The organism is Pedococcus sp. P2_E2, assembly GCF_056403955.1.
This window is the reverse complement of record NZ_JBFUEM010000001.1, coordinates 1-114,713: the sequence shown is the minus strand read 5'-3', so window position 1 is coordinate 114,713 and position 114,713 is coordinate 1. Positions and strand designations below refer to the sequence as shown.

The window sequence follows — 114,713 nt, the reverse complement described above, 5'->3', positions numbered from 1 at the left end:
ACCGTCCACTCGGTCCCGCGCCTGATGGCCGGTCAGGGAGCGATCATCGGTGTCGGTGCGCTCGAGTACCCCGCCGAGTGGCAGGGCGCGAGCCAGGAGACCATCAACCGCAACGCCGTCTCCAAGATCATCACGCTGACCAGCACCTACGACCACCGCATCATCCAGGGCGCGCAGTCCGGCGACTTCCTGCGGATCGTGCACCAGCTGCTGCTCGGCGAGAACGGCTTCTACGACGAGATCTTCGAGAGCCTGCGGCTGCCCTACGAGCCGGTGCGCTGGGTCCAGGACATCTCGACCCACCACGACGACGACGTCAACAAGACCGCACGCGTGCAGGAGCTCATCCACGCCTACCGCGTGCGGGGCCACCTGATGGCCGACACCGACCCGTTGGAGTACCGCCAGCGCCGTCACCCCGACCTCGACGTCACCAGCCACGGCCTGACGCTGTGGGACCTCGAGCGCGACTTCGCCACCGGCGGCTTCGGCGGTGCGCCGATGCTGCGGCTGCGCAAGATCCTGGGCATCCTGCGGGACTCCTACTGCCGCACCATCGGCACGGAGTACATGCACATCCAGGACCCCGAGCAGCGCCGCTGGCTGCAGGACAAGATCGAGGTCGGCTACGCGAAGCCGGGCCCCGACGAGCAGCTGCGCATCCTGCGCCGGCTCAACGCCGCCGAGGCGTTCGAGACGTTCCTGCAGACCAAGTTCGTCGGCCAGAAGCGGTTCAGCCTCGAGGGCGGCGAGTCGGTCATCGCGCTGCTCGACCGCATCCTGTGCCGGGCTGCCGCGGACGCCATGGACGAGGTCTGCATCGGTATGCCGCACCGTGGGCGCCTCAACGTGCTCGCCAACATCGCGGGCAAGTCCTACGGCCAGATCTTCCGCGAGTTCGAGGGCAAGCAGGACCCCAAGTCCGTCCAGGGCTCCGGCGACGTGAAGTACCACCTGGGCACCGAGGGCGAGTTCGTCGCCGAGGACGGCAACAAGACCAAGGTCTACCTCGCCGCCAACCCCTCCCACCTCGAGGCCGTCAACCCGGTCCTCGAGGGCATCACCCGGGCCAAGCAGGACCGGCTCGACCTCGCCGGTGAGGACTTCACGGTGCTGCCGCTGCTGCTGCACGGCGACGCGGCGTTCGCCGGGCAGGGGGTGGTCGCCGAGACGCTCAACCTGTCCCAGCTGCGCGGCTACCGCACGGGCGGCACCATCCACGTGGTCATCAACAACCAGGTCGGCTTCACGACGTCGCCGAGCGCGTCCCGGTCGAGCACGTACTCGACCGACGTGGCCCGGATGATCCAGGCTCCGATCTTCCACGTGAACGGCGACGACCCCGAGGCCTGCGTCCGGGTGGCCGAGCTCGCCTACGAGTTCCGGCAGGAGTTCAACAAGGACGTCGTCATCGACATGGTGTGCTACCGCCGCCGCGGTCACAACGAGGGAGACGACCCCTCGATGACCCAGCCGTTGATGTACAACCTCATCGAGGCCAAGCGCTCGGTCCGCAAGCTCTACACCGAGGCCCTCATCGGCCGCGGCGACATCGGGCAGGAGGAGGCCGAGGCCGCGCTGCGCGACTACCAGCAGCAGCTCGAGAGGGTGTTCGTCGAGACCAAGGCCGCTCTCAAGGAGGCCGCCACGGCCGACTCCACCGATGCCACGCTCGCCGRCACCGACGCCGAGGGCCACTCCGGCCTCGAGCCGCCGACCGCGCAGGCCACCGACCAGGCCACCCGCTCGGCCGACCAGACGGCCATCCCGGCGGACCAGCTCCACCACATCGGTGACGCCTTCGTGAACCCGCCGCAGGGCTTCACGGTGCACCCCAAGCTGCTCCAGGCCATGGAGAAGCGCGCGCAGTCGACCCGCGACGGTGGCATCGACTGGGCGACCGGTGAGCTGCTGGCCTTCGGGTCGCTGCTCATGGAGGGCACCCCGGTGCGTCTCGCCGGTCAGGACAGTCGGCGCGGCACCTTCGTCCAGCGGCACGCGGTCCTCATCGACAAGAACACCGCCGAGGAGTGGACCCCGCTGCTCTACCTCGGCGAGGGTCAGGCGCGGTTCTGGGTCTACGACTCGCTGCTGTCCGAGTTCGCGGCGATGGGGTTCGAGTACGGCTACTCGGTCGAGCGTCCCGACGCCCTCGTCCTGTGGGAGGCGCAGTTCGGCGACTTCCTCAACGGCGCCCAGACGATCATCGACGAGTTCATCTCGTCCTCCGAGCAGAAGTGGGGCCAGCGCTCGTCCGTCGTGCTGCTGCTCCCCCACGGCTACGAGGGCCAGGGCCCCGACCACTCCTCCGCCCGCATCGAGCGCTTCCTGCAGATGTGCGCTGAGGACAACATGACGGTGGCCTACCCGTCGACGCCCGCGAGCTACTTCCACCTGCTGCGCCGACAGGCCTATGCCCGTCCGCGTCGTCCGCTCATCGTCTTCACCCCGAAGTCGATGCTGCGGCTCAAGGCGGCGAGCAGCATGCCGGCCGACTTCACTGACGGCACCTTCCGTCCGGTGATTCCCGACCGCGCGTCGTTCGACACCGCCGCCGTCACCCGCGTCCTGCTCGCCAGCGGCAAGGTCGTCTACGACCTCGAGGCCGCCCGTGAGAAGGCGGGTGACACCACCACCGCCATCGTGCGGGTCGAGCAGCTGGCTCCGTTGCCGGCCAAGGAGATCGCGGCCGAGCTCGCGAAGTACCCCGCTGCCGACGTGCTCTGGGTGCAGGACGAGCCCAACAACCAGGGCGCGTGGCCGTTCATCGCGCTCAACCTGCCGCAGGCCCTCGCCGGTCTCGGCGAGACCCGCCTGCTGCGGGTGGTCTCGCGCAAGGCTTCGGCCTCACCGGCCACCGGCTCGAGCAAGCGTCACGCCGAGCAGCAGTCCGAGCTCATCACGTCCGCCTTCGCGAGATAGAACACCAGAGTCCAGGCGTTCTCACGCACGGACTCCACCAGGTATGCCGCGTGGCTGGCCCAGCCACGCGGCATACCTGCGTCTGTGGCCTGGCGGTCGTGGGCGGACGACCACGGTCCGTGCCCCGATCGCGTGATGGCGCCGCCCTGAGCACACCCTCGTCGAGCTGCCCCTGACCACGGTCGTCCTGCCACGAGGTCACGCGGCCACACGCAGGCGAGCCCGTCGCAGTTCTTCGCGCAGGGCCAGCTCCTCGCGCCGGATAGCCACGGCGGCCGCGATCATCTCCGCCACCCACGCCGGCCTGGTCATCACCCGCGCCCAAGGGAACCGCAACACCAACCAGCCGTCGGCCACCAGCTCGTCGTACCGCACGCAGTCCTTCTCGAACAGCTCGCCCTCCCCGTGGAACTCGAAGCTGTGCGCCTCGAGCACGATCTTGAGGCCCACGTCGGCAAGGTCGACCCGGCCCACCCAGCGCCCGTTGCGGTCGATGCGGACCTGCGGCACGACCGAGAGCCCGGGGACCTCGAGCGCGATCGCCCTCAACACCGACTCGAACGGGTTTGCTGCCCGGGGGTCCGCCAGCTCCACCACCCGCGCCACCTTGCGGCGAGGCCCGCGGGCGGCGAGTGCCGCCACTGCCCGAGCGAGCTCGGCCCTGGTCACCGTGCCGTCGCGCAGCGCGGAGTCGGCGACGGCGAGCCCCTCGTCGAACGGCAGCCGCGCCGCGCAGTCGATCACGGTCCGCACTGGCCCGGTCACCAGTCCATCGACGTCGGCACCAGGCAGGTTCACCCACGTCACCTGCGCCGACCCACGTTGGTCCGCGGTGAGCTTGCGACCGCGCCCGACCGCGATCTGAGGTGTCCGGGGTTGCCACTTGAGCGCCCAACCATGGTGTGCCGCGGCGCTCAGCAGGACGGAGGTGCCTCGGAGCTGCACTGCCATCCGCCGCGCACTCGTTGCCGTCGGAAGGGCGTAGCGGCCCCGGGCCACCCGCTCGACCAACCCGGCACGCAGGGCGTTCTCGAAGGACCGCCGGTCACTCGCCGCGACGACCTCGGCCCGGGTGGCGGCGCCCCCCAGTCGGCCCAGCGCCTCCACTGCGTTCACGCTGCGAGTCTGGCCCGACCGCGACGCCCGCCCCCGGCTCTGTCCACAGCCTCGTGGGCGGACGACCAGGGTCACAGCGCCGGTCCCCTGCCATGCGCATCCTCCGCAGGGCGTCCGATCCGCGTCGCCGACCGTGGTCGTCGGCGCACAACCGCGCCACACTGCGCCGGGTATGCCGCGTGGCTGGCTCAGCCACGCGGCATACCCCCGTTAACCTTGCAGTCGTGTACTTCACGGATCGCGGCATCGAGGAGCTCGTCGCTCGCCGAGGGGAAGAAGAGGTCTCCTTCGAGTGGCTGGCCGACCAGCTGCGGACCTTCGTGGACCTGAATCCCGATTTCGAGACCCCCGTCGAGCGCCTGGCCACCTGGCTGGCCCGGCTCGACGACGACGAGGACTGACGCGTGAGCGACCCCACCTTCACCCCGAGCGCCGAGTTCCAGGTTGCCTCCGACGGTCCCCGTGACGTGGGGCTCGTCTTCGTCGGCGACTCGCTCGTCGTCGGAGTGGGTGACCCCAAGGGACAGGGCTGGGTCTCCCGCGTGGCGGGCCGGACGCACCACCCCGACCTCGAGCTCACGGCCTACAACCTGGGGGTGCGGGGCGACACCACGGCTGACGTGCTGGCCCGCTGGAAGGCGGAGTGCGCGCCCCGCTGGGCGGGACGCGCCGAGAAGCGGCTGGTCGTCTCGGTCGGCGGCAACGACGCGGCCACCGGCGTGACCCTGGCCCGCCACCGCCTCAACCTCGCCAACATCCTCGACGACGCCGCGAGCGCAGGTATCGGGACGTTCGTGGCGAGCCCGACGCCGACGGACGACTCCGAGATCAACGCCAAGCTCGACGTGCTCGTGGAGGCGCAGGCCGATGTCTGCGCCCGCCGTGGGGTGCCGTTCGTGGACTGTTTCCGTCCCCTGCTCGGTCACGAGCAGTGGCAGAGCGACCTGGCGGCGAGCCGGATCGCCCACCACCCGGGACAGGCGGGATACGGCCTCATCGCGTGGCTGGTGCTGCACAACGGCTGGTACGACTGGCTGCAGATCTCGCCGAGCTGACGAGTCCTAGAGGTGCCGGTCCGCCAGGGCGCGCAGCTGGGCCAGGGTCTCGATCGCGCTGCGGTCACCGATGAGCCACGGGTTGACGACAGCCCGCATCTCGGCGTCGAGGTCGGGCCCCGGAGGGTTGCGGCGGGTGTGACCGTGCGGGACCGGGGCAACCGCCTTTGGATTGTGTGTCCACCTCGAGTCGATGATGTCGTCCGGTGAAGAGGGGAACTGTTCCATCTCCCCTTGATACGCCTGTGTCGGCCAGATCCCTAATCGGCCTCAGGCCCCTCTCAGGGAGGTGCACCGTCAGGATCCGACGGTGAACACGACCTTGCCGAACACGTCGCCGGCCGCCATCTTGGCGAAGCCCTCCCGCGCCCGGTCGAGCGGCAGGGTCGTGTCGATCACCGGCTCGATCCGCTGCTGCACCACGAGCTGCGTGAGCCGTTCGAGCTCGGTGCGCGTCCCCATGGTCGACCCGACGACCCGCAGCTGCTTGAAGTAGATCTTGGTCAGCTCGGCCTTGCTCGGGGCATCGCCTGACGTGGCGCCGGAGATGACGATCGTCCCGCCCGGCTTGAGCGAGTTCACGGAGTGCGACCAGGTGGCGGCGCCGACGGTCTCCATGACGGCGTCGACCCGGTCGGGGAGCCGTTCGCCGTTCCCGAAGGCGCGGTCCGCACCGATCCCCACCGCCAGCCGCCCCTTCTCCTGGTCGCGGCTGGTGACCCACATCCGGTAACCCGCCGCGGCACCGAGCTGGACCAGGGCAGTGGCCACCCCGCCGCCGGCTCCCTGGACCAGGACCGTCGCACCGGGCGTGAGCCCCGCATTGCTGAAGAGCATCCGGTATGCCGTGAGCCAGGCCGTCGAGAGGCAGGCGGCGTGCGTCCACGGCAGGTCCGCAGGCTTCGCGACGAGGTTCGAGGTCGGGACGGCGACCTTCTCCGCGAGGGTCCCGTCGTGCAGCTCGGAGAGGAGGGTGCGGCGCGGGTCGAGCGTCTCGTCGCCCCGCCACCCGTCGCTGGGCACGACCGCGTGGACGATGACCTCGTTGCCCTCCTCGTCGATGCCGGCGCCATCGCAACCGAGGATCATCGGGAGGCGGTCCGCGGACAGCCCGACGCCGCGCAGCGACCAGACGTCGTGGTGGTTCAGTCCGGCGGCCCGGAGCGTGACGGTCGTCCACCCCTCGCGCGGCTGCGGGTCGGGCCGCTCGCCGACCTCGAGGCCGGACAGCGGGTCGTCGGCGGACTGGCGGGCAGCGTAGACGGCGAGCATGGACCGACCTTAGCGAGAGTCCCGTGGCACGAACGGCGGAGGGGGAGCTCAAACGGGGCACCCTGATCCGCGGCAGCCGCATACTGACGGGGTGCCGGAGTCCACGCTGTCGATGACCGAGGGCGTGCTGCTCGCGCACGCCCTCGTGGCGCGCCTGGCTGACCAGGTGGGTGCCCGGGTGCTCTTCATCAAGGGGCCCACGGCCGTTGCACTGGGCGCCCGGCCCGACCGAGCCTCCACCGACGTGGACGTCCTCGCCGACCGGGCCGGGTTCGTCGCCCTCTGCGCCGCCCTGGAAGGGTCCGGGTGGCAGCGACGCATCGCGGCCACGGGACTGCGTCGCGCGGCCGACCTGGCGTTCGAACACTCCGCGCACTTCATCCACCCGGACTGGCCGTGCGACCTGGACGTGCACTTCTCCTTCCCGGGGTTCCTCGCGCCGGAGGCCGAGGTGTTCGAGGCGTTGTGGGGCACCAGCACCACGGTGGACGTCGCAGGGCGCTCGGTGCCGAGCCCCTCGGCGCAGGGGCAGGCCCTGGTCGTCGCGCTCCACGCGCTGCGAGACCCGGGCAAGGTGACGAGCCAGCGGGACCTGGCCCACCTTGAGGCGACCGTGGCCGGCTGGCCGCCTGACCTGCTCGCGGAGCTGGCAGACCTGGCGGCCGCCACGGGTTCGTCGGACTCCGCAGACTCGTTCCTCGGGCACGTTGGTGCGGTCGTCGCGACGGACGGCCCACGGTACTCAGCACGGGTGGCGGACTGGCGAGCGCGTCAGCAGGGGTTCGGGCGATCGACGATGTGGCTGGTGGAGCTGCGGCGTTCGCCCTGGCGCGAACGCCCGGGGGTGCTCCGTCGCGCCCTCCTCCCGTCGCCCGAGTACCTCGTCGGATCGCACCTGGCAGCGGACCTGGGCCGCGGGCGACTCGTGCTGCTCCACTGTCGACGCTGGGGTCGTGCGCTGGCCTCGTTGCCGAGGGCTCTGGGTCGCGCTCGCCGGCTCCGTTAGGCCTTCGGCTCCTGGGCCACCGCGTCTGCGACGACGTCGGCCAAGGACGCGGCGAGGCTCTCCTGCCAGGGCGGCAGGGGTGCGAGGCGTGCCATCCGCCAGGAGTCGTGCCCCAGCACGCTGTAGGTGGGACGCGGTGCGGGGAGCGGGAACGCGTCGCTGGACGTCGGCCGCACCCTCTCCGGGTCGAGCCCCAGCCCACGGAAGATCTCCTGGGTGAGTCCGAACTTGGTCGTCTCTCCCTGGCTGGTGGCGTGCCACACGCCGAACGGCGCCGACTCGTCCACGAGCCGTAGGATCGCCTGGGCGACGTCCATCGTCCAGGTCGGCTGGCCGGTCTGGTCGTCGACGACGTCGAGGGTCTCGTGCCGGTCGGCCAGCCTCGCCATGGTCTTCACGAAGTTCGGGCCCCCGGCGCCGTACAACCAGGCCGTCCGGACGATCCACGCCTGGGGGCACCGCGCCTGCACCGCCCACTCCCCTGCGGCCTTGGTCCGCCCGTAGGCGGACAGCGGCTCCAGAGGTGCGTCCTCGGCATACGGCTCGGTCGCGTCGCCGGCGAACACATAGTCCGTGGAGATGTGGACGAGGCGTGCTCCGACTGCTCGGCACGCGTCGGCGACGTTGGCCGCGCCCACCGCGTTGACCGAAAAAGCTTGCCCTTCATGGCTTTCCGCGTCGTCAACTGCCGTGTATGCCGCGCAGTTCACCACGACGTCATGGCCCCGTACGGCATCACGCACGGCATCGGGGTCGGTGATGTCCAGGTCGGACCGGGTGAGCGCGGTGACGTCATCGTCCGGGACCCCGGCGAGCGCCAGCGTCACCTGCAGGTCGAGCCCGAGCATGCCGCCCGCGCCGGTCACCAGCCAGCGGGTCATCAGCGGCCGAGCCGGTCGTACCGCGCCTCGGCGACGACCTTGGCCGTGCGCCACCAGTCCTGGTTCTCCTGGTACCAGGCGATGGTGTCCTCGAGGCCCGAACGGACGTCGGGGTGGGCCGGCCGCCAGTCGGTCTCGGCCCGCAGCTTGGTGGCGTCGATCGCGTACCGCAGGTCGTGGCCCGGGCGGTCCGGGACGTGGTCGAACCAGTCGGCCGGCTTGCCCATGAGGTCGAGGATCAGCGCCACGACGTCCCTGTTGTTCATCTCGCCGTCGGCCCCGATGAGGTAGGTCTCCCCGAGCCGGCCCTGCTCGACGATGGTGATCACGGCGTCGTTGTGGTCGTCGACGTGGATCCAGTCGCGGACGTTGGCGCCGGCTCCGTAGAGCTTGGGCTTCACCCCGTCGATGATCCCGGTGATCTGCCGGGGGATGAACTTCTCGGGGTGCTGGCGCGGGCCGTAGTTGTTCGAGCAGTTCGACAGGGTCGCCTTGAGCCCGAAGGAGCGGATCCAGGCGCGGACCAGCAGGTCGGCACTGGCCTTCGACGCCGAGTAGGGGCTCGAGGGGTTGAGTGGCGTGGTCTCGGTGAACTTGGCCGGGTCGTCGAGCTCGAGGTCGCCGTAGACCTCGTCGGTGGAGATGTGGTGGATCCGCTTGTCGTGCCGACGCACCGCCTGGATGAGCTGGTAGGTGCCGATGATGTTGGTGTCGATGAACGGCCACGGGTCGTCCAGGGAGTTGTCGTTGTGCGAGTCGGCGGCGAAGTGGATGACGAGGTCGTGGGCGGCGACCAGCTCGTCCACCAGGTCGGCGTCGGTCACCGAGCCCTTCACCACGTCGACCTCGCCGACCACGGGGTCGAGCGAGGTGAGGTTCGCGGCATACGTCATCGAGTCCAGGACGGTCAGCCGCCAGTCGGGGCGGACCTGGCGGGCCCTGATGACGAAGTTCGAGCCGATGAACCCGGCGGCGCCGGTGACGAGGACCTTCACGATTTCTCCTACGTGGTGGAGGCGGGCCGGGTCCCGTGATCGAGCTCTGCGATCAGTGCGGGTTCGACGTCTGGGAGCGAGTCCGCCGGACGGGTGGGGGGTGCGCCGTGGAACACCCGCTTGCTCCGCCGTGACGCGAGGTAGCGTAGCGCCAGCCCCAGTCGGATGATCAGCCGCAGGGGTAGCTGGCGGGGGGAGGAGTACCGCCGGGCGAGGTAGCGGTAGGCGCTGGCGTGGTGAACGCGGGACATGCCCATGCGGTCCCGGTTGGTCGCGTGACCGCCGTGGTGGACCACGACCGAGTCGGGCACGTACACGATGTCCCAGCCCGCCTCGGCGAGTCGTTCGCACAGGTCGACGTCCTCGAAGTACATGAAGTACGCGGAGTCGAATCCCCCGACCGCCTCGAACGCCTCGCGGCGCAGGAGGAGACAAGCCCCGGAGAGCCAACCCACACGGCCCTCGACAGGGTCGTGACGCTCGCGCCGGTAGCGCGCCGTCCACGGGTTGTTGGGCCAGGCCCAGCCCAGGAGGGCGTGACCGACCCCGTTGTGCAGTCGTGGGATCTGGCGAGCAGACGGGTAGAGCAGACCTTCATCGGTGACGATGCCCGGCCCGAGCGCCCCTGCTCGGGGCCAGCGCTCCGTGGCGTCGAGCAACCGGTCGATCGACTCCGGCTCGAAGCGCACGTCGGGGTTGGCGATGATGAACCACTCCTCGTCCCTGCCCTCGGCACCGAGGTTGGCAGCCCGGCCGTAGCCGAGGTTGCCGCCAGAGCTGACGAGCTGGACACCACTGCGGCCTCGGGCGCGTTCCGGCGAGCCGTCGGTGGACCCGTTGTCGATCAGGGTGACGGGCACCGGGTGTTGCGTCGCCTCGGCCAACGAGTCGAGCAGCTCGTCCAGGAAGACCCCCGGTGAGTACGTCACCACGAGCAGCCGAACCTTGGTCATCGTGTTCACGAGCGCCCCCTCTGCTATCGCGCCAGTCGTGAAGAACGGGCCGTCCCATAGGCCTCGAGGTGCCGCGCGGCCGCGCGACCCCACGAGAACTGTAGGGCCCGAGATGCCCCATCAGTGCGCATTGCGGCCCGCAGGTCGGGATCGTCCAGGAGTCGGGTGAGCGCGTCAGCGATGTCGTCCGAGTCGGGCGACGCGGCGTACGCCACCGCCTCTCCCCCGACTTCGGGGAGGGCCAGCTCGCGGGTCGTGAGCACGGCGACACCCGCCGCCATGGCCTCCAGCACCGGCAACCCGAAGCCCTCACCGAGGCTCGGATAGGCCATCACCTCGGCCCCGCCGAGCACGGCGTGCACCATCCCGTCCGGGACGAAACCGGTGCGCAGGACGCGCAGCAGCGGCGGCACCGCGGCCAGGTCGCCATCGAGCGTCGTCTCCCACCCGGCGGCCCCCGCGAGGACGAGAACGGGCGGTTCCGGGCGCTCGCTGCAGGCCTGCACATAGGCGCGAACCAGCGCGGGGACGTTCTTCCTGGGCTCGATCGTGCCGAGGAAGACGATGTATGCCGCGGAGCCGAGCCCCAGCCACTCCCTCGCCTCCGCGATCTCGGCAGTCGTGGGCGGACGGAACGTCTCGAGATCCACGCCGTGGGGGATCACCACCAGGCGACTGCGGTCGGCGCCAGTGTGCGCGACGACCTCGTCGGCGGTCGCCGCGCTGGGCACCACCACTGCGTCGGCCAGGCGGGTCGCCGCCCGTGTCCATGCCCGGAAGAACCTGCGCTTGACCGGTCCGTGGACCTCAGGGTGGCTGAAGAAGGTTGCGTCGTGGAGGGTGACCACGCGCGTCGGGCGGGCGCGACCGAGGAAGAGCGGCAGCGTGTAGTGGGGGGAGTGGACGACGTCCGGCCGGTGGCGTGCGACGAGGAGGGGCAGACCCACCTGCTCCCAGACCAGCCGGGCAGCAGGACTCTGGGCCCACGACGGCACGACGAGGGTCCGGTGGCGACCGACCAGGTGCTCGTAGGAGGCGGCGTCCCGGCGCTGGCAGGCCACGAGCACCTCGACGTCCAGCGACGCGAGCCCCGCGATGAGCTCGTCGACGTAACGCCCCACGCCCCCGCGCTGGGCGGGCAGGGCGCTGGCGTCGATCAGCACCTTCACGCGGGTCGCGCGCCCCTCCGGGACAACGCCCCTGCGTAGATCTGCCACATCCGCGAACCTACCTCGTGCCACTCGAACAGCCGGCTGCGCTCCAGTCCACGCGCGGAGAGGCCAGTGGCCAGCCCTGAGTCGGCGAGCACCGACCCGAGGGCCTCCGCGAGGGCCTGCGAGTCGCCGACGGGGACGACGACGGCGGCCCCACCGCCCACTTCCACGAGGGCTGCATCGTCGCTCGTCACCACTGGGGTCCCGGCCGCCATGGCCTCCACGACCGGCAGCCCGAAGCCCTCGGAGCGCGACGGCACGGCAACCACGGCCGCACCGGCATACCAGCGATGCAGGTCCGCGTCCGACACCCGGCCTGCCACGTGGACACGGTCCGACACACCCAGCCCGGCAGCCATCGAGGGGACGTCCACGCCTCCCCATCCGTGCGGGCCGACCACGACGAGGCGGGCCTGGGCCAGGGCCGGCTGCGCCATCGCCGCGAGCAACACGTCCAACCCCTTGCGGGGTTCGGCCGTGCCGACGAACAGGACGTACCCGGGGTCGGCCGGTGGAGCGGACTCGTGCTGCACGTCCCCCTCGAGGCGGGTGACCCCGAGGGGCACCACGACCACCTCACCCGTCGGCGCGAGCAGCTCGACCACCCTGGAGGCGACGGCCTGCGTCGGGGTGACGATGACGTCGGCCTCGGCGGCCGCCCGGGCGCCCATCCGCCGGTGGAAGGCGACCCCGCGGGCCGTGAGCGTCTCGGGATGGGTCCAGGGCACGACGTCGTGGATGGTCACCACCAGGGCATGGGACCGGCCCGTCGGCGGCACGAGCAGGGTGGGGGCGTGGATGACCCCAGCGCCGCGCAGGCGCGGTCCGACCCCGCGCTCCCACAGGCGCGCGAGACCTTTTGCCGGGATCCCGATCGTCTCGTGGCGCTGGAGGTGGTCGGGGACGGGCCCGGCCGTCGCGAACACGCCCACCAGCTCGTCCTCCGGAGCGCAGCCGAGGGCCAGCGCACGAGCCAGCTCGGCGGCATACCTGCCGGTCCCGCCCGGCACGCGCGAGCGGGTCTGTTCCATCAGCAGACGCACCTGCACCGGGCCTCCACCACCTTTCCGGACGAACGGTAGTCGGCTGGCGTGGTGGGCCATGGGAGGATCGCTGCTCGTGTGGGAGAACTTGGGTGGGGTCTACGCCAGTCATCCGCGAGCGCGGGTGCTCGGGGTGCTGCCTGCGACCGCGCCCCAGGGGTGGCGGGCCGATGACACCGAGTCGCCCACGGTGGTCCTGTCCGTCACCGAGGGACTGCCGGACGCCGGCATGGTGGCAGAGGCCGCGTCGAGCAACCCGGCCGTGATCGTGGTCCTCGCGGCAGACCCCGTGCCCACGTCCGTGGTCGTCGCCGCCCTGCTGGGGCAGGCTCCCTCCTGGCCGGGCGAGGCCGTGGCAGACGTCGACGCCAGGCTGGCGCAAGCTGGGTACGCCTGGGACCGGGAGCCCTCTCCCCGTGCGCCTTCCGTGGTCGCGGGAGGGCTCGTCGCGGCGATCGACCAGGTGCGCTCCGAGGTCGGCCTCCCCGGCGAGGGTCGGCCGCTGGTGCGCACCTACGTCTCGGAGACCGCCCGGAGCCAGCCAGGGCACGACGACGGCGCGCCGTTCCTGTCCGTCCTCGTCCGCACCCAGGCGACTCCCCGGCGGCTGGAGACGCTGGTGGACGTCCTGGCGTGCCTCCAGGGGCAGACCGACGACGACTTCGAGGTGCTCGTCCTGGCCCACGACCCGGCTCCCGAGGGCTGGCAGGGCCTGCTCGAGCTGGTGCAGGGCCTTCCGGCGCAGTTCCGTGGCCGCGTGCAGGCCGTCGAGGTGCTGGGCGGCGGTCGCGCCGCCGGTCTGGTCGAGGGCCATCGCCGCGCCCGCGGCGCCTACCTCGCGGCCCTCGACGACGACGACCTCGTCCTGGGCCACTGGGTCCAGACCTTCAGGGAGCTGGCCGTCGCGGCGGGACGGCCGACGGTGCTGCGCGCCTGCGCCGTGGCCCAGGCCATGGAGCTCCTCCCACTGTCACCTGCGGGATTCCGCGCGGTCGCCCCGGTCGAGAAACGCTGGATGAGCACGTTCGACCTGGTGAGCCATCTCGTCGACAACCACTCCCCCATCCACTCGTGGGCACTGAGCCGCCAGGCGCACGTCTGGAACCTGCGGTGGGACACCGAGCTGCCCGTGCTAGAGGACTGGGACCTGCTGCTGCGGTCGGCCCTGCGGCTCGGCGTTGCGTCCTCGCCCGAGATCACCGCGGTCTACCGGGTGTGGCCGCACGCCGAGAACTCGTTCGCCGAGCTCCCGGAGGCGAGCTGGGGAGAGGTGCGCACCCGCGTGCTCGACGGTCTCGACTCCTCAGCGGTCGCCCTGGCCCCCGGTTCGGCGACGCGGCTGCGCGACCTCGAGTTCTTCGCCCTCACCCACCGACCCTTCCGCGTCCGGGTGAAGGGGTATGCCGCGCGGCGGCTGCACCGGTCCCGCGTCGCCCTGGCCGGCACCCCGGTGGGGCCCCCGGTCAAGAAGGTGCTCCGCGCGCTGCGCGCACGGTAGTCGGCAGTCGGTAGGCGGCAGTCGGTAGTCGCTGTCGTTGTCGAGCGAGGGGGCCGCGGGCGGCTCGTCAGCGGGCGGCTCGTCAGCGGGCTGCTTGGCCGCCCGTGAGCTTGCGCAGCACGCGTCCCGATGCTCGCACCGGCGCCATCACGCGCCACGAGCGGGACGTCCGCAGGTCGGCCGCATCCTGCTCGGCTGCCAGCAGGGCGCCCCGGAGCTCGGCGATGTCGCCCTCCAGCTTGCGGACCCAGGCATGAGCGGTCGGGTCCCACTCGGATCCGCCGGTCCTGGCGGCGCGGATCCGGGCGATCGTCCCCGGCGGGAACACGTGCAGGCCCCGGTCCAGCCGATAGACGATGGCGTCCTCGGTGGCCTTCCACTCGCGCTCGTCGTGCAGCGTGTGTGAGGCCTCGCCGACGAGCCAACGTCGGTACACGCTCGTGACGTGCGGCGACTGGGCCACCCCCGCGACCAGCGCGGTCTGGAGCAGCACGTCCCAGTCCTCGAGGACGTTGAGCGCCTCGTCGAAACGCACGCCGAGGTCGCGGAAGACGCTGCGGGGGAACGCCACCGACACGGGCGGGGACTGGTTCTCGGTGAAGTGGTCGTAGAGGTCGAACGTGGACTCGAAGTTCTTGCGGACGGCCGACACGGTGCGGTGCCCGACGGAAGCACCGGTCGTCGCAGGCTGCTCCGTGATGTCCTGCTCCACCGCCACCGCACGCAGCAGGCGCCCGGGCTTGCGTGCCGCCATGGTCGCAAACGTCTGGACCCAGTGACCGAGCACGAGGTCGTCGTCGTCGAGGATCGCGATGTACTGGCCGCGGGCCGCCTCGACTCCCACGTTGAGGGGTCGCGAGCGACCGCCCGTGTCGACCGCGATGACGCGGCTGCGCGAGCGCAGCCCCTCCGGGAGGTCGTCGATCATCCGCTCCACGACGAGCTGTCGCTCGTAGCTGACCCGGTGCGGTAGCACGATGAGCTCGAAGTCCTGGTTGGTCTGGCCCATCAGGCAGGTGAGCGCGTCGCGCATGGCCTCGGGCCGGCGTCCCTGGGTTCGCATGATCACGGAGAGGAACGGGCCCTCGCCCTCATGCGGTTCCGGCCAGGCTGACCCTCGAGGGGCTCCGGGGAGGTAGGCCCGGACGAGCTGGTTGGTCTCGGAGTGCCCATGGGCACGCTGCGTGAGGCTGCGCAGGAACGCGCCGAGCTCGGTGGAGTCCGAGAGGGCGACGTTGTCGGGCGGGAAGTGCTGGTCGCTCAGGTGCAGGTTGAAGTCTGCCTCCCCGACCTCGCGCCATCCGGCGGCCCTGGTCCACCGGTCGACCAGGTCCTCCGTGTGGTGCACGACGTGGGTGCGGTCGAGCAGCCCCGTCTCGGTGTAGTCCCACCGACCCAGGAGCAACTTGATGGCGACGTCACGATGCGCGACGTTGGGCACGCCGAGGATGAGCGCTGCGCCGCCGTTGGTGCGGCTCAGCTCGCCGAGGGCCGCCAGGACGGCCGGGCCGTGCAGGACGTGCTCGAGGGTGTCGATGATGGAGATGCTCGCGAGGGGCCGGCCCGCGAGGATGCGCTCGAGTGTCGCGGGCAACCCGGCGGTGTCGTCGAGGTTGACCTCGTGAGCCTCGAAGCCCCGACCCTTGAGCTCGGCGATCCCGGCGTCGGCGAGGTCGGCGCCGACGTAGGTCAGCCCCAGGTCGCGGACCGGCTCGGCGATCGCCCCGAACCCACAGCCCAGGTCCAGGTGCACCGCGCCGTCGTTCTGGGCATGGTGCTCCTCGACGAGCGAGACCACGCGGGCGTAGACCGTCTCGGGGCCGTACACGAACTTGTACTGGTCACCAGTCATCGAGCGCCCCTAGAACCGGTGCACGGCGTAGACGCCGTCCACGAACGTGGCCACGGTCGCGGCGTCGGCGACGGGTTCGGGCAGCGTGCCCGCGGCGCGCCGCTCCTCGAACGTCGTCACGGACTTGCGTTGCAGCTCGCTGCCGTATGCCGTGAGGTCACGGGAGTACTTCTTCACCAGGTCCGGGCGGCCCCACTTGTGGGCCATCATCAACGCGGCCTCGGCGGAGTAGTACTCCTCGGCGCCGCCGACCATCCACGTCCCGTCGTCGTTGAGCCGCTTGTCGTGGAAGATCCTGGCGCTGTCGCGCAGGATCAGGCGGTAGCCGGCGAGCCGGATCCGCCACGACCAGTCGACGTCGTCGCAGTAGAGGAAGAACGCCTCGTTGTCGAAGCCGCCGACGCGGTCGACGACCTCCTTGGAGACGAGGGCGCAGGCGGTGGTGGCCCACGGTGTCTCGCCGGTGGTGGGGTCGTAGGGCTTGGGATGCTCGAAGGGGAGCTGGCGGGCCTCGACCAGTCCCACCGACGCCTGTGCCCCGAAGGGTTGGAACAGCTCCTCCACCAGGCGGGGCGACGGCACGGTGTCGGGGTTGACGATCATGACGTAGTCGCTCGCGAGGTCCTCGAGGAGCGCGTTGTGCCCTGCTGCCGACCCGAGGTTCTTGCCGAAGAAGCGGTAGTCGACGTCGTCGATCCCGAGTCCCTTGACCTCCTCGCGCAGCCGGAGCAGGAGCTCATCACCCAGAGCGGGAGTCGGGCCACAGTCCCCGAGGACCACGCGGGTGCTCCCCACCACGTCGGCGGACCGGGCGAGCTCGATCGACCGGGCCATGGCACCGAGGAAGCGCTCGACGTGCTCGGCCTCGTTGTTGAACAGGATCGAGTGGATCTGAAGGCTTGGCGCGGTCATACGGTCGCGTGCTCCTCGGTCTCGACCCACTCCTGGAGGCGTCCCACGCCCTCAGTGAGGCTCACGGCAGGCGCCCAGCCGAGCTCGGCCCGGGTCGTGGAGATGTCGGCGAGCGCATGGCGCACGTCGCCGTCGCGGAACTTGGCCACGACGACAGGCGGCGGAGCGCCGTGGTAGGCGGCCATCTCGGTGGCCAGCTGCCCGATGGTCGTCGGCCTGCCCGAGCCGACGTCGAGCACCCGCACGTCCGCCGGAGCCTGGGCCAGACCCGCGGCGAGGGCCGTTGCGACGTCGTCGATGTAGACGAAGTCACGGGTGATGTCGCCGTCCTCGTAGAGCGGGATCTCCTCCTGGCGCCTGGCCAGCCTGGAGAACAGCGTGACGATGCCCGTGTAGGAGTTGGTCAGGGACTGCCCCGGCCCATAGACGTTCTGAAGCCTGAAGATGCTGAGGGGCACACCGCGACTGAGCGCCCACGCGGCGAGGATGTGCTCCTGGGCGAGCTTGGTCGCGCCGTAGACACTCGTCGGGGCAGGGGCGGTGAGGTCGGCCCGGGCCGGCAGCCCGTGCCCGTCCTCGAAGTCCCACTGCCTGCGCTCGAGCTGGTCGTGGGACCGCTGGCCCGGATACCACCGGGAACCATCCGGGCGCTCCCACTCGCCCTCGCCGTAGACGGCCCGGCTCGAGGTGAGCAGGACGTGAGCCGGCAGGTGGTCGACGCGCCCGAGCCAGTCCGTCAGCTGGGTGGTGCCCACGACGTTGACGCGGCCGTGCCGGGACGCCTCGGTGAGCGACTGCCCGGTGCCCGTCTCGGCGGCGAGGTGGATGACGGTGTCCGGCCGCAGGTCGCCGAGCTCGTCCCAGGCCTCGGCCTTCGTCACGTCGCCGACGACCAGGGTGGCCTCGTCGGCGAGCAGCGCCGGCCTGCCGCCAGAGGGGTGGACCTGCGGGTGGAGGCTGTCCAGGACTGTCCAGGAGTCGGCCTGTGCCGTCAGGAGCTGGCTGAGGGCACAGCCGATGAAGCCCGCCCCGCCGGTGACGAGGACGTGTCCGAGCTTGCTCAACGTGGTGATCCCCCTAGATCGATGGTGGCCGCGTCAGGATCGAGCTCCTCGCGAACGCCCGCGTGACTGTAACCGACTCCCGCCGGATCGGCCCCGGCGGTGCGAGCGGGCGCGTCGCCCCACGCCTCGACTCGGCCACGAGCCCACCCGCGCCAGAACGCCAGCCCCCGCCCAGGTCCCCAGGACTTCAGCCGCAGCGCCGGCTTCTCGACGAGGTGCCAGCTGGCGAACGCGAAGGCGAAGGTGACCGACCAGGCGATCACGATGTAGGGCAGGATCCCCAGGCGGTGGACACCCAGGGAGGCCAGGGCCATCTGCACGATGAACCCCCACACGTAGATGCCGTACGAGTAGTCGTTCTTCGCCGCCACCGACTTGACGCGCGCCGGCGCGGCATACGCGAACCAGAGCAGGGCGTAGCCCATGGCCGGGACGCCGATGAGGTGGTACCCGCCGACGCGGAACAGGGCGAGCAGGCCAACCAGGAGGCCGCCGAGGGCGAGCCGTCCGTTCACGGGCAGGCGGTCGGCGTACACGGCGGCGGTGCTGCCGACGAGGAAGGTGGCGGCGAGCTGGACGAACTGGAGGTCGCCCAGCCACGGGGCCATGGCCTTGGCCACGTCGGGTGCCGCTGCGGACAGGGACCCGAGCAGGAGCAGGGCCGCCGCGGAGACGGGGACCAGTACCCGGGCCCGGCTGAAGATCGCGAAGAGGGCGAACGCACCGACGAGCAGGTAGCAGCGGAACTCGTACTCGAGGGTCCACAGCGACCCGTTGAGGACACTCCAGCCGACCTGGTGCCCGTAGGGGGTCTCGGCGAAGACGTCGAGCAGGCCGTACTGGCCGATGTGCAGGTTCCAGTTCCGCGTGAAGTACGTGAGCGGCCCTGGGAACGCAGCCGTCCAGAAACCCGCGAGCGTGCCGTGGTGGCGCAGGTAGAACGCCGGGGCGACGACCGCCGCCGAGACCACGAGGGTGAGCCAGTAGGCAGGGAAGATGCGCAGGACGCGCCGCCACAGGAACTGAAGCGTGTCGGCTGACATGGCACTGCGTGCGATGAGGAAACCACTCACGACGAAGAAGCCCTCGACCGCGAGCCCGCCGATGCTGTTCTGGCCGTGGGTGTAGCGCCAGAACGGGTCCTCGCCGAAGCCACCGAGCGGGAAGGCGTGGTCGACGATGACGGCGCTGGCGAGGATCAACCGCAGGAATCCGAACGCGTTGTCCCTCCCCCGCAGCATGGAGGACAACACGAGGGTCGACCCGTCATCGTCCGTCTGTCGTCGGCGCATCCCGTATCCTTCGTCACGGCAGAGCATTCAAGTGGCCCCAGAGGCTACCAAGCAGGTGGGGTGACACAGGTCGGTGAAGAGTGCGGCCATCGTGGGCCCGCGGGTCTACCGCGAGCACCTGACCGACCTCCTCCGGTTCTCGTCGTTGACGTCCAACTTCGTCCGCCGTGAGCTGCGCACCCGCTTCCTGGGGTCGCGTTTCGGCTGGGCCTGGTCGCTGGCGATGCCGCTCGCGGTCCTCGCCACGTACTCCGTGGTCTTCGGCATCGTCCTGGGGGCCGATCGCGGTATGCCGCCGTCCCCCACCGGGCTGAAGCTGTTCGCCGTCTACCTGTTCACCGGGCTCGTGGTCTGGAACGTCTTCGCCACCGTTCTCCAGCGCACGGTCGACGGTCTGCTCGAGCTGATCCCGTTGCGGCGCAAGGTGGCCTTTCCGGTCATCGCGCCCCTCGTGGGGTTGACCGCCGCGACGCTGATCGAGCGCGGGGTCGAGCTGGTGCTCCTCGTGGTCACCTTCACCATCGTCGGCAACATCGGGTGGACGGTCCTGTGGGCGCCGGTGATCGTCGTGCTCGTGGGCGGCTTCGCCTTCGGGATCGGCCTGGGGCTGTCCGTGCTCAACGTGGCCTTCCGCGATGTCAGCCACTTCCTGGCGGTCGGGCTCCAGCTGCTGTTCTTCGCGACGCCGATCATCTATCCGCCGGACTTCGTCCACAGGAAGTTCGAGGACGGGTCGCTGCCGTCCGTGCTGTTGTCGCTCAACCCGGTCGCGCCGTTCGTGCAGGCGCTGCGTGACGCGCTGTGGAACCTGCGCTCGCCCTCGGCGGGCGCGGTGCTGGCCATGGTGGCCCTCACCATCGTCTCGCTCCTGCTCGGTTGGCTGGCGTTCCGCGGGCGCGCCGCCCGCGTCGCGGAGGTGCCATGAGCTCGTATGCCGTGCGCGTCATCAACGTGACGCGTGACTTCAAGATCGACCACGGCCACGCCGGCAGCCTGAAGCACCGGGTCCTGACGCCCCGTGGTCAGCGTGCCGAGCACTTCCGGGCCCTCGACGACATCACCCTGGAGATCCCGCACGGGTCCACCTTTGCGCTGATCGGTGCCAACGGCTCCGGCAAGAGCACCCTGCTCAAGCTGATCGCCGGCATCTTCCCGCCGAGCAGCGGCACCGTGCACGTCACCGGTCGGGTCACGGCCCTCCTGGAGCTCGGGGCCGGGTTCCACCCTGAGCTGACGGGTCGCGAGAACGTCTACCTGGCCGGCTCGATGAACGGGCGCAGCCGCGCCGAGGTGGACGCCGACGTCGAGGCCGTCAAGGCCTTCTCGGGCCTGGACGAGTTCTTCGAGCAGCCCGTCAAGGTCTACAGCTCAGGCATGTTCGTGCGCCTCGGGTTCGCCGTGGCGGTCCACCTCGACCCTGAGGTGCTGATCGTCGACGAGGTCGTGGCGGTGGGCGACGAGCAGTTCCAGCGGATGTGCTTCGACCACCTGCACGACCTGCGGCGACGCGGCGTGACCATCCTCTTCGTCTCGCACTCGCTCAGCCTCGTCGAACAGCTGGCGGACCACGCCGTGTGGATCGACGAGGGCACGGTGCGCCAGGTCGGGACGGCGCGCGAGGTCATCGACGGCTACCTGCAGCAGGTGAACCGCGAGGACCTCGATCGGGCAGAGGAACTCGGTCGGGCGCAGGACCTGGATCCGGAGCAGGCCGACATCGCCGCCGACCCGAACCGCTGGGGCTCGGGTGATGCCAGCGTCACGGACGTGGAGTTCCTCGACGCACGCGGCCACGCTACTGTCGCAGTCGAATTCGGTGCCCCGTTGACGGTGCGACTCCACTACTCGACCCGCGAGCCGATCGACGACCCCAACTTCGGCCTGGCCATCTGGTCCGAGCAGGGGTGGCCGATCGGCGCACCCAACACCCACCTGTCCGAGGTGGCGACAGGACGCGTGTCCGGAAACGGCTTCGTCGACTTCACGATGGACCGCGTCACCTTCGTGCCGGGACGGTTGTCGTTCACGGCCGCGATCACCGACCAGTCGACGACCCACGTCTTCGACTGGCGCGAGCGCGCGTTCGACCTCAAGGTGCTTCCGCACAGCGGACTCGAACCGACTGGGCTCGTCGAGGTCGCCGGTTCCTGGAGCGGTCCCCAGAGCACCTCGTGACGGGCGGTCAGCCCCTGACCACCGTCGTGGTCGTCACCTGGAACAGGCTGGAGCTGCTGAAGGAGTGCATCGAGTCGCTGCGCTCCCAAGACGTCGCAGCCGGTGAGTTCGACGTCCTGGTGGTCGACAACGCGTCGACCGACGGCACCGCGGAGTGGGTGGCCGCCCAGACCGACCTCCGCCTGCTGCGCCTTCCCACGAACCGCGGTTTCGCCGGTGGCATGGCCGCGGCCCTGGAGCAGGTGCGCACGCCCTATGTCGCGATGCTCAACAACGATGCGGTCGCCGAGCCGGCCTGGCTGCGTTCCCTCGTCGAGCCCCTGGTCGCCGATCCCGCCGTGGGCGCGACGACGTCGAAGATCCTGCTCGAGGGGACCGACCGGGTCCTTCAGTCCACCGGGGTCGTGGTCGAGGCCGGAGGCCGCGGATCGGACCGTGGCTACCTTCAGCGCGACGAAGGCCAGTTCGACGGGCCGGCGTTCGCCGACGTCTTCGGGTTCTGTGGTGGCGCCGCGGCCGTGCGCACGAGTGCGGTGAGGGCCGTTGGCGGGTTCTGGGCCGACCTGTTCCTCTACTACGAGGACGTCGACCTCAGCTGGCGGCTGCGGCGCGGCGGTTTCCGCGTCACCTACGTCGCGAGCGCTGTCGCGGTGCACCGGCACGGCGCATCGTCACACCATGGCAGCGACCGGTTCTACTTCTACAACCTGCGCAACCGGCTCGCCGTCCTGCTCGCCAACGCTCCTCTGTCGAGGCTCCTGAGGCAGGCCGCGCACCGTCGCGGGACGGATGAGGGTGAGGTGTCGCAGGGGCCTGCGCCTCAGCGACCGGCGCCGACCACCCGGGTGCGTGCCCGCGCCCTGGGGGGACTGTTCCGCATGATCCCGTCGGTCTGGCGGCGTCGCAGGAGCCTTCCGTCGGCTGCCGATAGGGTCGCCCCATGAAGGGGATCATCCTGGCTGGCGGCTCCGGCACGCGACTGCACCCGATCACACTGGGCATCAGCAAGCAGCTCATGCCCGTCTATGACAAGCCGATGATCTACTACCCGCTGTCGACGCTGATGATGGCCGGCATCCGCGAGGTCCTGGTCATCACCACGCCGGACGACCAGGGCCAGTTCCAGCGACTGCTCGGGGACGGTTCGAAGTGGGGCATCGAGCTGTCGTATGCCGCGCAGCCCAGCCCCGACGGCCTGGCCCAGGCGTTCATCATCGGAGCCGACTTCATCGGGGACGACTCGGTCGCCCTCGTGCTCGGCGACAACATCTTCTACGGCACCGGCCTCGGCACCGCACTGAGGTCGAACACCACGGTGAGCGGCGGCAACATCTTCGCGTACCACGTCACCGAGCCCTCGGCCTATGGCGTCGTGGAGTTCGCCGACGACGGCCAGGTGCTCTCGATCGAGGAGAAGCCGGAGCGGCCGAAGTCCTCCTACGCCGTGCCCGGCCTGTACTTCTACGACAACGACGTCGTCGAGATCGCGCGCAACCTCGAGCCGAGTCCGCGCGGCGAGCTCGAGATCACCGGGATCAACGACGCCTACCTCCAGCGTGGTGACCTCTCGGTCACGGTGCTCCCCCGCGGTACCGCGTGGTTCGACACCGGCACCTTCGAGGGACTGATGGACTCGGCGCACTTCGTCCACGTCGTCGAGGCGCGCCAAGGGCACAAGATCGGCTGCGTCGAGGAGATCGCCTGGCGCAACGGCTGGCTCAGCGACGACGAGTTCGCCGCACTGGCCGCATCGCTGGAGAAGAGCGGCTACGGCGCCTACATGTCGGGGCTGCTCGAGGAGAAGCGGGGCACGCTCTAGTGGAGATCCGACCGCTGAAGATCGCGGACGCGTTCGAGATCACGCCACGTCAGTTTCCCGACGACCGGGGTGTCTTCCTCGAGTCCTTCCGCGGGGACCGGCTGGCCGAGGTGATCGGGCACCGTCCGGAGATCGTGCAGACCAACGTGTCGGTCTCCTCGCGCGGCACGGTCCGTGGCATCCACTTCGCCGACGTCCCGCCCTCCCAGGCGAAGTACATCACCGCACTGAGCGGCTCCCTGGTCGACTACATCGTCGACATCCGGGTGGGATCCCCCACCTTCGGTCAGTGGGACTCGGTGCTCCTCGACACGATCGACCGTCGCGCGGTCTACCTGCCGGAGGGCATGGGGCACGCGTTCGCCGCGCTCGAGGACAACACCACGGCGATGTACCTCGTCACCGCTCCCTACACCCCGAGCCGCGAACACGGCATACACCCGCTGGACCCGGAGGTGGGGCTCCTGCTCCCCGAGGGGATGGAGACGCCGCTGCTCTCGCCGAAGGACGCCGAGGCGCCTAGCCTCGCCGAGGCCAAGGAGCAGGGACTGCTCCCGACGTATGCCGCGTGCTGCGAGTTCTACTCGTCCCTGGGCTGACGCCCGGAGCCGGCTGCGGATGGTCGATGGGTGGACTCCTCCGTTTGGTTGCATTTCACACCTACACGCCTTGAAAACAACCACTGACCTGCAGAATTGCCCAGCGGACACGAATGACGCTGACGTCGTGGTGTCCGGCCTTTGCCGCAATTGACGTTAAACTCACGATCGTTTGGGCCGACTACCAGCGGGAGGAGATCGGATGTCTGCCGTCCGTCGGGTACGCCGTGAGCGCGTCAACCGCTGGATGTGGGCTCTGGTCGACGCAGGTGTCTGGGTCGTCGCGGTGTTCATGGCTGCGTGGCTCAGGTTCGACCTCCAGCTGGCGCCGACCGTCGCCCCACCCCTGCTGTGGTTCACCGCCGTCGCCGTCGTGGCCCAGCTCGGGTTCGGCACCTTCTTCGGGCCCTATGCGGTCGGCCACGACCGTGGCTCGTTCGAAGAGACCTACGACGTGGGACGCACGGTGCTCCTCACGACGCTCGTCCTGATGACCTTGGTCTTCGGCCTGCACTTCGGACCTGTGCCCAGGAGCGTCCCGTTCACGGCACCGGCCTTCGCCATGCTCGGCATGTTCGCGGCCCGCTTCATCATCCGCACGATGCGCACGAGCAGGGCTGCCCACGCTCCTGAGGAACAGCGGGCGATCGTATTCGGCGCGGGCGAGGCCGGCCGCCGCCTCACGCGGAGCCTGATCCGCGACGTGGGCAGTGGCTACCAGCCGGTTGCCCTCCTCGACGACGACCGCGCGAAGGCCAGACTTCGCGTCGAAGGCATCAGGGTGCGCGGGTCGCGCGCCGACATGGGAGGGGTCGCGGCCAAGTACAGCGCGCAGACGTTGGTCATCGCCCTTCCACGGGCCGAGGCAAGCACCATCCGTGAGCTCACCGCCCTCGCCGAGGATGCCGGCCTGAAGGTGCTCACCCTCCCGCCCGTCCGGGACATCATCGATGGCCGGCCGACCGCTGGGGACCTTCGCGACGTCGACGTCGCGGACCTCTTGGGCCGACGCCCGATCGAGCTCGACATGGCGACCATCGCCGAGCAGATCGCCGGCAAGCGCATCCTCGTCACCGGTGCCGGCGGCTCGATCGGCTCCGAGCTGTGTCGCCAGATCGCGCGTTTCGGACCCGCCAAGCTGTTCATGCTCGACCGGGACGAGTCCGGACTCCAGGCCATCCAGATGAGCCTGCACGGTCACGGTTTGCTCGACAGCGACGAGCTCATCCTGGCCAACATCCGCGACGTCGAGGCGATGGACCACGCGTTCAACCGAGCCCGGCCTGACATCGTCTTCCACGCGGCCGCGCTCAAGCACCTGCCACTGCTCGAGTCCCACCCGCTGGAGGCGTGGAAGACCAACGTCCTCGGCACCCTGAACGTCCTCGAAGCAGCCTCCCGCGTCGGGGTCGGCACGTTCGTCAACATCTCCACGGACAAGGCCGCCAACCCGATCTGCGTTCTCGGCTACAGCAAGCGGCTGGCCGAGCGGATCACCGCGGACTTCTCCCTCCGCTTCCCCGGTCGCTACGTCTCGGTGCGGTTCGGCAACGTGCTGGGCTCACGCGGATCCGTGGTCCACGCCTTCACGGCCCAGATCGAGCGCGGTGGCCCGATCACCGTCACCCACCCCGACGTCGAGCGCTTCTTCATGCTGATCCCCGAAGCCTGCCAGCTCGTGCTCGAGGCCTCCTCGATCGGCCGAGACGGCGAGGTCATGGTGCTCGACATGGGCGAGCAGGTGAAGATCGTCGACGTCGCCAAGACCCTCCTGCGGATGTCCGGCCGGCGCGACATCGACATCGTCTACACGGGCCTGCGCCAGGGCGAGAAGCTCGGCGAGGAGCTGTTCTCCGCCAGCGAGCAACGCAAGCCCACGAGTCACGCACTGGTGTCCAGCGTCGACGTGCCGGCCATCGACCGCTCGGAAGTCCTGGAAGCAGGTCCGTCGAGCCACGCGGCAGCAGCGGACTGGATGCGCAAGGAGTCGACCGCTCGGGCACCGCTGGGTGCCACTTTGTGATGGAACGCATCTACCTCTCCAAGGCGGACATCACTGACGTCGAGGAGTCGTTCGTCCTCGATGCCATCCGCTCGGGGTGGGTGGCTCCGCTCGGACCCCACGTCGACGCCTTCGAGTCGGAGGTCGCTGAGCGTCTCGGAGTCGCCGGCGCCCTCGCCCTCTCGTCCGGTACCGCTGCCCTCCACCTGGCCCTGCTGCACGTTGGCGCCAAGCCAGGCACGGTCGTCGTCGTCTCATCGATGACCTTCGCCGCGAGCGCCAACGCCATCGCCTACACGGGCGCCGAGCCGGTCTTCGTCGACTCGCAGGCCTCCGACGGCAACGTCGACCCGACCCTGCTGCTCGAGGCCGTGGACACGCTCCGCAGCGAGGGCAAGCAGATAGCGGCAGTCATGACGGTCGACCTGTTCGGCCGTGCCGCCGACTACGCAGCCATCGTGGGGGCTCTCGAAGAACGCGAGATCCCGCTCCTCGAAGACGCAGCCGAGGCCCTTGGTGCCACCTATCAGGGAAGGGCTGCGGGATCCTTCGGTCGCGCAGCAGCGCTGTCCTTCAACGGCAACAAGATCATGACCACGTCGGGCGGTGGCATGTTGGTCAGCAACGACCTCGAACTCCTTTCGCGCGCGCGGTACCTCTCCACGCAGGCTCGCCAACCCGTCCCGTGGTACGAGCACACCGACATCGGCTACAACTACCGGCTGTCGAACGTGCTGGCAGCGCTGGGCCGTGGCCAGCTGACCCGGTTGGACGAGATGATCGCCCGTCGCCGCGAGATCAGGAAGGCGTATGCCGCTGGATTGGCCGACGTGCCCGGCCTTCGCCTCCTGGGCGAAGATGCGCCGCGTGGCTCAGAGGCAGACAACTGCTGGCTCACCTGTGTGGTGCTTGACCCTGACGAAGCGACCGCTCACGCGGGCGATGTGATCGCCCACCTGGAACGGGAAGACATCGAGGCCCGTCACCTGTGGAAGCCGATGCACGCGCAACCGGTGTTCGCCGAAGCGCGATCTTTCCGCAACGGCGTCTCCGACCGCTTGTTCGCGAATGGCATCACCCTCCCCAGCGGCTCGATCCTGTCGGAGCCGGACGTGGAGCGCGTGATTCTGAGTTTGCGGCGCGCGCTGAGGGCCTTGTGATCAACTGCCACGACGAGGGGTCTGTACCGAGAGGCTTGGTCTCACCGGACATCTACTTCACGCCTGCCTATGGCGGTGTCGACGCCTCCGAGGCCAACGGCACGTGGAGGCTGCTGGAGATGTTCGACGGCGGGTGGCTGATCCCCCTTGCCGTTCGTCCCCTTGCAAATGGCGTGAAGGACGCCACTTCGCCCTATGGCTACTCGGGCGTCTATGCCGCCGCAAATCTGTCGGATCGCGACCTCGACACTGCCTGGCGCGAAACCATCACGGCGTTGTCTGATCTCGGGATCGTGAGCGCGTTCCTCCGGCATTCCCCTCTCGTTCAGCAAGCACCCCGAACCGCGAACCAGGTCTCGGTGGTCGAGGACCACCCCACGACAGCGGTCGACATCGGCCCCGAAGAGGGCATGTGGGAACGTATGGAAGGCCGAAGCCGGACCGCTGTGCGAAAGGCGATCAAGGCGGGATATACGAATGCCGTCCGCCCGGTGGCCGGCGAGGACCTTGTCGAAGGAAGCCCGTTCCGAAACCTCTACGAGAGCACGATGACGCGGCGAGAGGCGGTGCCCTCGTACACATTCTCGGATGGCTACTACACCAAACTGCTTACAGCCCTTGGTCCGAACCTGGCGATCTCCGAGGTCATCTCCCCCGACGGCACGACTCACGCTGCTGCCCTGCTCATGCGACACGGTCGCTTCCTGCACTATCACCTGTCAGGTTCACAGGTCGAAGCAGCGCGGTTGGGTGTCAACAACCTGCTCCTCTGGGGGGCGCTCAAGTACGCGGGCACCATTGGCGTGACTCAGTTTCACCTCGGTGGCGGACTCAGGGGCGAGGACGCCCTCTTCAAGTTCAAGAGGGCCTTTGGTGGACGCCGATTCACCTATTCAGCCACGGGACTGGTCGTGAATGAAGCTGTGTATGACGACCTCGTTGGGCGCTCCCTGGGTTCACGTGCCCACCTGGGCGAGCGTCGCCACTTCCCGGCGTATCGAGCGGGAGGCTGAAATGTCTGGCCCCCACTCCGCTTATGCGAGACACGTCAAGAGGCCCTTGGACGTCATCGGCGCCGTTGCTCTGGGCGTGCTTCTCTCCCCGGTCTATGCGACCTGTGCGGTCCTCATCCTGTTGACCAGTGGTCGACCGATTCACTTCCATCAAGTGCGGGCCGGAAGGCAAGGGAACCCATTTCGGGTCCACAAGTTCCGCACCATGCAGGTGGGAACCGAGGCCAAGTCGAACAACTATCCGACTGCTGCGATGGTGACGCCGATCGGCAGCCTCCTGAGGAGACTCAGCCTCGACGAGTTGCCACAGCTGCTGAACATCGTGAACGGCCAGATGAGTTTTGTAGGCCCACGACCCGCTCTCCCATCCCAGGTCGAGAGGTATTCGCCGCGACAACTGGGACGGTTGGAGGTCCGGCCCGGGCTGACGGGACTTGCCCAGGTGCGGCACAGGAACAACGCACCCTGGTCGCTGCGGATTGAGTCGGACCTCGAGTACATCGAGACCCTCTCCTTCCGGCGGGACTGTCTCATCGTGGCGATGACCCTGCCCAAGGCCCTCCTGGGCGAAGGCGTCATCATCGGTCAGTCTGCCGTGGACGTGGACGACCTCAAGGACGGTCCACGTACGAAGAGCGGCCCCCATGCGTAGCAGCGACCCACAGGCGGCGCTTGGGTCTTCGGCCGCTGAGATCGGATCCGACTTCGAGCTCGTGGGCGGTGAGTACCTCACGAGGACGACCGGGGTCCTCCCGTGGGACGGCCCGCTCACCAGATACGTGGCCAACGGACGCCAGGCACTTTCGCTGACCGCGGAGTCGTTGTGGCGTCGCGGCCTGCGCACAATCCATGTGCCTGGCTACCTGTGCGACAGCATGATCGAGCCGTTCGCCAAGGACTGGAAGGTTGTCGCGCTTCCGACGACGCCCGACCTGGAAACCCCGCCTGACGCCATCGGATCACTGAAAGACTCAGTCCTGTTGAACGCCCCATACTTTGGACGCGGCCCTTCGGGTGACATGGTCGCCGCGTTGCGCGCCGCTCGAGGCGCTGGTGTTGTGGTCGTCACCGACGAGAGCCACAGAGTGCTGGACGAGCCCTGCATTGAAACCGATATCCGAGTAGCCAGCCTGCGGAAGCTGCTGCCGGTATTTGATGGTGGCTACGCCATTGGGCTTCCCACGGAGGACACGCAGGTCGGCCCCTCGAACAGTGACGCCGTTGCCCAGCGACGTAAAGCAATGAGCACCAAGACGGCCAACCTGTCGGAGCCCGAGCCACAAAGCAGCCACCTGCCCATGTTCCACGAGTCCGAGCGCGCGCTAACGGTCGACCTGACGCCTCGCGCGATGAGCGCGCCTACGCTAAACCTCCTCCGACGACTTGATCTGCCCAAGTTGGCCGTCCGTCGCCGACGAAACGCCGAAGCCCTCGTCAGGGCGCTGGGCCGGCATTCAGCGCTCCGCATCCTGAATCCACCGAGCGCCACAACCAACCCCTCCCATATCGTTCTGGAGGTTCCGGATCCACAAGCCCTCCGTGACTGGCTGGCCCGGAGGCGGATCTACTGCCCCATCCACTGGCCGCCTTCGGAACTGCTGCCTGACGTATCAGACTGGCCCCAAAGGTTTCTCTCCGTCCCCATAGACCATCGCTACGGTGTGGCGGACATGAACCACGTGGGCACCGCAGTGCATAAGGGCCTTGAATCGCTCAAGGCCACCCGAACGACGAGGAGTCGCTGATGTTGGGCAAGCACATTCGCCTTCGTCCCATCGAAAGCACCGACCAGGCATTCATCACCGACCTCAACAGCGACCCAGTAGTGCGTTCGAACGTGGTTGGTTGGGACTGGCCTACATCCCTGCAGGAACAGGAGACCTGGTTCCGTTCACCCTCGCAGCCCAACACTCGGCGCTGGATGGTCGATGAGATCGAGGGTGGGCCTATTGGACTCACCGGACTATGGGACATCGACTGGCACAATCGCAACGCTCTGACCGCCCTGAAGTTGGGCGGGAGCGAAAATGTCCGAGGACGAGGACTCGGCACGGACGCAATCATGACGGTGATGGCATTCGCCTTCTACGACGTTGGGCTCCAACGCCTCCACTCCACAATCCTGGCCACCAACCGTCCGTCCATCAAGGCGTACACCAAGCATTGTGGTTGGACGATCGAGGGGACAGCACGTAAACACGTTTGGCGGCATGGAGGCTTCACGGACCTCCTGTATGTCGGCATCCTCAAGGAGGACTTTGATGTCCTGCCCGGCGCCGACACCTACATACGAAGCATCACAGACCTTGAAGCGGCCCAGGGGCACCCTCAGTGAGAATCTCTCGCCCTTTCGCTCGCGAAAGTCGTTTGGACGAATGACTGCAGGTCGTGAGAGAGCCCTGCTCACGTCGACGATTCCGGTCACACTGGACAAGTTCCATCGCGAACTAATTCGACAGTTGGCCGACCGCTACGACGTTCATATCGTTTCCTCGGCGGGCCCGTCATTGGAGGCCCTGAGACGAGATCTCGGCGTCACGGTGCATGCCCTAGACATGTCTCGCGAGATCTCCCTCTGGTCAGACATTTCTGCTCTCTATCATTGGATCCGCCTCGTCAAGCGAGTTGGTCCAAGCGTCGTGATCACGGCTACGCCCAAAGCCAGCCTCCTCGGCCAAGCCTCGTCGTGGATGTTCAGGGTGCCACAGCGGATGTACTACCTCGGCGGTCTCCGCCTCGAGGGCGAGGTTGGTATTCGGCTCAAGGTTCTCAGCAGCATGGAAATGCTGACGGCAGCGATGTCGACTGTGATCGTGGCAAATTCCCCCTCACTGGCGAGCAAATTCACCGAAATGGGTCTTGCGCCTGCATCGAAGGTTCATCGGACTACACCGGGCAGCAGTCACGGTGTCGACTCGGAGCACTTTGCCCCGCGCCCGCCGGACACGGTGCTCGCTCAGTCTCTCGGCATCCTGCTGGGTAACCCAGTCATTGGCTTCGTAGGGCGACTGACTCATGACAAGGGTCTCGACACCTTGGTCACGGCAGCTGAGATGCTGAAGAGCCATGCTCCCGACGCCCAGCTGCTTGTGGTGGGCTCCCAAGACGAGCCTGACTCAAGGCGCTACTTGGCGTTACTACGGTCGTCGGGGCTCAGGGTGGTTACCGTCGACTTCGTCGAGGATGTGCGGCCGTTTCTCTCCCTCATGACGTTTCTTGTTCTTCCTTCCCTGCGAGAAGGATTTCCCAATGTTGTACTGGAAGCTGCAGCAATGGGCATCCCGGCCGTGACCACGACCGCTACCGGTGCGGTGGACAGCGTGACCGATCGGGAGACGGGCTTGGTCGTGCCGGTCAACGACGCCAGAGCGCTTGCGGATGCCGCGTCATTCCTCCTCGAACATCCCGACGAATGCCGCGACTTTGGGCGGGCTGCGCGGGAACGGGTCACCCGGGACTACAGTCCCCACGACGTCGTCAGATCGCTCCTTGCTCCGCTGCGGAACATCTGAGGGCCGTAACCTCGGCCCACTGGCCGGCAGCCCTAGCGAGGAGCTGCCAACACCCGATCGACCGCCCGGCGAATCTCGGGTTCCAGGGACATGACGAACGGCACCGAGAGGTGCCCACCGTCACGATAGGCAAATCGGCCGTCCCTGAAGGTCGAACATGTAGGCCCGCCGCAGATGCTGTCGAACAGGTTCAGTGTCGACATCCCGGGGAACTGGGCGACCGCGGCATCTTCTACACCGCTCGTCAGCTCGGACTCGAGTCTGAGCTTTTCAGTCGGTGCGGATGTCGCGCACTTCGACGAATCCCGGGCGGCGGTGATGGCAGGACAGAGTCGCAGGTCAAAGTTTGCGAAGTGGGGCACCGTATTCACGAGCAAGGTGGGGACACCCGCCTCGGCCCAAGGCGTAAGAAGGCTGGAGACTCCCTGGCCCCAGAGGGCTGCCTTCCGTTGGAGAGACGATGTGGACTGCTCGCCATCCAAACTGGCCGATCGCCGACCGTCCAAACTGTCGAAGCGCACAACGGTGCTGTAGATGTAGTCCGTGGATGCGCTAGCCAGCATGACCAGCGCAGGCCGCGTCCGCACCACCTCTGCAGCCCAGGCCCGAATGAAAGCGTTGCAGGCCTGGGTGTCGTGCCCGGCGGTGAGGTAGGTGGAAGAAACATCAGCGAACGGGCAACCACCATAGGTTGCCAGCACCAGATTCAGGTGCCGCTCGCGGGCAATACTGAGGGCAGGCTCGGCGAACTGACCAGCGTTGGAGTCTCCCAAGAGAAGCAGGGTGCCCTTGGCTGCGGGAACGGTCCACGTGCATTTCTGTGTCTGCGCCGACCCAGGAAGGTTGGCCGTGCAGAGTTGCGTCGAGTCGAGGTGTGGCCTCGCGTCGATCGCGAGCTGGCGGATGCGAGCTGGCGGATGATCCGCTGAGATCAACAGCGCCCCGAACGCACCGCTCGGCACCAAGGTGCACACCACGGCCAACGCGGCTGCCCGAAACCCAACAATCCTCCGGTTGCGCCGGATGGGACTCTCGACCACGACCCCAGTGAGCCACGCGAGGACGAGACCGGTGAGTGCAGCGCCAACGACGGCCCAAGCCGGAGCCTGCGGAGCCAGCAGCCTGAGAAACACGATCAATGGCCAGTGCCACAGGTACCACGAATAGGACTGGTCGCCCACCCAGACAAGCCACCTCTGGCCCAGAATGCCGCTCACGTAGCCTCCGGGTCGGCATCCGCCAGAGAGAATCAACGCGGTAGAAATCACTGGAAGGAGAGCCGCATAGCCGGGAAATGGGGTCGCGCTGTCGAAGGCCACCACCGTCACGACGAGGCCGACTAGTCCCACCAGTCCGGACAGCTCGGATAGTCGCCTGCCAAGGATCTCCCTGATTCGGCTCTCCGAGAGGGCAATCACGGCCCCGGCGCAGAACTCCCACGCGCGGCTGGGAGACCCGAAGAAACCAAAGCGACTGTTGACCGTGAGAAAGTGGAAGGGCGCCCCTGCTGAGAAGGTCAAATAAACACAGAGGGCCAGGGACATGGCTGCCACGGCCCCAATCACCATGACAAGAGTCTGTCGAGGCGATCGGCTCAGCCGCTTTGCAAGGCGCCAGCTCACCAACATGAGCAGGGGGAAGACAAGGTAGAACTGCTCCTCGACCGCCAAGGTCCACATGTGTAGCAACGGGTTCGCCTCGGCCGCGGTATCGAAATAGCCGCCGGTCATGAAAAACAATGCACCGTTGGCACTGAAGAGCGCGGAAGCCACCCCCGTCCTCGCCACCGTTTGGAGGTTTCCCAGGGGTGTCAGCACAAGAGCCGACCCCGCCGCCACGAAGAGCAGGACTGCACAGAGCGCTGGAAGGAGGCGCCGAACCCGTCTCGCGTAGAAGGCCGCCAGGGAGAGAGTGTTGGTGTCGGCGAGCTCTGCTGCCAAAATCCGTGTGATGACAAAGCCTGACACCACGAAGAACACGTCGACGCCGACAAAACCACCCGAGTCCCGAAAGATCGAGTGATAAGCCACCACCAGCGTTACAGCGATCCCTCGCAAACCCTGGACGTCGGCGCGGAACGCATGAGCGGGTGCTGAGGCCCTTTGAAGGGGCTCCCGGTGTTCGGGGCGGACGATCGTCTGGCCAGTCACTGGCGAGGTCCTTCTCTGTGGTTTCTTGGGTCGGCCGCCCCGCTTCGAACGGCGTCACGAACTGGATCAATCGCTGGCGGGAGGGCGGCGTCGGAATTCAGGGACGCCCCCCAGGCCAGTGCGGCGAGGGCAATGGTTCCCGAACCTGACAACGGCCACCAGTTGACCGAAACGCCGGCTGCGAGGACGACTACGACCACCGCCAAAGGCTGTCGGCCTGCACGCCGCGACGCCAACACGGCTCGCCAGCAAAGGATGCCGAACAGGAGCGCCGCGATGGCGCCGACCTCTCCCCAGATGCCCAGATAGACCACATGCGATCGCACCAGCGCGTCGCCGTCGTGAAGGCTTGAGTAGCTCGCGAGATTTGTCAGGCCAACGCCGCTGAGTGGGTGGATCAGGCCCTCGTGCAGGCTGTAGACAGCGGCGTCCATGCGCGACTGCAGCGATTCGGACTCTGCCTGTGCTTCGGCGAACCGACCCGTGAACGTGCCCGCCCACGACACCACCCTCGCGCCAATCCACGTCGCCAGAACCACAAACAGCGCGACTCTGGCCCAGCCCGCGATCGAGCGCCTCGTGAGCAAGCGACCAGACACCAGCACCAGTGCCGCCACAGCCAAGTCAAGATAGGCGCCCCGCGACTGGGAAACGACCACTCCAGCGCCGCACACGATCGCACTGGCTGCATGGAGAATCCTCCAGCGCGGAGAGTCCCGGAGTAGGCCCACCACCGCAAACACGAGACAGATCGCCGCAACCATGCCCACGCCATTGGCATTCTGTCCTGCGGTTGACGTGGTCCGGTCCACGAGCAGTTCGGGGGTGAGATAGGCGACCCAGGACAGGACGACTCCTGCGGGCGCCGCCACCCTGGCCATGTGCGCTACGTCCATCGACAGAACTGTGACTGCGGTGGCGGCGGTCACGGCGTGGAAGACAGCCTGGAACAGCGATAGTGCCGACGATTCGCCGTGCGGAAGAGCCAGCAGGACAACAAGGTTGACCAGGCCGAAAGTGATGACGAGCTTCCTCGCCCGTCCGTCCGCGACGTTGCCCTGACGACCAATCGAACCCATGAGGACACCAACACACAGCGCCGAACCCAGATTCTCCGACTGACTGGCAATGAGCGCACCTCCGGGGAGGTGGCTGGCAAAGGGAGCAGCCAACGACATGGCGACGGCCGTCCTTGGGGCGATGTGTCCGAGCGCGAGGCACCCGATAAGACCAATGAGGGGCCGCAGGAGGGGCCGAAGACTCAGTAGGCCGAAAACGTAGAGCCCACCGAGCAGGCCCACCGCGGCAAGGATCAATGCCACATCGAGAATGCGGACCCGACGCCCCCTGAGCAAGGTCATCGTGCGCGCTCGGGCGATCCCAGCGGGACACGGCTCAGGTTCCCGTTCACCAGTTGGTAGACCGCGTCACAAGCCTGGAGTGTCTCGAGTCGGTGGGCAACGGTGACGACACTCAGGTGTCCGCGTAGCCCGTCAATCGTCTCGACGATATCCGCTTCGGTGCGCTGATCAAGAGCCGCCGTAGGTTCGTCAAGGATGAGGAGGGACGGCCGCCGATACAGCGCGCGAGCGATCCCCAAGCGCTGTCGCTGGCCCACCGAGAGTCGGCTGCCACCCTCGCCCAGCTCGGTGTCGAGTCCTTCGGGAAGACCCTCCACGAAAGCGCCCATTGATGCCGACCTCAGGCTTTGCCAGATTCTTTCCGAATCAGGGTCGTCGTCACCTAGCGCGACGTTCTTGGCAAGAGTCTCGTCCAACAGGAAAACGTCCTGCGGAACATAGCCCACTCGCCGCAACCACGCCTCGTCTGCCACCCCGATATCGGCTGCGCCGTACGTCACCTGTCCCGCGGTCGGCTTGAGCAGGCCAAGGAGGAGGCCGAGGAGGGTGCTTTTGCCGCCGCCCGAGGGACCGGTGATGGCAACGTGCGACCCAAATGGCACGCTGAAGGAAACACCTTCGAGCACCGGGACGCCCTCCTCGTAGGAGAAGGAGACGTCCACGACGGCCAGGGCGCCTTCCGAGGGAAGCGGCTCAGCATCCCGATGATGCTGGCGTCCGGCATCGGCGATCTCCGCCAGCTCGTGGCCCACCTGTTCGGAAAGGCTCAGGCCTGTTCGCAGCTGGTTGACGGTGCCCAGACAGCGCGCCAGGGCTGGCAGGATTCGCAGCCCAGCGACAACGTACAAGGCAATCAGAGAGAGGCTGCCTTTGGAGTCCCCGCTGTGAAGCACGAATACGAGGGCAGCGAGGATGGCACCAAACAGTGCCACCTCAAGCGTGAGCCGCGGAACGTCGTTCAACACCGCGATAACCCTCTGCGCGCGAACCATGTTCGTACGCGCGCTGGCTATCGAGCCAAGCGCTTGGTCGCGCGCACCAGCAACCGTGAGCTCTCTGATCCCCCGCAGAACGTTGGCGCCATGGGTGTAAACCGATGAGACCTCCCTGCCGAACTTGTCAGCGCTTCGTGCCGCAGTGCGCATGCTGGCGAAGGTGAAGGCACCAGCGACCAGTGCTAGATAGGCCAGGACCAGCAGGGCGGCCACCGGGCTGGCCACAAAGAGAGCGGCGGCCAGCGCAAGACACGTGGTCCCGTCAGCGACGACCAGAATGATGGAGTTGAGCCCTGAATTGGTCGCGATGTTGACGTGGGAGATTGCTCTGGAAAGAAGTTCAGATGAGTTGCGTCCCAAATGAAAGGAGAACGGCGCGTAAGCATATCCGCGAAGCAGCCGCGAACTCAGCAGCACCTCGGCTTCGGCAACCTTTCCGCTCCACCAGTAGCGAAAGGCGAACGTCATCATCGAGCGGGCGATCATCAGTCCGATCGCCACACAGACCAGAGCAGTCGGGCCGATGGGCAGTCGGATGGGCAGCTGGACGCTGGTGCCCCCGGTGAGCGTGGTGAAGACTGGAAGAAGGAGCAGGACTGATGCGAAGTCCAGCAGCGACAACAAGATCGAGATCACGGTTGCCGTGACAACAGACCGGCGGACCTCCTGAGGAAAGAGACGCAGGAAGCGCAGCAGGTCAGTCCTCACCTGCTCCTCCGGGCAAGCGCAACGGCTTCACGCAACATCGCCTCAGTTGCCGATGTGGAGGCCTCCCACGAGTAACCCGTCACCCTGTGTCGCGCTGCACGGGCCATCTCAGCTCGCTCTCGGTGATTTGATGCCATGAACTCGATCCCGGCCGCCAACGCCTCGGGATCGTTCGGCTGTACAAGCAGCCCGTTTTCGCCCGAGTTGACCAACAGGCTGGTCCCCCCGACATCGGTGGCCACCACAGGCAGCCCGGCCGCCAACTCTTCGAGGATAGCGTTCGACAACCCCTCAGTCCGCGACGGATGAATCGCGAACTGGGCTCCTTTCAACTCCGCAGGGACATCGGCCGGATGCCCGACGAACGTCACCTCGTGAACGACGCCCAGATCCGCAATGCGCTGACGCGTCGGCTCGAGGTGATCTCCCTCCCCGATCAGACGCACCGAGAGAGGGCTGCGCACTCTACTCAGGGCGTCCGCGAGGACGTCATGGCCCTTGTACCAGCGGAAGTTGGCTACGACGACGGCGGTGGGAGGGGTAGGCGTGGGATCAGCCGACCATCCGGGTATGTCGACGCCATTCGCCACGAAGCGCACAAGGTCGGATGTCGCCCCCCACGAGATCGCGTGCTCACGGAGCTGGGGAGCATTGATGGTGACGAGGTGTGCATCCCTCACAGCCCATCGGAACAGTCTCGACGCGATGCCGAACCGCGTCGATGACACTTCGCCGCGGAAGGCTGCGACACGTGCGGTGCGACGCAAGGGGGTGGTCATGAGCAGAGTGGGCCACACGGCTCCAGCAAGCCACGCATAGACGACGTCGGGCCGCATTCTCCAGAGCGTGAACGCCAGCCGAGGGAAAATGGCAAGATTCCGACCCGTGCTCGTTGGCAGCCTCAGCGGGCGAGCGACAGTCCAGGGAACATCTCCGGCATCAAGTACCTCGGTCAGGGGACCTCCAGTCGTCAGAAGGATGACGCGAACGTCATGCCCGCGGCCCTTCAGAGCGCAGGCCAGCCTGACGAGTTGCCCCTCCGCCCCCCCGCGATTGGCGCTGCCGATTGCAAAGGCGATGCGCATTGGAGACTCAACGGCCGTCATGCCGGCACTCGCGGTGGCCTGGTGTGAACGGCATCCAGCCATAGTTCCAACATGAGCAACGCATACAGGCGGGGGGCGTGGTTGACGCCATTCATGTGCTGGTCGATCAGCCCCTGCACCTCTGAGGCATCGAACCAGCCGAGCCTGACCCCCGTGCCGTTCGGCAGCAGGTCTGCCAGCATGGACCGCAGGGGTCCGCGCAGCCATGCATCGAGCGGTATGCCGAAGCCCTGCTTCCGACGATAGATCAGCTCCTGCGGCAGCCACGGGCCGAGGGCCTTCTTGAAGAGGTACTTCGTCTCACCGTTGCGCACTTTGAGGTCGCCAGGCAGCGCTGCCGCCCACTCCATGAACGTGTGGTCGAGCAGTGGGCTGCGAGCCTCGAGGGAGACCGCCATGGTGGTGATGTCGACCTTGGGCAGTAGGTCACCCGGCAGATAGGAATAGGTGTCCATGGCGAGGATGCGGTTGACCACGTCCGTCTTGCCGTGGTCATCCCACAGCTGCTCCAACAACCCGTAGCTGTCCTGCCCGCTGACACGTCGCCGCAGGTCCGCCGTCATTACGCGGTCTTTGGCCTCGTGGTCGAAGTACGACATGAGCCGCCCATAACGTCGAGCTGGGACGGCCTCAGCCATGACCGTGGCAATGCGGTGAGCCCTCGCCAGCTGCCTGGATCGCTTGGCAATCGGCGCGAGGCCGCGACTCGCCCACCCAGCGGGACGCGACGCATAGCGAGCCCAGGCCGGTTGTTGGCTTGAAAGGAATGCGCTGTACCGCGTGTAGCCCCCGAGGGCCTCGTCGCCACCATCCCCGTTCAGGGCCACGACAACGTTTGCCCGAGCCATCTGAGCCAGGTAGTAGCTCGGAATCGCCGACGAGTCTGCGTAGGGCTCGCCGAACATGCTGGCGATCTTCGGGAGCACGTCCAACGCATCGGGGCGGACGATCTGCTCGTGGTGTTCGGTTCCGTACTGCTCCGCCACCTGTCGTGCAAACGGGAGTTCGTTGTGCGACTCCTCGTCGAACCCGATGGAAAAGGTCTTCACGGTTCCAGCCGACACCTTGCTCATGGCCGCAACGATGGCCGAAGAGTCGAGGCCGCCCGAGAGGAAGGCCCCAAGCGGCCGCTCGCTCATCAGTCGAACGGAGACCGACTCGAGGAGGCGTTCGCGCAACTCCTCGCCGAGCTCCTCTTCGGGCACGTCGTGCTGAGCCCCGGTCTCGGAGTACTCCAGCTGCCAGTACCGCGACACGGTGACGCGGCCATGCTGGTAAACCGCCAAGTGGCCGGGCGGAACCTTGCGAACACTCTTGTAGATGGACCAGGGCGCTGGAACGTACTGGTAGGTGAGGTAGTGGCTCAGCGCAACCTCGTCGATGTCGCGACCGGTCCGCTCGTCGACGAGCAAGGAGTTGAGTTCGGACGCGAAGGAGAGTCCGTTCGTATCCTCACGGTAGAAGAGCGGCTTCTTCCCGAGCCGGTCGCGGACCAGCACGAGGCGCTTGTCCTTGCGATCCCAGATGGCGATCGCGAACATTCCGCGGAGGTGCTGCACAAACTCCAGGCCGTACTCTTCGTACAGGTGCGGAATGCACTCGCTGTCCGAGTCGCTGGCGAGACGGTGCCCCTTGGTCTCAAGGTCCTTTTGCAGCTCACGATAGTTGTAGATCTCGCCGTTGAAGACACAGACAACGTCCTGGCCCTCGCCGAACACAGGCTGAGAGCCTCCGACGACATCGATGATCGACAACCGCCGCATCGCGATGGCCGCGTCTGTGTCTCCGTACGCACCCTGGTCGTCAGGTCCGCGATGCACCATGGCATCGCACATCTCGTGGATGAGTTGGTCCCGTCGTGGGCTCTGAGGCTCAATCGCCCCGACGATGCCGCACATCATTCACTCCATCTCGATAGATCTTCACGTGCGATTCGACCACGACACCTACACCGCGAAGGCGCTTGGCGCGCTCAACGACTGCAGCGTCTCTCACGGCAGCGCCTTCGCCGAGCACCACGCGAAGGGCTTCGGCGAGTAGGTCTGGACGCTTTGCGGGTACGACTCTGCCGAGCTCGCCGACCAGTTCCACGGCATCGCCGGTGGACGTGGTAACCACCGAGCATCCTTGCGCCATGGCTTCGCCGATAGCGTTGCTCGACCCCTCCTGATGTGATGGTTGCACGTACACCCGTGCGGCCTGGAGGTACGGCCGGGTATCCCGAACACCTCCAACGATCTCCAGCGGCACCGCTTGGATTGCGGCTCGCGCAACCAGTTCTTTGTGGAGAGGCCCTTCACCGACGATGAGGACGCCCACATCCTCGCCCCCGGCTCGCACCTGAGCGGCGGCCTCGATCAGGTCGAGGTGACCCTTGACCGGCCGCAGGTTCCCCACCGACACCAGATGATGCCGCGCCAGAGACAGCTGAGCCGCCTCCACGCGATCGAAGCGCCAGGACTCAAGTCCGTTAGGGACCATGCGGTAGCCACTGCGAGGTCGGTGCCGCCGGCCCTGCCAATACTCCACGACCGCCGGCGAGTTCCCCACGATCACGTCGGTCCGCCAGGCCGCAAACCGTTCGACGGCATCGAACGCACGGTTCCCAGAATGAGCACCCATATTTCGACGCCACGCGACGACAAACGGCCGGGCTCGTCCGCCGGACGCGAGCAGAGGTGCAAGCACGTGTGCGCGGGCCATCATCGCGTGCACGACGTCATAGTTTCCGTGCCTCAGTGAGCGCCCGAGGCGGTAGGCGGCCAGCGCCGGAGCAAGCGCGCGCACGAACCTGGCCGACCCACTCGGTGACAGCACGTGAACCGGTGCCGACGCAAAGTCCTGGGTTGCGAGGCGCCCATCCAGCAGGAACACATCAACGTGGACACCGTGCTCGGCCAGGCCCCGTGCAAGCAAGGCAGCCTGCGACTCCGTGCCTCCATTGGTTGCCGCGCTCAAGACGAACGCGACCCGGAGCCTGGCCATGCTAGTCAGTCCGACCAAGCGCAAGGGCAGTCGTCACAAGCGTTCCGCCGTCGCGCTGTCTTCGATGACGCCCCGGGTGTCGAGCAGAACTCGACTGCTCGTCGCCAACGACTCGAGGTCGTAGGTTGAATGCGTCTGAAGCAGGACGACGATGTCTGCTTCGGCAGCAGCGATGACCGCATCTTCCTCGGTCTTGAGGCTGACACCGCCGGTTCCCTTGATCTCCCACTCGGGCACGAACGGGTCGTGGTAGGACACATCGGCGCCCCATTCCAGCAGGCGCTTGGCCACCGGGTCGGCAGGGCTCTCCCGACGGTCAGAGATGTTTGCCTTGTACGTCACGCCCAGCAGGAGGACCTTCGCCCCGTTCACGGCGATTCGGCGCTCATTCAGCGCTTGCCACACTCTGTTCGCCACATAGAGCGGAGCCGCGGTGTTGATCTCCTCGGCAAGCTCGACCATGCGGAAGGCGTAGCCAAGTCGTGCCTTCACCCGGTGGCTCAGATACGACGGGTCGACCGGAATGCAGTGCCCACCAACGCCAGGTCCGGGGCGGAAAGCCATGTAGCCGAACGGCTTGGTGGCCGCGCAGTCGATCGCGTCCCACAGGTCGATGTCGAGCTCGTGGGAGAACCGGACCATCTCGTTGACGAGGGCAATGTTGACGTGGCGGAAGGTGTTTTCGAGCAGCTTGGCCATCTCGGCCTCCTTGGCTCCCTTGGCCTCGACGACGGTGTCGATGAACTCCGCATAGAAGTCCCGCGCCGCCACGGTGCACGCTGGCGTCAGGCCGCCCACGACCTTGGGGGTGTTCTGCACCCCGAACTCGTGGTTACCCGGGTCGATGCGCTCGGGAGAAAAGGCGATGTTGAGATCTCGGCCCGCAATCATTCCGTCCCGGAGAACCAAGGGCGCGAAGACCTCCTCCGTGGTGCCCGGGTACGTCGTTGACTCCAGGATGACCAGTGCTCCGGGGCGGACGTGCTGCCCAATCGCACGCGCGGCGCCCTCCACGGGACGAAGGTCTGGACCGCCGTCTTCGCTGAGAGGCGTCGGGACGCACACGACCACCACGTCAGCATCCGCGATGCTCGAGGCGTCTGTGGTCGCGATGAAGCCTGCCGCGAGCCCGGTCTTCAGTTCTTCATCCGAGATGTCGTCGATGTGCGACATACCCGCATTCAGCGCTTCGACCACCGCCGCGTTCGTGTCAAGCCCGACGACCTCGAACCCCTTGGCGGCTGCGCGCAACGCCATAGGAAGGCCGACATAGCCCTGGCCGACAACGACGAGTTTCCTGCTCACTGGATCTCCTTGAACCATGCGACGGTGTCCGCGAGGCCCTGCTCGAGCGAAACGGGCTGAACTTCGGGAAAGAGCGAACGGAGAACGGTGTTGTCCGCCTGCGAGTGTTTGACGTCGCCCGGTCGCGGATCGCGATGCCGTACCTCAGCGGCCATCCCTGAGGCGGCCTCGATCTTGGCGACCAGCTCGAGCAGGGTCGTGTTGGTGCCGAACGCGAGGTTGACCGGCTCGGGGTGGGAGAGCTTCCGCTCGCTGGCGTCGAGCAACACCCGGCAGACGGTGCCGACATACGTGAAGTCGCGCGAGTTGCTGCCGTCGCCATTGATTGGCAAGGCATCCTGACGCATCAGAGCGTCGATGAACACCGGGATCACCGCGGCGTAGACGTGCCCTGCCATCTGACGGGGCCCGTAGACGTTGAAGAACCGGAAGGCCAGCGTCTTCATGCCGTAGGACTGCTGGTACGCCAGCGGGTACTGCTCCGTCGCGAGCTTCGTGACCGCATACGGGCTCATGGGTCGGACCCACTCGCGCTCGCTCTTCGGCAACGCGGGGTTGAGTCCGTAGACGGATGACGACGAGGCGACTACGACATGGTCGACGTCGGCGGCCCGCGCGGCCTCGAGGACATTGAGCGTGCCAGTCGCATTCACAGCGTGCGTGGCCACGGGGTCCTTGATGCTCCGAGGCACGCTGCCGAGGGCCGCGAGGTGAACCACCGAGTCCACCCCGGCCATTGCGTCAGCCAACGCGGTGGGGTCGAGGATCGAGCCGCGAACGAACCGCAGGTCCACCCCCTGCACGTTCTCCTCGTATCCGGTCGAGAGGTCGTCGATGACAACGACCTCGTGCCCGTGAGCGAGGGCTAAACGGGCGAGGTTGGAACCGATGAACCCGGCCCCGCCGGTAATGAGCAAACGCACGAGTAATCCCCACGATATGGACGGTCAGGACAAACGCCTCACATCTTAGTTGGTGCGGGGCGCGACCCGGACCAGTGTGGCGGCCGGCCCGTGGGTCAGGCGAGCTCGGCGACCGCCGCGGCGACTGCGTCGGCGACACCTTCGGCGAAGACACTCGGCACGATCTCGTCGGCAGTCGGCTCGGGCACCAGCGCGGCGATTGCTGCCGCTGCTGCCAGCTTCATCGCCTCGGTGATCTGCGGCGCTCCCGAGTCCAGCGCGCCGCGGAAGATCCCGGGGAAGGCCAGCACGTTGTTGATCTGGTTGGGGAAGTCCGAACGGCCCGTGGCGACCACCGCGGCATACCTGGACGCGACGTCGGGGTGCACCTCGGGATCGGGGTTGGCGAGCGCGAAGATGATCGACGACGGCGCCATCCGCGCGATCTCGGCCTCGGGCACCTGCCCCCCGGACACTCCGACGAACACGTCGGCGCCCACGAGCGCATCGCCGAGCGTCCCCGAGAGGCCGCGCGGGTTCGTGGTCGCGGCGAGCCGCCGCTTGTGGTCGGCGAGGTCCGGCCGAGCCGGGGACACGATCCCCCGGGAGTCGCAGACGACGATGTCGGCGACGCCGGCCCGAGCGAGCAGCTTGGTCACCGCGACACCCGCGGCGCCGGCTCCGGAGACGACCACCCGCAGCGACTCCAGGGTGCGGCCCACCACCTTCGCGGCATTCATCAGACCGGCCAGCACGACGATCGCGGTGCCGTGCTGGTCGTCGTGGAACACCGGGATGTCCAGCCGCTCCTGCAGCTGCCGCTCGATCTCGAAGCACCGCGGTGCTGAGATGTCCTCCAGGTTGATGCCGCCGTAGGTCGGCGCGATCCGCACGATGGCCTCGACGAGCTCCTCGACCGAACCCGTCTCCATGCACACCGGGACCGCGTCGACCCCGCCGAAGTGCTTGAACAGCACCGCTTTGCCCTCCATGACCGGCATCGCGGCGAGTGGACCGATGTCGCCGAGGCCGAGGACGGCCGTGCCGTCGGTGATGACGGCGACGGTGTTGCCGCGGGCCGTGTAGCGCGCGGCGAGTGAGGGATCGGCGGCGATCGCCCGGGAGACGTCAGCCACGCCCGGCGTGTAGAGCATCGCCAGGTCGACGCGGTCCCGCAGGGGCTGCGTGGCGTGTACCCCGAGCTTGCCGCCCTCGTGCGCCCGGAAGACCGGGTCGGACGGGTCGAACAGCGGAAACGACGGGAACGCAGACATGGACAATTCACCTCAAGGAAGACAAGAAGATGCGTGGGGCACACCGCGCACGGATAGATCCGCGGTCGAACGACAGCCGGGTGTGGCCTCTCAGACGCAGAGCGCGGGGGTTACCCGCGAGTTCATGGTGGCACACCCGAGCGCGCGAAACCACTGGTGTGACGCGAGTGTGACCGGCGTCGCGGATTGCGCAGCGTTCGTGAGCCGAAACGCCCGACCCCCTCAGGCGGATCGATTCCGGCGCAATACGAATTGGTTGCAGCCCAACCCTCCGCCGCACGTCATGAGCCTCGAGAGCACGTAGCCCCGGTCACGGAAGAAGTCGAATATTTCCTCCGGCTTGGCGACCTCAAACGGCCACCCGCCCACCCAGTCGACCAAGTCGCGGCGCCGGTCCATTCCTCGGTCGCGAGACTGCGGATCGACAGGCTGCGGAATTCGCTTCACAATCCGATAGACGGCCCCCGACACATCCATCTGCTGAGCTCGGATCTGCGCTGCCGCGGCGTTCAGCACCAGCCATCGCCCGACCGGACCTGACTGGTTGTACATCCGCTTGACGCGCTTCCAGTTGCGAGAAGTCCGCCCCTGGTCGTTGTAGATCGCAATGAAGAGCGTCCCATCGGGACGGACCAGGCCATCGACATTCGCCAAGGCGCTCCACATGTCCCCCGTGTGGTGCAGGACCCCCCACGAGTACACGACGTCGAACTGCCCTAGAGACCCAAGGAATGCGGTGTCGAGAACGGATCCCTGCTGCACCGTCCAGCCTTCGTCCTCGGGTCGGTACCTACGTCGAAGTTCGGTCGTGCACGCCACCGACTGCGGATCGAAGTCGAAGGAGAACACCGTGGCGCCCATGGTCCGGGCAGCAAGGCTGAACAGGCCGCTCCCCGAACCGACGTCGACGAACGTCTTTCCGTCAAGCGAGTCAACACCCAGGTAGTCCGATAGCGAGTCAACCGCCGCGCGTATCCGAGTGTCGTCGACGAGTTCCAGAAAGCGGGCCCAGTTGTCGCCGAAAGCGAACCTGTCTCCGTGCTCGATCTCAATCTGCGCTACGTCGTTCACTGACTGCTCCTTGCACTGCGAATCCTGACCGGGCCGACCCTACCCCCGACCGCTCGCGAGAACGGCTCGCGCGGGCAGCAGGCTTGCGACTGGTGTGCGCACACCGGCGCCACGCCACGACGTCCCCTCTTCGGCCGGCGCCCCGGCGCGTCGCGGCACCGAGGCTTCCAGTGCTGCGACGAGGCGCCCTGGGCGCCCAGGCTCCTACCCAAGTGGGACATCTCGGATTCGAGACTGTTTCGGAACATCAGATCTAGCCCGGTTCCCGATCCTTGCTGGCAGGATGCCCCTAACCCCCAGCGGGTGACCTGGGAACCTCCCCAGGTGACCCGGCATACGAGGAAGGAACCTCACCGCATGACCCATCGCTTGCGCCCCTCCACTCTCCTGATCGCGGGGCTGGCCACTGCAGGACTGGCGCTGTCCGCCTGCGGCTCGGATTCGCTCTCCACCAACACGAGCAGCTCGAGCAGCAGCTCCACGACCAAGGCCGCGGTCGACCAGGCCCTGGTCGCGAAGCTGCCCGCCAAGGTCAAGAGCGCCGGCAAGATCGTGATCGGTACGGACGCCACCTACCAGCCGAACGAGTACCTCGACGCGGACGGCAAGACGGTCATCGGCATGGACGTCGAGCTGTTCGATGCGGTCATGGCCAAGTTCGGCATCAAGACCGAGTGGGTCCCGACCGGCTTCGACCAGATCATCCTCGGTGTCAAGAGCGGCAAGTACGACGTGGGTGTCTCCTCCTTCACCGTGAACGCCGAACGCATGCAGCAGGCCACGATGGTCAGCTACTTCACGGCGGGCACCCAGTGGGTCACCCAGAAGGGCAACCCCAAGAAGGTCGACCCCAACAACGCGTGCGGACTGAACATCTCGGTCCAGAAGGCCACCGTCCAGTCCGACGAGGACCTGCCCAAGCGGAGCAAGGCCTGCACCGATGCGGGCAAGCCGGCCATCAAGGCGATCGTGGACGCCGACCAGGCCAAGGTGACCTCGGCCGTGCTCACGGGCAAGGCCGACGCCATGCTCGTCGACCTGCCGCCGGCCATCAGTGCGGTCGACACGACGCAGGGCAAGCTCGAGCTGCTCGGTGAGCAGTACGACTCGGCTCCCTACGGCTTCGTGCTCCCGAAGGACCAGACCGACTTCGGTCAGGCCATCGCCGACGCGCTCAAGGCGATGGACACCGACGGCAGCTACAAGGCCATCCTCACGAAGTGGAAGACCGAGGGTGGAGCAATCAGCGACTTCGCCGTGAACCCGCAGCCCTGATGTCCACCACACCTGCTGCAGAGGACCGGCCGGGCAAGATCCACGCCCGGCCGGTCCGGCACCCCTGGCGCTGGGTCGCCGTTGCCGTGATCGTCGTCCTCGTCGCGATGATGGTCAGCTCGGTCGTCACCAACGAGAACTGGAACTGGTCCTTCGCCTTCGAGATCATGCAGCAGCGGCCGGTCATCGACGGACTGTGGAAGGGCACCATCTTCGGCACCATCGGGGCCATGGTGCTCGGCATCAGCATCGGCATCACCCTCGCCGTGATGCGGCTGTCCACCAACCCGGTCCTGCGCGGGGTGGCGTTCGTCTACACGTGGTTCTTCCGGGCCATGCCGCGCTACGTCCTGCTGGCCATCCTGGGCGGTGCCATCGCGGTGCTCTACAACCCGATCCACATCGGGATCCCCTTCGGCCAGCAGCTGTCCCACGCGCTCGGTCTGTCCAACGACCTCACCTTCTTCAGCTTCAGCTGGAACGACATCTCCTCGTCGATCTGGATCGGCATCCTCGGCCTCGGTCTCTCCGAGGGCGCCTACATGGCCGAGATCGCGCGGGCCGGCATCCTGTCGGTCGACAAGGGCCAGATCGAGGCGTCGCACGCGCTGGGGATGCCGCCGGGCAAGACGATGCGCCGCATCGTGCTGCCGCAGGCGATGCGGGTGATCGTGCCCCCGACGGGCAACGAGACGATCGCCATGGTGAAGGACACCTCGCTGTTCATCGCCGCGTCGATCATCACCGAGCTCTACTTCCAGGCCTACGGGTTCGGCCAGCGGTCGTTCCAGATCGTCCCCGGCTTCATGGCCGCCACGCTGTGGTACCTCATCGTCTGCTCGATCCTCATGGTCGGTCAGTACTACCTCGAGCGCTACTACGGACGCGGCTTCGGAGCTCCCTCCAAGGCGACCCGGCGCAAGCTCGACACGATCACGGCAGGCCACTGATGACCAGCGACACGACCACCAGCACCCGCTCAGCGGAGCGGGACAGGGGCGCTCCCCTGGTCCACGCCGTCAACGTCACCAAGGCGTTCCACGGCAACCAGGTGCTCAAGGGCATCGACATGGACGTCCACCCGGGCGAGGTGGTCTGCCTGCTCGGCCCCTCGGGCTCGGGCAAGACGACCTTCCTGCGGTGCATCAACCAGCTCGAGTCCATCGACGGCGGACGCATCTGGGTCGACGGCGACCTGATGGGCTACGACGACCGCGGCGGCACGCTGCACCACCTCACCGACAAGCAGATCGCCGCCCAGCGCCGCGAGATCGGCATGGTGTTCCAGCGGTTCAACCTCTTCCCCCACATGACCGCCCTCGAGAACATCATGGAAGCCCCGATCCAGGTCAAGGGCGAGAAGAAGAAGGCCGTGCGCGAGCGCGCCCTGGCCCTCCTCGAGCAGGTGGGCCTCAAGGACAAGCCCAGCGCCTATCCCGCTCAGCTCTCCGGTGGGCAGCAGCAGCGGATCGCGATCGCCCGGGCCCTCGCGATGCAGCCCAAGCTGATGCTGTTCGACGAGCCCACCTCCGCCCTCGACCCCGAGCTCGTCGGCGAGGTCCTCAAGGTGATGCGCCAGCTCGCCAAGGACGGCATGACGATGATCGTCGTCACCCACGAGATGAGCTTCGCCCGCGAGGTGGCCGACCGGGTCGTCTTCATGGACGGTGGCGTCGTCGTCGAGGAAGGCCCGCCGAGCGAGGTCATCTCCAACCCCCAGCACGCACGCACGAAGTCCTTCCTGAGCCGCATGCGCCAGGAGGAGCAGGAGCACGAGCAGGCCACTGAGTCCGACGAGGACACCTGAGCCCCACGGCGGCTCAGAGGCTGACACCCGGATGCGCGACGGCTTCCTGGTCGGCATGATGGCTTCAGGCAACGACGAGCGGGAGGCTGCGTGACGGTGATCGGTGTAGTCCGCGTCAAAGGTCGCTCCATGGAGCCGACCCTGCACACCGGAGACCGGCTCCTCGTCCTGCGAGGGGCCCCGCCGCGCCTCGGCCGCCTGGCGATCGTGCGCCTCCCCGACGACCCCGACGGGGTCCGCCGCCCGCTCGCCATCAAGCGCGTGACCGGGCGCGACCCGGCTGACCCCACCCGCTACTGGGTGGAGAGCGACAACCAGACCGCACCCGGCGTGACCGACTCGTGGACCCACGGCATCGGCTCGCTCGCCCGTGACCAGATCCGGGCCCTGGTCCTGTTCCGCCTGCCCGCGACCTATCCCGGACGTCGCCTCGCCCGCCGGGTGGTCCGCCGCTTCACCCGCTGACCCGGCTCGGCACCCGCGCGCACCGCGCCTCCCACGGGCGCCCGGACGGCATACCTGCTCGTATGCCGGTCACCCGCCGGGGGTGCCGTGCGGCCCGCTGACCTGCCGGGTAGGGTCGAAGACGCACGAGATCATCCACCTCGCAGAAGGGATTCGCATGCTCTCCCGCCATTTCCGCCCCACTGAGGTCAGCGCCCACTGCGACCTGCCCTGTGGCGTTTACGACCCCGCCCAGGCACGCATCGAGGCCGAGTCGATCAAGGCGATCATCGCCAAGGTCGCCGACAACGACGACCCCGACTTCCGCACGCGCGCGGTGCTCATCAAGGAGCAGCGCTCCGAGCTGGTCAAGCACCACCTGTGGGTGCTGTGGACCGACTACTTCAAGCCGCCGCACTTCGAGAAGTACCCCGACCTCCACACGCTGTTCAACGAAGCCACCAAGCTGGCCGGTGCGTCGGGCACCAAGGGTGAGTTCGACGCCGCCAAGGCCGACGAGCTGCTCGCCAAGATCGACCAGATCGACAAGATCTTCAAGGAGACCAAGGCCGCCTGAGCCACCCGCTCAGCAGAGGGTCGCCCACCGCTGGTGGGCGGCCCTCTGTCGTGCCGGACGTCGCGGCACTCAGCCGGCGGACGGGTTCCGGGTCTGCTCCCCCACGTCGGCAGCCGTGCTGGCCATGCCGATGGTGACCGAGGTGCGCAGGTGCGCGTCCAGCTCGGTCCAGACCACCGAGAGCAGCCGCAGGTCGACCACCTGGCCGGTCCCTTCGACCGGCGCCTTGACGACGACGCGCGGACGCTTCTTGTAGAGCCGGGCCGACTCCGCGATGAGCGCACTGATGGTCGTGCACTGGCCGGAGGCGATGATCTTGGTGACGACGCGCGAAGGCTGTCCCTCGACGCGGGCGCGCACGCCGGCCAGGCCCGCCGCCACGAGGTTGCCGCAGTCCTCGGCATAGACGTAGTCGCGCATGGTGTCGAGGGGGACGTACACCGTCAGCGGGAGCCCGGTGGCGTGGGTGCGGCAGAGCTGGGAGATGAGGCCCTGCGGCTTGGTGAGGTCCTGCCCCGGCCCGTAGAGGTTGCCGATGCGTCCCACCAGGACGGCCGTCCCCGTCCGCTGCGAGAAGTCCTCGACCGCCTCCTCCATCCTGAGCTTGGCTCGCCCGTAGGCGACCAGCGCAGCGGTCGGCGAGTCCTCGGTGAACGGCGCCCGGACCGGCGACCCGGCATACACCCCACCGGCGGAGGAGGCGAGGAAGAAGGCTCCGGCACCGCCCTCGGGCAGCGCGGCGGCCAGGTCGGCGAGGAAGCCCTCGAACAGGTCCACCTCGGCGAGCAGGTCCGCCTCGGCCGTGGCGACCACGCCGGCTCCGGCGCACCAGGCCACGGCCCAGCTCCCACCGTCCGCGCGCGCGACCAGGGTCGAGATCCCCTCCCGCAACGCGGCGCGCGCGGCGACGGGGTCCGGCCACGGCACGCGTGCGGTGACCACCTCGTCGCCACGCCGCCGGACCGAGGCTGCGACGTGCGAGCCCAGGAGCCCGCCTGCACCGACGACCCAGGTGGTCGTCCGCGTCATGCGGACCGGCGTCCTAGCGGGCCGCGCTGGGGATCTGTGGTGATGAGGTAGAGCGGCTTGCCCATGGCCATGTTGACGACGACCCCGAGGTACTCGGCCACGATGCCCAATGAGAACAGCACCGCGCCCGTGCCGACGATGACGAACACCATGACCGACGTCCACCCGGGGACCACGATGCCGCCGAAGAGCCTGCTGACCACCAGCACCACCGCGACGACGACGCCGAGCAGCGCGAAGCCGGCCCCGATCATGCTGACGACGCGCAACAACCGGGTCCCGCTCGTGAGCACGAGCCTCCAGAAGTGCGACATCAGGCTCCGCAGCCGGTAGCCGCTGCGACGGTCGCCCTCCTCGCGCATGGGCAGGGGACAGCTGGCGACCCGACCGGCCACCCAGCCGAGGGCCACATCGAGGTAGACGCCGGCACCGGCATAGGCCGCCAGCCCGCGCGCCACCTCACCCAGGACGAGGCGATAGGAGTGGTAGAGGTTCGCGCCGCTGTTGCCGGTCAGCCGTTCGACCAGCCACTTGGAGCCCTTCGACGCGGTGTTGCGCAGCGGACCGTGCGGCGGCTTGTTGGTGGGGCGGGCGTAGACGACGGCGACCTGCTCGGCCATCGCGCGGTCGAGGAGCGCACCCAGGTAGGCCGGGTCGTGCTGCCCGTCCTCGTCCATCGTCACGACCCAGTCGCCACCGGAGGACGACATCCCGGCCAGCGTCGCCGCGTGCTGGCCGAAGTTCCGGCTCAGCCACACGGGACGGACGAAGTCGTACTGCCGGACGAGCTCGCGGATGGTCTCGTCCGAACCGTCGGGGCCGTTGTCGTGCACGAGGAACAGCTCGCTCACCCGCGCCAGGTGGCCGTCCTCGGTGCGGAAATCGCTGGTGTACTCGGCGATCTCGGCGACCACCTCAGGCAGCGTCGCGCGACCGGCGTAGACCGGGATGACCACTGAGATCAGGTGGGCGGCGGACTGGGTGGGGGGTGCTGCCGACATGCCCGCACTATAGTCATCCAGTCCCCCGCCCCTGGGGGCGACCATTCCGAGGAACCGGGTGCCATGGCCAACCTCCCCGCCCCCGACGCGACGCAGCCGCACCTGCCACCCGCAGGTCCGCTCACCCAGCTGGTCCACAACCAACAGGTCGCCTACCTGCTCGTCGGCGGCATCAACACTGCGGTCGGGCTCGGGTTCTTCGCGCTGGCGCACTGGCTGCTCGGCAGCACGATCGGCTACATGGGGTCCCTGGTGCTGGCCTACGCCCTGGCGATCCTGGTGGCGTTCGAGCTGCACCGGCGGTTCGTCTTCCGCGTGAAGGGCCACCGCGCGCGTGACCTGGCGCGGTTCGCGGGGGTGCAGTCGACCTCACTGGCGATCAACGCTGGACTGCTGCCACTGCTCATCGAGGTGGCCGGGCTGGGTCCCCTCGTGGCACAGGCGATCGCCACCGGCCTGACCGTCGTGCTCAGCTACTTCGCGCACAAGTACTTCAGCTTCGCCCGCGACCTCGGGCCGGGTTATCCCGGCGACCTCATCGAGCACGAGTCGGACGACCCGACCTCGTAGCTGCCGCGCACCGGGCTGCGGGCTCAGGGCTGCCGCCAGGGCGCCCCGGCGCTGCCGGCTCAGGCGGGCTTGCTCGCAGCGACGACCACCGAGGAACCGAACGGCAGGTCCATCCGCGCCAGCAGGGCACGGTCGACCCGGCTGAGCCCCATCAGCACCCGCTCCACCGGCTTGGGGACCTGCGGGAGGCTGACGACGTCGGCTGCCTCGTTCGACGAGGGCCGCACCCGGCGGGCGAGGCGCTCGGCGACGAAGAAGGGGAACACCGAGGTGAAGGCGTAGGTCGCGCGGTCCACGGTCAGCCCGCTGCGCTCGACCGCGGCAACGGCCCGGGCACGGGTGTAGCGGCGGTGGTGGCCGTTCTGGTCGTCGAAGTCGGTCCAGGCCCACTGGTAGGCAGGGACCGACACGAGCAGCCGCCCGCCGGGCGCCAGGACGCGAGCGACCTCGCTCAGCGCGGTCTGCTCGGGCTCACAGTGCTCGATCACGTCGAACGCCGCCACGATGTCGAACGCAGCGTCCTCGAAGGGCAGGGCCAGGGCCGAGCCGCAGACGCCGTCCTGGCCGAGACCACGCGGGTCGAGGTCGAGCGACACGTGGCGGTCGCCGCCTCGCAGCCAGGCCACGCTGGGGCCGTCGGCGCTGCCCACGTCCAGGATCCGCGCGTCCCGGTCGACGTATTCCTCGAGCACCTCTCGGAGCAGGTCCGTGCGCGCGCGGTACCACCAGTACGTCGGCGCGACGATCGAGGCGGAGCCGCCGTGAGCCACAGTCATGGGCGACACCCTAACCGGATCCTGTGGCTGCCCGCGGTACAGGTCAGAGCCCTGTCCCCGGGAGTCCGACATCCCACGGTTACTGACGAGTCGGGCATAACGTACATCCGAACTGCCCCTCGGCAGTCGCTCCATCTTCCACTCGGAGGTCCGAAGGTGAGTACCGACAACGCTGTCGACCACGACACCGTCCCCCCGGCCAACAAGGGACTGCTGGCCATCGCCGGCGTGCTGCTGGCCATCCCGATGATCGCCCTCCTCTGGGTGGGCAGCTACGCGAAGAAGGACCCCGAGCTCTGGGGCTTCCCCTTCTTCATCTGGTACCAGTTCCTGTGGGTCTTCCTGTGCTCGGCGCTGACGTTCACCGCGTACAAGCTGGTCCTGAAGGCCCGCCCCCACCGCCCGATGACCGGCGACGACCGCGGCAACGATGCCCGCCGTGACAGCTGGGAGGCCGGCCGATGAGCGCCCTCGCACCCGCCGCAGCAAACACCGGGGTCAACGGGGTCGCCCTGACCGTCCTCATCGTGCTGTTCGCCCTCGTCACGGGCATGGGCTTCTGGGCCTCTCGCTGGCGTCAGGCCGACAGCATGGAGTCCCTGGACGAGTGGGGCCTGGGTGGCCGACGATTCGGCACCTGGGTGACGTGGTTCCTCCTCGGAGGTGACCTCTACACGGCATACACCTTCGTCGCGGTGCCCGCGGCGATGTTCGCCCTCGGCTCGGTCAGCGGGTTCTTCGCGGTGCCCTACACGATCGTGCTCTACCCGATCATCTTCATCTTCATGTCTCGGCTCTGGTCGGTGAGCCACCGGCACGGCTACGTGACCCCGGCGGACTTCGTCAAGGGCCGCTACGGCTCGCGGGGGCTGTCCCTCGCGGTGGCGATCACCGGGATCCTCGCGACGATGCCCTACATCGCCCTTCAGCTCGTCGGCATCCAGGCCGTCCTCGAGGTCGCCGGCGTCGGCGGCAGCAACGCCCTCGCCAAGGACCTGCCGCTGTTCATCGCCTTCGCCCTGCTGGCTGCCTACACCTATTCCAGCGGTCTGCGGGCGCCGGCCATCATCGCGTTCGTCAAGGACGCGCTGATCTACCTCGTCATCATCGTCGCGGTCATCTACCTCCCGTCGAAGGTTGGCGGCTGGGACCACGTCTTCAGCGCCGCGGAGGCCAAGATGGCCAAGCCGAGCGTCGCCAACCCCGCCAAGCCCACGGGTGCGTTCATCCCGAACAGCCAGCAGTACTGGGCCTACGCGACCCTGGCGTTCGGTTCGGCTCTGGCCCTGTTCATGTATCCCCACTCGATCACGGCGACCCTGTCGAGCTCGAGCCGCAACACGATCCGCCGCAACGCCTCGATCCTGCCGGCCTACTCCTTCGTGCTCGGCCTGCTGGCCCTGCTCGGCTGGGTGGCCATCGCCGCCGGCACCAAGCCGATCGGCCTCGACGGCAAGCCGAACGCGCAGCTGGTCATCCCCCAGCTGTTCGAGGACAAGTTCCCCAGCTGGTTCGCCGGAGTGGCCTTCGCCGCGGTGGCGATCGGAGCACTGGTCCCGGCAGCCATCATGTCGATCGCGGCAGCCAACACCTTCACGCGCAACATCTACCGCGACTGGATCAAGCCCGACGCGACGCACGCGCAGGAGGCCAAGGTCGGCAAGCTGGTCTCGTTGCTGGTCAAGGCCTTTGCGCTCGTCTTCGTCCTCACCCTGGACAAGCAGAACGCGATCAACTTCCAGCTCCTCGGCGGAATCTGGATCCTCCAGACGCTCCCGTCGATCGTCTTCGGGCTCTACACGCGCTGGTTCCACCGGTGGGCGCTGCTCGGCGGCTGGGCGGTCGGCATGGTCTACGGCACGATCGCTGCCTACAACGTCATCAACCCGACTACCAAGGGCCACTTCGGCGGCTCCCTGGCGATGATCCCCATGCTCGGCAAGATGGGCTACATCGCGATGACGGCCTTCGTGATCAACCTGGTCATCGCCATCGTCGCCACGCTGATCCTCCGGGCCCTCAAGGTCGACCCGGGCACGGACGACACCATCAAGGGCGACTACTTCGCCGACGCCGGTGACCCCCGCGTCGAGAAGAACCTCACCATGGACGCGCACCTCACCACCGGCACGCCCTAGGAGCTGCGCACACCCACCGCATCGGGCGGTGTCGAGACCGGTTCGCCACGGTCTCGGCACCGCCCGATTCGCTTGCGCCCCAACGTCATCCCTGAGGCCACGGCCAGGACGACCGGGTATGCCGCGGGTCAGGAACCGCTTGCGGCGGACCGTCCTCGTCGACGTTCAAGCACCCGGGTGAGCGAGTCGACGACCCGGGGGTCGTACTCGTAGCCCAGGCCGAGGTGGATCCGCTCCATCGCCCTGTGGTCGCTCCCACCCGCGTCGCACAGGTCGTCGTAGGCGTTGGCCACCTTGATGATGCGGCTGGACATCGGGAGGTCCTGGCCGAACTCGCGCACCTGCCGGTAGGGCGTTGTCTGCGCCTCCAGGATCGCGGCGACGCTGTCGAGCACACCGGTGGTCCGGACGATCTCGGCGCCGTCGTGGGCGATCCGCTGCTGGTCCGCGGGAGCGGCCATCACCGTCGCCCCTGCCGGGATCGGCTCGCGGAGGGCGACCTGTCCCAGGTCGTGCAGCAGGGCGGCATACTCCAGGTCCGTGAGCTCGCGCTGGCCCATGCCCATGTCCCGTCCGATCGCCAGGGAGACGTCCGCGACCCGCTGGGCGTGGTTGGAGGTGGTGTAGCCGGCCCGGTCGGTCAGGGACGACAACGCCCCGATCGTCTGGCGGTAGGTCGTGCGGATGCTGGCATTGCGCTGCACCGCGAAGGACGTCAGGACCAGGGGGAAGAGGAACAGCGGCAGGGCCGCGATCCCGATGGCCACGTCGGCCAGCGCGATCAGGGCGCCCGAGGTGACCAGAGCAGTGCCGAGGGCCAGGGTCGACCTGACCTCGTCGATGACGGCGGGGATGAGGGGCGCGTGGTCGCGTCCGGCGTGCGCAGCGGCCTCGAGGGTGAGCTGGGCGACCATGGTCAGGCCACCGACCAGCAGCATCACGACGCCGACCAGCCAGCGCTGGCCGGCCCAGGTGCCCTGCCACTCGACCAGGGTCTGGCCGTCGAACTGGACACCGCGGTAGAGCACCGGGGCCAGGGACACGCCTGCGACCCGCGCAGAGACTTCCACCCAGGAGACGGTCGCGCCGGACACCCGCAGGACAACACCTCCCACGATCATGGCGACAGCCACCACCAGCACCACCGGGGCAGCGCTCAGGTGCGATCCACCGGGCTGAGGGATCGAGGACAGCGCGAGCCCCAGGGCAGCCGCGGTGGACATCGGCGCGGTCTCGCGCCCCGTGAGGATCCGGAGTCGGGCCGTCTCACCGAGCGTGATGGCGACGCAGAACAGGGAGACCGACACCAGCGAGGTGCCACGGAGGGACATCAGCTCCTGACGCCCGGACACGAAGGCCTCGCCGACCACGAAGAGGGCCAGCAGGACCAGTGGCCACCGGAGGTCGACCGTGACCCGCCGCAGGGTTGTCACAGAGCCCCTCCTACCGGCATGGCCACGGAGGCCGTCGCTCCTTTGACCTTGGCCCTGAGGTCGTGGCGCTGGGCAAAGAGGTCGGAGACCTCGGGCTCGTCGTGGTCGAGGGTGACCGTCGCGCCCGCGAGCTCCTCGGGGGTGCGTTCGGTCATGGTCCACACGTGCCGGGCGAGCACGCGCCTGAGAGCGTCGACGACCGCCGGGTCGAACTGCGTGCCGGCGCGGGCGGCGACCATCTCCAGCGCGGCGTCCACGTCGACGGCAGCACGGTAGGTGCGGGAGGTGGTCAGCGTGTCGAAGGTGTCTGCAACCGCTACCAGTCGCGCCGTGAGGGGGATGTCCTCACCCTTGAGCCCCGCGGGGTAGCCGCGGCCGTCGAACCGCTCGTGGTGGTGGGCGATGCCGTCCACCGAGCCCGCCACGAAGTCGATCCCCTGGACGAGCTCCACGGCGCTGAGTGCGTGCTCCGCAAGGACCACCAGCTCGTCGTCGGTCAGCGGCTGCCGAGCCCGGAGCACCTTGCTGGGCACGCACACCTTGCCGATGTCGTGGAGCATCGCCGCCGTCCGGACGTCCTGGATCTCCTTGTGCCCCAAGCCAAGGGTCTCGGCGAGCCACTGCGCGAGCTGGGCGGTGCGATCGCTGTGACCGCTGTTGGCGGGGTCCTTGGTCTCGACGGCCGTCACCAGGGCTCGCAGGGTGCGGTCGTGGGCACGCAGCTCATCGCCGTACTGGACGAACGCCCAGCGGGCGACGAACAGGGGCGCAAGGACCAGGACGGCGCTGAACCAGCCGACGCCGGCCGGCAGCCAGAGCACCACGAAGAGGAAGCCGATCACGCCGTACCCGATGTAGGCGGCGCCGGAGGTGGTGAGCAGCTTGAAGAACTGGGTGCGCATCGGGGTTCCGGCGGAGAACCTCACGACACCGGAGATCAGTGCGGCGTTGAGCAGGCACTGGGCCACGTCGGCCACGATGAGGGGCAGCCCCACCAGGAGCAGGATGCGACCGGCCGAGTCGGTGTCGCCGGGATCACTCAGCCCCCCGGCCCACACGTAGACCAGACCACCGAGGGATCCGATCGAGCTGCAGAGGGCGACGTTGAACAGTCGGACGATGACCGGCTGTGACTCCTTCTGGACCACAGCGGCGGCGGCGCCCACGATGGCTGCCCCCACGGGGCCGACCACGACGGCAGAGGTGAGCAGGATGATGCTCAGGAACGACAGCTGGATGCGCGAACCGACATCGATCTCGCGCAGCAACCAGCTGGTAATGCCCAGGCCGGACAGGACGCACACTGCGTAGATGTCACCCAGCTCACCCGTGGCCAGCCAACCGATCGACGCAAGGCCCATCGCGAGGGCAACGACGACGGCCACATAGATGATGGTCGCGCGGTTGTGCAGTCTGCGCTGAGACGCTCCCGGGTCAGGACTTGTGCTCACGGCACCAATCTAGGCCCGGGCGGCACTCGGGGTGGGTCAGCCGCCCCAGCTCCACACGGAGGTCATGCCGGTGGCGGAGTCGACGTCCTCGGGGGCCCAGACGATGTTGTCGCTGCCGGAGAGGATGGACTCGAAGATGGTGGTGATCGCCTTCATGGCGGTGCTCCTTCTGTCTGATGCCCGACTCATACGTTCGGTTACTTCAGACCATCAGTTGTCCCTAGCCGCCAGGGGTGCGGGTCGGTGACAGGACTATGATGCCGGTCAACCTGCACGCTTGGGACTTTCCTTGCCTCTTCTTTGCCAAACCTTGAAGGTCGTATCGCACGTTTGCCAGCGTTGGTTCACACCTTTGGGCCGCGTTTGCATGCAAGTCACCCGGTTATCTTCCGTGGGCACGTTGTCACCTCTAGTCTGTGAGAGACTGGCCCCGCACCCGGTGCGTAACGCGCCACACCACCACTGACGGAGTGACTCCCATGAGCAAGCGCGCCCGCAAGCGCCGCTCTGGTTCGACCGCCCCTTCGTCGTGCGCCGCCGTTGTCGGCTACTCCGAGATCTCGTAGCGGATCGTGGTGATCCTGGCCATGATCTGGGTCCGCAGCTCCACGGGAGCCTCCTCACAGGCGCAGGACCGCTTGACCAGCGCCTTGAGTGCCTGGTCCAGGTCGTACTCCTGCAGGCAGGGCCCGCACTCGTCGAGGTGGTGCTTGATCTTGACGGTGTCGTCCTGCGTCATCTCACCGTCGAGGTACTCGTAGACGCGGTGCAGGACCTCCGAGCAGTCCGAGCCCGCCACTTCTCCCGCTCCCTGACCTTCGCAGCTCATGAGTCCGCTCCCTGGGTGGCAAAGCCGCGCTCGGCGGCATACTCCGTCAGCAACTCCCGCAACTGGCGTCGGCCGCGGTGCAACCGCGACATGACCGTCCCGATGGGGGTATCCATGATCTCGGCGATCTCCTTGTAGGCGAAGCCCTCGACGTCGGCAAGGTAGACCGCCAACCGGAAGTCCTCCGGCAGCTGTTGCAGTGCCCTCTTCACCTCGGTGTCGGGCAGGTGGTCCAACGCCTCCGTCTCGGCCGATCGCAACCCGCTCGACGTGTGCGACTCGGCACGCGCGAGCTGGTAGTCCTCGATCTCGGCGGCATCGGACTGCAGCGGCTCGCGCTGCTTCTTGCGGTAGGTGTTGATGTAGGTGTTGGTGAGGATGCGGTACATCCACGCCTTGAAGTTCGTGCCCGGGCGGTACTGGTGGAAGGCGGCGAAGGCCTTGGTGTAGGTCTCCTGGAGCAGGTCCTCGGCGTCGGCCGGGTTCCGCGTGGTCCGCAGCGCCGCTGAGTAGAGCTGGTCCAGCAGCGGCATCGCCTCGCGCTCGAACCGCGACTGCCGCTCGGCAGGGGTCTCGCTCGCCACGTCGACGGTGGCGTCAGGGGTGGCCTCGTCGATGATGGTGTCGGTGGCAGGTGTCTCAGTCATTGCCCTCCAGCCTAGCCCGGCATCGGCCGTGGCCGGCTTGTCGGTCGGTGCGGAGAAGCCCAGTGCGACAGGCGCGGCGAGCGCGACGTCGCCGACGGGCTGCACGGTCAGAACGGGCACTGGCGGACTCCTGGTGGTGCATCGGGTGGGTTTCGACCGCGTCGCGGTCGGTCCCTTGGTCCAACGGGGCGCCTCGCGCCGACATTCCCAGGCACTACGGTTTCCGGTATGCAGCGCCCTTCCGAAGCCTCGTTCGTCGAGCTGCTCACGCAGCAGGTTCGCCACGAGTTCACCGCCAGCCAGCAGTACATCGCGATCGCCGTCTGGTTCGACGGCCACGACCTCCCCCGGCTGGCCACGCACTTCTACCTGCAGAGCGTCGAAGAGCGGAACCACGCCATGATGATGGTCCAGTACATGCTCGACAGGGACTGGGCCGTGGCCGTGCCCGGCGTGGACGAGGTCCGCAACGACTTCGACGCGCTCACCGCGCCGATCAAGCTGGCCCTGGCCCAGGAGAAGGCCGTCACCGGCCAGATCGAGGCGCTCTTCCGGGCGGCACGCGCCGAGGGCGACGTGCTCGGCGAGCAGTTCATGCTGTGGTTCCTCAAGGAGCAGGTCGAGGAGGTCGCGGCGATGAACACCCTGCTGACCATCGCCGAGCGCGCCGGTGACGACTGGTTCCAGATCGAGGACCACCTCGCCCGCGAGGCCGTGGGCGACGGAGGCAAGGACGCGTCTGCGCCGACCGCCGCCGGGGGCGCGCTCTAACCCAGTGAGTTCACGAAGGCCAGGGCGGCTGCGACCAGGTCGTCCGGCTTCCTGGTGAAGCCGTGGCCACCCTTGACCACGCTCACCCAGGACGGGTCGGGCAGCTCGGCGCGCACCTCAGCGGGCGTGCCGAAGGGGTCGGTCTCGCCCTGGACGACATGCAGCCGTATGCCGTGCGGCACGGGCGCGCGCAGCTCCTCGGCCCGCGGCAGCTCGGGCTTGCCCGGCGGGTGGAGTGGGAAGGCCAGCGCCAGCGCGGCGTCGGCGCCCACCGCGTGGGCGGTCCGGAACGCGACCCTGGCCCCGTTGCTCTTGCCGCCCACGACCAGCGGTCTCGGCAGGGCTCCACGCCCGGCGGTCAGGTGGGCGAGCACCGGAAGCCACGACGGGTCCTGGGTGGCCGGGGGTGGCGGCATCTTGCGCCCGGCGACGACCCAGGCCTGCTCGACCAGGGCAACAGCCCAACCGGCCTCGACGAGGCCGGTTGCCACGGCTGTCACGTCGCCGGCCCGGATGCTGCCCCCGGCGCCGTGGGTGAGCACGACCGAGCCGTGCGCCCGCGGTGGTCGGGTGACGTGCGCGCGCGCCGGTCCCAGTGGGGTCTCGACCTCGACGACTCGGGTGGTGCTCATGCCGGGTTCGGTCCCCCACTGGTCTCGTCGGCCGTGGGCGGGGCCTGGCCCCCGATGATCTCGCCGGTCATGGGGTCGACCACGCCGTCGAGCTCGTCGAGCCCCGCCGGCTCGATCAGCTGCGGACCGTTGCTGCGGTTGGACGACACGGCCGTTCCGACCGGGTAGGCCTCGAACCGCCCCGGCGCCGAGAACGCCAGCAGCCGCGCGACCTCGTCCTGGTCGCTCATCGACGGGTCGAGCCAGGTCGACCAGTCCTCGCGTTCGAGCACCAGGGGCTGCCGGTCGTGGATCCGGTCCAGCCCGGCCTCGGCCTCCGTCGTGATGATGGTGAAGGTCGTGAGCCACGCCTCTGGATCGTCGGAGTCGGCGATCTCGCGGTCGCGCCAGAACTCGTAGAGCCCGGCGAACGCCACCACGTCGCCGTCTGCCCGGTGCATGTAGAAGGGCTGCTTGCGCGGGTTCCCCTTGGCGTCGGTGCTCACCGGGGACTTCTGCCACTCGTACCACCCCTGGGCCGGCACCAGGCAGCGACGTGACGCAGCGGCCTTGGCGAACGACCCCTTCTCCAGGACCGACTCCGCCCGCGCGTTGATCATCCGCGTGCCGATCTTGGTGTCCTTGGCCCAGCTGGGCACCAGGCCCCACGTGAGCAACCGCAGCTGGCGCACGGGCGCCGGGTCACCGGCATACTCCTCCGCGGTGTCGCGCGGGAGGCGGGTGAGGACCACGGGGGCCTGCTTGCTCGGCGCCAGGTTGAAGTCGGGGGTGCCCGCCGGCGGCGACTGGGGGTTCTTGAGGATGCTGCTGGCCGGCTCGGCCGTCCGGTCCTGGTCGACCTCGAACTCCTCGACGAGCTCGTCGGGGTTGGCTGTGGCTGCATATCGGCCGCACATGGTGGACAGGGTACGCAGGGACGCTGACCTGCCCATACGGTAAGAAGGGAGACGACTGCGAACAGCCCGCACCCAGCACACACCAGCCCGCACCCAGCCCGCACCAGCCAGGAGTGAACATGACCGTCGTCCGCCGCGTGGCCCGACCGTTGCTCGCCGCGATCTTCGTCGTCCAGGGACTCGAGCAGCTGCGGCACCCTTCGGCGCTGACGCCCAAGGTCGCGCCCCTCGCCGAGCGGCTCGCCCCGCTGGGTCTGCCCAACGACCCCGAGCTCCTGGTGCGCGCCAACGGCGCGACCATGGTCGGCGGCGGAGCGCTCCTCGCCGCAGGTCGGGTGCCCAGGCTCGCCTCGCTGGCACTCGTCGGTGCCATGGTGCCGACCACCTATGTGGGACACCAGTTCTGGGCTGAGACCGACCCCGCGGTCAAGCGCGCCCAGCGGATCAACTTCCTCAAGAACCTCGGGCTCATCGGCGGCCTGCTGCTGGCCAGCGTCGACACCGAGGGCCGGCCCGGACTGGTCTACCGCGCAGGGCTGGCGGGCGACACCGCCAAGCGCACCGCCAAACGCGCCAAGCGCGAGGCCAGGTACGCCACCCGTGCTGCGCGCCGCGAGGCCAGGCTGGCCGCATCCCAGGCCCACGATGCCCTCACCTGACCCATCGCACGCCGGAGCCACGGGCTCCGTCTCCCACCTCGCTGGCTGGTCCACCCCCGCAGCCCGGCAACGGGTCGACGCGGACGTCACCCTGCCCGGCAGCAAGTCCCTGACCAACCGCTTCCTCGTGCTCGCGGCGCTGGCGAACGGTCCGTCCCTGCTTCGTCGGCCGCTGCGTTCCCGCGACACGCTGCTCATGGCGCAGGCCCTGCGCGACCTCGGGGCAGAGGTCGAGGACGCTGTGGCGCTCGGTGCGACCGCGCCTGACTGGGTGGTCACGCCCGCAACCCTGGACGGTGGCGCGCACATCGAGTGCGGCCTGGCCGGCACGGTGATGCGCTTCCTGCCGCCGGTGGCGGCGCTCTCCCGCGGACTCGTGACGTTCGACGGCGACCAGCAGGCACGCGTGCGTCCGATGGGCCCGGTGCTGGAGGCGCTTCGCGTCCTCGGGGCCCAGGTGGAGGACGAGGCACGCGGCACCCTGCCGTTCACGGTCCACGGCACCGGGCAGATGCCGGGCGGCTCGGTCACCCTCGACGCCTCCTCCTCCTCGCAGTTCATCTCGGCACTCCTGCTGGCCGGTCCCCGCTACGACAGGGGGGTGACCATCCACCACGCCGGCAAGCCGGTGCCCTCCGAGCCGCACATCGAGATGACGGTCGAGACCCTGCGCGACGCCGGGGCGATCGTCGACGACGGGGACGCCAACACCTGGCGGGTCGAGCCGTCCGAGATCAACGGGCTCGACGTCCAGGTGGAACCCGACCTGTCGAACGCCGCACCCTTCCTCGCCGCGGCCCTGGTGACGAGCGGCCGGGTCACCGTGCCGGGCTGGCCGCAGCACACCACCCAGGCCGGTGACGCGATCCGCGACATCCTCGACACCATGGGCGCCGACGTCTCGCTCGCCCGCGAGGGGCTCACCGTGTCGGGCACCGGCGAGATCAACGGCATCGACATCGACCTCCACGACGCCAGCGAGCTCACGCCGGTCATCGCAGCACTCGCAGCCCTCGCCGACTCACCCAGTGTCATCCGCGGAGTCGCCCACATCCGGGGGCACGAGACCGACCGGCTGGCGGCACTGGCGCGCGAGCTCGGGGACCGCGGAGCCGAGGTGAGCGAGACCGAGGACGGCCTACGCATCACGCCGCGGCCCCTGACCGGTGGGCTGTTCCACACCTACGCCGACCACCGGATGGTCATGGCCGGCGCCCTCCTGGGCCTTCGGGCTCCCGGCCTGGTCGTCGAGGACCCCGACACGGTCGCCAAGACCCTCCCCGAGTTCGTCGAGCTCTGGCACGGCCTCGTCGACCCCGACGGCCTCACGCCATGAGTCGGCGCACTTCGGACTACGACGAGAGCGATGTCCGCATCCGTCCCAGCAAGCGGGGCTCACGCCCGAGGTCCAAGGATCGCCCCGCCCACGAGGACGCCGTCCCGGGTTTCGTCATCGGCGTCGACCGGGGTCGCTACACGGTCCTCGTAGGCAATGGCGTCGGCGGCAAAAGCGTTGGTGTCAAAGGCGGCGGTGGCAAAGGCGGAGGTGGCAAGGGCGGAGGTGGGAAGGCCTCGGCAGAGCGCATCGTGACCGCCATGAAGGCACGCGAGCTGGGGCGCAAGGGCATCGTGGTCGGTGACGAGGTCGAGCTGGTCGGTGACACCTCGGGCAATCCTGACGGCCTGGCCCGCGTGGTCCGCCTCACCCCTCGACGCTCGGTGCTGCGACGCACCGCGGACGACACCGACCCCGTCGAGCGAGTGATCGTCGCCAATGCCGACCAGCTCGTGATCGTCACCGCGCTGGCCAACCCGGAGCCGCGCCCGCGCATGATCGACCGCTGCCTCGTCGCCGCCTACGACGCCGGCCTCGACCCCCTCCTCGTGCTCACCAAGGCCGACCTCGCCGACGCCGACGCCTTTCTCGCCAACTACGCGCCGCTCAACGTCCGCTACGTCGTGACCGCGACCGGGGAGTCCGGCTTCGAGGGTCTGGAACTGCTGCACGAGCAGCTCCTCGACCGGATCAGCGTCTTCATCGGGCACTCCGGAGTCGGCAAGTCGACCCTCGTGAACGGCCTGGTCCCGGACGCCCGCCGAGCGACGGGCATCGTCAACGACTTCACCGGTCGCGGCCGCCACACCTCGAGCTCGGCCGTCGCGTTGCGACTGCCGAACGAGGCGGGGTGGGTCATCGACACCCCCGGGGTGCGGTCGTTCGGCCTGGCCCACGTCGACCTCGCACGGATCATCCAGCACTTCCCCGACCTCGAGCCCGGCACCGCGCAGTGTCCCCGCGGCTGCGGCCACGACGAGGAGGAGTGCGCCCTCGACGCCTGGGTGGCCTCAGGTCAGGCCGGGCCTGCGGGCACCTCCAGGCTGGAGTCCCTGCGTCGGCTGCTGCGGGCACGCTCGGGCGACGGCGAGTGACCGCGGTCTGCCAGAGGTCCCATGACCAGATGGCCGGCAAGCGCCAATACCGTTGCCACCACAGGCATTCCGATCAGCAGGCCGATCTGCACGTGTAGTGGAGCACTGAGCATCGTCTCTTCGTTCAGGCGCTCCGACCACCAGAGCAACACGCCCGGCCCGACGATCGCCACGATGGCCCCCAGCCGCGCCAACGGTCCGCCACGACGCAACAGCGGCCCCGCGACGAGGAACCCGGGCGCCAACGGCAAGCCCTGTCCGGCGAACAGGATCAGCCCTGGCACGAACAGGAACCGCAACCACCGTCGCCACCCGGTCGCGTGACGAGCCAGCCACGAGAGGCCGACGAGCAGCCCGAAGACCGCGCCCAAGAGGACGATCATGAGGGTGCCGGACCAGCTGAACTCAGGACTCGTCGACACCAGTCGCATCCACACCCTCGCGGCCACACCCCACACCGCCCCCAGGCCGAAGCCGATGAGGGCGGTGCGGAGCACCGCGTGCCGTGAGAGCACTGTCATCACCACTCCACTGGCAGGCACGCGAGCCTTGCCCCAGCCGTGCCGTCAGGTGCGGTCGGGTTCGCGTGGATGACGACCGAGCGGGCACCGGGCACCGGGGCCCAGTCGACTGCGGCGGAGCTCTGGGCGTTGCCCTCGTCATCGACGGTGAAGTCGAGCCAGATCTCGGTCTGGTCGTTGACCGTCAGCGGGCTCGTGGTCGAGTGGTTGTAGTGCCCCAGTGCTGACGCGCCGCTGCCCGCGACACACGGTCCCACGTGCAGGTGCGCACCGAAGGTCCGTCCGGCCACAGCCGGGTCGACGCCGTGCACGACGAACACCGCCTTGGTGGAGTCCGTGGCGACCAGCGTCAGCTTGGCGCGCGCTCCGTCGAACGGTCCGGTGGCGGCGGGCGCGGAGTCACGCAGGTCGCTCTTGAAGTTGAAGGCCACCCCCGCGATGGCCGGTGCCACCGCGGCGCCGACGCCGAGTACCGCGGCACACGCCACGGCTGTGGCAGACCTCCGCCAAAGAGGTGATGACTGCGAATGTTCCATGGTGCTCTCCTTACGCTTGTGAAACTGTGGTGCTGACACCTGACTGACGCGGCACAACGGCGCAGCGGGTGACACTGAAATCATCGAAATTGGTTGTCACCCAACGCCTCTGCTCGTTCGTCTGTTTAGGTGATGGAGTCCGTGGGAATGCTGACRGGGAGCATCGGGGAGTCGACGGCGCAGGCCGACGTCGACGCCTTGGTCTCGGCCCTGTTCGTTGCCGAGGGCGCACGACTGGTGACCCTCGCCCGCTTTTTCGTCCAGGACCGCACCGCGGCCGAGGACCTCGTCCAGGAGGCGTTCATCCGCTTGTCCCGCAGCGCCCAGCGCATCCGCGACCCCGAGCGAGCCGCGGCCTACCTGCGCTCGATCGTCATCAACCTCGCGCGCGATCACAACCGGCGCGGCCTGGTGTCCCTACGGCACCGGCCCCCGGCCATACCGGACGAGCCCTCGGCGGAGGAGACCGCCGCCTCTCGTGAGTCGCGCCTCGAGGTGGTCGCAGCACTGCACGACCTGCCCCGGCGACAGCGGGACTGCGTGGCTCTGAGGTACTACCTCGAGCTGTCCGTCGAGGAGATCGCCAGGACCCTGGGGCTCTCACCCAACTCGGTCAAGACCCATCTGCAGCGCGGCCTGAGGTCCCTGGCTGCCACCTTGGAGGAGACGCGATGAGCGCGCTCGAAGATCGCCTCCATGATGCGCTGACCGCCGAGGGCAGCGTGCACGCCCCCTCCCCCGACCTGTTCGCACGCGTCGTCGAAGGCATCGACCACGACCGCGCCCGGCGACGGCGGGTCCGCCGGGTCGGCGCGGCCTGGGTCGTGGCCCTGGCCGGCTCCGTGACCACCCTGCTGACCCTCACCCCCAGAGACGAGAGAGGACTGCACATGCCCTGGTGGATTCTCGAGGTGGGGACCAACCTCGCCCTGCTCGGCATCGCCTTGTGGCTCGGCCCGTTCATCAAGCGGTTCGGCCGGGCCTACGCTGCCGACGTCTTCCACGACAACCCGCTGACCGGCAAGAGCTACATCGTGCTCACCGACATCGTCTACTACCTGATCTTCGCCGCCTACATCCTGTTCTCGTTGCACGTGGCCCCACAGGAGAGCTGGCACAACGCGATCAGCCAGGAGGTCACCGCAGAACAGGTGACGTTCGAGCTCGGCCGGCTCGGCGGCATACTCCTGATCATCGGCATCCTGCACGGCCTGAACATCGTGCTCATGCCGCTGCTGGGCCGCGTGTTCTCCCTCAACCGGCGTCTCTGAGGAGGGGACGGCGACGGCGCCGCCCCCCTGGTGGGGAACGGCGCCGTCGTCGTGTGCTGTGCGCTCGCGGTCAGGAGTCCGTCGGGCCGTCACCCACGGGCTCGAGCGACGAGTCGTCGCGCAGACCCGAGCCGAACGTGACCGAGGCTGCGCCGGAGACGTCCACGGTCTCGATGATCTCGCGCGGCGAGGCGAAGTGGCAGGCCGACAGGTGCTCTCCCGCGCCGTCGGGGCGCAGCTCAAGCATCGGGATGTCGGTTTTGCACTTGTCCTGCGCCTTCCAGCACCGGGTGTGGAACCGGCAGCCCGACGGCGGGTTGGCCGGCGAGGGGACGTCGCCCTTGAGGACGATCTGCTCCTTCTTGTCGCGCAGGGTCGGGTCGGGCACCGGGACCGCCGACAGCAGGGCCTGGGTGTAGGGGTGGGTGGGACGACCGTAGATGTCGTCCTCCTCGCCCAGCTCTGCCATCTTGCCGAGGTACATGACGCCGACGCGGTCCGAGATGTGCCGGACCACGGACAGGTCGTGCGCGATGAAGATGTAGGACAGGCCGAGCTCGTCCTGGAGCTTCTCCATCAGGTTGACGACCTGGGCCTGCACCGACACGTCGAGCGCGGAGACCGGCTCGTCGCAGATCAGCACCTTCGGGTTCAGGGCGATCCCTCGGGCGATGCCGATGCGCTGCCGCTGTCCACCGGAGAACTGGTGTGGGTAGCGGTTGATGTGCTCGGGGTTGAGGCCCACCAGGTCGAGCAGGTCCTGAACGGCCTTGCGGCGGCCCTTCCTCGGCACCACATCGGGGTGGATGTCGAACGGCTCCCCCACGATGTCGCCAACCGTCTTGCGAGGGTTGAGCGAGGTGTAGGGGTCCTGGAACACGATCTGGATGTCGCGACGCAGCTTGCGCATCGCGCGACCCTTCTGCGCGTACATGTCGACACCGTCGAACACGACCGAGCCCGAAGTGGGCTCCTCCAGGCGCATCAGCAGGCGGCCGAGCGTCGACTTGCCACACCCGGACTCACCGACGATGCCCAGCGTCTCGCCCTTGAGGAGCTCGAAGCTGACGCCGTCGACGGCCTTCACGTGACCCACGGTGCGGCGCAGCACGCCGCCCTTGATGGGGTAGTACTTGACCAGGTCGGTCGCAGTCAGAATGGCCTCAGCCATGGAGGACCTCCTCGGCGAAGTGGCAGGCGCTCTCTCGGCCGGGAGCGACCTCGAGCAGGGCAGGACGGTCCTCGCGGCACACGTCCTGGGCGAACTTGCACCGCGGGTTGAAGGCGCACCCGTCCGGGATCCGCATCAGGTTCGGCGGCAGGCCACCGATGGCAGCGAGCTGCTGTCCCTTCTGGTCCAGGCGCGGGATCGACTCCAACAGGCCCTTGGTGTAGGGGTGGCCCGGTTGGCGGTACAGGTCGTAGACGTCCGCGCGCTCGACGATCCGACCGGCATACATCACCGCGATCTTGTCGGCGACGTTCGCCACCACACCCAGGTCGTGCGTGATCAGGATGAGCCCCATCTGGCGCTCCTCCTGCAGCTCCTGCAGCAGGGCCATGATCTGCGCCTGGACGGTGACGTCCAGGGCGGTGGTCGGCTCGTCGGCGATGAGGACCGCCGGGTCGAGCGCGATGGCCATCGCGATCATGATGCGCTGGCGCATGCCGCCCGAGAACTGGTGGGGGTAAGCCCCCACGCGCTCCTTGGCCGCCGGGATCTGGACCCGCTGCATGAGCTTGACCGCACGCTCGAGGGCGTCGGACTTGTTCATGCCGCGGTGCACGCGGAACATCTCCGCGATCTGCCACCCCACCGGGAACACGGGGTTCAGCGAGGACAGCGCGTCCTGGAAGACCATCGAGATCTCCGGGCCACGGGTGCGGCGACGCTGCTCGTCCGGCATCGTCAGCAGGTCCTGACCGCAGTAGCGGATCTGGCCCTTGGGGATGACTGCCGGCGGCATGTCGAGGATGCCCATGATCGCCTGCGCGGTCACGGACTTGCCCGACCCGGACTCCCCGAGGATGGCCAGGGTCTGGCCCTCGTGGAGGTCGAAGTTGACGCCGTTGATCGCCCGGGCGATGCCGTCGGGGGTGTGGAACTCGACGTGGAGGTCCTCCACCTCCAGCAGCAGCCCGTCCTGGGGGGCGTAGGTCTGGCCGGAGGACTTCGCAGACTCCCGGGCCATGGTTTCAGAGGTTGTCATGTGTCGTCTCTCCCGCTCAGCGCGACTTCGGGTCGAAGGCATCGCGCACGGCGTCGCCGAGCATGATGAAGGCCAGCACCGCCAGACTCAGGAAGAGGCTGGGGAACAACAGGATGTGCGGGGTCGTCCGCAGCGCCACGATGGCGTCGGAGATGGCCACACCCCACGAGATCGCCGGCGGGGTCAACCCGATGCCGAGGAAGCTCAGGGTCGCCTCGACGGCGATGAACACACCCAGGTTGATGGTCGCCACGACGATCATCGGCGCCAGTGCGTTCGGGAGCACGTGCGCACGGATGATCCGCCACGGCGTGGCTCCGAGGGCGCGGGCGGCCTGCACGTAGTCGTTGGGCTTGACCTGCAGGACGCTGGACCGCATGAGGCGCGCCAGTCCCGGCCAGCCGAAGATCGACAGCACCAGCACGACCTTGCCCACCACGAGCAGGTAGGGCGAGTTCACGTCGTTGGGGAACGTCGCCATGAAGAGGATGCCGCCGAGCAGCAGCGGGATGGCGAAGAAGATGTCCGTGACACGGGACACCAGGGCGTCCAGCCAGCCACCGTAGTAGCCGGCGACGATGCCCATGGCACCACCGATCAGCACGGTCGCGATCGACGCGAAGACGCCGACGAGGATCGACGCACGAGCACCGTAGATGGTGCGCGAGTAGATGTCGTAGCCCTGGATGTCGCGACCGAACCAAGCGCTGCCGCTGGGACGCTGACGCGCCTCCTTGAGCACAGCAGCGGCGGGGTCGACGTTGGTGAACAGCGCCGGCCACACGGCCATCAGCAGGAACACCACGATGAGGGCCATCGAGACCCAGAAGATGGGGTTCTTCTTGAGCGAGCGCCAGGCGTCGGAGGTGAGCGAACGCGCCTCGTCGTGCCCTGCGGCGCCGGCGCCGGTCTCGGCGCCAACGGCAATGGTCGATGCCTCAGTCATGGCTGATCCTCGGGTCGAGCACGCCGTACAAGAGGTCGACGAGCAGGTTGACGAGCAGGAACACCAGCACCAGGACCGTCACCGTCCCCACGACGGACACGCCGTCGCGGTTGTGGATGCCGGTGAACAGGTAGCCGCCCACGCCCTGGATGTTGAAGATGCGCTCGGTGACGATGGCGCCACCGAGGAGACCACCGAAGTCGGCGCCGATGAAGGTGACGACCGGGATCAGCGAGTTGCGCAGGGCGTGCAGGCCGATGGCCCGCCGACGGGTCAGTCCCTTGGCGATGGCCGTGCGCAGGTAGTCGGCGCGCAGGTTCTCCACCAGGTTGGTGCGGGTCAGTCGGGCGACGTAGGCGATCGAGGCGCTACCGAGCACGAAGGCGGGGAGCAGCAGCTCGTTGAACGTCGCCTCGGACGAGACCGTCACTGGTCGAAGGCCCCACTTGACACCGAGGTAGTACTGCAGCGTGGCGCCGATGACGAAGATGGGGATGGCGATGACGAACAGGGTGCTCACGAGGACGAGGTTGTCCATGAACTTGCCCTTGCGTATCCCCGCCAGCACACCCGCGATGACGCCGATCAGCGTCTCGAAGAGGATCGCCATGCCAGCCAGCTTGGCGGTGGTGGGGTAACGCTGCTTGAGCTCGTCCGCCACCTTGATGTTGCGGAAGGTGGTGCCGAGGTCGCCCTGGGCGATGTTGCCCATGTACTTGGCGTAGCGCGTCGGCAGGGGGTCGTTGAGGTTGTGCTCGGCCCGGAACTTGGCCACGAAGGCCGGCGCGCAGGGCCGCTCACCGCACATGCCAGCTGTGGGATCTCCGGGCAGGGCGAAAACCATGGCAAAGATAATGAACGTGGATCCAAGCAGCACCGGGATCATCTGGAGAAGTCTCCGAAGGATGTACTTGTACACGTCACCTCCCTCTCTATGACGCCGTCGGGTGGGGTGTTCCCGGGTGGCGTGGCTGGACAAGCCGTGCGGGGCCAGACGTGCGCGCCCGTGCTTGTCACAACATAGTCGTTTCTGCCGGCACTGGGCCGGCAGGCCGACGACGCTATCTGGATTCGCTCACCGGTGAGGTGGGCGGTCCGGGCGACTTTACTTGAGCGAGAGGCTCTCGAAGTCGATCGTGCCGAATGCGGTGATCTTCACGCCGGTGACCTTGTTGGACCAGCCGAAGGTGGCCGTCGAGTACCACATCGGGATGGCCGGCATGTCGTTGGCGAGCAGTGCCTCGGCCTCCTGGTACTTGGCGTTGGCCTGAGCCGGGTCCGTCTGGGCAGCAGCCTCGTTGAGGAGCTTGTCGAACTCGGGGTTGCTGTAGTCACCATCGTTGGACGAGGCACCAGTCTTGAAGATCGGGGCGAGGAAGTTCTCGATGGACGGGTAGTCCATCTGCCATCCCGTGCGGAACATGCCCTTCATCTTGCGGCTGGCGATCTGGGTGCGGAAGGTGGCGAAGTCCACGACCGGGGTCGCGACGCAGTCGACACCGAGGGCGCCCTTGATCGAGTTGCAGGTTGCCTCGGTCCACGCCTTGTGCGAGGAGTCAGCGTTGTAGGCGAGGGTCATCTTGCCACCCTTGAAGCCACCGGCCTCGTCGAGCTTGGCCTTGGCCTTGGCGGCGTCGAACGTGCACCACTCGCCACACTGGTTGGCCTTGTAGCCGTCAACGACCGGGGAGACCCAGCCGGTGGCGGGCTGACGCGTGTTGTTGAAGATCTGCTTGATGATCGTCGGACGGTCGATGGCCATGGAGATGGCCTGACGGATCTTCGGGTCAGAGTAGTTCGGGTCGACCTTGGTCGGCGCGAAGGTGATGGTCTGGATGACGCCGACGGACTTCTGCGAGTTGCGGTCCGGGAGGTCGGTCTTGTACTTGTCATCGATCATCGCGGACGAGGGGACCTGGTCCGTCACGTCAAGCTGGTTGGCGATGACGTCGTTGTAGGCGGCGTCCTCGTCCTGGTAGATCTTGAACGTGATGCCGTCGAGCTTGCCGGGGAACTTGCCCGAGTAGCTCGCGTTCTTGCTGAGCTTGATCTCGGTGTTCTTGGTCCAGCTGTCGAGCTTGAACGGGCCAGCGCCAACCGGCTTCTCGCCATAGGCGGCTGGGTCGGCCTTGAAGGAGTCCGGCAGCGGCGCGAAGGCCGAGTAGCCCAGGCGGACGGCCATGTTGGAGACCTTCTCGGTCGTCTTGATCGTGAAGGTGTAGTCGTCCTTCACCACCAGACCGGTGAGCTTGTCGGCCTTGGCCTTGCCGGAGCCCTTGCACGGGTCGTCGCCGGTGCCGGTGCACTGGGTGTCACCGAAGCCCTCGATGGGCTCCATGAAGTAGCCGGAGGACTGGGCGTTCGGGCCGTAGGCGGCGTAGTTCCAGGCGTCGACGAAGTTGTGCGCCTTGACCTCGGTGCCGTCCGAGAACTTGTAGCCCTTCTTCAGGGTGACGGTGAAGTTCTGGTTGTCCGTCGAGTCGATCTTGTCCGCGATGTCGTTCTCGGGGGCAGCGGTCTCGGCGTTGTAGTGCACGAGCTTGGCCGTGATGGCCTCAAGCACGTTGCCACCACAGGTCTCGGTCGTGTTGCTCGGAATGAGCGGGTTCTGGGGGTTGCACCCGCGGACCGTGACAGTACCGCCGGCCTTGCCGCCGGCACTGGAGCTGGTGTCATCCTTGCTGTTCCCGCCACCGCAAGCTGCAGCGAGCAGCGCGACGGACGAGATTCCAGCAACCATGGCCACCGTGCGAGTAGTTCCTCGCATTGACGTCCTCCTACTTAGGGTCTGCCGCCCAGATGATGAGCGGTCGTTCCGGGCTGTGCACCGATTTGGGCGCAGCCCTGTAACGCACAGGGCGTTCGTGTGTTGTGGCCCCTATGAAAGAGCACGGAGGGAGCAAAGGCGACGCTCTGGGCCAACCCGAGACAAAAACGTGATCGTCCCGCAGCACAGTTGAGAGCAGATCTTCGGTCGAAGTGGCTTTTGCTGCCATTTGATGGTGTTTCGTGTATTACGCCCAGAGGTCGCCCCAGGCTGCCTGGGAGACGCCCTCGCACCTGCCGGGAGATGCCGTCGCACCTGCCGGAGAGGCCCTCGCCCCCGCCGGGCGACGTGGCGTCCCGCGTCCCGACCAGCCGACGGGCTAGCGTGGGAAGGTGCCCTACGACGATGATCTGCGCCTAGCCCATGTCCTGGCGGACGCCGTCGAGCGGATCACCATGGCCCGGTTCCGCGCCCACGACCTCGTCGTGGAGTCCAAGCCCGACCTGTCCCTGGTGAGTGACGCCGACAAGGCTGCCGAGGAGATGGTGCGCATGCAGCTCAAGCGCACCCGCCCCCGTGACGCCGTCGAGGGCGAGGAGTTCGAGACCACCGGGCACGGCCCCCGTCGCTGGGTCATCGACCCGATCGACGGGACGCACAACTTCGTCCGCGGCGTACCCGCGTGGGCGACCCTGATCTCGCTGGTCGACAACGACATGCCGGTGCTCGGCCTCGTGGCCGCTCCGGCCCTCGGCCGGCGCTGGTGGGCAGCCAACGGGTCCGGCGCGTGGTCGGGCCGCAGCCTCTCCGCGGCCAAGCAGATCCACGTCTCCGCCGTCTCGAACCTGTCGGACGCGTCGTTCTCCTACTCCGACCTCAAGGGCTGGCGGCACCTCGACCGGCAGGAGGAGTTCCTCGAGCTGACCGATGCCTGCTGGCGGACTCGGGCGTTCGGCGACTTCTGGTCCTACATGCTCGTCGCGGAGGGCGCGGTGGACATCGCCGCCGAACCCGACCTCGCCGTCTACGACATGGCGGCGCTGGTCCCCATCGTCACGGAGGCCGGCGGCCGGTTCACGTCCCTGGCGGGCAAGGACGGACCGTGGGGCGGCAACGCCGTCGCCACCAACGGCCTGCTGCACGACGAGGTCCTGGCCCGACTGGGCACGGACGCCCGCGTCTGAGCGTCGCTCAGGCGGGGACGACCGTCACGTCGCCGATCCCCAGCTCACGCACCCCGTCGGCATACGTGCTGGCATCGCCGACGATGACCACCGTCCACTCCCCCTGGACCCAGTCGCGGTAGGCCGCCGTCAGGCGCTCACCGTCGAGGTCGCGCATCGCGTCGAGCGTCTGGGTGGTGAAGTCCGTGGTGAGTCCGTCAAGAGCCATGGTCGCGGCTTCGTCGGCGACGGCATCGGCCGTGGCGAAGCGCCCCGGAGCGGTCTTGCTGATGAAGTCGACCCCGGCCTGAACCTCCTCGGGGCTGAACCCCTCGCGCCCCGAGGCAAGCAGGTCCAGGAGCAACCGCACCGACTCGACGGTCGCATCGGCCCGCACCGAGCCGGACGTGAGGAACAGCCCGCCGACGCGGCGCGGCCGGAACACCGAGCGGATGCCGTAGGTGTAGCCCTTCTCCTCGCGCAGGACCGCGTCGACGCGGGCGTTGGGCGACCCACCAACCATGAAACCGAGGACGGGGTATGCCGCCCAGCCGCCCGGTGCGCGACGGTCCGGGCCCGTCCACCCCACCAGCAGCTCGCTCTGGACCGAGCCGGGTCGGTCGACGAGCACGACGCGCGCGGCGTCGGCCGCGCGACGGGCCTCGGTCGGCCCCGGCGACGGCACGTGGGTCGCGCTGACCCACGTGCCGAGCGTGGTCTCGGCCAGGTCGCGGACGTCGAGGCCCGACAGGTCGCCGGCGATGACGGCCGTCATCCCCGTGGGCCCGACGCGCTCGGCGTGGAAGTCCACGATGTCCTGGCGGGTCAACGCCGTGATGCTGGCCGTCGTCCCCGCCGTGGGCCGTGACGCCCTGTCCGCCTCGTCGAAGTGGGTGGCGATGAACTCCTGGGCTGCCCGTTGTGGGGCGAGGGCGCGTTCCTGCTCGATCTGGGCAAGCCGGGTCTTGCGGTGCCGGTCCACCTCGGGCTCGGGGAAGACCGGCTCGGCGAGGGCCTGCCGCAGCAGGTCCAGGGCGTCGCCGAGGCGACGTTTGGGCACGTCGAGGTCGACTCCGAGGCCACCGTCGGTGACCGACGCACCGAGCGCAATCCCTTTGCGCTCCAACAACTCTGCGAACTCCTCGGGCGAATGCTCCGCCGTGCCCTCGTCGAGCAGCCGAGCCATGATGGTGGCCACGCCCTCGACCAGCCGCGGCTCGACCGACAGCGCGAAGGGCAGGACGGTGCGCACGGAGATGACGTACTGACCGGGGATGTCATAGCTCAGCAGCTCGATGCCGTTGGCCAGGACGTGCCGCTGCGGCGTGGCGAAACGCCACCGCTCCGGCGGGTGCACCTCCGGGCGTGGCGGGGTCCGGTCCTCGAGCCGGTCGGCAGTCCCACTCACCGAAGTCATGCCACCTCCTCCTCGTCGCGGACGGCGAGGTGACGCACCACGACGCGACTCTCGGGCCGCAGCCACCTGGCTGCGGCGGCGCGCACGTCCTCGACGCCGACATCCCCGATCCGGTCGAGGAAGGTGTTGACGAACTGTCCGTCAGAGTGGAGCAGGACGTGCTGGCTGATCAGGTCGGCCCGCTCCTCCTGGCCGGCGAGGGCAGAGAGCCACGAGCGTTCTGACTGCGCCATCGCGGACTCCATCTCCACGTCGGTCGGACCCTCCGCCGCGAACCGCACCAGCTCCTCGACCACCGCAGCCTCCACGGCCTCGGGGTCCTGGCCGTCAGCGACGTCGATGACGAAGAAGCCCAGCGAGACCCCGTCGACGAACCCCATCGCGTGGGCCTGCACCGCGTTGGCGACCTGCTCACGCCTGACCAGCCGCTGCACCAGGCGCGAGGTGGACAGGCCTCCGAGGGCGTCGATGGCCAGTCCCGCCGCGAAGAACTCGTCGGTGTTGTCGACCGGGAGCCGGAAGGCGATGTGCATCCGGTCGTTCGGGACGTTGCCCGGCCGGTCGACCCGCACCGGCTCGCTGACCGGGGCCAGCGGGGCAACGGGGGGCCGGGCGGGCTCCGCGGACGCCGGGAGGTGGCCGAAGTAGCGCTCGGCTGCCGCGAAACCCTCGTCCGCAGTGAGGTCACCGACGAGGGTCAGCACACTGTTGTTCGGCCCGTAGAAACGACGGAAGAAGGCGTGAACGTCCTCGAGGCTTGCGGCGTCGAGGTCCTCCATCGACCCGATCGTGGGGTGGTGGTAGGGATGGCCGGGAGGGAACACCGCGGCATACACCTCGATCAGGGCCGTGCCGTAGGGCACGTTGTCGTAGCGCTGGCGCTTCTCCTCCTTGACGACGTCGCGCTGGTTGTCGAGGTTCTCCTGCGTGACGGCGTCGAGGAGGTGGCCGTGCCGGTCTGCCTCCATCCACAGGGCCAGCTCGAAGGCACCCTTGGGGACGGTCTCGAAGTAGTTGGTGCGGTCGAACCACGTCGTCGCGTTGAGCCGACCGCCCTCGGCCATCAGCCGGGTGAAGTGCTCACCGCTGGCGATGTGCCGTGACCCCTGGAACATCAGGTGCTCGAAGAGGTGGGCGAAGCCGGTGCGTCCGCTGAGCTCGTGCCGCGATCCGACGTTCACCCAGATGTTGACGGTCACCGTGGGCACGGAGGCGTCCGGCGACACGACGACCCGCAGGCCGTTGGCCAGTGTCTTCTCGTGGATCGGATAGTCCAGCGGCATGGCGCAACCCTAGGCGAGAGGCCCGCGGAGCACGCGGAATCTCACGCACCGGTCACCCTGCGGACGGTGCGGGGTGCGCTGTCGAGCTCGTCAGAGGGTGCGGCTGCCCTCGTCGCGGGCCTGGGCCACCGACTGGGCGGGGGCCTTCTTGTCGGCCGGGACGCGCGGCAGGGACGGCGCGTAGCTCGAGCCGAGCTGCTCGATCGCAGTGCGGGCGAACACCTGCTGCTCGGTGACAGTGCGTTCCGAGCGACCTCGGCCGAGGAAGCTCACCGCCCAGTGCAGGAGCGTGGTGAGCCGGTGCTTGAACCCGATGATGTAGACGAGGTGGACCGCCAGCCACAACAGCCACGCGATGAACCCCGTGAACCGCAGGCTGCCGATCGAGGCGACCGCGCTGAACCGCGAGATCGTCGCCATCGAGCCCTTGTCGTGGTACTCGAAGGGCCCCCTCGGCTCCTTCGCGGCGAGGCGCCGCTTGATCTGGTCGGCGGCGTAGCGCGAGCCCTGGATGGCCACCTGGGCGACGCCGGGGTAGCCCTTGAGCGAGGCCATGTCGCCGACGACGAACACCTCGGGGTGACCGGGCAGCGTGAGGTCGTCGTTGACGGCGATGCGCCCCGCGCGGTCGAGCTGCGCCCCGGACTGCTCGGCCAGCTGGGCGCCCAGCTCGGAGGCCTGCACCCCCGCGGCCCAGACCTTGCAGACCGACTCGATGCGGCGCTGGGTGCCGTCGGCGTCCTCGACGTCGATGCCGGTGGCGTCGACGCCGGTGACCTTGGCCCCCAACTGCACCTCCACGCCGATCTCGGCGAGCCGCTTGGCGGCCTTGGCGCCGAGCTGGTCGCCGAAGGCGGCCAGTACCGTGGGGGCGGCGTCCAGCAGCACGATGCGGGCACGGCTGGTGTCGATGTTGCGGAAGTCCTTGCGCAGCGTCCGACGGGACAGCTCCGCGATCTGGCCGGCCATCTCGACCCCGGTGGGTCCGGCTCCGACCACGACGAACGTCATCAGTCGCTCGATCTCCTTGGGCGTGCTCGCGAGCTCGGCCCACTCGAACGAACCGAAGATGCGGCCGCGCAGCTCAAGGGCGTCGTCGATCGACTTCATGCCGGGGGCGAACTGGGCGAAGTGGTCGTTGCCGAAGTAGGACTGGCCCGCGCCGGCCGCGACGAGGAGGGTGTCGTAGGAGGTGACCGTGTCGCGGTCGAGGACGCGCGACGTGACCGTCTTGGCGGCCAGGTCGATGCTCGTGACGTTGCCGAGCAGGACGCGCGCATTGCGTTGCCGGGCAAGGACTTCGCGGGTCGCCGGCGCGATCTCGCCCTCGGACAGGATGCCGGTCGCGACCTGGTAGAGCAGCGGCTGGAAGAGGTGGTGGGTGGTCTTGGCGATCAGCGTGATGTCGACGTCGGCGCGCTTGAGCGCCTGGGTGCCGAAGAGTCCGCCGAAGCCGGAGCCGACCACGACGACGCGGTGGCGGTGCGTTGCGGGTACCTGCTGCGAGGTCATGCCAACACTCTCCTGTGAAAGACGAAGGACGGCCACCCCGTGGGTGTGCCGTCCTCGCTGACGCGTGCTCTGCGGATATCCAGGCTGCTGTGAGTCAAGCAGCCTCTTACGTCAACCACCCTAGCCGCGTCGGTATGCCGCCTCGGCGCACCTGAGCACGGAGTGCGACGCGCATCACGCTGCCCGTCTCACGGAGTGGTGGCTGTCGGCTCCGGGACGGGATCGGGAGTGGTCGTCGACGGGGAGGGCGCCGGCGTCGGGTCCGGAGAGGGCGCGGCGGAGGGCGTAGGCGTGGGGGCATCGGTCGCCGGAGTCGTGGGGGTGCCCGTCGGTGTCGCCGTGGCGGCCGAGCCGGCGGCACCGGATCCGGTCGACGGCGTCCTCGCGGCGGTCGTCGTCGGCGCGCTCTTGGGSGGGCTGGGATCCGGGGTCTGGACGGTCATGGCGCTGGCCCGTCCTCCCGACCCCACCCGGAACGCCACGGTGACCAGCGCGGCCAGACCGTGGCGCTGGAAGTAGGAAACCCACTCCAGCACGGCCGAGTGGTAGGAGCCCGACTGGTTGTAGGACAGCACGGCGCTGCGCAGGTCGCCGGGGCGAGCGAGGTTGCGGCCGCCCTGGCACAGGTATCCGGCCGTGGCGGACGCCGCGTCGAAGACGTTCTGCGGGTCACGTCGGCCGTCGCCGTCCCCGTCGCGGCCGGCCCAGCTCCACGAGCCGGGCAGGAACTGCAGTGGACCCACCGCCCGGTCGTAGTCGGAGGCACCGTCGACGGCACCGCCGTCGCTGTCGTGGATCACCGCGAAAGGGCCGCCGTCGAGCAGCGGGCCGTAGATCGCGGGCGTGACCCGATGGTCGGCTGTCACCGAGCGGCCGCCGATCGACCCGGACTCGACCTGGCCGATGGCGGCCAGGTGGGCCACCTGCAGGTGGCACGCGCGTGGCGCACGAGCCACCGCCTTGCGGTATGCCGCGGCGAGCACGGCTTGGGGGGTCCCCGCGGGCGGCGAGCTACCTACGGTCCCCTTGCTGGGCGGTCGCGTCGGCTTCGCGATCGCGGGGCTCGGGGCCACGGGCAGGGCGGTCCTGGCACCGAAACGGGCCACTGCCTCGCTCGGGGCGAGGTCGTCGGAGGAGAACAGCGCGGGGACCGTCTCGAGGAGGAGGGCTTGTCGCAGGTTCGGGCGCGAGGACGCCTGCGCCGGGTCAGCCGAGGCAAGCGGCGCGGAGGCGCTGAGCACCGCCATCGCCGCCACGGCTACTGCCGCCGGGCCCGCGTGATGCCTCCGCATGGGCCGCCTCCTTTCGTCCGGCATCGTCCCTGCTCAGGACGGGTCCATGGGGGCATTTCGGGCCGATGCCAGACGAACGGACGATCACCAAACGGGCACAAACCCCACTGGGCTCAACCTCGCGAGGGCCATCGACCCTCAGAAGAGGCGATCGGCCTCGTCCGCGGGAGGTTCCTCCAGCGCGAGCAGGAAGCGCTTGCGCTCGAGGCCCCCGGCGTAGCCCACCAGGCTGCCGTCAGCGCCGATGACCCGGTGGCACGGGACGATGATGCCGAGGGGGTTGCGGCCGTTGGCCCACCCGACTCGCTGGCTCAGGTTGACGTCTCCGAGCGTCCGCGCGAGGTCGCCATAGCTGCGGGTCCGGCCATAGGGGATCTCGCGCAGGAGAGCCCAGACCTGCTGCTGGAAGACGTCGCCCTTGGGCGCCAGCGGCAGCATGAACTCGGTGCGCTGTCGTGCGAAGTACTCGGCGAGCTGGGTCTCGGCCTCCCCCAGCACCGGGTCGGCCGAACCGTCCTCGGCGGGCACGCCCAGGACCTCGTCGGACGGGTCGCGGTCGGGCAGCGCCATGAAGCACCCGACGAGGGCACCGTCCTCGGCCACGAGGGTCAGCTCGCCGATGGGCGAGGGCGTCACGGTGTGGCTGCGCACGCTGCCGATCCTGCCAGCCCCGGCTGACAGGCGACCCCGCCCCGCGCCCGACCCTGAAGGATCGTGGGGGTCCTGGCCCGGCAGATCCTTCAGAGTCGCGGGTGCGGGCGGGTCAGGTGGGCGGGGGCGGGAGGGCTGCAGCCAGCCGCGCGGCATACTCCTGCGCCTCGGTGTCCGAGGCGTACTTGGTGCGCGGCCAGAAGAAGCCGCGCAGTCCGTCGCCCTTTGTGCGCGGCACCACGTGCACGTGCAGGTGCGGGACCGACTGCGACACCACGTTGTTGACCGCGACGAAGGACCCCTGCGCTCCCAGGCCGCCCACTACGGCTCCTGACAGCCGCTGAGCCGCTCCCATCAGCACGGGAAGCAACTCCGCGGGCAGGTCGACGAGCGTGTCGACGTGGATCTTGGGGACGAGCAGGACGTGTCCCTTGAAGACCGGCCTGGTGTCGAGGAAGCCCAGCGTGAACGGTTCGTCGAGCACCACGGTCGCAGGCAGGGCGCCGTCGATGATCCGGCAGAACAGACATTCCACGGGCGGACTCTAGCCCGGCAGTCCTGCGAACGCGGGATGGTGGCTGCCCCGCGGAGTGCGGGGCAGCCACCGGGTCAGGTGTGCTCAGTGGGGGTGCGACTCACCGTTCCTGCGAGTCAGTGGCCGTGCGAGCCGCCGCCACGCTCCGAGGAGGGAGCCTGAGCGCCGTCGCCCTGGTCGTCCCCGCCCTGCTGGTCCTCACCCTGATCGTCGTCGTTCTCGTCAGCGTCGTCGCCACTGGTCGGGTGGGCCTTCGGGGTGTGCTCGGCGTGGTGGTCGACCTCGCCACCCCCGCGGACGTCGGCGTGCTCGTCGTCGCTGCCGACACCGTCATGGTGGTTGGCCGAGGCGATCGGGTTGGCCGTGTGCGTCGAGGTGCCCTCGTCGCCCGCGTCAGTGGTCTCGGACTCCTCGGACTCATCCGTGGCCGTCTCGGTCTCGGTGGAGTCGGTCTCGGTCTCGGTCTCGGTCTCGGTCGACGACGTCGTCGTGGTGGTGTCGCTCGGGTCGTCCTGCTGCACCTGCGCCGGCTCACGGTCCTGGCCGCCACCGGTCGCGGCCACGGCGGCGCCACCGAGGGCTGCGAGGGCGAGGGCGGCGCCGACGGCCACGGCGACGCGGCCGGCACGGCGAATGGGAAGTCGGACAACGGTCACGAGTTCACTCCTTGAGTGGGGGGTGGCGCCCGGGCCCTGACCGGCGGGGTCGTCGAAGAACGCCAGCAGCTCGGGGCTGGGCTCCACCGGCCCGTGGGACGCCATGGCGCGCAGCGACTCGACGGCGGAGGCCGCCGGGTCGCTCGCGGGCAGGTGCAGTCCGCTGGGGCTGGTGTCTTCGGGCTCAGGCATGTCGGGGGTTCAATCGCGCAAGGGCGTCCCAGGGATACGGCTCTGGCGAAAGCTTTCGCCGCAGGCGTGACAGCGCCCGGTGCTGCAGCGACTTCACGGCGCCGAGGTCCTTGCCGAGGACGGCCGCGGTGTCCTCGAGGCTGAGATCGGCCACCACCCGGAGCGTGAGCACGGCTCGCTGGTCCGGAGTGAGGGTGTCCAGCACCTCGACCACCCGCTCCTGCGCGATCAGGGCCAGCGCCGCGCTCTCGGCAGACGGCACTGCGGGGTCTGCTCCCGCCTCGTCCAGGGACAGCCACGACCCACGGCGCGCCCGCTGCCGGTGCCAGTCCACCTGCCTGCGGTGGGCGACGGTGAAGACCAGGGCGCGGAAGGCTGCGCCCCCGCCCGAGAATCGACCCACCTGCCGGAACACGGCGAGGAAGACCTCGCTCGTGACGTCCTCGGCGTCGGGGACGCCGTGCGAACGGAGGTAGGCGGCCACGCGGGGGGAGAGTTCTTGCCACAGCTGCCCGAAGGCGGCACGGTCACCAGCCCTCGCCGCGGCGACGGTGGCGTCCATGTGGGCTTCGTCCACTGGCCTCCACCTCCGCTCGACCCGGTTCCGTGGCTACTTGCTCGCCAACCGAGGACAGTAGCCGCTCGGATCCGGGTTTGCGCGTGTTTGGCCCCGAGTGGTCCTGTCTGACGTCGTCAGCGTCGGGATGGGCGTCGGGGTGGGCGCGGCAGGAAGTAGCTGGTGCGTTGCTGGTACTCGGCGTAGCCGGGCCGTTCGGCCATGTGCTGCTCGAGGAGCCGGGCCCCGGTCGCGAAGACGAGGAAGTAGGTCATCGCCACGGGAGACAGCGCGGTGAGGACGCCCGGCCAGGCGCTGGCCGCGACCAGCCAGATCCCCCACCAGACGCACGAGTCACCGAAGTAGTTGGGGTGCCGGGTCCAGGACCAGAGGCCGCGGTCCATGACCTTCCCCTTGTTGGCAGGGTCGGCCTTGAAGTCCTTCAGCTGCTTGTCCCCCAGCGACTCGAAGGTGACTCCCACGAACCAGACCAGGAGTCCCAGGACCGCCACGGGGACCACGCCCCGGCCACTGGCCGCGCTGACCTGGATGGGGAGCGAGACGAACCACACCGCGAGCCCCTGGATTGCATACACCTTGCGGATGGCCACCCACGTGGGGTTGCCCTTCTCCTGCGCCAGCATCTGCGCGTAGCGCGGGTCCTCGCCCTTGCCGCTGTTGCGCCGGTGCATGTGCCACGCCAGCCGCAGGCCCCAGACGGACACCACGAGGAGCAGGGCCAGGCGACGCCAACCAGCGCCGTCACCGACGACGGCCGCAACGGCAGCCACGACGACGAAGCCCAGCCCCCACGTCGTGTCGACGACGCTGACCCGGCCCTGTCGGTGGCCCTCGACCGCGGTCACCGCCATGAGCAGCACCACGGCGAGCAGCGAAAAGGCCGTCACCACAAGGAAGTTCGAGGTCTCGAACATCATGACCACTGCGCCGGACGCACCGGCTCCAGCTGGGACTCTCCGTGGTCGGGCCGCACCGCGAGGATCTGGTCGACACCCATCCGGCCGTCGCGGAAGGCCATCGCCCCACCGACGAGGTAGAGCCGCCAGACGCGGGCCACCTCCTCGCCGACGAGGGCGACGACCTGGTCGAAGTTGTCCTCGAAGGTGCGGTGCCACGCGGCCACCGTGCGAACGTAGTGCTCGCGCAGGGCATGCACGTCGCGCACCTCAAGACCCGAACCCTCAATGAGGTCAACGGTTTCGCCCACCGGACGCATGTGCATGTCGGGGGCGATGAAGGACTCGATGAAGGGGCCTCCACCGGGATGGCGCCCACGGCGGGACATCTGCTGCACGAGGACGCGCCCACCGGGACGGACGCGGTCGTGCAGCACCGCGGCATACGTCGCGTAGTTGCGTTGCCCCACGTGCTCGCCCATCTCCAGGGACACGACGGCGTCGAAGCCTTCGTCCTGCACCTCGCGGTAGTCCTGGAGCCGGATCTCCACCCGGTCCTGCAGTCCCCGCTCGGCGATCCGCGCGTCGATGAACTTCTTCTGCTCGGCCGCGATGGTCACCCCGGTGACCTGCGCGCCGAAGTGCTCTGCGGCATACAGGCTCATCGAGCCCCAGCCACAGCCGACGTCGAGCAGGGTCGACCCGGGGCGCAGGCCGAGCTTGTGCCCGACGAGCTCGAACTTGTCACGCTGCGCGTCCTCGACGGTGTAGTCGGCTGCGGTGGAACGCCAGTAGCCGCACGAGTAGGCCAGGTGCGGGTCGAGGATGAGGCTGTAGAAGTCGTTGGAGAGGTCGTAGTGGTGGTGGATCGCCTGACGGTCGCGTCCGACGCTGTGCAGCCGTCCCTTCAGCACCGCCTGGCTGGCGGGTGCCGGCAGCGGAAGCCCGAGCGCGCCGGCTCCCCGGGCGACCTTGAGCACCGCGGCGATGGCCGCAGGCGAGGGACGTATGCCGCTGAGCCGGCGCTGCTGCGCCACGGACCACACGTGCGTGAGGGCAGCGTCGAGGTCGCCCTCGACGTCGAGCTCACCGGTGACGTAGGCCTGGGCCGCCCCGAGCTCACCGGGGTGGCGCAGGAGCCGGCGCAGGGCGCGCGGTGAGCGGATGGTCACGTGCGGCGCGTCGGCGGGGCCGGCCTCGCTCCCGTCCCATGCCGTGAGGCGCACGGGCAGGTCGCCGCCGACGAACGGCGCCAACGCCGTGGCGAGCTCGGCCGCGACGCCGGATGCCTTGCTGACAGTGGGGTTCTCGACCCGGTAGACGGTCGTCATCGGTCGCCCTCGCGCTCCAGCACCAGCTGCTGGACGTCGAGGTAGCCCGAGCGGAAGCCCGCCCGCGAGTACTCGAGGTAGAAGTGCCACATGCGGTCGAACACCTCGTCGAAGCCCAGCTGGCGCACCCGGTCGAGCGAGGCCAGGAAGCGCTCGTCCCAGAGCCGCAGCGTCTCGGCGTAGTGCTGCCCGAAGGACAGCCGTTCGCTGACGTGGAGTGAGGTGTGCTGGCGGTTGACGTCGACGATCGCCTCGGTCGAGGGCAGGAAGCCGCCGGGGAAGATGTACTTGTTGATCCACGTGTAGGTGTACTTCGTGGCCATCATCCGGTCGTGCGGCATGGTGATCGCCTGGACGGCGACCTTGCCGCCGGGGGCCAGCACGCTGTCGATCTTGCGGAAGTACTCGCCCCAGTACTGGTGCCCGACCGCCTCGATCATCTCGACCGACACGACGGCGTCGAACTCACCCTCGACGAGGCGGTAGTCCAGCAGCTCCACCGACACGGCGTCGCTGAAGCCGGCTGCTGCGATGCGCTCGCGGGCGAGCGCCTGCTGCTCACTCGAGAGGGTCACAGACAGGACGGTGGCGCCCCGGGCCGCAGCCCTGATCGCGAGCTCACCCCAGCCCGTGCCGATCTCCAGCACGCGGGTCCCTTCCGCGACCCCGGCGGAGTCGAGCATGCGGTCGACCTTCTGCCGCTGGGCGTCAGCGAGCTGGTCCCAGGTGGGCGCCAGGGCTGGGGTGCTGGTGGTGACCCGCTCCCCCGCGACCGGGCGGCCGGACTGCTCGTCACCGGCGAAGAGGGCCGAGGAGTAGCTCAGCGTGGCGTCGAGGAAGGTGGCGAACATGTCGTTGGACAGGTCGTAGTGCCGGGCGATGTTGGTGCGCGTGTTCTGCGTCGTGTTCCGCTCGGTGTGCGGCGCCCGGGCGACGTAGAAGGCGCGGAGCTTCTGCAGGGGCTCGGGGATCAGGGTGCCCATCTGGGCGGCGAACACCTCGAGCAGACCGCCCAGGTCGTCGGCGTGCCAGTCGCCGGCCATGTAGGACTCGCCGAAGCCGATGAGGCCCCCCGCCCCGAGCGCTGCGAAGAACGCGTCCGGGCGGTCGAGGACCATCAGGGGCGCCTGCGGGTCGGTGGCGGCACCGCCCACGATGGCCTCACGACCGAGCTGGATGCGGACCGGCAGCCGTCGCGCGGCGGACAGGAAGATGCGGCGGGCGACGGCGCCCTCGACGGCTTGGCGCACCTTGGCGCGCCGGGCGGTCAGGTCGGGCCAGCGGCTGGCGTCGATGGCAGGCCGGGTGGACAGGCCTGCGGTGGCGGTGGTCACTGGACTGCCTCCTGGTGGTGGGAAGGGCGCGGCTGCACCGGCAGGCGGCGCAACCACAGGCGGATGCCGTGCCAGCGGATTCGCGCTGCGACGGCAAGGGGTTCGAGTGGTTGGGTCAGGGCGAGCCTCACGACCGTGCTCGTCCGCACGGGCAGGGCCCGTCCGCGCAGCCCGGCCACGAACGGGTCCTGACCGGGACGGTCGAGGACGACGCGGACGTGGACCTTGTCGCGGGGCATCGGGATGGTCAGCCGATAGCTGCCCGACACGTCGTTGAACGGACTGACGTAGAGCGCCTTGTCGACCTCGGCGTGACCGTTCTCGTCGGCGTTCACGAGGTAGGCGTGCCGGTCGCCGTAGGTGTTGTGGACCTCGACGACGTTGCAGGCGAGCCTGCCGTCCGCCGTGTGGCACCAGTAGACGCTGATCGGGTTGAACACCGTGCCGAGGACGCGGGGCATCGTCAACATGAGGATCTGACCACCGCCGAGGTCCACGCCCTGGGTGGCGAGGAAGGTGTCGAGGTTCTCGCGCAGGCTGCGCTCCGGCGCGCCGAGGTGGTCACGCGACTCGAAGCTGGCGAGCCCGCCGAGCATGCCCAGGCGCGGCAGGTCGTCCAGGTCGACCAGCCAGGTGTGGCTGCGGTTCGTGAACCGGTGCCGGACCGGCGAGGTGCGCGTGTGGATGATCGAGGTCGCGTAGATGCGCGTCGAGGGCGAGGCCTTCATCGAGCACCCACGTCCTCGAGGTCGGCGACCTCGACGGCGATCTCGCTGTCGACGGCGTCACTGGCGGCGTCAGCGGCGGCGTCAGCGGCGGCGTCACCGGCGGGCCAGAGGACTCCAAGGGCCGCGGCCGCGGCAACGCCCGAACGCGCGCCGTCCTCGTGGAAACCCCAGCCGTGGTAGGCGCCGGCGAAGGCGACACGACTGGTGTTGATCTCGGGCAGCCGGCGCTGTGCTGCAACGGATTCCGGCGTGTAGAGCGGATGTTCGTAGTGCATGGTGTCGATGACCCGGCCCTGGTCCACGCAGTCCACGCCGTTCAGGGTGACGAGGAAGCGGCGGTCCGGCACGTCGAGCCGCTGCAGGCGGCTGAGGTCGTAGGTGACCAGCACGCCGGTCCCCTCCGCCCCGGCTCGACGCCAGTAGTTCCACGACGCACGCGCCCCGGTGGACCTGGGCAGCACCGACTCGTCCGTGTGCAGCTGGGCGACGTTGGTCGAGTAGCGGATCGCGCCCAGGACGTCGCGTTGTCCCTGCGACGGCTCGGCCAGCATGGCCAGCGCCTGGTGCGGGTGGGCGGCGATCACCACGGAGTCGAAGGTCTCGCTGAGGCCTTGGGCGTCCGTCACGACGACCCCGTCAGGAGTCTCGACGACGGAGCGCACCGGGGTCGAGAGCCGGATGTCGGCGATCCCGGCGGCCAGCGCCTCGACGTAGCGCTGGGAACCGCCGGTCACGGTGCGCCACGTCGGCGAGCCGAAGACGGTGAGCATCCCGTGGTGGTCGAGGAACTCGAAGAGGTAGCGGGCCGGGTACTGCAGCGAGTCCGACGGGTCGCACGACCAGACGGCTGCCACGACCGGCTCGAGGAAGTGGCGGGTGAAGTAGGCGCTGAAGCCACAGCGCGCGGCAAAGGAACCGAGGGTCTCGTCGCGGCCCCCGTCGGTGGCCTCGCGGGCAAGCACGCTCCGCGCCTCGCGGTGGAACTTCTTCACCTCCGTGAGCATGCGCAGGTAGGCCACATCGGTCAGGTTGCGCACCCGCGGGAACAGGCCTCGAGCGGCCCGCGCCCCGGCATACTCCAGGCCTGTCTCGTCGTCGCGCACGGACATGCTCATGTCCGACTCCTGCGTCGCGATGTCGAGCTCCGCGAACAGGCGCAGCAGGGTGGGATACGTCCGGTCGTTGTGCACGATGAAGCCGGTGTCGACGCCGATCGTCCGGCCGTCCACCTGCACCTCGTGGGTGTCGGCGTGGCCGCCGAGGCGGGCGTCGGCTTCGTACAGCGTCACCGGGCCGCGCGTGCTGAGCACGTGCGCAGCAGCGAGTCCGGCGATCCCGCTGCCGATGACGGCGCGGCGTGGTGCAGACATGGTGGTCCATCCGTTCTGGGTGACGGGTCGACAGTGATTCGGCGCGCCCGACCCGGTGGATTGGGTCACCGCCGCGGTCGCCGGTATGCCGCTGGGCTGGGTGCCCGGTCCGGCTCGCCCAACGGCGCCGCCGCGGCGCGGGAGAGGTGGGACACCACGGTCTCGAGCGGGCCCCGCAGGGGGATCAGGGCCAGGACCGCTCCGATGCCCAGGACGATGAGCACCTGGTCGTCGTAGCTGTCGGGAGTCTCGAGGTCAGGCCACCAGCCGCGTCCCATCAGGAGCACGTGGAGGGTGTAGAGGCTCAGGGTCATGGCGCCCGCGCCGAAGGCCGCCGCCCACACCCGGGGCTGGACCCTCGTCACGAGCAGACACAGACCGAGCATCGCCATCGCGCTCCCGATGGTCTGAGCGAGGTCGAGGGGCGTGCCGGAGTGCGGCGCCACCGTGGCGAGCCACCACCACGACCCCGTGGGCGTCGTGCCGTGCAGGCCATGGGTGAGGACAGCGTGCAGGGCGGCCGGGTCCGAGCCGACCGACGCGTCGGGATAGGTCGATGCGAGCGCGGCTGCGGCGTCCGGGCGGGCCAGAAGCGCCCTGGAGACCACGGTCGCCGCCACCGCCAGCACCACCCCGACTGCGAGGAGCCACACGTCAACTCCCTTGCGTCGCAGGTCGACTCGGCCCATCGCCATCCCGGCGAAGAGGTAGGCGAGCCACACGACGGCCGGGTAGTAGCCGACGAGGAGGAGCTCGTTGAGCAGCAGGTGGGGTGACATCAGGGCCGCCGGCGTGGGGCTGCCGACGACGTGTTCCGGCAGGTGCGGCCGCACCACGAGGGAGGCGGCGGGCGCCACGAGGGCCCAGAGGACGGCGAGCGCGGCCAGGGCAGGGGCCCGCAGCCCGAGGAAGGGCAGGCCGAGCAGGAACAGCACGGCGTAGAACGCCAGGATCACCGCGATGCCCGAGGGCACGAGTCCCAGCAGGAGGCCCAGCGCGCCGATGAAGAGGGCACGGACGACGAGGCGGATGGACGCGGCATACCGGGCACGTCCTCGCACCGGCCTCGTGCGCCCGCTGACCAACGCCACGCTGACTCCGGCGAGGACGGCGAAAAGGGCCGACGCACGTCCTCCCGCCAGCTGCTGTGGCCACGGGACGTGGGTGCCCTCGATGCCGGGGAGCATGTGGGTCGCCATCATCCCGAGGAGCGCGAGCGCTCGTGCCACGTCGACGCCGACGATCCGGCCCGGCGCCACCTGCGGCAGGACCGGCTCGCTCATGGCGACATCCTGTCACCGGGACGGCGACGATCGGCGATTGTTGTCCATGGTTTGCACAACGATTTCGCCCTGCTCGGGGCCGATCCGGGACGCCGCCCACCCGCGGTGTGGGACCCTGCCAGCGTGTACACGATTGGGCACGCAGCTCGCCTGACCGGCGTACCGTCCGCCACCTTGCGCGCCTGGGAGCGGCGCTACGGCCTGGTCACACCGGTCCGCACCGAGGGTGGCTACCGGCTCTACGACGAGCGTGGGCTGCAGCTGCTCCGGGCGATGGCCGCCCTGGTCGCCGCCGGCTGGTCGCCGCGCCAGGCGGCGGAGCACCTGCGCTCCGACGGCAACGACTCCCCCGACGACGAGCAGCACCAACCGTGGGAGGCGTACCTCACCGACACCGACCAGGTCGGCACCGACGGGGCCGAGAGCGCGCCGGGTTCCAGGGGCGCCAAGGCGTCCAAGGGCTCGAAGGGTTCCAAGGCGTACGACGCGGGCGGGGACCACGAGGGCGCGGGACCGGCCCCGGACCCGGACGCACCGGTGACGCGTGGAGCCTGGGATGTCACCGCGCTCGCCCGAGGGGCGGCCGAGATGGACCCAGCAGCCGTGGGCGCAGCTGTGGACCGGGCGTTCGCGGCGGGAAGCCTCGAACAGGTCGTGGACACCTGGCTGATGCCCGCCCTCCAGATGCTCGGGGACCAGTGGAAGGCCGGGCGCGTGGACGTCGCCGGGGAGCACGTCGTGAGCGCCACCCTGCACCGCAAGCTGGGAGCCGCGATGGAGGCCACTCCCCCGGCGTCGGGCGGCCCACGCGTCGCCGTCGGCCTGGCCCGCGGGTCACACCACGAGCTCGGCATCCTTGCCTTCTCCGTCCTCCTGCGCCGCGCGGGGGTCGAGGTCGTCTACCTCGGCGCCGACCTGCCCGCGCAGCACTGGGTGGCCGTCGTCAAGCACCACGACCCCAGCGCCGTCGTCATCGGGGTCCCGACCGCGACCGACGTCCTGGCCGTGCGGGAGACCGTGGCGGCCCTCCACGCCGCCCGGCCGCGCCTCAGCGTGCACGTGGGCGGAGGCGCCCAGTTCGAGGTGGGTCAGGGCACCATCGCCCTGGGCCACGCCGTGACGGCGGCAGCCCACGGCCTGGCCGAGGGGCTGCGCACCGCCGACGCCGGCTGACACCACCCGGCATACCTCTGCATCTGTGGGAAGTGAAACGTCCTGCCGTCAGGTCCGGTCGGGATGACCGCCTCGGTCAGGGGCGGCCAGGTCACGCAGGACCGTTGGCCCGCCCAGTGTCTCGTCGACCGGACGCGGTCACTGAGTGGCCGACATCTCGCTCGTTGAGAACAGGTCAATGGTCGGAACCGGCGCCGCGGCCTCGTGCGCGAGCGCCGTGGTCAGGAGGTCGTCGTCGGGCCCTTGCTCCGTGACTTCGTCCAGCCCTGCGTCGACCTCGAGTTCGGCGGCCAAGGCCTCGGTGAGCAGCGCCACGAGAGCCTCGAGCTGCACGTCCGCCGAGGAGCCGACCTCCTCGTCGGAGCCGTCGAGGGCCCGCGCCGCGAGCCCCGCCTTGCTGTCGATCAGCTGCGCGATCTTGGCGTCGATCGTCTGGGCGGCAATGATCCGCCAGGCGGTGACCGGCTCGTCCTGACCGATGCGGTGGACCCGGTCGATGGCCTGGGTCTGCTCGGCGGCGGTCCACGACAGCTCGGCCAGCACCACGTTGGAGGCGACCTGCAGGTTGAGTCCCACCCCGGCGGCCGTGAGGGAGCAGACGACGATGGCGACGTCGGGATCGTTGACGAAGGCGTCGATGTTGGCCTTGCGCACCTTGGGGGTCTGGTCGCCGCGGATCGAGGAGTACCTGACCCCTCGGCGGGCGAACGTCTCCTCGGCGACGTCCATGACGTCGATGTGCTTGGCGAAGAAGACGACCTTGCCGACGCTCCGGGCGAGCTGTCCCGCGTAGTCGGCGGCGAGCCCGGCCTTGGCCTGGCCGATCCGGCGCATCACGGTGAACACGTTGTCGCCGGACTTGGCCTTGCTGCCCTCCTCTCGCTCCCAGGTCGCCACCCGGCGCACGAGGTCGTGGTCGATGCCTTCGACGACGACTCCGGACGTGCGGGCTTCGAGTGCGGCGCGGTAGCGCTTGACGAGGCGACGCGCGAGCTCTTGCTCCGCGGCCCGGATGGACCGTCCGGCATCGTCGTCGAGCTCGACCGGCAGGTCTGCCACGCGGCGGGCGGGGATGTCCGCGGCCACGTCGACCTTGCGACGACGGACGATGCCGAGGTCGATGACGCTGGTGCGAGCGGCGGCGTAGAAGCCGGAGTCGGCCGGGGTCAGACCGGTCTCCTCGAGGGCGGCCATCAGCGCGTGCCGCGGCTTCTTCTCCTCGATCCAGCCGAGGAACTGCCAGATGGCCTTGAAGTCCTCGATGTCATTGATGAGAGGGGTGCCGGTGAGGGCCATGAGCAACGGGTTGGGGGTGCGGGTGCGGATCCGCTCCGCGAGCTGCAGGACGTGCTGAGAGCGCTGCGAGGTCTTGTTCTTGATGAAGTGCGCCTCGTCGACGACCATCCCCCGGAACCCGAGGTCGCCGAGCCATCCGACGTGGCGGTCGAGGACCTCGTAGTTGACCACGACGATGTCGGCGAAACCGTCGATGTTGTCACCGTTGCCGTGGATCACGGTGGCGGGGTGGCCCGGGGTCCAGAGTTCGGCCTCGTGGGCCCAGTTGGCCTTGACCACGTTGGGCACGACGACCAGCAGCGGGTAGGCGTTCGCGGCCTGGGCGGCCAGCAGCGCCTGCGCCGTCTTGCCCAGGCCGGGTTCGTCGGCGAGCAGGAAGCTGCGGTGCCCGGCTGCCGCAGCCGCGACGACCTGGCCCTGGTGGTGCATGAGCTGGAGCTCACCGGCCCCACGCAGGACGCTGACCGGCTCCGGCAGGGACATGCAGGATGAGTCCCCGCCGTACTCGAAGGCTCTGAAGAGCGGACCGAGGAGCTCCCAGCTGGCCAGTCGACCCGTCGTGGGCTTGCGAGGCGCGACGGCGCTGAAGTCGGGAGCCAGGAACGGGTTGGCGAGCTGGCGGGCGACGACCGACTGCGGCACCGCGCGACGCTCGGCTGGGGCAGCCGTGCCCGCAGCTGCCTCCGGCTCGACCTCTTCAGGCTCCGGCTCCAGGCCGGCGGCCCGCACCATGTCACGCCGCAGGTCCGCTGCCGTCTGGCTGACGACGGCGTCCTCGGCGAGCAGGGCGAGCAAGGAGGTGTCCCTCGCTGCGGTCTTGGCCAGGATCGTCGCGACACCGTCGAGCCGCTTCAGCTGGGCCTCGCGCTCGGCCGTGCTAGCGGTGGGGTCGGCCTTGACCCGGGCGCGCTCCTCACGCACCAGGAGGCCGATGACCTGGAACTTCACCCGTCCGGCGGGCTTGACGCGGCCTCGCTGTGCGTCGGCCTCGACCTCTCGCACGGCGCGCGCCAGCACGGGGATGATCCCCTCGTTGTCGAGGGGGCGACCGCGTCGCTGGGTGCGCTGGGCGCCTGACTGGCGCTGGCCTCGCTGAGCCAAGAACTCCTCCTCAGGATGCCCGCGACGAGCGGGCCGAGCGGAACGACATGTGCAGCGCAGTCGCGCGGCCGGGGCGGTGTGGGACGCCGAACCGAGCGGACCCGGAGGACCGCCTGCTCCGCGGTATGCGGTGCTGGAACAGATCGGCGCGCCGACCCCGACGGCTCGCCCACGCATGCAACCGACGACCACGGATCGAGGTCCGCCAGGCTTCGAGCTCAGTAGTTGCCAGAGCTGCGGTGTTGCCAGAGTTGCGGTACGGCCGGGAGCCGGAACAGGTCGATAGTACCTCCCGGTGCGGGCGCGCGGCGAACGCCGTGCCGTCGACACGGCATACCGTCCAGCACGGGGCCCGGCTCGAGCGCGGTGACGTACGATCGGGACATGCGCTGCGTGAGCGAGCCCACCGCAGCCTCCGGCGCTGACGTGACGTCGTGAGCGGCCACTCGCACGGTCCCGGGCACGGTCCCCCGCACGGTCACCCGGGCGCGGCCCACCGCTGGCGGCTGCGCACCGCGTTCGTCCTCGTGGCCGGCTTCTTCGTCGTCGAGCTGGTCACCGGGCTCGTCTCCGGGTCCTTGGCGCTGCTCAGCGATGCCGGTCACATGGCTGCCGATGTCGTCGCGCTGGGAGCGGCGCTCGTCGCGACGCGGATCGCGGCACGACCCGACACCACCGGTCGACGGACGTTCGGGTCCTACCGTGCCGAGGTCTTCGCCTCCGGGCTCGCGGTCCTGCTGATGCTCGGTGTCTCCGCCTACATCGGCCTCGAGGCGATCCGGCGGGTCGGCGCGCGGGTGGAGATCTCATCGGGGCCCCTGCTCGTCGTCGGTTCGGTCGGACTGGTCGTCAACCTGGTCTGCCTGACGCTGCTGCGCGTCGGCGCCGCGGAGTCCTTGAACATCAAGGGCGCGTACCTCGAGGTGGTGGCCGACGCGCTTGGTTCGGTGGGCGTCATCGCCGCCGGCGTCCTGGTCGCCGCGACCGGGAGCGCGTGGTGGGACACCGGCATCGCGCTGGCCATCGCGTCCTTCGTGGCCGTCCGGGCGGTCATGCTGGGCCGTGAGGTCATGGTGGTCCTCGGGCAGCACGCCCCGGCAGGCATGGACGCCGACACCGTTGCCGCGGCCCTCGCCGGCGTCCCCGGGGTGCGCGACGTCCACGACCTGCACGTCTGGACCCTGACCTCGGGCATGAACGTCGCGACCGCCCACCTGGTCACCGCGGAACACGCCGACTCGCACGGGGTGCTCGACCAGGCCATGCAGGTGATGCGAAGCCAGTTCGGTGTCGAGCACGCCACCCTGCAGGTCGAGCCGGACACGCACACCGGCTGCAAGGAAGTCACCTGGTAGCGCTGGGGCCTGAGGGACGGAAGAGACAATGAACCCTTGGCGCCGCGCTATTGTACGGCGGCGCTTGGTCCAGCACGAGGGAATTGGGCAAGTCCTTACCTGATTCGTCCAAACGTATACGAGTGCCGTACCCAAATCTGCCCAGATCGAACGCAAACACACGCGTGGTGATGCTGTCGGGTGTCACATTGGCAACCTCGAACCCAAGGGGGTAGGCGCCATGGTGCCTGAGATTGTCAGATTGGAACGCGCCGGAGTGTGCGGCTGTGGGGAGCTCGTCGCTGCGGGCGAGCGTGCGGGGTATGTCCCGCCGCAGGAGCGCGTCGTGTGCCTGACCTGCCTGGCGAACGAGCCAGCCGGGCGCGAACACCGTGACGCCCCACGGGCGAGCTCCGCCGTGCTGCCTGCGAGCTGGACCGCGGACGAGCTGGTCATCGCGGCGACGCTGGAGGCCCTCCGCGGCGGGTCGGCACCCACGCGGCGCTCCTCTGCGCCCGACATCCTCCACGTGCCGACCGAGTGGTCGTCGACCCCGCTCTCCCGGCCGGCTCCCCTCGAGGGGACGGACGCGGCGCCGCCCGAGCAGCTGATCGTCCTGCCGCGGCGCAAGCCCCGGCTCGAGCCCGCGCCGGATGCCGACCTCGTCGGCCCCTCGGTCGCGGCACCCACGGCGTTCCTCGCGCGGCCACGCCCGTCGGCTCCGCCAGCGGCCCCGCCTGCCACCCCGCCTGCAGCCTCGCCGGTTGCCTCGCCGGTTGCCCCCTCGGCCGCTCCGGCTGTCATCCCGGCCGCCCCGGCTGTCACCCCGCCTGTCAGTCCGGCCGTCACCTCAGCTGCCGCCCCGTCGGTCGCCGAGAAGATCGCGGAGACGCAGACGCGCCGGTCACGGCACGAGGCTGCCGCGGCGCAGGACCTGAGCATGCCGGCCGCGGCGCCCCGTCGGCGGGCAGGTCTGTTCAGCCGCCTGATGACGGTGCGAACCTTCCGGACCCAGCAAGCCCAGCCACGGGTCAGCAAGTCGCACGCGGCAGTGCGCACCCTCCTGGAGGCCGCTGACACCAAGGGCGTGCTGTCTCTGCACAACCGGCGGGTGCCCGGTCGCCGTGGCCCCATCGAACACATCGCGGTCGGCGCCAGCGGTGTCTACGTCATCGATGCGCTTCACTTCAAGAACGCCTCCATCGAGGTGCGTCCTGCGGCCGAGTCCGACGCCGACACCGACGACCTCGTGGTCGGAGGTCGAGTCATGACCGCAGCCGTCAGGGCGGTGGCTCAACGCGTCGAGGTGCTGCGACTGATCCTGCTGGCCGCGGGAATCGACGATGTGCCGGTGACCGGGGCCCTGTGCTTCGTCGACGGCCTGCTGCCCCTGGCGGTGGCCGACCTCGAGGTCGGCGGGATGCACGTGCTGCGGCCCAGCGGCCTGACCGCCCTGGTGGCCGGGCCGGGCCAGTACGACGAGCGAGACCGCGAGACGCTGCGCCACTTCCTGGCAGAGCGGCTGCCCGCGGTGGCGTGAGGCCTGCAGGTGGTGGCATGACTCCCGCAGGGAGGAAGTCATGCCATCAGGGCACTGCCCAGCCACGCGGCATACCTGCACCACGTGGCACAGGAGAAGGCCCGGACCWGTGGTCCGGGCCTTCTCTCACAGCACGACGGCTCAGTGGTGCATGTGCATTCCTGCGCCGCCCTCGACGCGGGTGGCGGGCATCCTCAGGTAGGCGAAGGCGGCGAGCACCATGGCGATGCCTGCGGCTGCGAGGAACCCGCGACCGAACCCGTTCACGACGCCGGCCGCGCTGGCCAAGCTGCCGGCCGTGCTGGCGACGGCGGACAGGACGGCAACGCCCAGGGCGGCACCGACCTCGTGTCCGGTCATGAGGAACCCGGACGCCAGACCGGCGTGCTGGGAGGGGATGCCAGCCATCGCCGTCACGGACACTGGGGCGAAGACCATGCCGACGCCCAGGCCGATGATGGCCAGGCCGGGCAGGACGCCGGTGGCGAAGGCGGAACCGGCTGACGCCTGCGCGAGCAGGACCGCACCACCAGCCACGACGACGAGACCGATGGCCGCGATGGCACGCGGAGTGCCGTGAGCCATGGCGTGCCTTGCCACGACGGTGCCAAGAGTGATGGCCAGGGCGAACGGGACGAACGCGACGCCTGCCCGGATGGCGGAGTAGCCCATCACGGTCTGGACGAAGATGGAGGCCAGGAATACGGTCCCGACCAGGATGCCGGTGACGCCGAGCATGACCGTGGTGCCGGACACGAGCGACGTCACCTTCCACGTGTGCGGCGGGACGAGCGGGTTCGCGGCCTTGTTCTCCCGGACCTTGAACGCGACCGCGAGGACCGCCGAGACGGCGAACGCGACGAGTACCCGGGCGGAGAGCCAGCCGTGCTGTTCGGTGGCGCCGAGCCCGTAGATGAGGGCGGCGAGGCTGCCGATGACGGTGACGGCACCCGCGACGTCGAACTGCTTGAGGGTGACCCGCGAGGTCGTGGCGGCGGGGATGACCTTGAGGCCGATCAGAAGTGCGGCGGCGCCAATGGGGGCGTTGATGAAGAAGATGGTCTGCCAGCCGGCCCAGGTGGTGAGGGCACCGCCGAGCAGGACTCCGGCGGCGACGCCGAGCGACCCCACGGCACCCCACAGCGTGAGTCCGAGGCGGCGCTGCGCTCCGGAGTACGTGGTCATGATGATGGACAGCGCGGCCGGGGTCATCAGGGCAGCGGACAGCCCTTGGCCGGCGCGCGCGGCGATGAGCTCGGTTGCGCTGCCAGCGAATCCGCTGACGACGGACGCGATGGTGAAGATGGTCAGTCCCGTCAGGAACACCCACTTGCGCGACAGCAGGTCCGCGATGCGGCCACCGAACAGCAGCCCGCCACCGGACATCATCAGGTACGCGGTGACGACCCACTGCATGTCGGACCCGTCCAGGTGCAGGTCGCGTCCGATGGACGGTAGGGCGGTGTTGACGACGGAGATGTCGAGGCCGAGAATCTGGGCGGCGAGGGCCAGGGCCAGGACGACCCAGGACTTGCGCGGGCCGTCGTCCGGGTCCCCGTGTTGGGCGGGGGTGGGTGCGTGCTCGTGGTGGGTGGTGCTGGGGGTATGCGGTGTGGGTGCGGTGGGCGTGGGAGTGTGGACCGCGAGCGGTTCGGCGGCGGGCTTGGCGTGCATGACAACTCCTTGGGCGGTGTCGGTGAAGCTCTGCTTCTGGTCCCACCGCCGAGGTTGCGATGGTGACACCTACCGTCGTCGGAGTGCCGAGGGTTCACGCCGGTCAAATGGCCGGGATGTGCAGGGACAAGCCGGGGTGCGGTTCCCCCGAGCCGGACGGCGTCTAGCGTCAGCTGAAGTCGAGCTGGGCGAGCTCAGTGCGCGAGCTGACGCCGACCTTGGTGAACACGTTGCGCAAGTGGAAGGCGACGGTGCGGGGTGACACCCAGCACTGGGCGGCGACGTCCTTGTTCGACAGCCCGGTGCTGACCAGCTGGGCGACCTTGAGCTCCATCGGCGTCAGGTCCAGCAGGGTGGACGGGTCGCGTTTGCGGGCGGTTTCGCCGGAGGCGCGGAGCTCTTGGGTGGCGCGCTCGACCAGCGGGGCGGCGCCCAGGTCGGTGAAGGTCTCCAGCGCTGCCCGCAGGTGGGTGCGTGCATCGACGCGGCGGTTGGTGCGGCGCAGGAACTCTCCGTAGGCGAGCTGTGTGCGCGCGAGGTCATACGGGCGTGCGGCGCGTCGGTAGTGGTCGACTGCCCGCTCGAACGCCGCGGTCGCGTCGGCAGGGTCGGAGGTTGTCAGGGCGCGGCCCAGCTCGACGGCACCGAGAGCCCATGGGTGCCCGGTCCCGGTGGCGAACGGGGCGAGCTCGTCCAGCCACGCGAGAGCCTGGGCGGTGTCGCCGGCGCGGACGGCTGCTTCGAGTCGGTCGACGACTGCCAACCGGTGCAGGGCTGGGACTCGCATTCCGGACAGGTGGTGCAGCGCTGCTGCCGCATCGCCTTGCGCTGCGGCGCGGGCGCCCTTGGCCCATCGGGTGACGTCGTGCGTTGGGCCGGTCATGATGCCCAACGGGTGAGCGGCTGCGACGTCCTCGAGGGCAACGAGGTGCCGGTCGAAGTCGTCGTCGCCGGTCAGTGCAGCCAGCAGGGTCAGACAGGCCAGTGGTGCAGCAGTCAGGGTGGGTTGGCCGACGCTCCGCGCCAAGGTCAGAGCTTCGTCGACCGATCTGCGCATGAGGGTCCACGGCCCGGTCGGGAACTGCCCGAACATGAGCCGTTCCAAGGCGTAGAGGACGACCATGCCGGCACCGGCCTCGCGGGCCGTGGCCACCATGGCGGAGTAGTAGAAGCGAGCGCCTTCGTCATGGCCCAGGTGCAGTGCGGTGTTGCCGAGGTTGCCCATCACGTCCAGGTCCTCGACCTCGCGTCCAGCCTGAAGGGCCTGCTCGAGGGCGGGGGCGGCGCGGGCCCAGTCCTGGTCGCCGGACGCGGTCAGGGTGGCGAGCAGGAGTCGCAGGCAGGTGGTGCGCGGGGTGTCCTGTTCGGTCGGGGTCAACAGTCGGGTCAGGACGTCCGTGCCAAGGGTGGCTCCGCTGTCGGCGCCGTAAGTGCGGTTGAGGGCGGCGGCGCATGCCATCTCCAGGGCGCGTCCGGTGTCGTGGTCGGCGACGGTTCGGGCCGCGACGGTGAAGATGCGATGGGCGTCGACGGCGGATCCGACGTTGACCTCGATGCGGGCCCGGAGCCGGTCGATGTCTGCGCGCTGTAACGGGTCAGAGGCGAGGTCACGAGCTGAGGAGGCGAGGGTGCGCGCGCGGACCGCTTGCCCGGCCGCCCACGCGGTGCGCGCGGCTCCGAACAGACGGGTGGCGCGGTCCGGCTCGCTGACGGTGAGTGCGGCTGAGCGTTCGAATGCGTCGGCGGCAGCGAGGTGACCGCCGCGTTGCTCGGCCCGCACTGCGACGTCGTGGAGGGCGTCGGCGACGTCGACGTCGGGTCCGTCGGCGGCCGCGGCGCGGTGCCAGGTGGCGCGGTCCGCGTCGTCGGCGCCTACTGCCTCCGCCAGAGCGCGGTGCACCTGTCGCTGTTCGTAGCTGGTGGCTGCCTGGTACACGGCCGATCGGACCAACGGGTGCCGCACCGACACGGTGTCGCCGGCGATGGTCACCAGGTTCGACCTCTCGGCGTCCGTCCACGCGGTCGCGTCGACGCCGAGGGTGGCTGCTGCTTGGCGGACGGTGGCGACTCTGCCCGTGGCATCGGCGGCGGCGACCAGCAGCAGCGTCTGGACTTGTTCGGGTAGGCGACGGCACCGGTCGAGGAACGCGCGTTCGACACCGGCGGTCAACGTGAGCTGTTGCGGCAGCGGCTCCTCGCCGTGCAGCTGGGCGGAGGTGAGCCCGGTGGGCAGTTCGAGCAGGGCCAGCGGGTTTCCTCCGGTGTCGCGGACGAGGCGTTCGGCGACGCCACCGGGCAGTGGGTCGCCGCCGCGTTCGTCGAGGAGCTGGCGGGCCGCCGTGTCGTCGAGACCTCGGACCTCGAGGACGGGCAGCCCCGGAGCGGCGAACGCTCGTCCGGCCGTGTCACCGGTCCGGGCGGCGAAGACCATGGCGACGGGGTCGGCGGCAAGCTGACGGGCGGCGAACAGCAGCGCGTCCGCGGACGCCGAGTCGAGCCAGTGCGCGTCATCGACCACGCACAGCAGCGGCTGGTCTGGTTCGGCTGCATCCGTCAGCACGGACAGGGTCGCAACACCGACCAGGAACGGCTCCACGGTGGGTCCGTCCTCGAGGCCGAACGCGACCCGCAACGCTCTCGCCTGCGGAGCCGGGAGCCGGTCGAAGTCCGTGACGGGACGCAGCAGGCGGAAAAGCGCGGCATACGGCAAGGGGGACTCGGACTCCACGCCGGCGGTGCGCAGCACCCGCGTTGTCCCACCCTGAGCGGGCTCGCCCACAGCGGTCAGATCGCGCAGCAGGGCGGTCTTGCCAACGCCGGGCTCTCCCAACACCACCAGAACGGCACCGGTTCCCGCGCGCGCTTGGTCCACCAGGGCGGCAAGGTGCGCGCGTTCGGGCTCGCGGCCGTGTAGCACCAGCCGACGGTACCGCCGGGGCGAGCGGCATACCGGCACTTTGACGGGGACGAGACCCGCCACCCAGGGCGCATCGTGGACTCACCGAAGCACACTGTGCCCAAACCGAAGGACTCGCCATGACCTTCCCCACCGTCCCCATGGACTCCAACCATCCTGCTGCAACCAAGCACATCGGCATCCTGCTGTTCGACGACGTCGAAGAGCTCGACGCCGTCGGCCCGTGAGAAATCTTGGCGAGGGCGACCGCCTGATGACCTGGTGATGCAGGGGCACCGCTGACGGACGGCTCGGTGTGCGGCATCAGAGCCCGAGCATGGTGGCGTTGCGGACGGCGTCGATGACGGCGTGCGCCAGCGCTGGACCGCCCAGGTTGCGGGTGCGGCGCCACGCCAACGACAGCCCCACCCCGATTGCGACATGGACGACAACGAGCTCGACGACCATGAGTGGCAGGGGTAAGCCTGAGGAGACCGGAAGGTGCCACAGCCCCCAGAGGGCGGACACGAACACGGCGACTGCCAGCGGCGTGTGTCACCGTCATGGTGCACGTGCGCGTCGATGGCTCCGCGGAACGCAACTTCCTCGAGCAGGAACGTGGCCGGGTAGTACAAGGCGGTGTACTTGGCCAAGGCGGCGAGGGCAGCCATCGCGGGAAGTGGCGTCCCGGTCGCAACGTGCACCACCCCGTAGACGGTTGCCATGCCCACAGCTCCGACGGCGACGGGCAGGGCCGCCGAGCGGAGGGTGGCACGGAGGGAGCTGGCGCGCAGGGAGAAGGCGGCGGCGAGGGCGCCGGCCATGGCGGCCAGGTACCAGCCGAATGTGGTCCAGTCGCCGGCTGTGAACGCCTGTGCAGCGTAGTACCCGGGGGTGATGGCAAGGACGGTTGCCATGGCGGCCCCTTTGCGGTCCAGAGCGAACCGGGTCGTGCCGCCGGCGAACAGCTCGCGCAGCGGGCGGCGGCGCACACCCAGCTGGAACGCGGCGGTCAGCGGGATGCCAAGCAGCAGGTACCCGTTGGAGCTGAGCCCGAGCAGGTATCCGGCGGTTACCCAGGTGGCCACGAACGCGACCGACTCGATGGCTCGACGCCGCAGGGAGGTGTCCAGACGTTGCCCGCTGGTGGCACGGAGTGGCGTGGTGCTGGGGCTGGTGTGGAGGCTCATGGCCGTCATCTCCGTCCGGAGGCTCAATGCGATGCGGTGCTGTAGGTGGTGTGCACGACTCTTTGCAGCAGGCCCTTCGTCCCTGCCGTCCCATCGGCGCCGGCGCAAAGATGGTGGGAGACCGTTCCGGGAGCGTTCGAGCAGAAGGAGGCCCGCGATGATGTACGACAACGCCGGGTGGGGCTGGTGGCTGATGGGCGCGGTCGGCCTGGTCGTGCTGCTCATCCTCGTGGCCGGAACTGTGGCAGTGGTGCTGGCTGTGCGCCCCCGACCTTGGCAAGCGGGGACGACGACAGAACGGGCGTCGCAGCCTTCCCCTGCGGCTTTGGAGGCGCTTGACGTGCGGTTCGCGCGCGGCGAGGTGGACGAGGAGACGTATCGGCGCAGCCGTGACCTGTTGGTGCGTCCTCCTGGTTGGTGAGGAGTGCGCCGCGCTCGGTCAGATGGTGAGCACGAGCCGTCCCGGTGTTCCTGACTCTTCCAGGGCGGCAACTGCGTTGGCTGCGTCTACGAGCTGGTGGGTCTGGATCTGCGGGGGCTGGACCTTGCCCGCAGCGAGGAGGTCGTTCATGCGCTCGAGGGTGTCGGTGTTCTCCTTGGCGACGAACATTCGCAGCGTTTGGCTGATGAACGGGGTGAGGAGCACGGCGCCGGCCTGGCGTTGGATGCCGCCGACCCATCGGTCGCCTTCGCCGCCGACGATCACGAGCCGGCCACCGGGGGTGAGGGCGCGGCGTAGTCGGCTGGTGGCAGTGCGCCCGAACACGTCGATGATGACGTCGTACGTGCGGGCGCCGTCGGTGAAGTCGGCCTGGGTGTAGTCGATGGCGTGGTCGGCGCCGAGAGTGGTGGCAGTCTGCTGGTTGCGGGGTCCGGTGACTGCGGTGACTTCGGCGCCGGCTGCCTTGGCGGCTTGGACGACGATGGAGCCGACGGCTCCGGTGCCGCCGACGACCAGGACGCGTTCGCCCGGCTGCACCTTGGCGTGGTCCTGGACTGCCTGGAGTGCGGCGAACGTGGCGTAGGGCAGCACGGCGGCTTGCTCGAACGTGAGCTCGGCGGGCTTGTGCGCCATCTTGGTTGGTGACGCGACCACGTACTCGGCGTACGTGCCGCGGGCGGCCCCGTAGACCTCGTCGCCGACGGCGAACCCGGTCACGTTCGACCCGATGGCTTCGATGCGCCCGGCGTAGCTGACGCCGGGGACGCGCACTCGCGGGGTTCGCAGCCCGGTTCCGAGCCGCATGAGGTACGGCTGGCCGGTCATGAAGTGCAGGGCGCCGCGGTCGACGCCGGCGGCGACGACTTGGACGAGCACTTTGTCCTCGCCAACTTCGGGGCGGGCGATGTCGTCGAACCGGAGCGAGGAGGCGTTTCCGTAGTGGTCTTGCACGATGGCTTTCATGTCACTGGGTCCTTACTTGCGGGGTGGGTGGTGGGGTGAGGGGTTCATTCGTCGAACGGGGCGAGTGCGATGGCGGCGGTGAACGCGCCGTAGCGGCGTAGGAGGCGAGCGCGGCCCTGTGGGACGCGAGCTGCTTCGTCCGCCCATGCCTGGGTGAAGTACTTCTTGAACCCGTCGCGGGGGTGGTCGCGAACGGTGGCGGTGAGGGTGGCCGCCGGCAGCTGCCAGGTGCGGACGCCCACGACGTCGACACCCGCGCCGGCGGAGAGCAGGTAGGCGACGGGGCCGGCGTCGCGGGTGACGCGGGGGCTGTGGTGCATGGTGATGGCGGTCAGCAGGGTTTCGGTGGCGGCGGTGGACAGGCCGACGTGTTCGGCGACATCTCTGGCGATGCGAGCTGAGGTGAGGGTGAAGTCGTCGCCTCCGTCGGCGAGGACGAGGCCGGTGTCGTGGAGCAGGGCTGCGGCGTACAGGAGCTCGGCGTCGACATCGACTCCTTCGAGCTCGCCGATGGCGCGGCCGAACTGGTAGGTGCGCTGGCTGTGGTTGAGCAGCGGTGTGGGCAGGACCTTGGTGGCGGCGTCGGTGGCTGCCCGCGTCAAGGCCGAGCTCGGGGGAACGAGGCGGGCGGGCGATACGTACGCGTTCCGGCCAGGGTGCAGGTGCGTCAGCAGGGCAAGGCGACCCACGGCGTTGGTGGCGTGGGCGCGGGCGAGGTCGACGAGCAGTCGGCGGGTGTCCGCGGGTTGCAGGTGGCCGCCGGTGCGCATCGTCCACGCGTGCGTTCCCACTCGGGTGTCGGCGTTCATGGTGGCGCTCCTTCTTCACAGCGTTGGTCTGCTTCGAGGTTGACGCAGGAGACGGTTGGTTCGCCCCGGTCAAGTGACCGGGTTCTGCCCCGAGACGTATGCCGCCTTCGACCGGTGCGGCCGCGGCCCGGGCATCAGGGCGTGGAGGCGACAGTCGCAGGACAGAGGCCGGGAACCCGCCGTCCATGGCGTCGATGACGCACCAAGCAAGGAGCGGCATCCCGGCCATGTGACCGGGGCGAGCACATCCGTTCACCGCGACCGTGGTGCCTGTGGCCGACCACTCCCGGACGGCCAGGAAAGGGGAAACCGCCATGACCACCACCGCCCGCACCACCCCGACCGACGTCGCGACCAGCTCGTCGGCCACCCGGGTCGGCCCGATGGGCCGCATCACTTTCGTCTCCATGGCCACCGGCGTGGTCGGCGCCGCCGCACTCGTCTTCGGTGTCGTACCGGACGCGTCCGAGGCCCGCGTCATCGGCGCCGCCCTGGTCGCGTTCGCCACCGGGTGGGCCATCCTCGCCTTTCTCACGACGCGCCAGACGACCCGCCCGCAGCGGTGGGCGTACGTGCCCGCTACCGTCATGGCGACCGCCGGCGTCGTGTTGGCAGCAGTCAACCCGGGAGAGCCGACCATGTCCCGCCTCGCGTGGGTGTGGGCGCCTGCCCTGGTGATTGGGGCTGTGTGGATCGAGCGCCGCACCCGCCACGACATCCCTGGCCGCGCCCGCCTGTGGGTCTACCCGGTCACCCTCGCGATGCTCCTGTCCGGTCTCGGCGGCCTGTACCAGGCCACGACCAAGGCACCCACCACCGAAGCTGGCCTGATGCCGGGCAAGCTCGTCGACGTGGGCGGGTACCGCCTCCACCTGAACTGCACCGGCACCGGTTCCCCGACCGTTGTCCTGCTGAACGGTCTCGGTGAGACGTCCCCGCTGTGGGCACGCGTCCAGCCGACCGTTGCGGCAACCAGCCGCGTCTGTGCGTACGACCGGGCCGGACAGGGTTGGAGCGACGACTCCTCGAACCCGGCCGACGCCACCACCGCGGCGACCGACCTGCACAAGCTCCTGGCCGCCGCCGGCGAGAGCGGCCCGTTCGTCCTCGCTGGGCACTCCAGCGGTGGCGTCCACGCCCTCACCTACACCCACCTGTACCCGAACGACGTCGCCGGTGTCGTCCTGCTCGACAGCGCCAGCCCGCGCCAGGTCGAGCTCGTGAAGACGTTCAACGGTGAGTACCAGGTCATGCGACGCGCCCTTGCGGTTGCACCGACCCTGTTCCGGCTCGGGGTCGGACACGTCCTCACCGCGATGGGTGGCCCGTCGCTTCCCGGCGATGCTGGTGCGCAGGTGTCCGCGTTCACGAACAGCCCGCGAGGGTGGGCGAACGCGCGCGCCGACCAGGCCGCGCTCCCGGTCGCGTTTCGTCAGGCGCAGGCACTGACCACCGTCGGGGACACCCCGCTGGTCGTGCTGACCGCGAAGGACAACGTCGACTCCAAGCCCGGCTGGGGAGTCGCGCAGGACCAGATGGCGGCCCTGTCGACCAACTCCCGGCACACCGTGGAGAACCTGTCACACGTCGGGCTCCTGACCGACCCGACCGGTGCAGCCCAGACGGTCACCGCCATCACCGACGTCGTGACCGCTACCCGCACCCACGGCCCGCTGCCCACCCGCTGACCCCACAGCGTCCACGCAGCAACCCGAGCTCCCGGTCACCTCAGCCCCCTTCCCGGGTGACCGCCGAGGCCCCGCCGCCAACCCCCCTGCACGGTGGCGACGGCTCGGGGAGCGGCCCGCCCCCACCGGGCGGGCCGCTCCGGACCCCAAACCTCGACCGCGCACCACCCAGCGCCAAGCCACGGCGGTACCACCGCCCGACCCGAACGGACGAACCCTTATGCGCACACCCGGTCGCCGCGCCCGCCACATCGCCTCCTCGAGCGCCCTCGCCATCCTCACCCTGGCCGGCCTGGCCGCCGGCGGAGCTCGGGTCACCACGAGTCAGGCCACCACCCCAGCAGCCACCCGCCCGGTCGGAGCTCTTCCGGTCAGCCAGCCATCATCGAACGGCCCCATCAAGGTCGCCGTCGTCCTCGGGGCGTCCGGCACCGTCGGCAGCGACGCCCTCGCCCCGTACGAGGTGTTCGCCAGCTCCCCGCAGTTCTCCGTCTACACGGTCGCCGCCAGCTCCAGCGCGCAGCCCACGCAGGGCGGCCCGGCCATCGTGCCCACGTTCACGTTCGCCGACACGACGTCGGGTCGGGCTCCCCGCCCGGATGTGGTCGTCGTACCCGCCGTCGCAGATGCCGACGGACCCACCGAGGCGCCCATGCGGGCATGGCTCGCCGAGCGAGTCACGGAGGGAGTGCCCGTCCTCAGCGTGTGCAACGGGGCAGAAGTCCTGGCTGCGGCCGGCCTCCTTGATGGACGCACCGCCACTGCGCACTGGTCTCGGCTCGGCGCCTACGCCAAGCGGTACCCGGGCGTGAACTGGGTTGCCGGGAAACGGTTCGTCCAGGACGGGTCCATCACGAGCACTGCCGGCGTCACGTCCGGCATACCCGGAGCGATACGCGTCATGGCCGACCTCGCCGGAGGTGACGAAGCCACCAGGGTCGGCCGCCTGGTCGGGTATCCGAACTGGTCGCTGACGCAGTCGCCCGACATCCCCACGCAGTCCTTCGCCAGCGCTGACCTGCCCGTCGGACTGAATGCCGTCATCCCGTGGGGACGCCCGACCTTGGGCATCGTGCTCGCTGACGGCATCGGCGAAATCGACGTCGCCAGCAGCTTCGAGGTGTACGACGTGTCCTACGCCGCCCGACCCATCCCGCTCAGCGCCACCGGCACCGTCACCACCAAGCACGGCCTCGTGCTGCACACGAACACTGTCGCTGACGGGCCCACCCCAACCACGTTGGTCGTCCCCGGACCGGCCGGCACCGCCACCCTTGACCCCACACTGAAGGCATGGGCGGACCGGCACGACGTACCGGTCGATGCCGTTCACGGACGTGATGCGTCTCAAGGTTTCGACGGCGCCCTGGAGTACCTCGCCGCCCACGCCGGACGGCAGACCGCGGTCTCAGCGGCGAAGATGATCGACTACCCGACCGCGCATCTGCGCCTGGAAGGCGAGGCTGGCAGCCGCATCCCGATGCTCGTGGGGCTCGGTCTGTCGCTGATTGTCGCTGCCGCAGGCTTGCCGACGATGCTCCGCAGGGCACGCAGGCGCTCGGTCTCCAGCGCCTGAAGGCGCACCGCAGGCGCGTAGTGCACCTTGCGAGTCAATCCTGAAGGGCGACAACCACGGTGAGCGCGCACAGCAACGCTGCGGCCGGGGACATGACGAAGCGCTCTGGGCGGCTCCGTGATGCCAGGTTGCCCGCGGTGCCGAGGAGGAACAAGCCCGCGATGACCCACGTCGCGACGCCCAATATGCCGTGGCTGCCGCTGCCCTGACCGGCCCTGGCGAGAAGCACCCAACCGATGACGATGTAGATGACCAAGGAAACGAGACTGCCTAACCGCAGCCGCGTCGGGAGCACCTCGTGCTGACCACCCCACGCGAACCGGCCCAGAGGCAGTCCGCAGACCAACAGGGCCTGAAACACCGCCAGAGCCCCCAGAAGAACGCAGGCGGCAACAGCAGCAGAAGAGGTCACATCGGGTGAGCGTACGGTGCCCCGCGTGGTGTAGCTCTACACGTCAGAGTTCGGGGCTTGGCACCGTCTCGCGTCGCAACCACCCCACGACCCAGCCGCCGGCTATCAGCACTCGATCGCCTGTCACGGGGGTCAGCCCTGGTGGGCGGGTCTGGGCAGTCCCCGCGGCCGCGGAGACAGTAGGTGCGCCAGCACGTCCGGACGCGCGACCAGAACACTGATCTGCTCACACGATGTGTTCGACGAGGTGGCGAGTGGCACCGAGTGATGTAGCCAGCCGGCCGTGGGTCGCCGACCCCTTCTGCCGTGGCAGCGAACGACCGCCGCAGCAGCCGGGCGCAGCTCCCGGGGAGTTGGCCGACCCTGACCAACGCCACCGCAGACCCCACATCAGGGCGCCTCAGACCCTCCGACACAGTCCAGGTCAGGACGCTGTGGGCACGACCGCCGTCCCCGGCGCCGCGCCGACACCCCCGACGATGCGCGCAGACAGGACGGCCGCGTCAGCACCGACAAACCCGAGCAACGCCGAACCCCGGCTCGTCTGCCACGGCAACCCCACGAAGAACAGCCCCGGAACCGGCGTCACACCTTCGTGCTGGCGGACCTGCCCGTCAACGACGACGCCGGGCACCTCCAGCCACGAATAGTCCGACGCGAACCCGGTAGCCCACACGACCGTATCCACGTCCATCGTGCTGCCGTCCGCGAAGTGCGCGACCTGCCCGGTGAAACCGGTCAGCCGCGGCCGGAAACCAACACCTGCCCTTCGCAGGTCGGCGCTGCGGGTGCCGATGACCAGGTCGCCCCGAGCGCGCAGCCGACGAGCCAGACGACTGGTCGCCGGCACCGTGAAGAAGCCAACCTTCGTCAGCCAGAAGAACAAGTCCCTGCCCGCGACGCGCTGCGGCAGCGCCATCGGCTTCGACCCGACCGCCACGCTCACCGCGCATGTCGGTGCCAGCTCCTCCGCAATCTGCAGCCCGGAGTTCGCGGCACCGACCACCAGCACCCGGCCCCCGGACAGCTGGCCAGGGTTGCGGTAGTCGGCACTGTGCAGCTGCTGCACGTGCGGGTCCAGCTGGCTTGCGGCTGCGGGCACCCGGGGGCTCTGGAACGGCCCTGTGGCCACCACCACCTGCCGGGCACGCAACTCACCGGCGGGCGTCGTCACGACGAACGTTCCGTCCTGCTCGCGGCGCGTTCGCAGCACCGGCGAGTTCAACCGCACCGGCAGGTCGAAGCGTTCCGCATAGGAGGCCAAGTAGTCGGCCACGTCGTCCTTGGACGGGTGACTGTCCACCGGGGCCGGGAACGCCATCCCCGGCAGTGAGTCGTACTGAGCCGGGCTGAACAGCCGCAGTGAATCCCACCGGTTCCGCCACGACTGACCAACCTCCGCACCCGCCTCCAGCAGAACGAAGCTCAGACCGCTCCGCGCCAGGTAGTGCCCGATAGCAAGCCCCGCCTGACCGGCGCCGACCACAACCACGTCCAACGGTCCGTTCGCACTGCTGGCGATGTCGTTCATGGTCGTCTCCTCCGAAGTGAGCTGTTGCCTTCAGACGGTAGGCAAGGGCGGCAACCATCACCCCGGCGCAATGGCCGGGATTGACCAGGCGAATCCCGCCGCTGACCCCACGACGAGCCGAACAGACCCCGCCACCGACCCGCAGCACACCGTCATGACCTGGCCAGAACCCGGCCATTTCACCGGCGCGAACACCACCGCCGCAGCGGCACCTTGGACGTGCACGACAACGCGTGCCGCACTCAAGGAGCCCACCGTGTCCGCCGCCCTCCAAACCAACACCCGCCCGGCAGACCCCACCAACGCAACTGCCGCAGCCGTCGCGGACCGCCGCGCCCGTCAACGCCGCTGGGTCGCCCTCGGCCTGTTGGTGTCCGCCCAGTTCGTCGTCATGCTGGACACCTCCATCGTCAACGTGGCCCTGCCCTCCGTCCAGAGCGCCCTGGGGCTCAGCCCCACCGCGATCACCTGGGTCGTCAACGCGTACGTGCTCGCCTTCGGCGGCCTGCTGCTCCTGTCCGGGCGTGCCGCTGACCTGTTCGGACGGCGCCGCCTGTTCGTCGTCGGCTCTGGGCTCTTCACCCTTGGCACCCTGCTGGCCGGGTTCGCTACCAACCAAGGACTCCTGATGGGCGGTCGCGTCGTTCAAGGCGCAGGCGCCGCAGCACTCAGCCCGGCCGCCATGTCGCTGCTCCTGCTGACGTTCCCCGGAGAGCAAAGAGCCCGCGCCATGAGCATCTGGGGCGCCGCCTCAGCGCTGGGCGGAGCCACCGGCGTCATGGCCGGCGGCCTCCTCGTCGGCACCTTCGGCTGGTCCTCGGTGTTCTTCGTGACGGTGCCTGTCTCCGTCGCCGCCGTCATCCTCCCCCGGTACGTCCTCCCCGAAGGCGCACACGGCGCCCGCCGCGGCTTCGACTGGTACGGCGCCTCCGCCATCACCGGCGCAGTCATCGCCGTGGTGCACGGGGCGCTGGGCATCGCCGAACGCGGCCTCACCTCCCCGTCCGTCCTGGCAAGCCTCGGCGCGTCCGCTGCCTTGCTCGCCGCCTTCATCGCCGTGGAAAGCCGCACCCGCGACCCCCTCGTGCCTCTCGAGCTCTTCCAGTCCCGAAGCCTGAGCACCGGCGTCGCCCTCGCCGTCCTCGGTGGCGCCGCGCGAGCCTCCACCTTCGTCCTCCTCGCCCTCTACCTCCAGCAGGCCCTCGGCATGGCCCCACGGCAGGCCGGCATCGCCATGGTCCCCACCTCCCTGACCGGCTTCGCCTTCTCACTCACCCTGCTGCCGCGCATCCTCCGCACCCTCGGCCCACAGCGCACCCTCGTCGCCGGCCTGCTGGTCCTCGCCGTCGGCCACCTGTGGCTCGCGAACGCACCACTGGGTGACGGATACGCGGCAGCAGTCCTGCCAGGGCTCCTGCTCGTCGCCATCGGCGTGGCCATGAGCTTCACACCCACCACCATGGTCATCGCCACGGCCGCGCCGGCATCGCACACCGGGCTGGCATCCGGCCTCGCAGGCTCAGCCACCCAGATAGGGTCCGCGCTCGGAACGGCCACCTTCGTCGCCATTGGCCTCTCCGTCGGAAGCCCCGGTGCCGGGATGCTCGGCGCGAACGGGTTCTCGGCGGCGTTCGCCGCCGCCGCGGTCGTGGCACTCGCCACCGCGACGCTCGGGGCCACCATCCACCGGACGCAGCCGTGATCAGGCAATGGGAGTACGGGACGGCGTCAGCTCCGCGCCGCGCAGCTGAGCCGCGCGGCATACCGGAAAACGTCCCAGGGCACAGCAGAAGGCCCGGACCAGTGGTCCGGGCCTTCTGTCGCTGACGCGTTGGTAGCGGGGGCAGGATTTGAACCTGCGACCTCCGGGTTATGAGCCAGCCCTGCCCACGTCTCACACGTCCTGTGCCCTCTCCCCTGCCGCACGAATGTTTCGGGTCCGGTCCCCGCCGTGCCTTCGCGTCTCACCGCGTCCCGTCCAGTCCCGGCTACACATTTGGCTACACCTCGAGCGCCCGGAGACACCTCTGCCTATTGCCTTGCTCGGAGTACCACCGTGCGGGTACATCCGCGGTCGGGATCGTCGACAATACGAGCCAGGCATCAGGCGCCTGTGGTCCGCGTGCCCACCCTTGATGGGAGTCCGAGACCGGGAGGGCATGGCCCCAAGTGCCGATCAGAAGTCGACGCCTAGATCGGGAGCCTGAGGGGTGCTACCTCCGTGGTGCGCTTGGCCGACATCAAGAGATCGGGGATGTCACCGTTGAACCGACTCACGCCCAAAGCCATGCCGACCAGCATCATCTCGATCGACTTCACCCAGGGAGAGGGCGATGATGACGGTTGGCGGCAACCGGTGGCGACCCGGGTCAGGAACTGCAGTTGATCGCCCGTTTGCGGCCCAGTGTGGCGGAGATGTTCGTCCCTTCTCAGCCCTCGCGTTTGCCAAGGCTCGGCACAGGCTGGTCCCCTTGCACTGCCAGTCAAGTCTGCATCGGCCGGCTGCGCTGGGCGTCATCTCGGTGGCCGAGAGCGCACGCGAGGTGCCCGATAGCTTCGGGCCAGGCTCTGCGTTGGCCACCGGCGCCCGGACCGTTGTTGGGGTTCATTGCGCACTGAACGTTTCCTGAGAGTCCGCCGAGTCGTGACGAGAAGGCCCGCCTTGAGCGGGCCTCCTGGTCACGAAGAGGCCGGAGTGTGGGTGATCAGCGGCCTACCGTCTGGAAGTAGTTCGCGGCCCCGTAGTTGGCCACGTTCCGGCCGAGGAGTTGGCCCGCCACGTCCGCGCTGCGGTAGTGAAGGCCGGCCCAGATGCGTGCCTCGATGAGTTCGGTGAGTGGCTGCGTGAACGTGTCGAAGGTCCGCACAGCCGGCCCTCCGGGGTTCACGAAGGTGCTCGTGATCTGGAATGTCCCGCCGATGGGGTCGTCGCCGAAGAACATCCGTAGCACCGTGGTGTGGGCGGCGTCGAGGCAGTTGTGCCCCGAGGTCCACTCGGGATACGGCGCGGTGATGAGCGCCGTCCACGTCGCGTCAGGTTCCGTCGCGTCGTTCCCGTCCTCTGACGCTCGTGGAATCGCGTTCCAGGGCCGCCAGAAGTCAAAGTGGTACTTGTCGTTCCAGCAGTTGATCGCCGCGTCCGCGCCGCTCAGGTTCTGCAGGGCGAGAAGCCTGGCGCTGTCGGCGGCGTCGAGATCGGTCCTGGCGATGAGCTGCCGGGCGACTTCGTTCCAGCTGATGACGGGTGCACTCTGCCACCACCTGGCAATGTACGTCTGGTCGTCAGTCCGGGTCGAGCCGGTGGCTCGGCCCAGTCTCTTGACCTCGTTGAGCTCGGTCGCCCACCGCTGGCTATCGAGCGCGGGCGGTGGCGCTGAACGGAACTGCGACGAGCTCTGGATGAGGAACGGCCTGACGTTGCCCACCCACGCGGTCGGGTCGAGGACCGGCACGCCGGTAGCAGAGAGGAGCGGCTGCCAGTGTCCGGGGGCGGGGTTCGGCACCCACGCAGACGGCCCGAAGCGCCCGTCGCTCTCTCGCGCGTCGAGCATCGCCGCGGCCGCTGCGTGTCCCACCGCGATGCCCTGCTTCTTGAACGCGTTGTCGTCGATCGAACCGAGCGAGGTTGCGTACGCGGAGGAGAGCGTGCTCAGGAGTCCCGCGCGACCGGGGAACGGCGCCCTCTCCGGTGCCGTCGAGACGAGCTGTGAGAGCACGTCGTAGGCAGCCGTTGCGACAGCGGCGTCGATGGACGCCCTCGCACCTGTGCGCGTGTCGAGCAGATACGGGCGATGCCGCTTCGGCCCGATCGCGTTGACCGCGTCGTACACGGCTCCCTGCACCATGCCCATGTTGATTGAGAAGGCAGGTGGGGCGCCGCCGTTCGGTCCCGGAACCCCCGCAAGCGTCGTCGTCGCGACCTGGTTCCAGTGAATCACCTCGCTGGCGTCGGTACCCACTGGTGGTCCGGCCGATGCGCTGGGCACGCCGAGCGCGCCCAAGAGCCCACCGACTGTCACGGCTATGACTGCGACCGATCGATTTCGTAACATCGTTTTCTCCTCGCCTAACACTCGCGCGGTGTGTCGTCAGGATCACTGTTCGTGCGGCCCGACCATCGGGTCGCATTTTGCGCGGGAACTCTTCTGATGCAGCTGTTGAGGCCCTGCCGAGACGGCGTAGAGCGGATCCAAGAGGGCTCTTCGTACTCAGGGACGTCGCGGGCTAACCCGGGGAAGGCGCGCGACTGATACTGAGCATCCATTTGTAGATGTCGTCCCCGAGCGAGCCGCTGTATGCCTGGTCCCACCCGTCGTGGGTCAGGTCGGGGTAGACGGTGAGGCGGGCTCGGTCGGCCGTGACACCTGAGCAACCCGCGAGGTGGGCCATGGGCTCGACGCTGCCTCGTGGGTCGACCACATCGTCGTTCTTACCGTGGAAGGCCCAGAGGGCGACCGATCCGAGAGCGCAGCCGGCTGTCGACCACGCGGGTCGCCCCTCGCCGGCGATCGGAATGGCCGCCGCCACTCCCTGCTGGTCGCCGTACTTCGCCAGGTACTCCCACAGGCCGAAGGCGCCGCAGGACAGTCCCGTGACATAAACCCGTGCGGGGTCGACGTTGTAGCGAGCCACGGCGTAGGTGACGAAGTCGTGGACCTCATACGGGGTCGTGCAGAAGGCTGGCGAGGTGTGGTTGCGGTCGTGCTGCAGCTGCATGACGCACGATCCGAACCAGAGGGTGCCGGGAGTGTCGCACGGTCCGGGTTCGAATCCGGGAGCCTCTTCGACGTGCTGGGGGGCGAGCACCACGAGCGGCCTGTCGGTCGGCCACCCGCCGACGTCGATGAACTTCGGGATGCCCGCCAACAGCAGGTTGCCGATCGCGTCCGGGGTACCGTCGCCGTTCTCGCCGTAGCCGTTCAGGGCGATCAGCACCGGGCTCCTGGTTCCGGAGCTGCTGTAGCTGGGAGGGAGGTACGCGTAGTAGCCCATGGCGGAGCCGGTCGTGCCGAGCGGCCTTGCCGTTAGGTAACGGGCCGACTGGCCCCCGAGCAAGGGGGCGACAATCTTGCAGGCGTCCGCGTCGGTGAAGGCGTAATGCCGTCCCGCGTCCTTGATCCCGAGGAAGGTGAACGTGCCGTCCGCCAGGTCGAGGGTGTAGCTGAACGTCTGGTTGCCTCGTTCGCGAACGACGAGGGCCCCGGAAGAGTCGGTCACCGTAAAGGGCTGCCCCGTGGTCTTGAACGCGAACTGGTACACCGACCCCTGAACGCGCTTGGCCGGGACATCCTTGGCGAGCGCGTTGGCTGAAACGGTGAGCCACCTGCCGTCGGTTGTCGTCCAGACCTCAGTGAAGTCGTAGTTGTCCGTGAAGTAGACGATGTCGGGGGACTTCTTGTCGGCACGGACCTGCACCTGGTGGTTGGCCACGCCGTCAACGCTGATGGGGTAGCCACAGGCCCAGTTGACGTACTCGTAAGGCTCGGTCGATCGGGCCCGGTCGATGATCGTGGCGTCAGCGGGCGCGCTGCCTGCGATCAGCGCCAGCAGAACCGAGAGAACGCAGATGAGCGCGCGGACCTGTCCCTTCCCCCCGGACAAGAGCCTGCTTGTGGCCCTGCTGCCGCCGAATCCGTGCGTCTCAGGTGGCACGCCCGTTGGCGGGCTCGACTGTGCTGCACGGGCGCCGGTGCCCAAGGCTCTGAGTGCGCCGCTGCCTCGCGTCGCCCTGAGCATTCTGTGCGTGTTTCGCATGGTTCGGCTCCTGCCCGGGTGATGGTTGGAGAGTTCAGCGGGAGATGGGCTGGCTGCGTTGGTCGGGTTGTCTATTGCGGACTGGTGGCCCCGCCGGCCTTCACGGGGTTGGCGCGGCGTCCATAGCGCTGATGAATGTGTGACAGGGCGGTATCAGGTGGGTATCGGCGCTGCGGGCTGCTGTAAGGGAGCTCTCGGTCGCAGCCGGCGTCCCTGGTGGCATCAGGCAGCATCCAGCCTCGTTGACGACCTAGAACGGCGGGGTCACAGTGAGCCCTATGTACAT

The 114,713-nt window shown here is 68.9% G+C and carries 102 protein-coding genes (1 of these 102 running past the window's edge); 39 read left to right on the top strand and 63 right to left on the bottom strand.

Annotation, left to right across the window (positions count from 1 at the left end):
* Positions 1 to 2,922, top strand: partial view of a multifunctional oxoglutarate decarboxylase/oxoglutarate dehydrogenase thiamine pyrophosphate-binding subunit/dihydrolipoyllysine-residue succinyltransferase subunit gene (locus tag AC1DWR_RS00510; protein WP_477623277.1) — the 3' portion only. It extends 957 nt beyond the left edge of the window; the window shows 2,922 of its 3,879 coding nt (coding positions 958-3,879); its start codon lies beyond the left edge, outside the window; its stop codon occupies positions 2,920 to 2,922.
* Positions 2,923 to 3,120: 198 nt separating this feature from the next.
* Here the strand turns inward: AC1DWR_RS00510 and AC1DWR_RS00505 are convergent, their stop codons facing one another.
* Complete coding sequence (locus AC1DWR_RS00505) at positions 3,121 to 4,038, bottom strand: type IV toxin-antitoxin system AbiEi family antitoxin domain-containing protein (RefSeq protein WP_477623276.1); 918 nt, start codon at positions 4,036 to 4,038, stop codon at positions 3,121 to 3,123.
* Positions 4,039 to 4,262: 224 nt separating this feature from the next.
* On the opposite strand from AC1DWR_RS00505, the gene AC1DWR_RS00500 reads away from it, so the two are divergent.
* Together AC1DWR_RS00500 and AC1DWR_RS00495 are read left to right on the top strand one after the other, a co-directional pair.
* Positions 4,263 to 4,439 carry a DUF6104 family protein gene (locus tag AC1DWR_RS00500; RefSeq protein WP_140741227.1) on the top strand — a complete coding sequence of 59 codons (177 nt, stop codon included), beginning with the start codon at positions 4,263 to 4,265 and terminating at the stop codon, positions 4,437 to 4,439.
* A gap of 3 nt (positions 4,440 to 4,442) precedes the next feature.
* A complete protein-coding gene (locus AC1DWR_RS00495; RefSeq protein WP_477623275.1) occupies positions 4,443 to 5,093 on the top strand; it encodes a GDSL-type esterase/lipase family protein in 651 nt (216 codons plus the stop codon).
* A gap of 6 nt (positions 5,094 to 5,099) precedes the next feature.
* Here the strand turns inward: AC1DWR_RS00495 and AC1DWR_RS00490 are convergent, their stop codons facing one another.
* Together AC1DWR_RS00490 and AC1DWR_RS00485 are read right to left on the bottom strand one after the other, a co-directional pair.
* Entirely contained in the window at positions 5,100 to 5,321 is a 222-nt protein-coding gene (locus AC1DWR_RS00490; RefSeq protein ID WP_477615987.1) for a hypothetical protein, read from the bottom strand.
* Positions 5,322 to 5,390: 69 nt separating this feature from the next.
* A complete protein-coding gene (locus AC1DWR_RS00485; RefSeq protein ID WP_477623274.1) occupies positions 5,391 to 6,365 on the bottom strand; it encodes a zinc-binding dehydrogenase in 975 nt (324 codons plus the stop codon).
* Positions 6,366 to 6,456: 91 nt separating this feature from the next.
* Here AC1DWR_RS00485 and AC1DWR_RS00480 point away from each other — a divergent pair, with 91 nt between their 5' ends.
* Positions 6,457 to 7,371, top strand: coding sequence for a nucleotidyltransferase family protein (locus AC1DWR_RS00480; protein WP_477623273.1), 915 nt, complete (start codon positions 6,457 to 6,459; stop codon positions 7,369 to 7,371).
* On the opposite strand, the gene rfbD is transcribed toward AC1DWR_RS00480, so the two are convergent.
* Genes rfbD through AC1DWR_RS00455 form a run of 5 tightly spaced genes read right to left on the bottom strand, consistent with a single transcriptional unit; the run spans position 7,368 to position 12,445 of the window.
* Positions 7,368 to 8,252, bottom strand: coding sequence for a dTDP-4-dehydrorhamnose reductase (rfbD, locus tag AC1DWR_RS00475; RefSeq protein ID WP_477623272.1), 885 nt, complete (start codon positions 8,250 to 8,252; stop codon positions 7,368 to 7,370). The two genes, AC1DWR_RS00480 and rfbD, sit on opposite strands and share 4 nt — an antisense overlap.
* Positions 8,252 to 9,247, bottom strand: a complete 996-nt coding sequence (gene rfbB, locus AC1DWR_RS00470) for a dTDP-glucose 4,6-dehydratase (RefSeq protein ID WP_477623271.1) — start codon at positions 9,245 to 9,247, stop codon at positions 8,252 to 8,254. Before rfbB ends, rfbD begins: the two co-directional genes overlap by 1 nt.
* 8 nt (positions 9,248 to 9,255) lie before the next feature.
* Positions 9,256 to 10,200 (bottom strand): glycosyltransferase family 2 protein, encoded by a 945-nt coding sequence (locus AC1DWR_RS00465; protein WP_477623800.1) that lies wholly within the window; start codon positions 10,198 to 10,200, stop codon positions 9,256 to 9,258.
* Positions 10,201 to 10,223: 23 nt separating this feature from the next.
* The gene (locus AC1DWR_RS00460) at positions 10,224 to 11,369 is read right to left on the bottom strand and encodes a glycosyltransferase family 4 protein (RefSeq protein ID WP_477623270.1); all 1,146 of its coding nucleotides are present in this window, start codon (positions 11,367 to 11,369) and stop codon (positions 10,224 to 10,226) included.
* Complete coding sequence (locus tag AC1DWR_RS00455; protein WP_477623269.1) at positions 11,366 to 12,445, bottom strand: glycosyltransferase family 4 protein; 1,080 nt, start codon at positions 12,443 to 12,445, stop codon at positions 11,366 to 11,368. Before AC1DWR_RS00455 ends, AC1DWR_RS00460 begins: the two co-directional genes overlap by 4 nt.
* Before the next feature lie 88 nt (positions 12,446 to 12,533).
* Between AC1DWR_RS00455 and AC1DWR_RS00450 the strand changes: the two genes are divergently transcribed.
* Entirely contained in the window at positions 12,534 to 13,955 is a 1,422-nt protein-coding gene (locus AC1DWR_RS00450; RefSeq protein ID WP_477623268.1) for a glycosyltransferase, read from the top strand.
* Positions 13,956 to 14,037: 82 nt separating this feature from the next.
* Here AC1DWR_RS00450 and AC1DWR_RS00445 read toward each other — a convergent pair whose 3' ends face one another.
* The 4 genes from AC1DWR_RS00445 to AC1DWR_RS00430 are packed head-to-tail and all read right to left on the bottom strand — an operon-like array spanning position 14,038 to position 19,075.
* The gene (locus tag AC1DWR_RS00445) at positions 14,038 to 15,807 is read right to left on the bottom strand and encodes a methyltransferase domain-containing protein (protein ID WP_477623267.1); all 1,770 of its coding nucleotides are present in this window, start codon (positions 15,805 to 15,807) and stop codon (positions 14,038 to 14,040) included.
* Between the two features lie 9 nt (positions 15,808 to 15,816).
* The gene (locus AC1DWR_RS00440) at positions 15,817 to 16,719 is read right to left on the bottom strand and encodes a glycosyltransferase family protein (protein ID WP_477623266.1); all 903 of its coding nucleotides are present in this window, start codon (positions 16,717 to 16,719) and stop codon (positions 15,817 to 15,819) included.
* Complete coding sequence (locus AC1DWR_RS00435; RefSeq protein ID WP_477623265.1) at positions 16,716 to 17,783, bottom strand: NAD-dependent epimerase/dehydratase family protein; 1,068 nt, start codon at positions 17,781 to 17,783, stop codon at positions 16,716 to 16,718. The genes AC1DWR_RS00440 and AC1DWR_RS00435 overlap by 4 nt, the downstream gene beginning before the upstream one ends.
* Positions 17,780 to 19,075 (bottom strand): acyltransferase family protein, encoded by a 1,296-nt coding sequence (locus AC1DWR_RS00430; protein ID WP_477623264.1) that lies wholly within the window; start codon positions 19,073 to 19,075, stop codon positions 17,780 to 17,782. Before AC1DWR_RS00430 ends, AC1DWR_RS00435 begins: the two co-directional genes overlap by 4 nt.
* A 73-nt stretch (positions 19,076 to 19,148) precedes the next feature.
* On the opposite strand from AC1DWR_RS00430, the gene AC1DWR_RS00425 reads away from it, so the two are divergent.
* From AC1DWR_RS00425 to AC1DWR_RS00370, 12 genes are all read left to right on the top strand, one after another.
* On the top strand, positions 19,149 to 20,000 hold the full coding sequence (locus tag AC1DWR_RS00425) for an ABC transporter permease (protein ID WP_477623263.1): 852 nt from the start codon (positions 19,149 to 19,151) through the stop codon (positions 19,998 to 20,000).
* Positions 19,997 to 21,250: an ABC transporter ATP-binding protein gene (locus AC1DWR_RS00420; RefSeq protein ID WP_477623262.1), complete on the top strand. Its 1,254-nt coding sequence runs from the start codon at positions 19,997 to 19,999 to the stop codon at positions 21,248 to 21,250. The genes AC1DWR_RS00425 and AC1DWR_RS00420 overlap by 4 nt, the downstream gene beginning before the upstream one ends.
* Positions 21,247 to 22,194: a glycosyltransferase family 2 protein gene (locus AC1DWR_RS00415; protein ID WP_477623261.1), complete on the top strand. Its 948-nt coding sequence runs from the start codon at positions 21,247 to 21,249 to the stop codon at positions 22,192 to 22,194. Before AC1DWR_RS00420 ends, AC1DWR_RS00415 begins: the two co-directional genes overlap by 4 nt.
* On the top strand, positions 22,191 to 23,069 hold the full coding sequence (gene rfbA, locus AC1DWR_RS00410) for a glucose-1-phosphate thymidylyltransferase RfbA (RefSeq protein ID WP_477615972.1): 879 nt from the start codon (positions 22,191 to 22,193) through the stop codon (positions 23,067 to 23,069). The genes AC1DWR_RS00415 and rfbA overlap by 4 nt, the downstream gene beginning before the upstream one ends.
* Complete coding sequence (locus AC1DWR_RS00405; RefSeq protein WP_477623260.1) at positions 23,069 to 23,668, top strand: dTDP-4-dehydrorhamnose 3,5-epimerase family protein; 600 nt, start codon at positions 23,069 to 23,071, stop codon at positions 23,666 to 23,668. Before rfbA ends, AC1DWR_RS00405 begins: the two co-directional genes overlap by 1 nt.
* 202 nt (positions 23,669 to 23,870) lie before the next feature.
* Entirely contained in the window at positions 23,871 to 25,691 is a 1,821-nt protein-coding gene (locus AC1DWR_RS00400; RefSeq protein ID WP_477623259.1) for a polysaccharide biosynthesis protein, read from the top strand.
* Positions 25,691 to 26,830 (top strand): DegT/DnrJ/EryC1/StrS family aminotransferase, encoded by a 1,140-nt coding sequence (locus tag AC1DWR_RS00395; RefSeq protein WP_477623258.1) that lies wholly within the window; start codon positions 25,691 to 25,693, stop codon positions 26,828 to 26,830. The genes AC1DWR_RS00400 and AC1DWR_RS00395 overlap by 1 nt, the downstream gene beginning before the upstream one ends.
* Before the next feature lie 35 nt (positions 26,831 to 26,865).
* Complete coding sequence (locus tag AC1DWR_RS00390; RefSeq protein WP_477623257.1) at positions 26,866 to 27,843, top strand: GNAT family N-acetyltransferase; 978 nt, start codon at positions 26,866 to 26,868, stop codon at positions 27,841 to 27,843.
* 46 nt (positions 27,844 to 27,889) lie between these two features.
* Positions 27,890 to 28,495 carry a sugar transferase gene (locus AC1DWR_RS00385; protein ID WP_477623256.1) on the top strand — a complete coding sequence of 202 codons (606 nt, stop codon included), beginning with the start codon at positions 27,890 to 27,892 and terminating at the stop codon, positions 28,493 to 28,495.
* The gene (locus AC1DWR_RS00380) at positions 28,488 to 29,588 is read left to right on the top strand and encodes a hypothetical protein (protein ID WP_477623255.1); all 1,101 of its coding nucleotides are present in this window, start codon (positions 28,488 to 28,490) and stop codon (positions 29,586 to 29,588) included. The genes AC1DWR_RS00385 and AC1DWR_RS00380 overlap by 8 nt, the downstream gene beginning before the upstream one ends.
* Positions 29,588 to 30,178, top strand: coding sequence for a GNAT family N-acetyltransferase (locus tag AC1DWR_RS00375; protein WP_477623254.1), 591 nt, complete (start codon positions 29,588 to 29,590; stop codon positions 30,176 to 30,178). The genes AC1DWR_RS00380 and AC1DWR_RS00375 overlap by 1 nt, the downstream gene beginning before the upstream one ends.
* Positions 30,179 to 30,218: 40 nt before the next feature.
* Positions 30,219 to 31,355 (top strand): glycosyltransferase family 4 protein, encoded by a 1,137-nt coding sequence (locus AC1DWR_RS00370; protein WP_477623253.1) that lies wholly within the window; start codon positions 30,219 to 30,221, stop codon positions 31,353 to 31,355.
* Positions 31,356 to 31,387: 32 nt separating this feature from the next.
* Here the strand turns inward: AC1DWR_RS00370 and AC1DWR_RS00365 are convergent, their stop codons facing one another.
* The 10 genes from AC1DWR_RS00365 to AC1DWR_RS00320 all read right to left on the bottom strand — a co-directional run bounded on the left by AC1DWR_RS00365 (position 31,388) and on the right by AC1DWR_RS00320 (position 45,212).
* Positions 31,388 to 33,505 carry an acyltransferase family protein gene (locus AC1DWR_RS00365; protein WP_477623252.1) on the bottom strand — a complete coding sequence of 706 codons (2,118 nt, stop codon included), beginning with the start codon at positions 33,503 to 33,505 and terminating at the stop codon, positions 31,388 to 31,390.
* Positions 33,502 to 34,683, bottom strand: coding sequence for an O-antigen ligase family protein (locus AC1DWR_RS00360; protein ID WP_477623251.1), 1,182 nt, complete (start codon positions 34,681 to 34,683; stop codon positions 33,502 to 33,504). The genes AC1DWR_RS00365 and AC1DWR_RS00360 overlap by 4 nt, the downstream gene beginning before the upstream one ends.
* Before the next feature lie 179 nt (positions 34,684 to 34,862).
* On the bottom strand, positions 34,863 to 36,569 hold the full coding sequence (locus tag AC1DWR_RS00355) for an ATP-binding cassette domain-containing protein (protein WP_477623250.1): 1,707 nt from the start codon (positions 36,567 to 36,569) through the stop codon (positions 34,863 to 34,865).
* The gene (locus AC1DWR_RS00350; RefSeq protein WP_477623799.1) at positions 36,566 to 37,654 is read right to left on the bottom strand and encodes a glycosyltransferase; all 1,089 of its coding nucleotides are present in this window, start codon (positions 37,652 to 37,654) and stop codon (positions 36,566 to 36,568) included. The genes AC1DWR_RS00355 and AC1DWR_RS00350 overlap by 4 nt, the downstream gene beginning before the upstream one ends.
* A 17-nt stretch (positions 37,655 to 37,671) precedes the next feature.
* On the bottom strand, positions 37,672 to 39,573 hold the full coding sequence (gene asnB, locus AC1DWR_RS00345) for an asparagine synthase (glutamine-hydrolyzing) (protein ID WP_477623249.1): 1,902 nt from the start codon (positions 39,571 to 39,573) through the stop codon (positions 37,672 to 37,674).
* The gene (locus AC1DWR_RS00340; protein ID WP_477623248.1) at positions 39,548 to 40,660 is read right to left on the bottom strand and encodes a glycosyltransferase; all 1,113 of its coding nucleotides are present in this window, start codon (positions 40,658 to 40,660) and stop codon (positions 39,548 to 39,550) included. Before AC1DWR_RS00340 ends, asnB begins: the two co-directional genes overlap by 26 nt.
* Before the next feature lie 33 nt (positions 40,661 to 40,693).
* On the bottom strand, positions 40,694 to 41,965 hold the full coding sequence (locus AC1DWR_RS00335; protein WP_477623247.1) for a nucleotide sugar dehydrogenase: 1,272 nt from the start codon (positions 41,963 to 41,965) through the stop codon (positions 40,694 to 40,696).
* Complete coding sequence (locus AC1DWR_RS00330; protein WP_477623246.1) at positions 41,962 to 42,888, bottom strand: NAD-dependent epimerase/dehydratase family protein; 927 nt, start codon at positions 42,886 to 42,888, stop codon at positions 41,962 to 41,964. The genes AC1DWR_RS00335 and AC1DWR_RS00330 overlap by 4 nt, the downstream gene beginning before the upstream one ends.
* A 95-nt stretch (positions 42,889 to 42,983) precedes the next feature.
* Positions 42,984 to 44,141: an NAD(P)-dependent malic enzyme gene (locus AC1DWR_RS00325; protein ID WP_477623245.1), complete on the bottom strand. Its 1,158-nt coding sequence runs from the start codon at positions 44,139 to 44,141 to the stop codon at positions 42,984 to 42,986.
* Positions 44,142 to 44,363: 222 nt separating this feature from the next.
* Positions 44,364 to 45,212, bottom strand: a complete 849-nt coding sequence (locus tag AC1DWR_RS00320; protein WP_477623244.1) for a class I SAM-dependent methyltransferase — start codon at positions 45,210 to 45,212, stop codon at positions 44,364 to 44,366.
* A gap of 357 nt (positions 45,213 to 45,569) precedes the next feature.
* Between AC1DWR_RS00320 and AC1DWR_RS00315 the strand changes: the two genes are divergently transcribed.
* The 5 genes from AC1DWR_RS00315 (at position 45,570) to sodN (ending at position 49,315) form a co-directional block, all read left to right on the top strand.
* The gene (locus AC1DWR_RS00315) at positions 45,570 to 46,487 is read left to right on the top strand and encodes an ABC transporter substrate-binding protein (protein ID WP_477623243.1); all 918 of its coding nucleotides are present in this window, start codon (positions 45,570 to 45,572) and stop codon (positions 46,485 to 46,487) included.
* Positions 46,487 to 47,437, top strand: coding sequence for an amino acid ABC transporter permease (locus AC1DWR_RS00310; protein WP_477623242.1), 951 nt, complete (start codon positions 46,487 to 46,489; stop codon positions 47,435 to 47,437). Before AC1DWR_RS00315 ends, AC1DWR_RS00310 begins: the two co-directional genes overlap by 1 nt.
* On the top strand, positions 47,437 to 48,294 hold the full coding sequence (locus AC1DWR_RS00305; protein WP_477623241.1) for an amino acid ABC transporter ATP-binding protein: 858 nt from the start codon (positions 47,437 to 47,439) through the stop codon (positions 48,292 to 48,294). The genes AC1DWR_RS00310 and AC1DWR_RS00305 overlap by 1 nt, the downstream gene beginning before the upstream one ends.
* A gap of 90 nt (positions 48,295 to 48,384) precedes the next feature.
* Positions 48,385 to 48,759, top strand: a complete 375-nt coding sequence (locus AC1DWR_RS00300) for a S24/S26 family peptidase (protein ID WP_477615950.1) — start codon at positions 48,385 to 48,387, stop codon at positions 48,757 to 48,759.
* Between the two features lie 157 nt (positions 48,760 to 48,916).
* A complete protein-coding gene (gene sodN / locus AC1DWR_RS00295; RefSeq protein WP_477615949.1) occupies positions 48,917 to 49,315 on the top strand; it encodes a superoxide dismutase, Ni in 399 nt (132 codons plus the stop codon).
* A 69-nt stretch (positions 49,316 to 49,384) separates the two neighbouring features.
* Here sodN and AC1DWR_RS00290 read toward each other — a convergent pair whose 3' ends face one another.
* Together AC1DWR_RS00290 and AC1DWR_RS00285 are read right to left on the bottom strand one after the other, a co-directional pair.
* The gene (locus tag AC1DWR_RS00290) at positions 49,385 to 50,344 is read right to left on the bottom strand and encodes an NAD-dependent epimerase/dehydratase family protein (protein ID WP_477623240.1); all 960 of its coding nucleotides are present in this window, start codon (positions 50,342 to 50,344) and stop codon (positions 49,385 to 49,387) included.
* Positions 50,341 to 51,345, bottom strand: a complete 1,005-nt coding sequence (locus AC1DWR_RS00285) for a glycosyltransferase (RefSeq protein ID WP_477623239.1) — start codon at positions 51,343 to 51,345, stop codon at positions 50,341 to 50,343. Before AC1DWR_RS00285 ends, AC1DWR_RS00290 begins: the two co-directional genes overlap by 4 nt.
* 63 nt (positions 51,346 to 51,408) lie before the next feature.
* Between AC1DWR_RS00285 and AC1DWR_RS00280 the strand changes: the two genes are divergently transcribed.
* Positions 51,409 to 51,915 carry a GtrA family protein gene (locus AC1DWR_RS00280; protein ID WP_477623238.1) on the top strand — a complete coding sequence of 169 codons (507 nt, stop codon included), beginning with the start codon at positions 51,409 to 51,411 and terminating at the stop codon, positions 51,913 to 51,915.
* 59 nt (positions 51,916 to 51,974) lie between these two features.
* Here the strand turns inward: AC1DWR_RS00280 and AC1DWR_RS00275 are convergent, their stop codons facing one another.
* Entirely contained in the window at positions 51,975 to 52,691 is a 717-nt protein-coding gene (locus AC1DWR_RS00275; RefSeq protein WP_477623237.1) for a class I SAM-dependent methyltransferase, read from the bottom strand.
* Positions 52,692 to 52,847: 156 nt separating this feature from the next.
* On the opposite strand from AC1DWR_RS00275, the gene AC1DWR_RS00270 reads away from it, so the two are divergent.
* Both AC1DWR_RS00270 and mctP read left to right on the top strand, forming a co-directional pair.
* Complete coding sequence (locus AC1DWR_RS00270) at positions 52,848 to 53,156, top strand: DUF3311 domain-containing protein (protein ID WP_477615944.1); 309 nt, start codon at positions 52,848 to 52,850, stop codon at positions 53,154 to 53,156.
* Positions 53,153 to 54,829 carry a monocarboxylate uptake permease MctP gene (gene mctP / locus AC1DWR_RS00265; protein WP_477623236.1) on the top strand — a complete coding sequence of 559 codons (1,677 nt, stop codon included), beginning with the start codon at positions 53,153 to 53,155 and terminating at the stop codon, positions 54,827 to 54,829. Before AC1DWR_RS00270 ends, mctP begins: the two co-directional genes overlap by 4 nt.
* A 128-nt stretch (positions 54,830 to 54,957) precedes the next feature.
* On the opposite strand, the gene AC1DWR_RS00260 is transcribed toward mctP, so the two are convergent.
* The 4 genes from AC1DWR_RS00260 to AC1DWR_RS00245 all read right to left on the bottom strand — a co-directional run bounded on the left by AC1DWR_RS00260 (position 54,958) and on the right by AC1DWR_RS00245 (position 59,189).
* Entirely contained in the window at positions 54,958 to 56,262 is a 1,305-nt protein-coding gene (locus AC1DWR_RS00260) for an HD-GYP domain-containing protein (protein ID WP_477623235.1), read from the bottom strand.
* Positions 56,259 to 57,713, bottom strand: a complete 1,455-nt coding sequence (locus AC1DWR_RS00255) for an HD-GYP domain-containing protein (protein ID WP_477623234.1) — start codon at positions 57,711 to 57,713, stop codon at positions 56,259 to 56,261. Before AC1DWR_RS00255 ends, AC1DWR_RS00260 begins: the two co-directional genes overlap by 4 nt.
* 547 nt (positions 57,714 to 58,260) lie before the next feature.
* Entirely contained in the window at positions 58,261 to 58,542 is a 282-nt protein-coding gene (gene rsrA, locus AC1DWR_RS00250) for a mycothiol system anti-sigma-R factor (RefSeq protein ID WP_477615940.1), read from the bottom strand.
* Positions 58,539 to 59,189, bottom strand: a complete 651-nt coding sequence (locus tag AC1DWR_RS00245; protein WP_179420630.1) for a sigma-70 family RNA polymerase sigma factor — start codon at positions 59,187 to 59,189, stop codon at positions 58,539 to 58,541. The genes rsrA and AC1DWR_RS00245 overlap by 4 nt, the downstream gene beginning before the upstream one ends.
* Positions 59,190 to 59,417: 228 nt before the next feature.
* On the opposite strand from AC1DWR_RS00245, the gene AC1DWR_RS00240 reads away from it, so the two are divergent.
* Complete coding sequence (locus AC1DWR_RS00240) at positions 59,418 to 59,960, top strand: ferritin (protein ID WP_477623233.1); 543 nt, start codon at positions 59,418 to 59,420, stop codon at positions 59,958 to 59,960.
* Here AC1DWR_RS00240 and AC1DWR_RS00235 read toward each other — a convergent pair.
* Complete coding sequence (locus AC1DWR_RS00235; protein WP_477623232.1) at positions 59,957 to 60,592, bottom strand: alpha/beta hydrolase family protein; 636 nt, start codon at positions 60,590 to 60,592, stop codon at positions 59,957 to 59,959. The genes AC1DWR_RS00240 and AC1DWR_RS00235 overlap by 4 nt on opposite strands.
* Complete coding sequence (locus AC1DWR_RS00230; RefSeq protein WP_477623231.1) at positions 60,589 to 61,488, bottom strand: SOS response-associated peptidase; 900 nt, start codon at positions 61,486 to 61,488, stop codon at positions 60,589 to 60,591. The genes AC1DWR_RS00235 and AC1DWR_RS00230 overlap by 4 nt, the downstream gene beginning before the upstream one ends.
* Before the next feature lie 119 nt (positions 61,489 to 61,607).
* Between AC1DWR_RS00230 and AC1DWR_RS00225 the strand changes: the two genes are divergently transcribed.
* The 3 genes from AC1DWR_RS00225 to rsgA are packed head-to-tail and all read left to right on the top strand — an operon-like array spanning position 61,608 to position 64,577.
* Entirely contained in the window at positions 61,608 to 62,147 is a 540-nt protein-coding gene (locus AC1DWR_RS00225) for a DoxX family protein (RefSeq protein WP_477623230.1), read from the top strand.
* The gene (gene aroA, locus AC1DWR_RS00220; RefSeq protein ID WP_477623229.1) at positions 62,134 to 63,483 is read left to right on the top strand and encodes a 3-phosphoshikimate 1-carboxyvinyltransferase; all 1,350 of its coding nucleotides are present in this window, start codon (positions 62,134 to 62,136) and stop codon (positions 63,481 to 63,483) included. Before AC1DWR_RS00225 ends, aroA begins: the two co-directional genes overlap by 14 nt.
* A complete protein-coding gene (gene rsgA, locus AC1DWR_RS00215; protein WP_477623228.1) occupies positions 63,480 to 64,577 on the top strand; it encodes a ribosome small subunit-dependent GTPase A in 1,098 nt (365 codons plus the stop codon). The genes aroA and rsgA overlap by 4 nt, the downstream gene beginning before the upstream one ends.
* On the opposite strand, the gene AC1DWR_RS00210 is transcribed toward rsgA, so the two are convergent.
* Both AC1DWR_RS00210 and AC1DWR_RS00205 read right to left on the bottom strand, forming a co-directional pair.
* Positions 64,499 to 65,098 (bottom strand): hypothetical protein, encoded by a 600-nt coding sequence (locus AC1DWR_RS00210; protein WP_477623227.1) that lies wholly within the window; start codon positions 65,096 to 65,098, stop codon positions 64,499 to 64,501. The genes rsgA and AC1DWR_RS00210 overlap by 79 nt on opposite strands.
* Positions 65,098 to 65,634, bottom strand: a complete 537-nt coding sequence (locus AC1DWR_RS00205) for a hypothetical protein (RefSeq protein ID WP_477623226.1) — start codon at positions 65,632 to 65,634, stop codon at positions 65,098 to 65,100. Before AC1DWR_RS00205 ends, AC1DWR_RS00210 begins: the two co-directional genes overlap by 1 nt.
* A gap of 147 nt (positions 65,635 to 65,781) precedes the next feature.
* Here AC1DWR_RS00205 and AC1DWR_RS00200 point away from each other — a divergent pair, with 147 nt between their 5' ends.
* Positions 65,782 to 66,309 (top strand): RNA polymerase sigma factor, encoded by a 528-nt coding sequence (locus AC1DWR_RS00200; protein ID WP_477615994.1) that lies wholly within the window; start codon positions 65,782 to 65,784, stop codon positions 66,307 to 66,309.
* On the top strand, positions 66,306 to 66,905 hold the full coding sequence (locus tag AC1DWR_RS00195; protein ID WP_477615930.1) for a hypothetical protein: 600 nt from the start codon (positions 66,306 to 66,308) through the stop codon (positions 66,903 to 66,905). The genes AC1DWR_RS00200 and AC1DWR_RS00195 overlap by 4 nt, the downstream gene beginning before the upstream one ends.
* 70 nt (positions 66,906 to 66,975) lie before the next feature.
* Here AC1DWR_RS00195 and AC1DWR_RS00190 read toward each other — a convergent pair whose 3' ends face one another.
* The 5 genes from AC1DWR_RS00190 to AC1DWR_RS00170 all read right to left on the bottom strand — a co-directional run bounded on the left by AC1DWR_RS00190 (position 66,976) and on the right by AC1DWR_RS00170 (position 72,828).
* Positions 66,976 to 68,076, bottom strand: coding sequence for an ABC transporter ATP-binding protein (locus tag AC1DWR_RS00190; RefSeq protein WP_477615929.1), 1,101 nt, complete (start codon positions 68,074 to 68,076; stop codon positions 66,976 to 66,978).
* A complete protein-coding gene (locus tag AC1DWR_RS00185; RefSeq protein ID WP_477615993.1) occupies positions 68,069 to 69,097 on the bottom strand; it encodes an ABC transporter ATP-binding protein in 1,029 nt (342 codons plus the stop codon). Before AC1DWR_RS00185 ends, AC1DWR_RS00190 begins: the two co-directional genes overlap by 8 nt.
* A 34-nt stretch (positions 69,098 to 69,131) precedes the next feature.
* Complete coding sequence (locus AC1DWR_RS00180) at positions 69,132 to 70,061, bottom strand: ABC transporter permease (protein ID WP_477615928.1); 930 nt, start codon at positions 70,059 to 70,061, stop codon at positions 69,132 to 69,134.
* Positions 70,054 to 70,980, bottom strand: coding sequence for an ABC transporter permease (locus AC1DWR_RS00175; protein WP_477623225.1), 927 nt, complete (start codon positions 70,978 to 70,980; stop codon positions 70,054 to 70,056). Before AC1DWR_RS00175 ends, AC1DWR_RS00180 begins: the two co-directional genes overlap by 8 nt.
* 186 nt (positions 70,981 to 71,166) lie before the next feature.
* A complete protein-coding gene (locus AC1DWR_RS00170; RefSeq protein ID WP_477615926.1) occupies positions 71,167 to 72,828 on the bottom strand; it encodes a peptide ABC transporter substrate-binding protein in 1,662 nt (553 codons plus the stop codon).
* Positions 72,829 to 73,220: 392 nt separating this feature from the next.
* Between AC1DWR_RS00170 and hisN the strand changes: the two genes are divergently transcribed.
* Positions 73,221 to 74,012 (top strand): histidinol-phosphatase, encoded by a 792-nt coding sequence (hisN, locus tag AC1DWR_RS00165; RefSeq protein WP_477615925.1) that lies wholly within the window; start codon positions 73,221 to 73,223, stop codon positions 74,010 to 74,012.
* A gap of 7 nt (positions 74,013 to 74,019) precedes the next feature.
* On the opposite strand, the gene AC1DWR_RS00160 is transcribed toward hisN, so the two are convergent.
* The 14 genes from AC1DWR_RS00160 to AC1DWR_RS00095 form a co-directional block, all read right to left on the bottom strand.
* Positions 74,020 to 75,408 carry a M16 family metallopeptidase gene (locus AC1DWR_RS00160; protein ID WP_477623224.1) on the bottom strand — a complete coding sequence of 463 codons (1,389 nt, stop codon included), beginning with the start codon at positions 75,406 to 75,408 and terminating at the stop codon, positions 74,020 to 74,022.
* Entirely contained in the window at positions 75,405 to 76,691 is a 1,287-nt protein-coding gene (locus tag AC1DWR_RS00155; protein ID WP_477623223.1) for a M16 family metallopeptidase, read from the bottom strand. Before AC1DWR_RS00155 ends, AC1DWR_RS00160 begins: the two co-directional genes overlap by 4 nt.
* Before the next feature lie 90 nt (positions 76,692 to 76,781).
* On the bottom strand, positions 76,782 to 78,203 hold the full coding sequence (locus AC1DWR_RS00150) for an NAD(P)/FAD-dependent oxidoreductase (protein WP_477623222.1): 1,422 nt from the start codon (positions 78,201 to 78,203) through the stop codon (positions 76,782 to 76,784).
* A 188-nt stretch (positions 78,204 to 78,391) separates the two neighbouring features.
* Positions 78,392 to 79,495, bottom strand: a complete 1,104-nt coding sequence (locus AC1DWR_RS00145; RefSeq protein ID WP_477623221.1) for a lytic murein transglycosylase — start codon at positions 79,493 to 79,495, stop codon at positions 78,392 to 78,394.
* Positions 79,496 to 79,633: 138 nt separating this feature from the next.
* Positions 79,634 to 80,146: a methylated-DNA--[protein]-cysteine S-methyltransferase gene (locus tag AC1DWR_RS00140; RefSeq protein WP_477623220.1), complete on the bottom strand. Its 513-nt coding sequence runs from the start codon at positions 80,144 to 80,146 to the stop codon at positions 79,634 to 79,636.
* 112 nt (positions 80,147 to 80,258) lie between these two features.
* Positions 80,259 to 80,681 carry an HIT family protein gene (locus AC1DWR_RS00135; RefSeq protein ID WP_477615919.1) on the bottom strand — a complete coding sequence of 141 codons (423 nt, stop codon included), beginning with the start codon at positions 80,679 to 80,681 and terminating at the stop codon, positions 80,259 to 80,261.
* Between the two features lie 116 nt (positions 80,682 to 80,797).
* A complete protein-coding gene (locus tag AC1DWR_RS00130; protein WP_477623219.1) occupies positions 80,798 to 81,529 on the bottom strand; it encodes a hypothetical protein in 732 nt (243 codons plus the stop codon).
* Positions 81,522 to 82,106, bottom strand: coding sequence for an RNA polymerase sigma factor (locus tag AC1DWR_RS00125; protein WP_477623218.1), 585 nt, complete (start codon positions 82,104 to 82,106; stop codon positions 81,522 to 81,524). The genes AC1DWR_RS00130 and AC1DWR_RS00125 overlap by 8 nt, the downstream gene beginning before the upstream one ends.
* Before the next feature lie 116 nt (positions 82,107 to 82,222).
* Positions 82,223 to 83,023 carry a DUF1295 domain-containing protein gene (locus AC1DWR_RS00120; RefSeq protein ID WP_477623217.1) on the bottom strand — a complete coding sequence of 267 codons (801 nt, stop codon included), beginning with the start codon at positions 83,021 to 83,023 and terminating at the stop codon, positions 82,223 to 82,225.
* The gene (locus AC1DWR_RS00115; protein WP_477623216.1) at positions 83,020 to 84,333 is read right to left on the bottom strand and encodes a class I SAM-dependent methyltransferase; all 1,314 of its coding nucleotides are present in this window, start codon (positions 84,331 to 84,333) and stop codon (positions 83,020 to 83,022) included. The genes AC1DWR_RS00120 and AC1DWR_RS00115 overlap by 4 nt, the downstream gene beginning before the upstream one ends.
* Complete coding sequence (locus tag AC1DWR_RS00110; protein ID WP_477623215.1) at positions 84,330 to 85,667, bottom strand: class I SAM-dependent methyltransferase; 1,338 nt, start codon at positions 85,665 to 85,667, stop codon at positions 84,330 to 84,332. Before AC1DWR_RS00110 ends, AC1DWR_RS00115 begins: the two co-directional genes overlap by 4 nt.
* The gene (locus AC1DWR_RS00105; protein ID WP_477623214.1) at positions 85,664 to 86,395 is read right to left on the bottom strand and encodes a DUF1365 domain-containing protein; all 732 of its coding nucleotides are present in this window, start codon (positions 86,393 to 86,395) and stop codon (positions 85,664 to 85,666) included. The genes AC1DWR_RS00110 and AC1DWR_RS00105 overlap by 4 nt, the downstream gene beginning before the upstream one ends.
* On the bottom strand, positions 86,392 to 87,765 hold the full coding sequence (locus AC1DWR_RS00100) for an NAD(P)/FAD-dependent oxidoreductase (RefSeq protein ID WP_477623213.1): 1,374 nt from the start codon (positions 87,763 to 87,765) through the stop codon (positions 86,392 to 86,394). The genes AC1DWR_RS00105 and AC1DWR_RS00100 overlap by 4 nt, the downstream gene beginning before the upstream one ends.
* A gap of 65 nt (positions 87,766 to 87,830) precedes the next feature.
* Positions 87,831 to 89,048, bottom strand: a complete 1,218-nt coding sequence (locus AC1DWR_RS00095) for a heparan-alpha-glucosaminide N-acetyltransferase domain-containing protein (RefSeq protein WP_477623212.1) — start codon at positions 89,046 to 89,048, stop codon at positions 87,831 to 87,833.
* A gap of 123 nt (positions 89,049 to 89,171) precedes the next feature.
* Here AC1DWR_RS00095 and AC1DWR_RS00090 point away from each other — a divergent pair, with 123 nt between their 5' ends.
* On the top strand, positions 89,172 to 90,221 hold the full coding sequence (locus tag AC1DWR_RS00090; RefSeq protein WP_477623211.1) for a MerR family transcriptional regulator: 1,050 nt from the start codon (positions 89,172 to 89,174) through the stop codon (positions 90,219 to 90,221).
* Between the two features lie 138 nt (positions 90,222 to 90,359).
* Here AC1DWR_RS00090 and AC1DWR_RS00085 read toward each other — a convergent pair whose 3' ends face one another.
* Entirely contained in the window at positions 90,360 to 92,618 is a 2,259-nt protein-coding gene (locus AC1DWR_RS00085) for a DEAD/DEAH box helicase (RefSeq protein ID WP_477623210.1), read from the bottom strand.
* 434 nt (positions 92,619 to 93,052) lie between these two features.
* Here AC1DWR_RS00085 and AC1DWR_RS00080 point away from each other — a divergent pair, with 434 nt between their 5' ends.
* Positions 93,053 to 93,973: a cation diffusion facilitator family transporter gene (locus tag AC1DWR_RS00080; RefSeq protein WP_477623209.1), complete on the top strand. Its 921-nt coding sequence runs from the start codon at positions 93,053 to 93,055 to the stop codon at positions 93,971 to 93,973.
* A gap of 223 nt (positions 93,974 to 94,196) precedes the next feature.
* Complete coding sequence (locus AC1DWR_RS00075; protein ID WP_477623208.1) at positions 94,197 to 95,492, top strand: NERD domain-containing protein; 1,296 nt, start codon at positions 94,197 to 94,199, stop codon at positions 95,490 to 95,492.
* 141 nt (positions 95,493 to 95,633) lie between these two features.
* Here the strand turns inward: AC1DWR_RS00075 and AC1DWR_RS00070 are convergent, their stop codons facing one another.
* From AC1DWR_RS00070 to AC1DWR_RS00060, 3 genes are all read right to left on the bottom strand, one after another.
* Positions 95,634 to 97,166 (bottom strand): MFS transporter, encoded by a 1,533-nt coding sequence (locus AC1DWR_RS00070; protein WP_477623207.1) that lies wholly within the window; start codon positions 97,164 to 97,166, stop codon positions 95,634 to 95,636.
* Between the two features lie 169 nt (positions 97,167 to 97,335).
* Entirely contained in the window at positions 97,336 to 100,083 is a 2,748-nt protein-coding gene (locus AC1DWR_RS00065) for a helix-turn-helix transcriptional regulator (protein WP_477623206.1), read from the bottom strand.
* Between the two features lie 303 nt (positions 100,084 to 100,386).
* Entirely contained in the window at positions 100,387 to 100,596 is a 210-nt protein-coding gene (locus tag AC1DWR_RS00060; RefSeq protein WP_477623205.1) for a CPBP family glutamic-type intramembrane protease, read from the bottom strand.
* Between the two features lie 813 nt (positions 100,597 to 101,409).
* Between AC1DWR_RS00060 and AC1DWR_RS00055 the strand changes: the two genes are divergently transcribed.
* Positions 101,410 to 101,673, top strand: a complete 264-nt coding sequence (locus AC1DWR_RS00055) for an SHOCT domain-containing protein (RefSeq protein ID WP_477623204.1) — start codon at positions 101,410 to 101,412, stop codon at positions 101,671 to 101,673.
* A gap of 18 nt (positions 101,674 to 101,691) precedes the next feature.
* Here AC1DWR_RS00055 and AC1DWR_RS00050 read toward each other — a convergent pair whose 3' ends face one another.
* Positions 101,692 to 102,657: an NAD(P)-dependent alcohol dehydrogenase gene (locus AC1DWR_RS00050; protein ID WP_477623203.1), complete on the bottom strand. Its 966-nt coding sequence runs from the start codon at positions 102,655 to 102,657 to the stop codon at positions 101,692 to 101,694.
* Positions 102,658 to 102,701: 44 nt separating this feature from the next.
* Positions 102,702 to 103,466, bottom strand: coding sequence for an HD domain-containing protein (locus tag AC1DWR_RS00045; RefSeq protein WP_477623202.1), 765 nt, complete (start codon positions 103,464 to 103,466; stop codon positions 102,702 to 102,704).
* A 314-nt stretch (positions 103,467 to 103,780) separates the two neighbouring features.
* Here AC1DWR_RS00045 and AC1DWR_RS00040 point away from each other — a divergent pair, with 314 nt between their 5' ends.
* Both AC1DWR_RS00040 and AC1DWR_RS00035 read left to right on the top strand, forming a co-directional pair.
* Positions 103,781 to 105,154: an alpha/beta fold hydrolase gene (locus AC1DWR_RS00040; RefSeq protein WP_477623201.1), complete on the top strand. Its 1,374-nt coding sequence runs from the start codon at positions 103,781 to 103,783 to the stop codon at positions 105,152 to 105,154.
* Positions 105,155 to 105,374: 220 nt separating this feature from the next.
* Positions 105,375 to 106,730 carry a DJ-1/PfpI family protein gene (locus tag AC1DWR_RS00035; RefSeq protein WP_477623200.1) on the top strand — a complete coding sequence of 452 codons (1,356 nt, stop codon included), beginning with the start codon at positions 105,375 to 105,377 and terminating at the stop codon, positions 106,728 to 106,730.
* 34 nt (positions 106,731 to 106,764) lie between these two features.
* Here the strand turns inward: AC1DWR_RS00035 and AC1DWR_RS00030 are convergent, their stop codons facing one another.
* Together AC1DWR_RS00030 and AC1DWR_RS00025 are read right to left on the bottom strand one after the other, a co-directional pair.
* The gene (locus AC1DWR_RS00030) at positions 106,765 to 107,142 is read right to left on the bottom strand and encodes a hypothetical protein (protein ID WP_477623199.1); all 378 of its coding nucleotides are present in this window, start codon (positions 107,140 to 107,142) and stop codon (positions 106,765 to 106,767) included.
* Between the two features lie 424 nt (positions 107,143 to 107,566).
* Positions 107,567 to 108,673 carry a flavin-containing monooxygenase gene (locus AC1DWR_RS00025; protein ID WP_477623198.1) on the bottom strand — a complete coding sequence of 369 codons (1,107 nt, stop codon included), beginning with the start codon at positions 108,671 to 108,673 and terminating at the stop codon, positions 107,567 to 107,569.
* A 256-nt stretch (positions 108,674 to 108,929) separates the two neighbouring features.
* On the opposite strand from AC1DWR_RS00025, the gene AC1DWR_RS00020 reads away from it, so the two are divergent.
* Complete coding sequence (locus AC1DWR_RS00020) at positions 108,930 to 110,375, top strand: MFS transporter (protein ID WP_477623197.1); 1,446 nt, start codon at positions 108,930 to 108,932, stop codon at positions 110,373 to 110,375.
* Positions 110,376 to 110,863: 488 nt separating this feature from the next.
* Here the strand turns inward: AC1DWR_RS00020 and AC1DWR_RS00015 are convergent, their stop codons facing one another.
* The 3 genes from AC1DWR_RS00015 to AC1DWR_RS00005 all read right to left on the bottom strand — a co-directional run bounded on the left by AC1DWR_RS00015 (position 110,864) and on the right by AC1DWR_RS00005 (position 114,274).
* The gene (locus tag AC1DWR_RS00015) at positions 110,864 to 110,992 is read right to left on the bottom strand and encodes a hypothetical protein (protein WP_477623196.1); all 129 of its coding nucleotides are present in this window, start codon (positions 110,990 to 110,992) and stop codon (positions 110,864 to 110,866) included.
* A gap of 386 nt (positions 110,993 to 111,378) precedes the next feature.
* Positions 111,379 to 112,746, bottom strand: coding sequence for a vanadium-dependent haloperoxidase (locus AC1DWR_RS00010; protein WP_477623195.1), 1,368 nt, complete (start codon positions 112,744 to 112,746; stop codon positions 111,379 to 111,381).
* A 151-nt stretch (positions 112,747 to 112,897) separates the two neighbouring features.
* Positions 112,898 to 114,274, bottom strand: coding sequence for a carboxylesterase family protein (locus AC1DWR_RS00005; RefSeq protein ID WP_477623194.1), 1,377 nt, complete (start codon positions 114,272 to 114,274; stop codon positions 112,898 to 112,900).
* Positions 114,275 to 114,713 lie beyond the last annotated feature (439 nt).

Bases quoted from the DNA above. Each gene is read 5' to 3' on its own strand.
- rfbD (WP_477623272.1), bottom strand. From the start codon at position 8,252: ATGACCCGCTGGCTGGTGACCGGCGCGGGCGGCATGCTCGGGCTCGAC.
- AC1DWR_RS00040 (WP_477623201.1), top strand. From the start codon at position 103,781: ATGACCACCACCGCCCGCACCACCCCGACCGACGTCGCGACCAGCTCG.
- AC1DWR_RS00490 (WP_477615987.1), bottom strand. From the start codon at position 5,321: ATGGAACAGTTCCCCTCTTCACCGGACGACATCATCGACTCGAGGTGG.
- AC1DWR_RS00055 (WP_477623204.1), top strand. From the start codon at position 101,410: ATGATGTACGACAACGCCGGGTGGGGCTGGTGGCTGATGGGCGCGGTC.
- AC1DWR_RS00245 (WP_179420630.1), bottom strand. From the start codon at position 59,189: ATGACTGAGACACCTGCCACCGACACCATCATCGACGAGGCCACCCCT.
- AC1DWR_RS00340 (WP_477623248.1), bottom strand. From the start codon at position 40,660: ATGGCCAGGCTCCGGGTCGCGTTCGTCTTGAGCGCGGCAACCAATGGA.
- AC1DWR_RS00400 (WP_477623259.1), top strand. From the start codon at position 23,871: ATGTCTGCCGTCCGTCGGGTACGCCGTGAGCGCGTCAACCGCTGGATG.
- AC1DWR_RS00190 (WP_477615929.1), bottom strand. From the start codon at position 68,076: ATGGCTGAGGCCATTCTGACTGCGACCGACCTGGTCAAGTACTACCCC.
- AC1DWR_RS00455 (WP_477623269.1), bottom strand. From the start codon at position 12,445: ATGGAACAGACCCGCTCGCGCGTGCCGGGCGGGACCGGCAGGTATGCC.
- AC1DWR_RS00305 (WP_477623241.1), top strand. From the start codon at position 47,437: ATGACCAGCGACACGACCACCAGCACCCGCTCAGCGGAGCGGGACAGG.
- AC1DWR_RS00205 (WP_477623226.1), bottom strand. From the start codon at position 65,634: ATGGAACATTCGCAGTCATCACCTCTTTGGCGGAGGTCTGCCACAGCC.
- AC1DWR_RS00115 (WP_477623216.1), bottom strand. From the start codon at position 84,333: ATGACGACCGTCTACCGGGTCGAGAACCCCACTGTCAGCAAGGCATCC.
- AC1DWR_RS00035 (WP_477623200.1), top strand. From the start codon at position 105,375: ATGCGCACACCCGGTCGCCGCGCCCGCCACATCGCCTCCTCGAGCGCC.
- AC1DWR_RS00380 (WP_477623255.1), top strand. From the start codon at position 28,488: ATGCGTAGCAGCGACCCACAGGCGGCGCTTGGGTCTTCGGCCGCTGAG.
- AC1DWR_RS00230 (WP_477623231.1), bottom strand. From the start codon at position 61,488: ATGTGCGGCCGATATGCAGCCACAGCCAACCCCGACGAGCTCGTCGAG.
- AC1DWR_RS00280 (WP_477623238.1), top strand. From the start codon at position 51,409: ATGGCCAACCTCCCCGCCCCCGACGCGACGCAGCCGCACCTGCCACCC.
- AC1DWR_RS00290 (WP_477623240.1), bottom strand. From the start codon at position 50,344: ATGACGCGGACGACCACCTGGGTCGTCGGTGCAGGCGGGCTCCTGGGC.
- AC1DWR_RS00105 (WP_477623214.1), bottom strand. From the start codon at position 86,395: ATGAAGGCCTCGCCCTCGACGCGCATCTACGCGACCTCGATCATCCAC.
- AC1DWR_RS00170 (WP_477615926.1), bottom strand. From the start codon at position 72,828: ATGCGAGGAACTACTCGCACGGTGGCCATGGTTGCTGGAATCTCGTCC.
- AC1DWR_RS00070 (WP_477623207.1), bottom strand. From the start codon at position 97,166: ATGCACGCCAAGCCCGCCGCCGAACCGCTCGCGGTCCACACTCCCACG.
- AC1DWR_RS00130 (WP_477623219.1), bottom strand. From the start codon at position 81,529: ATGCCTGAGCCCGAAGACACCAGCCCCAGCGGACTGCACCTGCCCGCG.
- AC1DWR_RS00045 (WP_477623202.1), bottom strand. From the start codon at position 103,466: ATGAACGCCGACACCCGAGTGGGAACGCACGCGTGGACGATGCGCACC.
- sodN (WP_477615949.1), top strand. From the start codon at position 48,917: ATGCTCTCCCGCCATTTCCGCCCCACTGAGGTCAGCGCCCACTGCGAC.
- mctP (WP_477623236.1), top strand. From the start codon at position 53,153: ATGAGCGCCCTCGCACCCGCCGCAGCAAACACCGGGGTCAACGGGGTC.
- AC1DWR_RS00235 (WP_477623232.1), bottom strand. From the start codon at position 60,592: ATGAGCACCACCCGAGTCGTCGAGGTCGAGACCCCACTGGGACCGGCG.
- AC1DWR_RS00210 (WP_477623227.1), bottom strand. From the start codon at position 65,098: ATGACAGTGCTCTCACGGCACGCGGTGCTCCGCACCGCCCTCATCGGC.
- AC1DWR_RS00195 (WP_477615930.1), top strand. From the start codon at position 66,306: ATGAGCGCGCTCGAAGATCGCCTCCATGATGCGCTGACCGCCGAGGGC.
- AC1DWR_RS00275 (WP_477623237.1), bottom strand. From the start codon at position 52,691: ATGACTGTGGCTCACGGCGGCTCCGCCTCGATCGTCGCGCCGACGTAC.
- AC1DWR_RS00440 (WP_477623266.1), bottom strand. From the start codon at position 16,719: ATGACCGCGCCAAGCCTTCAGATCCACTCGATCCTGTTCAACAACGAG.
- AC1DWR_RS00315 (WP_477623243.1), top strand. From the start codon at position 45,570: ATGACCCATCGCTTGCGCCCCTCCACTCTCCTGATCGCGGGGCTGGCC.
- AC1DWR_RS00325 (WP_477623245.1), bottom strand. From the start codon at position 44,141: ATGTCTGCGTTCCCGTCGTTTCCGCTGTTCGACCCGTCCGACCCGGTC.
- AC1DWR_RS00420 (WP_477623262.1), top strand. From the start codon at position 19,997: ATGAGCTCGTATGCCGTGCGCGTCATCAACGTGACGCGTGACTTCAAG.
- AC1DWR_RS00150 (WP_477623222.1), bottom strand. From the start codon at position 78,203: ATGACCTCGCAGCAGGTACCCGCAACGCACCGCCACCGCGTCGTCGTG.
- AC1DWR_RS00240 (WP_477623233.1), top strand. From the start codon at position 59,418: ATGCAGCGCCCTTCCGAAGCCTCGTTCGTCGAGCTGCTCACGCAGCAG.
- AC1DWR_RS00180 (WP_477615928.1), bottom strand. From the start codon at position 70,061: ATGACTGAGGCATCGACCATTGCCGTTGGCGCCGAGACCGGCGCCGGC.
- asnB (WP_477623249.1), bottom strand. From the start codon at position 39,573: ATGTGCGGCATCGTCGGGGCGATTGAGCCTCAGAGCCCACGACGGGAC.
- aroA (WP_477623229.1), top strand. From the start codon at position 62,134: ATGCCCTCACCTGACCCATCGCACGCCGGAGCCACGGGCTCCGTCTCC.
- rfbA (WP_477615972.1), top strand. From the start codon at position 22,191: ATGAAGGGGATCATCCTGGCTGGCGGCTCCGGCACGCGACTGCACCCG.
- AC1DWR_RS00310 (WP_477623242.1), top strand. From the start codon at position 46,487: ATGTCCACCACACCTGCTGCAGAGGACCGGCCGGGCAAGATCCACGCC.
- AC1DWR_RS00395 (WP_477623258.1), top strand. From the start codon at position 25,691: ATGGAACGCATCTACCTCTCCAAGGCGGACATCACTGACGTCGAGGAG.
- AC1DWR_RS00465 (WP_477623800.1), bottom strand. From the start codon at position 10,200: ATGACCAAGGTTCGGCTGCTCGTGGTGACGTACTCACCGGGGGTCTTC.
- rsrA (WP_477615940.1), bottom strand. From the start codon at position 58,542: ATGAGCTGCGAAGGTCAGGGAGCGGGAGAAGTGGCGGGCTCGGACTGC.
- AC1DWR_RS00360 (WP_477623251.1), bottom strand. From the start codon at position 34,683: ATGTCGTTGGCTGCTCCCTTTGCCAGCCACCTCCCCGGAGGTGCGCTC.
- rsgA (WP_477623228.1), top strand. From the start codon at position 63,480: ATGAGTCGGCGCACTTCGGACTACGACGAGAGCGATGTCCGCATCCGT.
- AC1DWR_RS00155 (WP_477623223.1), bottom strand. From the start codon at position 76,691: ATGCCGCTGGACTATCCGATCCACGAGAAGACACTGGCCAACGGCCTG.
- AC1DWR_RS00375 (WP_477623254.1), top strand. From the start codon at position 29,588: ATGTTGGGCAAGCACATTCGCCTTCGTCCCATCGAAAGCACCGACCAG.
- AC1DWR_RS00095 (WP_477623212.1), bottom strand. From the start codon at position 89,048: ATGAGCGAGCCGGTCCTGCCGCAGGTGGCGCCGGGCCGGATCGTCGGC.
- AC1DWR_RS00430 (WP_477623264.1), bottom strand. From the start codon at position 19,075: ATGCGCCGACGACAGACGGACGATGACGGGTCGACCCTCGTGTTGTCC.
- AC1DWR_RS00120 (WP_477623217.1), bottom strand. From the start codon at position 83,023: ATGATGTTCGAGACCTCGAACTTCCTTGTGGTGACGGCCTTTTCGCTG.
- AC1DWR_RS00285 (WP_477623239.1), bottom strand. From the start codon at position 51,345: ATGTCGGCAGCACCCCCCACCCAGTCCGCCGCCCACCTGATCTCAGTG.
- AC1DWR_RS00225 (WP_477623230.1), top strand. From the start codon at position 61,608: ATGACCGTCGTCCGCCGCGTGGCCCGACCGTTGCTCGCCGCGATCTTC.
- AC1DWR_RS00485 (WP_477623274.1), bottom strand. From the start codon at position 6,365: ATGCTCGCCGTCTACGCTGCCCGCCAGTCCGCCGACGACCCGCTGTCC.
- AC1DWR_RS00445 (WP_477623267.1), bottom strand. From the start codon at position 15,807: ATGACTGGTGACCAGTACAAGTTCGTGTACGGCCCCGAGACGGTCTAC.
- AC1DWR_RS00050 (WP_477623203.1), bottom strand. From the start codon at position 102,657: ATGAAAGCCATCGTGCAAGACCACTACGGAAACGCCTCCTCGCTCCGG.
- AC1DWR_RS00160 (WP_477623224.1), bottom strand. From the start codon at position 75,408: ATGACTTCGGTGAGTGGGACTGCCGACCGGCTCGAGGACCGGACCCCG.
- AC1DWR_RS00025 (WP_477623198.1), bottom strand. From the start codon at position 108,673: ATGAACGACATCGCCAGCAGTGCGAACGGACCGTTGGACGTGGTTGTG.
- AC1DWR_RS00100 (WP_477623213.1), bottom strand. From the start codon at position 87,765: ATGTCTGCACCACGCCGCGCCGTCATCGGCAGCGGGATCGCCGGACTC.
- AC1DWR_RS00350 (WP_477623799.1), bottom strand. From the start codon at position 37,654: ATGCGCATCGCCTTTGCAATCGGCAGCGCCAATCGCGGGGGGGCGGAG.
- AC1DWR_RS00185 (WP_477615993.1), bottom strand. From the start codon at position 69,097: ATGGCCCGGGAGTCTGCGAAGTCCTCCGGCCAGACCTACGCCCCCCAG.
- AC1DWR_RS00370 (WP_477623253.1), top strand. From the start codon at position 30,219: ATGACTGCAGGTCGTGAGAGAGCCCTGCTCACGTCGACGATTCCGGTC.